Source organism: Kribbella sp. NPDC050281 (assembly GCF_040655855.1).
In the GTDB taxonomy this organism is placed as follows: Bacteria; Actinomycetota; Actinomycetes; order Propionibacteriales; family Kribbellaceae; genus Kribbella.
The window spans coordinates 1-114,093 of record NZ_JBFAKS010000020.1 but is presented as its reverse complement, the minus strand read 5'-3'; the positions used below and the strand labels follow the sequence as shown (position 1 = coordinate 114,093).

The 114,093-nt window shown below is 68.6% G+C and carries 101 protein-coding genes and 1 pseudogene (1 of these 102 only partly in view); 67 read left to right on the top strand and 35 right to left on the bottom strand.

Annotated elements, in window-relative coordinates; all coding sequences use genetic code 11:
- Nucleotides 1-337, bottom strand: the 5' portion of a protein-coding gene (locus AB0I34_RS22425; RefSeq protein ID WP_360447833.1) for a peptidoglycan recognition family protein. 302 nt of this gene lie to the left of the window's left edge; only the first 337 of its 639 coding nucleotides appear in the window; the start codon lies at nt 335-337; its stop codon lies off the left edge, out of view.
- Nucleotides 338-418: 81 nt separating this feature from the next.
- Here AB0I34_RS22425 and AB0I34_RS22420 point away from each other — a divergent pair, with 81 nt between their 5' ends.
- Together AB0I34_RS22420 and AB0I34_RS22415 are read left to right on the top strand one after the other, a co-directional pair.
- On the top strand, nt 419-901 hold the full coding sequence (locus tag AB0I34_RS22420; protein ID WP_360447831.1) for a hypothetical protein: 483 nt from the start codon (nt 419-421) through the stop codon (nt 899-901).
- Nucleotides 898-1,830, top strand: coding sequence for an HTTM domain-containing protein (locus tag AB0I34_RS22415; RefSeq protein WP_360447829.1), 933 nt, complete (start codon nt 898-900; stop codon nt 1,828-1,830). The genes AB0I34_RS22420 and AB0I34_RS22415 overlap by 4 nt, the downstream gene beginning before the upstream one ends.
- On the opposite strand, the gene AB0I34_RS22410 is transcribed toward AB0I34_RS22415, so the two are convergent.
- Entirely contained in the window at nt 1,756-2,175 is a 420-nt protein-coding gene (locus AB0I34_RS22410) for a hypothetical protein (protein WP_360447827.1), read from the bottom strand. The two genes, AB0I34_RS22415 and AB0I34_RS22410, sit on opposite strands and share 75 nt — an antisense overlap.
- A 113-nt stretch (nt 2,176-2,288) precedes the next feature.
- On the opposite strand from AB0I34_RS22410, the gene glnA (AB0I34_RS22405) reads away from it, so the two are divergent.
- The 3 genes from glnA (AB0I34_RS22405) (at nt 2,289) to AB0I34_RS22395 (ending at nt 8,663) form a co-directional block, all read left to right on the top strand.
- Entirely contained in the window at nt 2,289-3,629 is a 1,341-nt protein-coding gene (gene glnA, locus AB0I34_RS22405) for a type I glutamate--ammonia ligase (RefSeq protein ID WP_360447825.1), read from the top strand.
- Nucleotides 3,630-3,942: 313 nt separating this feature from the next.
- Nucleotides 3,943-5,022 carry a HupE/UreJ family protein gene (locus AB0I34_RS22400; RefSeq protein ID WP_360447823.1) on the top strand — a complete coding sequence of 360 codons (1,080 nt, stop codon included), beginning with the start codon at nt 3,943-3,945 and terminating at the stop codon, nt 5,020-5,022.
- Complete coding sequence (locus AB0I34_RS22395) at nt 5,019-8,663, top strand: PQQ-binding-like beta-propeller repeat protein (protein WP_360447821.1); 3,645 nt, start codon at nt 5,019-5,021, stop codon at nt 8,661-8,663. Before AB0I34_RS22400 ends, AB0I34_RS22395 begins: the two co-directional genes overlap by 4 nt.
- Here the strand turns inward: AB0I34_RS22395 and AB0I34_RS22390 are convergent, their stop codons facing one another.
- A complete protein-coding gene (locus AB0I34_RS22390; protein ID WP_360447819.1) occupies nt 8,664-8,804 on the bottom strand; it encodes a hypothetical protein in 141 nt (46 codons plus the stop codon).
- Between the two features lie 45 nt (nt 8,805-8,849).
- Entirely contained in the window at nt 8,850-9,359 is a 510-nt protein-coding gene (locus tag AB0I34_RS22385; protein ID WP_360447817.1) for a hypothetical protein, read from the bottom strand.
- A gap of 124 nt (nt 9,360-9,483) precedes the next feature.
- Here AB0I34_RS22385 and AB0I34_RS22380 point away from each other — a divergent pair, with 124 nt between their 5' ends.
- From AB0I34_RS22380 to trmB, 4 genes are all read left to right on the top strand, one after another.
- A complete protein-coding gene (locus AB0I34_RS22380) occupies nt 9,484-12,468 on the top strand; it encodes a bifunctional [glutamine synthetase] adenylyltransferase/[glutamine synthetase]-adenylyl-L-tyrosine phosphorylase (protein WP_360447815.1) in 2,985 nt (994 codons plus the stop codon).
- A gap of 73 nt (nt 12,469-12,541) precedes the next feature.
- A complete protein-coding gene (locus AB0I34_RS22375; protein ID WP_360447813.1) occupies nt 12,542-12,856 on the top strand; it encodes a helix-turn-helix domain-containing protein in 315 nt (104 codons plus the stop codon).
- Between the two features lie 29 nt (nt 12,857-12,885).
- Nucleotides 12,886-13,296, top strand: a complete 411-nt coding sequence (locus AB0I34_RS22370; RefSeq protein ID WP_360447894.1) for an SRPBCC domain-containing protein — start codon at nt 12,886-12,888, stop codon at nt 13,294-13,296.
- Nucleotides 13,297-13,320: 24 nt separating this feature from the next.
- Nucleotides 13,321-14,031, top strand: coding sequence for a tRNA (guanosine(46)-N7)-methyltransferase TrmB (trmB, locus tag AB0I34_RS22365; RefSeq protein ID WP_360447811.1), 711 nt, complete (start codon nt 13,321-13,323; stop codon nt 14,029-14,031).
- On the opposite strand, the gene AB0I34_RS22360 is transcribed toward trmB, so the two are convergent.
- A complete protein-coding gene (locus AB0I34_RS22360) occupies nt 14,012-16,645 on the bottom strand; it encodes a family 78 glycoside hydrolase catalytic domain (RefSeq protein ID WP_360447809.1) in 2,634 nt (877 codons plus the stop codon). The genes trmB and AB0I34_RS22360 overlap by 20 nt on opposite strands.
- Before the next feature lie 315 nt (nt 16,646-16,960).
- Between AB0I34_RS22360 and AB0I34_RS22355 the strand changes: the two genes are divergently transcribed.
- Genes AB0I34_RS22355 through AB0I34_RS22335 form a run of 5 tightly spaced genes read left to right on the top strand, consistent with a single transcriptional unit; the run spans nt 16,961 to nt 21,164 of the window.
- Entirely contained in the window at nt 16,961-17,872 is a 912-nt protein-coding gene (locus AB0I34_RS22355; RefSeq protein WP_360447807.1) for a sulfite exporter TauE/SafE family protein, read from the top strand.
- 59 nt (nt 17,873-17,931) lie between these two features.
- Entirely contained in the window at nt 17,932-18,999 is a 1,068-nt protein-coding gene (locus tag AB0I34_RS22350; protein ID WP_360447805.1) for an ABC transporter substrate-binding protein, read from the top strand.
- Between the two features lie 17 nt (nt 19,000-19,016).
- Nucleotides 19,017-19,811 (top strand): ABC transporter ATP-binding protein, encoded by a 795-nt coding sequence (locus AB0I34_RS22345; protein WP_360447803.1) that lies wholly within the window; start codon nt 19,017-19,019, stop codon nt 19,809-19,811.
- Nucleotides 19,798-20,676: an ABC transporter permease gene (locus AB0I34_RS22340; RefSeq protein ID WP_360447801.1), complete on the top strand. Its 879-nt coding sequence runs from the start codon at nt 19,798-19,800 to the stop codon at nt 20,674-20,676. Before AB0I34_RS22345 ends, AB0I34_RS22340 begins: the two co-directional genes overlap by 14 nt.
- 17 nt (nt 20,677-20,693) lie before the next feature.
- On the top strand, nt 20,694-21,164 hold the full coding sequence (locus tag AB0I34_RS22335; RefSeq protein ID WP_360447799.1) for a PLD nuclease N-terminal domain-containing protein: 471 nt from the start codon (nt 20,694-20,696) through the stop codon (nt 21,162-21,164).
- 64 nt (nt 21,165-21,228) lie between these two features.
- Here the strand turns inward: AB0I34_RS22335 and AB0I34_RS22330 are convergent, their stop codons facing one another.
- From AB0I34_RS22330 to AB0I34_RS22320, 3 genes are all read right to left on the bottom strand, one after another.
- Nucleotides 21,229-21,522, bottom strand: a complete 294-nt coding sequence (locus tag AB0I34_RS22330; protein WP_131350551.1) for a WhiB family transcriptional regulator — start codon at nt 21,520-21,522, stop codon at nt 21,229-21,231.
- A 211-nt stretch (nt 21,523-21,733) separates the two neighbouring features.
- On the bottom strand, nt 21,734-22,282 hold the full coding sequence (locus AB0I34_RS22325) for a histidine phosphatase family protein (RefSeq protein ID WP_360447797.1): 549 nt from the start codon (nt 22,280-22,282) through the stop codon (nt 21,734-21,736).
- A gap of 432 nt (nt 22,283-22,714) precedes the next feature.
- On the bottom strand, nt 22,715-23,230 hold the full coding sequence (locus tag AB0I34_RS22320) for a GNAT family N-acetyltransferase (RefSeq protein ID WP_360447795.1): 516 nt from the start codon (nt 23,228-23,230) through the stop codon (nt 22,715-22,717).
- 253 nt (nt 23,231-23,483) lie between these two features.
- Here AB0I34_RS22320 and AB0I34_RS22315 point away from each other — a divergent pair, with 253 nt between their 5' ends.
- Nucleotides 23,484-24,563, top strand: a complete 1,080-nt coding sequence (locus AB0I34_RS22315) for a 3-deoxy-7-phosphoheptulonate synthase (RefSeq protein WP_360447793.1) — start codon at nt 23,484-23,486, stop codon at nt 24,561-24,563.
- A gap of 53 nt (nt 24,564-24,616) precedes the next feature.
- On the top strand, nt 24,617-26,692 hold the full coding sequence (locus AB0I34_RS22310; RefSeq protein ID WP_360447791.1) for a phosphocholine-specific phospholipase C: 2,076 nt from the start codon (nt 24,617-24,619) through the stop codon (nt 26,690-26,692).
- Here AB0I34_RS22310 and ybaK read toward each other — a convergent pair whose 3' ends face one another.
- Both ybaK and AB0I34_RS22300 read right to left on the bottom strand, forming a co-directional pair.
- The gene (gene ybaK / locus AB0I34_RS22305) at nt 26,693-27,181 is read right to left on the bottom strand and encodes a Cys-tRNA(Pro) deacylase (protein WP_360447789.1); all 489 of its coding nucleotides are present in this window, start codon (nt 27,179-27,181) and stop codon (nt 26,693-26,695) included.
- Nucleotides 27,168-27,836 (bottom strand): helix-turn-helix domain-containing protein, encoded by a 669-nt coding sequence (locus tag AB0I34_RS22300; RefSeq protein WP_360447892.1) that lies wholly within the window; start codon nt 27,834-27,836, stop codon nt 27,168-27,170. The genes ybaK and AB0I34_RS22300 overlap by 14 nt, the downstream gene beginning before the upstream one ends.
- Nucleotides 27,837-27,919: 83 nt before the next feature.
- Between AB0I34_RS22300 and folE the strand changes: the two genes are divergently transcribed.
- Nucleotides 27,920-28,531 (top strand): GTP cyclohydrolase I FolE, encoded by a 612-nt coding sequence (gene folE, locus AB0I34_RS22295; protein ID WP_360447787.1) that lies wholly within the window; start codon nt 27,920-27,922, stop codon nt 28,529-28,531.
- 7 nt (nt 28,532-28,538) lie between these two features.
- Here the strand turns inward: folE and AB0I34_RS22290 are convergent, their stop codons facing one another.
- Entirely contained in the window at nt 28,539-28,862 is a 324-nt protein-coding gene (locus AB0I34_RS22290; RefSeq protein ID WP_131350565.1) for a hypothetical protein, read from the bottom strand.
- Between the two features lie 287 nt (nt 28,863-29,149).
- Between AB0I34_RS22290 and AB0I34_RS22285 the strand changes: the two genes are divergently transcribed.
- The 3 genes from AB0I34_RS22285 to AB0I34_RS22275 are packed head-to-tail and all read left to right on the top strand — an operon-like array spanning nt 29,150 to nt 34,418.
- Entirely contained in the window at nt 29,150-30,610 is a 1,461-nt protein-coding gene (locus AB0I34_RS22285; RefSeq protein ID WP_360447785.1) for a 3' terminal RNA ribose 2'-O-methyltransferase Hen1, read from the top strand.
- Nucleotides 30,610-33,135, top strand: a complete 2,526-nt coding sequence (locus AB0I34_RS22280; RefSeq protein WP_360447783.1) for a polynucleotide kinase-phosphatase — start codon at nt 30,610-30,612, stop codon at nt 33,133-33,135. The genes AB0I34_RS22285 and AB0I34_RS22280 overlap by 1 nt, the downstream gene beginning before the upstream one ends.
- Nucleotides 33,132-34,418 (top strand): alpha/beta fold hydrolase, encoded by a 1,287-nt coding sequence (locus AB0I34_RS22275; RefSeq protein WP_360447781.1) that lies wholly within the window; start codon nt 33,132-33,134, stop codon nt 34,416-34,418. The genes AB0I34_RS22280 and AB0I34_RS22275 overlap by 4 nt, the downstream gene beginning before the upstream one ends.
- A gap of 102 nt (nt 34,419-34,520) precedes the next feature.
- Here the strand turns inward: AB0I34_RS22275 and AB0I34_RS22270 are convergent, their stop codons facing one another.
- The gene (locus AB0I34_RS22270; RefSeq protein ID WP_360447779.1) at nt 34,521-35,501 is read right to left on the bottom strand and encodes a carbohydrate kinase family protein; all 981 of its coding nucleotides are present in this window, start codon (nt 35,499-35,501) and stop codon (nt 34,521-34,523) included.
- 94 nt (nt 35,502-35,595) lie between these two features.
- On the opposite strand from AB0I34_RS22270, the gene AB0I34_RS22265 reads away from it, so the two are divergent.
- From AB0I34_RS22265 to AB0I34_RS22255, 3 genes are read left to right on the top strand one after another with little or no spacing between them, the layout of a single operon-like run.
- Entirely contained in the window at nt 35,596-36,237 is a 642-nt protein-coding gene (locus AB0I34_RS22265; RefSeq protein WP_360447777.1) for a class I SAM-dependent methyltransferase, read from the top strand.
- 7 nt (nt 36,238-36,244) lie between these two features.
- Nucleotides 36,245-36,886, top strand: coding sequence for an ABC transporter ATP-binding protein (locus AB0I34_RS22260; protein ID WP_360447775.1), 642 nt, complete (start codon nt 36,245-36,247; stop codon nt 36,884-36,886).
- On the top strand, nt 36,883-38,439 hold the full coding sequence (locus AB0I34_RS22255; RefSeq protein WP_360447773.1) for a DUF6297 family protein: 1,557 nt from the start codon (nt 36,883-36,885) through the stop codon (nt 38,437-38,439). Before AB0I34_RS22260 ends, AB0I34_RS22255 begins: the two co-directional genes overlap by 4 nt.
- 2 nt (nt 38,440-38,441) lie before the next feature.
- Here the strand turns inward: AB0I34_RS22255 and AB0I34_RS22250 are convergent, their stop codons facing one another.
- Nucleotides 38,442-38,747 (bottom strand): pyrophosphatase, encoded by a 306-nt coding sequence (locus AB0I34_RS22250; RefSeq protein ID WP_360447771.1) that lies wholly within the window; start codon nt 38,745-38,747, stop codon nt 38,442-38,444.
- Nucleotides 38,748-38,815: 68 nt separating this feature from the next.
- Here AB0I34_RS22250 and AB0I34_RS22245 point away from each other — a divergent pair, with 68 nt between their 5' ends.
- Nucleotides 38,816-39,733, top strand: coding sequence for a hypothetical protein (locus AB0I34_RS22245; RefSeq protein ID WP_360447769.1), 918 nt, complete (start codon nt 38,816-38,818; stop codon nt 39,731-39,733).
- A gap of 21 nt (nt 39,734-39,754) precedes the next feature.
- Here AB0I34_RS22245 and AB0I34_RS22240 read toward each other — a convergent pair whose 3' ends face one another.
- The 3 genes from AB0I34_RS22240 to AB0I34_RS22230 form a co-directional block, all read right to left on the bottom strand.
- Complete coding sequence (locus AB0I34_RS22240) at nt 39,755-40,573, bottom strand: peptidoglycan recognition family protein (RefSeq protein ID WP_360447767.1); 819 nt, start codon at nt 40,571-40,573, stop codon at nt 39,755-39,757.
- A 128-nt stretch (nt 40,574-40,701) separates the two neighbouring features.
- Nucleotides 40,702-41,406, bottom strand: coding sequence for a hypothetical protein (locus tag AB0I34_RS22235; protein ID WP_360447765.1), 705 nt, complete (start codon nt 41,404-41,406; stop codon nt 40,702-40,704).
- Nucleotides 41,407-41,491: 85 nt separating this feature from the next.
- Entirely contained in the window at nt 41,492-42,553 is a 1,062-nt protein-coding gene (locus tag AB0I34_RS22230) for an LLM class flavin-dependent oxidoreductase (protein WP_360447763.1), read from the bottom strand.
- Between the two features lie 198 nt (nt 42,554-42,751).
- Between AB0I34_RS22230 and AB0I34_RS22225 the strand changes: the two genes are divergently transcribed.
- Nucleotides 42,752-43,717, top strand: a complete 966-nt coding sequence (locus AB0I34_RS22225; protein WP_360447761.1) for an aldo/keto reductase — start codon at nt 42,752-42,754, stop codon at nt 43,715-43,717.
- Nucleotides 43,718-43,723: 6 nt separating this feature from the next.
- On the opposite strand, the gene AB0I34_RS22220 is transcribed toward AB0I34_RS22225, so the two are convergent.
- Both AB0I34_RS22220 and AB0I34_RS22215 read right to left on the bottom strand, forming a co-directional pair.
- A complete protein-coding gene (locus tag AB0I34_RS22220) occupies nt 43,724-44,920 on the bottom strand; it encodes a lipid-transfer protein (RefSeq protein ID WP_360447759.1) in 1,197 nt (398 codons plus the stop codon).
- An 8-nt stretch (nt 44,921-44,928) separates the two neighbouring features.
- Nucleotides 44,929-45,783 carry a proline racemase family protein gene (locus tag AB0I34_RS22215; RefSeq protein ID WP_360447757.1) on the bottom strand — a complete coding sequence of 285 codons (855 nt, stop codon included), beginning with the start codon at nt 45,781-45,783 and terminating at the stop codon, nt 44,929-44,931.
- 146 nt (nt 45,784-45,929) lie between these two features.
- Here AB0I34_RS22215 and AB0I34_RS22210 point away from each other — a divergent pair, with 146 nt between their 5' ends.
- The 5 genes from AB0I34_RS22210 to AB0I34_RS22190 are packed head-to-tail and all read left to right on the top strand — an operon-like array spanning nt 45,930 to nt 53,496.
- Nucleotides 45,930-46,661, top strand: coding sequence for an SDR family oxidoreductase (locus AB0I34_RS22210; RefSeq protein ID WP_360447755.1), 732 nt, complete (start codon nt 45,930-45,932; stop codon nt 46,659-46,661).
- 7 nt (nt 46,662-46,668) lie between these two features.
- Nucleotides 46,669-47,805, top strand: coding sequence for a glycine C-acetyltransferase (locus AB0I34_RS22205; RefSeq protein WP_360447753.1), 1,137 nt, complete (start codon nt 46,669-46,671; stop codon nt 47,803-47,805).
- A gap of 36 nt (nt 47,806-47,841) precedes the next feature.
- A complete protein-coding gene (locus tag AB0I34_RS22200) occupies nt 47,842-48,366 on the top strand; it encodes a hypothetical protein (RefSeq protein WP_360447751.1) in 525 nt (174 codons plus the stop codon).
- 1 nt (nt 48,367) lies between these two features.
- Nucleotides 48,368-50,575: an ATP-binding protein gene (locus AB0I34_RS22195; RefSeq protein ID WP_360447750.1), complete on the top strand. Its 2,208-nt coding sequence runs from the start codon at nt 48,368-48,370 to the stop codon at nt 50,573-50,575.
- Nucleotides 50,572-53,496: an ATP-binding cassette domain-containing protein gene (locus AB0I34_RS22190; RefSeq protein ID WP_360447748.1), complete on the top strand. Its 2,925-nt coding sequence runs from the start codon at nt 50,572-50,574 to the stop codon at nt 53,494-53,496. The genes AB0I34_RS22195 and AB0I34_RS22190 overlap by 4 nt, the downstream gene beginning before the upstream one ends.
- A gap of 12 nt (nt 53,497-53,508) precedes the next feature.
- Here the strand turns inward: AB0I34_RS22190 and AB0I34_RS22185 are convergent, their stop codons facing one another.
- The gene (locus tag AB0I34_RS22185; RefSeq protein WP_360447746.1) at nt 53,509-54,357 is read right to left on the bottom strand and encodes an SDR family NAD(P)-dependent oxidoreductase; all 849 of its coding nucleotides are present in this window, start codon (nt 54,355-54,357) and stop codon (nt 53,509-53,511) included.
- Nucleotides 54,358-54,486: 129 nt separating this feature from the next.
- Between AB0I34_RS22185 and AB0I34_RS22180 the strand changes: the two genes are divergently transcribed.
- From AB0I34_RS22180 to AB0I34_RS22160, 5 genes are read left to right on the top strand one after another with little or no spacing between them, the layout of a single operon-like run.
- Entirely contained in the window at nt 54,487-55,014 is a 528-nt protein-coding gene (locus AB0I34_RS22180) for a hypothetical protein (protein WP_360447744.1), read from the top strand.
- A 41-nt stretch (nt 55,015-55,055) separates the two neighbouring features.
- Nucleotides 55,056-56,393, top strand: coding sequence for an ABC transporter substrate-binding protein (locus AB0I34_RS22175; protein ID WP_360447742.1), 1,338 nt, complete (start codon nt 55,056-55,058; stop codon nt 56,391-56,393).
- 37 nt (nt 56,394-56,430) lie between these two features.
- Complete coding sequence (locus tag AB0I34_RS22170) at nt 56,431-57,672, top strand: serine hydrolase domain-containing protein (protein ID WP_360447740.1); 1,242 nt, start codon at nt 56,431-56,433, stop codon at nt 57,670-57,672.
- Between the two features lie 13 nt (nt 57,673-57,685).
- Nucleotides 57,686-59,065: a serine hydrolase domain-containing protein gene (locus tag AB0I34_RS22165; protein WP_360447738.1), complete on the top strand. Its 1,380-nt coding sequence runs from the start codon at nt 57,686-57,688 to the stop codon at nt 59,063-59,065.
- Entirely contained in the window at nt 59,065-60,225 is a 1,161-nt protein-coding gene (locus AB0I34_RS22160; protein ID WP_360447736.1) for a membrane dipeptidase, read from the top strand. Before AB0I34_RS22165 ends, AB0I34_RS22160 begins: the two co-directional genes overlap by 1 nt.
- 54 nt (nt 60,226-60,279) lie before the next feature.
- On the opposite strand, the gene AB0I34_RS22155 is transcribed toward AB0I34_RS22160, so the two are convergent.
- Nucleotides 60,280-61,515 carry an amidohydrolase family protein gene (locus AB0I34_RS22155; RefSeq protein WP_360447734.1) on the bottom strand — a complete coding sequence of 412 codons (1,236 nt, stop codon included), beginning with the start codon at nt 61,513-61,515 and terminating at the stop codon, nt 60,280-60,282.
- Nucleotides 61,516-61,662: 147 nt separating this feature from the next.
- Between AB0I34_RS22155 and AB0I34_RS22150 the strand changes: the two genes are divergently transcribed.
- Genes AB0I34_RS22150 through AB0I34_RS22120 form a run of 7 tightly spaced genes read left to right on the top strand, consistent with a single transcriptional unit; the run spans nt 61,663 to nt 70,613 of the window.
- Nucleotides 61,663-62,361 carry a TetR/AcrR family transcriptional regulator C-terminal domain-containing protein gene (locus tag AB0I34_RS22150; RefSeq protein ID WP_360447732.1) on the top strand — a complete coding sequence of 233 codons (699 nt, stop codon included), beginning with the start codon at nt 61,663-61,665 and terminating at the stop codon, nt 62,359-62,361.
- Nucleotides 62,358-63,914 carry an AMP-binding protein gene (locus AB0I34_RS22145; RefSeq protein ID WP_360447730.1) on the top strand — a complete coding sequence of 519 codons (1,557 nt, stop codon included), beginning with the start codon at nt 62,358-62,360 and terminating at the stop codon, nt 63,912-63,914. The genes AB0I34_RS22150 and AB0I34_RS22145 overlap by 4 nt, the downstream gene beginning before the upstream one ends.
- 22 nt (nt 63,915-63,936) lie before the next feature.
- Entirely contained in the window at nt 63,937-65,130 is a 1,194-nt protein-coding gene (locus AB0I34_RS22140; RefSeq protein WP_360447728.1) for an acyl-CoA dehydrogenase family protein, read from the top strand.
- 17 nt (nt 65,131-65,147) lie between these two features.
- A complete protein-coding gene (locus AB0I34_RS22135; RefSeq protein WP_360447726.1) occupies nt 65,148-66,185 on the top strand; it encodes a membrane dipeptidase in 1,038 nt (345 codons plus the stop codon).
- A complete protein-coding gene (locus tag AB0I34_RS22130; protein WP_360447724.1) occupies nt 66,182-68,029 on the top strand; it encodes a CocE/NonD family hydrolase in 1,848 nt (615 codons plus the stop codon). Before AB0I34_RS22135 ends, AB0I34_RS22130 begins: the two co-directional genes overlap by 4 nt.
- Nucleotides 68,026-68,814: an enoyl-CoA hydratase-related protein gene (locus AB0I34_RS22125; protein WP_360447722.1), complete on the top strand. Its 789-nt coding sequence runs from the start codon at nt 68,026-68,028 to the stop codon at nt 68,812-68,814. The genes AB0I34_RS22130 and AB0I34_RS22125 overlap by 4 nt, the downstream gene beginning before the upstream one ends.
- Nucleotides 68,811-70,613, top strand: a complete 1,803-nt coding sequence (locus AB0I34_RS22120) for a 2Fe-2S iron-sulfur cluster-binding protein (protein WP_360447720.1) — start codon at nt 68,811-68,813, stop codon at nt 70,611-70,613. The genes AB0I34_RS22125 and AB0I34_RS22120 overlap by 4 nt, the downstream gene beginning before the upstream one ends.
- A 5-nt stretch (nt 70,614-70,618) precedes the next feature.
- On the opposite strand, the gene AB0I34_RS22115 is transcribed toward AB0I34_RS22120, so the two are convergent.
- Nucleotides 70,619-71,383, bottom strand: a complete 765-nt coding sequence (locus AB0I34_RS22115) for a pyrroline-5-carboxylate reductase dimerization domain-containing protein (protein WP_360447718.1) — start codon at nt 71,381-71,383, stop codon at nt 70,619-70,621.
- A gap of 181 nt (nt 71,384-71,564) precedes the next feature.
- Here AB0I34_RS22115 and AB0I34_RS22110 point away from each other — a divergent pair, with 181 nt between their 5' ends.
- The 4 genes from AB0I34_RS22110 to AB0I34_RS22095 all read left to right on the top strand — a co-directional run bounded on the left by AB0I34_RS22110 (nt 71,565) and on the right by AB0I34_RS22095 (nt 75,858).
- On the top strand, nt 71,565-72,254 hold the full coding sequence (locus AB0I34_RS22110; RefSeq protein ID WP_360447716.1) for a pyridoxamine 5'-phosphate oxidase family protein: 690 nt from the start codon (nt 71,565-71,567) through the stop codon (nt 72,252-72,254).
- A gap of 29 nt (nt 72,255-72,283) precedes the next feature.
- Entirely contained in the window at nt 72,284-73,510 is a 1,227-nt protein-coding gene (locus AB0I34_RS22105; protein ID WP_360447714.1) for a helix-turn-helix domain-containing protein, read from the top strand.
- A gap of 110 nt (nt 73,511-73,620) precedes the next feature.
- Complete coding sequence (locus tag AB0I34_RS22100; protein WP_360447712.1) at nt 73,621-74,595, top strand: ornithine cyclodeaminase family protein; 975 nt, start codon at nt 73,621-73,623, stop codon at nt 74,593-74,595.
- A 12-nt stretch (nt 74,596-74,607) separates the two neighbouring features.
- The gene (locus AB0I34_RS22095; protein WP_360447711.1) at nt 74,608-75,858 is read left to right on the top strand and encodes an FAD-dependent oxidoreductase; all 1,251 of its coding nucleotides are present in this window, start codon (nt 74,608-74,610) and stop codon (nt 75,856-75,858) included.
- 57 nt (nt 75,859-75,915) lie between these two features.
- Here AB0I34_RS22095 and glnA (AB0I34_RS22090) read toward each other — a convergent pair whose 3' ends face one another.
- Nucleotides 75,916-77,340 (bottom strand): type I glutamate--ammonia ligase, encoded by a 1,425-nt coding sequence (glnA, locus tag AB0I34_RS22090; protein ID WP_360447709.1) that lies wholly within the window; start codon nt 77,338-77,340, stop codon nt 75,916-75,918.
- A 191-nt stretch (nt 77,341-77,531) separates the two neighbouring features.
- Here glnA (AB0I34_RS22090) and AB0I34_RS22085 point away from each other — a divergent pair, with 191 nt between their 5' ends.
- Nucleotides 77,532-77,993, top strand: a complete 462-nt coding sequence (locus AB0I34_RS22085; RefSeq protein ID WP_360447707.1) for an RDD family protein — start codon at nt 77,532-77,534, stop codon at nt 77,991-77,993.
- Here the strand turns inward: AB0I34_RS22085 and AB0I34_RS22080 are convergent, their stop codons facing one another.
- The 3 genes from AB0I34_RS22080 to lipA all read right to left on the bottom strand — a co-directional run bounded on the left by AB0I34_RS22080 (nt 77,994) and on the right by lipA (nt 81,095).
- Nucleotides 77,994-79,271, bottom strand: coding sequence for a cyclopropane-fatty-acyl-phospholipid synthase family protein (locus AB0I34_RS22080; RefSeq protein WP_360447705.1), 1,278 nt, complete (start codon nt 79,269-79,271; stop codon nt 77,994-77,996).
- Between the two features lie 162 nt (nt 79,272-79,433).
- Entirely contained in the window at nt 79,434-80,132 is a 699-nt protein-coding gene (locus AB0I34_RS22075; protein ID WP_360447703.1) for a DUF4191 domain-containing protein, read from the bottom strand.
- A gap of 18 nt (nt 80,133-80,150) precedes the next feature.
- A complete protein-coding gene (lipA, locus tag AB0I34_RS22070; RefSeq protein WP_360447701.1) occupies nt 80,151-81,095 on the bottom strand; it encodes a lipoyl synthase in 945 nt (314 codons plus the stop codon).
- 56 nt (nt 81,096-81,151) lie between these two features.
- On the opposite strand from lipA, the gene AB0I34_RS22065 reads away from it, so the two are divergent.
- Nucleotides 81,152-82,525, top strand: coding sequence for a sensor histidine kinase (locus AB0I34_RS22065; RefSeq protein WP_360447699.1), 1,374 nt, complete (start codon nt 81,152-81,154; stop codon nt 82,523-82,525).
- The gene (locus tag AB0I34_RS22060) at nt 82,522-83,205 is read left to right on the top strand and encodes a response regulator transcription factor (protein WP_360447697.1); all 684 of its coding nucleotides are present in this window, start codon (nt 82,522-82,524) and stop codon (nt 83,203-83,205) included. The genes AB0I34_RS22065 and AB0I34_RS22060 overlap by 4 nt, the downstream gene beginning before the upstream one ends.
- Here the strand turns inward: AB0I34_RS22060 and AB0I34_RS22055 are convergent.
- Nucleotides 83,160-84,356 carry a low temperature requirement protein A gene (locus AB0I34_RS22055; RefSeq protein WP_360447695.1) on the bottom strand — a complete coding sequence of 399 codons (1,197 nt, stop codon included), beginning with the start codon at nt 84,354-84,356 and terminating at the stop codon, nt 83,160-83,162. The genes AB0I34_RS22060 and AB0I34_RS22055 overlap by 46 nt on opposite strands.
- A 147-nt stretch (nt 84,357-84,503) precedes the next feature.
- Between AB0I34_RS22055 and AB0I34_RS22050 the strand changes: the two genes are divergently transcribed.
- From AB0I34_RS22050 to AB0I34_RS22020, 7 genes are all read left to right on the top strand, one after another.
- On the top strand, nt 84,504-85,241 hold the full coding sequence (locus AB0I34_RS22050) for an SDR family oxidoreductase (protein ID WP_360447693.1): 738 nt from the start codon (nt 84,504-84,506) through the stop codon (nt 85,239-85,241).
- Nucleotides 85,238-85,489: a hypothetical protein gene (locus AB0I34_RS22045; RefSeq protein ID WP_360447691.1), complete on the top strand. Its 252-nt coding sequence runs from the start codon at nt 85,238-85,240 to the stop codon at nt 85,487-85,489. Before AB0I34_RS22050 ends, AB0I34_RS22045 begins: the two co-directional genes overlap by 4 nt.
- A 2-nt stretch (nt 85,490-85,491) precedes the next feature.
- Nucleotides 85,492-86,358: an RNA polymerase sigma-70 factor gene (locus AB0I34_RS22040; RefSeq protein ID WP_360447689.1), complete on the top strand. Its 867-nt coding sequence runs from the start codon at nt 85,492-85,494 to the stop codon at nt 86,356-86,358.
- Complete coding sequence (locus tag AB0I34_RS22035) at nt 86,319-86,717, top strand: hypothetical protein (protein WP_360447687.1); 399 nt, start codon at nt 86,319-86,321, stop codon at nt 86,715-86,717. Before AB0I34_RS22040 ends, AB0I34_RS22035 begins: the two co-directional genes overlap by 40 nt.
- A gap of 128 nt (nt 86,718-86,845) precedes the next feature.
- Entirely contained in the window at nt 86,846-87,727 is an 882-nt protein-coding gene (locus tag AB0I34_RS22030) for an ATP-binding cassette domain-containing protein (protein ID WP_360447685.1), read from the top strand.
- Nucleotides 87,724-88,896 carry an ABC transporter permease gene (locus AB0I34_RS22025; RefSeq protein WP_360447683.1) on the top strand — a complete coding sequence of 391 codons (1,173 nt, stop codon included), beginning with the start codon at nt 87,724-87,726 and terminating at the stop codon, nt 88,894-88,896. Before AB0I34_RS22030 ends, AB0I34_RS22025 begins: the two co-directional genes overlap by 4 nt.
- Nucleotides 88,897-89,005: 109 nt before the next feature.
- Nucleotides 89,006-89,971 carry a LysR family transcriptional regulator gene (locus tag AB0I34_RS22020; RefSeq protein WP_360447681.1) on the top strand — a complete coding sequence of 322 codons (966 nt, stop codon included), beginning with the start codon at nt 89,006-89,008 and terminating at the stop codon, nt 89,969-89,971.
- A 172-nt stretch (nt 89,972-90,143) separates the two neighbouring features.
- On the opposite strand, the gene AB0I34_RS22015 is transcribed toward AB0I34_RS22020, so the two are convergent.
- Nucleotides 90,144-91,925, bottom strand: a complete 1,782-nt coding sequence (locus AB0I34_RS22015) for a hypothetical protein (RefSeq protein ID WP_360447679.1) — start codon at nt 91,923-91,925, stop codon at nt 90,144-90,146.
- A 117-nt stretch (nt 91,926-92,042) separates the two neighbouring features.
- On the opposite strand from AB0I34_RS22015, the gene AB0I34_RS22010 reads away from it, so the two are divergent.
- The gene (locus tag AB0I34_RS22010; protein ID WP_360447677.1) at nt 92,043-93,344 is read left to right on the top strand and encodes a sulfatase-like hydrolase/transferase; all 1,302 of its coding nucleotides are present in this window, start codon (nt 92,043-92,045) and stop codon (nt 93,342-93,344) included.
- A gap of 25 nt (nt 93,345-93,369) precedes the next feature.
- Here the strand turns inward: AB0I34_RS22010 and lipB are convergent, their stop codons facing one another.
- Nucleotides 93,370-94,086, bottom strand: a complete 717-nt coding sequence (gene lipB / locus AB0I34_RS22005; RefSeq protein ID WP_360447675.1) for a lipoyl(octanoyl) transferase LipB — start codon at nt 94,084-94,086, stop codon at nt 93,370-93,372.
- Between the two features lie 143 nt (nt 94,087-94,229).
- On the opposite strand from lipB, the pseudogene AB0I34_RS22000 reads away from it, so the two are divergent.
- Nucleotides 94,230-94,610 (top strand): annotated as a pseudogene (locus AB0I34_RS22000) (protein kinase); the annotation flags it as partial.
- Nucleotides 94,611-95,519: 909 nt separating this feature from the next.
- Nucleotides 95,520-95,891 (top strand): hypothetical protein, encoded by a 372-nt coding sequence (locus tag AB0I34_RS21995; protein WP_360447896.1) that lies wholly within the window; start codon nt 95,520-95,522, stop codon nt 95,889-95,891.
- 32 nt (nt 95,892-95,923) lie between these two features.
- Here the strand turns inward: AB0I34_RS21995 and AB0I34_RS21990 are convergent, their stop codons facing one another.
- The 3 genes from AB0I34_RS21990 to lpdA form a co-directional block, all read right to left on the bottom strand.
- Complete coding sequence (locus AB0I34_RS21990; RefSeq protein WP_360447673.1) at nt 95,924-96,814, bottom strand: TIGR01777 family oxidoreductase; 891 nt, start codon at nt 96,812-96,814, stop codon at nt 95,924-95,926.
- A gap of 132 nt (nt 96,815-96,946) precedes the next feature.
- Nucleotides 96,947-98,881: a 2-oxoglutarate dehydrogenase, E2 component, dihydrolipoamide succinyltransferase gene (sucB, locus tag AB0I34_RS21985; protein WP_360447671.1), complete on the bottom strand. Its 1,935-nt coding sequence runs from the start codon at nt 98,879-98,881 to the stop codon at nt 96,947-96,949.
- Nucleotides 98,882-99,020: 139 nt separating this feature from the next.
- A complete protein-coding gene (gene lpdA / locus AB0I34_RS21980) occupies nt 99,021-100,409 on the bottom strand; it encodes a dihydrolipoyl dehydrogenase (RefSeq protein ID WP_360447669.1) in 1,389 nt (462 codons plus the stop codon).
- Nucleotides 100,410-100,564: 155 nt separating this feature from the next.
- Between lpdA and AB0I34_RS21975 the strand changes: the two genes are divergently transcribed.
- Together AB0I34_RS21975 and AB0I34_RS21970 are read left to right on the top strand one after the other, a co-directional pair.
- The gene (locus AB0I34_RS21975) at nt 100,565-100,882 is read left to right on the top strand and encodes a hypothetical protein (RefSeq protein ID WP_131350737.1); all 318 of its coding nucleotides are present in this window, start codon (nt 100,565-100,567) and stop codon (nt 100,880-100,882) included.
- A 61-nt stretch (nt 100,883-100,943) separates the two neighbouring features.
- On the top strand, nt 100,944-101,276 hold the full coding sequence (locus tag AB0I34_RS21970) for a cupin domain-containing protein (protein WP_360447667.1): 333 nt from the start codon (nt 100,944-100,946) through the stop codon (nt 101,274-101,276).
- Here AB0I34_RS21970 and AB0I34_RS21965 read toward each other — a convergent pair.
- Nucleotides 101,265-102,758 (bottom strand): leucyl aminopeptidase, encoded by a 1,494-nt coding sequence (locus AB0I34_RS21965; RefSeq protein ID WP_360447665.1) that lies wholly within the window; start codon nt 102,756-102,758, stop codon nt 101,265-101,267. The genes AB0I34_RS21970 and AB0I34_RS21965 overlap by 12 nt on opposite strands.
- 99 nt (nt 102,759-102,857) lie before the next feature.
- On the opposite strand from AB0I34_RS21965, the gene gcvT reads away from it, so the two are divergent.
- The 6 genes from gcvT (at nt 102,858) to AB0I34_RS21935 (ending at nt 110,507) form a co-directional block, all read left to right on the top strand.
- A complete protein-coding gene (gcvT, locus tag AB0I34_RS21960) occupies nt 102,858-103,964 on the top strand; it encodes a glycine cleavage system aminomethyltransferase GcvT (RefSeq protein WP_360447663.1) in 1,107 nt (368 codons plus the stop codon).
- 381 nt (nt 103,965-104,345) lie between these two features.
- Nucleotides 104,346-105,353 (top strand): ABC transporter permease, encoded by a 1,008-nt coding sequence (locus tag AB0I34_RS21955; protein WP_360447661.1) that lies wholly within the window; start codon nt 104,346-104,348, stop codon nt 105,351-105,353.
- Nucleotides 105,354-105,394: 41 nt separating this feature from the next.
- Nucleotides 105,395-107,155: an ABC transporter substrate-binding protein gene (locus tag AB0I34_RS21950; protein WP_360447659.1), complete on the top strand. Its 1,761-nt coding sequence runs from the start codon at nt 105,395-105,397 to the stop codon at nt 107,153-107,155.
- 97 nt (nt 107,156-107,252) lie between these two features.
- Nucleotides 107,253-108,245, top strand: coding sequence for an ABC transporter permease (locus AB0I34_RS21945; protein ID WP_360447657.1), 993 nt, complete (start codon nt 107,253-107,255; stop codon nt 108,243-108,245).
- Nucleotides 108,246-108,277: 32 nt separating this feature from the next.
- On the top strand, nt 108,278-109,405 hold the full coding sequence (locus AB0I34_RS21940) for an ABC transporter ATP-binding protein (RefSeq protein WP_360447890.1): 1,128 nt from the start codon (nt 108,278-108,280) through the stop codon (nt 109,403-109,405).
- Nucleotides 109,406-109,424: 19 nt separating this feature from the next.
- Nucleotides 109,425-110,507 carry a dipeptide ABC transporter ATP-binding protein gene (locus AB0I34_RS21935; protein WP_360447655.1) on the top strand — a complete coding sequence of 361 codons (1,083 nt, stop codon included), beginning with the start codon at nt 109,425-109,427 and terminating at the stop codon, nt 110,505-110,507.
- Between the two features lie 44 nt (nt 110,508-110,551).
- Here the strand turns inward: AB0I34_RS21935 and AB0I34_RS21930 are convergent, their stop codons facing one another.
- From AB0I34_RS21930 to AB0I34_RS21920, 3 genes are all read right to left on the bottom strand, one after another.
- On the bottom strand, nt 110,552-111,757 hold the full coding sequence (locus AB0I34_RS21930) for a low temperature requirement protein A (protein ID WP_360447653.1): 1,206 nt from the start codon (nt 111,755-111,757) through the stop codon (nt 110,552-110,554).
- 99 nt (nt 111,758-111,856) lie between these two features.
- The gene (locus AB0I34_RS21925; RefSeq protein WP_360447652.1) at nt 111,857-113,158 is read right to left on the bottom strand and encodes a sugar ABC transporter permease; all 1,302 of its coding nucleotides are present in this window, start codon (nt 113,156-113,158) and stop codon (nt 111,857-111,859) included.
- Nucleotides 113,155-113,970 (bottom strand): ATP-binding cassette domain-containing protein, encoded by an 816-nt coding sequence (locus AB0I34_RS21920; RefSeq protein ID WP_360447650.1) that lies wholly within the window; start codon nt 113,968-113,970, stop codon nt 113,155-113,157. The genes AB0I34_RS21925 and AB0I34_RS21920 overlap by 4 nt, the downstream gene beginning before the upstream one ends.
- Between the last annotated feature and the right edge of the window lie 123 nt (nt 113,971-114,093).

Here is a 114,093-nt window from a genome sequence, read left to right as displayed (position 1 = left end):
GGCCCTCCATCAGATGGCCGCCGCGGCTGATCGTGAGCTGCTGGCCGGAGTCGATCCAGCCGTTGGTGTCCATGTGCAGGTCCTGGATCCAGTGCGACACGGCGTACGCCGCCGCCAGCGAGTAGTCGGTGACGTTCGGGCTGGCGGTGTGGTGGATGACGATGTGGTCGGGTGCGCCGATCACCTGGGTGGCGGACTTGGGCGGGCGCGCCGACCATTCGGTGCGCGTGTAGCAGCGCGGCGCGGGGGCGGCGTGCGCTGCCGTGGTCGAGACGGCGATGCCGCCGATCAGCACCCCCGAGGCGGCAGCGCCGCGCAGGACTGTGCGCCGGGACATCCGGGCAGGTTGGAAATTTTCTGGGGCGGTCATGGTATAGAAAATTCCCTACCGCCGAGCTACCGAAACCGGTCTGGTCTAATGACGGTCGTGACAGATGGGCAGGAGCGGGCGGGGGACGTCCGGCTGGGGAAGGTCGGCAAGGGCGTACGGGTGGCCGTGGCCCTGGTCGGGATCGGCCTGCTGATCAACGGGTCGGTGCGCGCCACCGACGATGCGTGGCCGTTCGGCCCGATGTCGCAGTACGCGATGTCGGTGCCCGACGACGCCTCCATCACCTACACCAGGATCAGCGCGCAGACCGATGCCGGAACGACGGTCGACGTACCGCTGAACATCGAGGGCGCCGGCGTCGCCCGGGCCGAGATCGAGGCCCGGACCGGGGACATCGTCAAGGACCCGTCGCTGCTGCAGCAGGTCGCGGACGGGTGGGCGAAGAAGCACCCGGACAAGCCGAAGTACGTGAAGCTCGAGTTGATCCGTGACACCACCCAACTGGTCGAAGGCCGGGTCGTAGGACCGCCGGCACCGGAGGTCCTGGCCACTTGGGAGGTGCGCAAGTGAGCGCCCGCACCGTCGCCGTCCGCGCCGCGAACTGGTTCACCCCGGCCATCGGGCTCGCCCGGGTGGCGTGGTTGCGGACCGTCCTCTATCTGTTCGTCATCGTGGACATGCACGCCTTCGTCCGCGACACCCGGCTGAAGGGCGAGCATCCCGGGCTCTACCAGCCGTTGCTCCTGGCCCGCATGTTCGATCTCCCCAAGCCCACGGTCTTCAACACGACCGCCTTGTACGTCGTCCTGATCGCGGCCTGCCTGGTCGGCGCGTCGAACTACTTCCCGCGGATCGCCGGCTGGATCGTGGCGCCGGCGTTCACGTGGTGGGTGCTGATCGGTATGAGCGACGGCAAGGTCGACCACGATCACCTCGCCCTCGTGATCGCGTTGTGGGTGCTTCCGACCGTGAAGGCCGGCCGTCGCGGACGCGCGTCGTACAACGATCAGACGCGATCGGAGTCGGCCGGTTGGGTGATCCGGTGTGTGCAGATCTGCGTGATCGCGACGTACTTCCTTTCCGCGATAGCGAAACTGCGCAGTGCCGGATGGGCGCTGACCTGGCCGGGGAGCGCCGTACTGACGTGGGCGATCGTCCGGCGGCCGCATCCGGTCGGGGAGTGGTTGCTGCACCATCCGTGGATGCTGCACGTGATGCAGTGGGTCGGGATCACCGCGGAGTTCCTGTCCCCGGTCATCCTGTGGCTCAAGGGACGGTGGCAGTTGCTCGGGGCCCTGTTCTTCCTCGGGTTCCACGCGGCGAACACCGCGATCCTGCTGATCCACTTCCTGCCGACCGTGGTCTGCTGGCTGGCGTTCGCGCCGATGGAGCGGATCGTGCCGTGGTTCCAGCGGCGGCGGGCCTCAGACAGCGACGCCGGAGAGGCCGAAGACCAGGCCGAAGATGGCCGGGAGGCCAAGGAGCAGGCCGGCGCGTAGCCGGAACCGGCGGCCGCCCGGTCCGGGCGTCCGGACGACCCGGGACAGCACCGCTCCGGCGTACCCGAAGACCAGGGCGGCGAGCAGGATCTCCTTGGTCGGCAGGTCGTCGGCGTTGTGGTGGGTCAGCCCGAGCGTGACCAGCCCGGGGCAGCAGAACGCGAACATGCCGAATCCGAGCTCCGGGACGGGCAGCCAGCGCCGTCCGAGGACGTCCTGCTCGGCGGTGCGCTTCCGCCGGATCGTCTGGACGAATCGCGCCGTGCTGAGCAGCAGGTCGCTGGCGCAGAGGGCCGCTGCCACGATCAGCGCCACCTGGTACCCGGCACCGAAGATCGTTTGCACGACAGACACGGTAGGCCCTGGCGCTGCCGATGTCCCCAGCAGCACGTAACGTCTGCTTAACAGAGCCGGGGCACACTGTGTGAGAACCGACCGACGCCGTGAGAGGTGGACCGATGGACAAGCAGCAGGAGTTCGTGCTGCGCGCGCTGGAGGAGCGCGACGTACGCTTCGTGCGGCTCTGGTTCACCGACGTGCTCGGGTTCCTGAAGTCCGTGGCGGTGGCGCCGGCCGAGCTGGAGGGCGCGTTCGCCGAGGGAATCGGGTTCGACGGGTCCGCGATCGAGGGGTTCGCGCGGGTGACCGAGGCGGACATGCTGGCCAAGCCGGATCCGTCGACGTTCCAGATCCTGCCCTGGCGCGGCGAGACGATGGGCACCGCGCGGATGTTCTGCGACATCAACATGCCGGACGGATCCGCGTCGTTCGCCGACCCGCGGCACGTGCTGAAGCGGACGCTGTCCAAGGCGGCCGATCTGGGGTTCACCTTCTACACCCACCCCGAGATCGAGTTCTACCTGTTCAAGTCGCTCACCGGCGCGCCCGGGACGCATCCGGAGCCGGTCGACTCATCCGGGTACTTCGACCACACCCCGCAGGGGATCGGGAACGACTTCCGCCGCGAGGCGATCACGATGCTGGAGTCGATGGGCATCTCGGTCGAGTTCAGCCACCACGAGGGCGGCCCGGGCCAGCAGGAGATCGACCTGCGGTACGCCGACGCGCTGTCGACGGCCGACAACATCATGACGTTCCGCGTCGTGGTGAAGGAGGTCGCGCTCACCCAGGGGATCTACGCCTCGTTCATGCCGAAGCCGCTGAGCGACCAGCCCGGGTCCGGGATGCACACCCACATGTCGCTGTTCGAGGGTGACCGGAACGCGTTCTTCGAGGGCGGCGCGCAGTACCAGCTGTCGAAGACCGGGCGCGCGTTCATCGCCGGGCTGCTGCACCACGCGGCCGAGATCACCGCGGTGACGAACCAGTGGGTGAACTCGTACAAGCGGCTCGCGGTCGGTGACGAGGCGCCGTCGTTCGTCTCCTGGGGGCACAACAACCGGTCCGCGCTGGTCCGGGTGCCGATGTACAAGCCGCACAAGGGGCAGTCCTCGCGGGTCGAGTTCCGGTCGCTGGACTCGGCGGCGAACCCGTACCTCGCGTTCGCGCTGATGCTGGCCGCCGGGCTGAAGGGCATCGAGGACGGGTACGAGCTGCCGCGCGAGGTCGAGGACGACATCTGGGCGCTCACGCCGCGTGAGCGCAAGGCACTCGGCATCAAGCCGCTGCCGAGCAGCCTGGCGGAGGCGATCAGCGCGATGGAAGACAGCGAACTGGTCGCCGAAACCCTCGGCGAGCACGTCTTCGACTTCTTCCTCCGCAACAAGCGCGCCGAGTGGCTCGACTACCGCCGCCAGGTAACCCCCTTCGAACTCAACAAGCTCCTACCTGTCCTCTAGAACCACGGATCTTCCCCAGCGTGCTACTCGGCGGGCTGGTGAATCCTTTGAGCTGAACATGCTGCTGTTGGTCCTGCCAGCACGGCCGGCGTTGGCTGGCCGTTCCATCGCTGGCGGGTTGTTTGAGGGATGGCGCCCTACAAGGTGCCATCGGTGGAACAACCCGCCAGCCGGGTGGCGCGTGCGGTTGGCCGGCGGGTGGACGTGGCGTGGTGGGGACGTGCTGTTGAGTGGCGATTTGCCGCGTGGTGGCGGTAAATAGTTTCCTGAGTGGTCATCTAGTGGTCGCCGGGGTCGCGTGGGATCGGGTCTCATGCGGCGACTGCTGGTGGGTATCGGACTGCTCGTCCTGTTGTTCCTCACGGGAGCCTCGGCGGCCTCGGCTCATGTGATCGCTTCGACCGGGTACTCGACCGTGCACCAGGACGGCAGCCGGGTCACGTATCTGCTGAGCCTCGAGTACGACGTACTCGGGCGAGCCGTCGACCTCGGCGCACCGACCACGGACGACGGCCAGCGCGCGCAAGCCCTGGACACGGCCAAGGACCGCATCGCGGAGTACCTGCACGACCGGGTGGTCGTCGCCGTCGACGGTGCCGCGTGTGAGCAGTCGCTGGAGACGACGTCGGTCGGCCAGCGCGCTTCCAAGGCGTACGCCGACCTCGGGCTCGTGTTCGAGTGCCCCGGCTCCTCCGGCGCGTTCAGCCTGCAGTACAGCGTCTTCGCCATGTCCGAGGCGGTCGCCGACGACCACACCAACCTGGTCGAGTACAGCTTCGACAGCGGCTCCGGCCGGACCGTGTTCGACCGCTCCCACCACGACTTCACCGTCGGCGACAACACGCTGGCCACGTCGAGTCTGCAGTTCGGCAAGATGGGCGTCGAGCACATCCTGACCGGGCTCGACCACGTCCTGTTCGTGGTCGCCCTGATCCTCGGCGCCGTGAACCTGCGCAGTCTCGTCCAGGTGATCTCGATGTTCACCGTGGCGCACAGCGTCACGCTGATCTCCACCCTGCTCGGCGGCCTGTCCGTGCCGCCGGTCATCGTCGAGCCGCTGATCGCGCTCTCGATCGCGTTCGTCGCGGTGGAGAACCTGCTCGGCTCCACCCGCCACCGGCTCCCGGTGGTCTTCGGTTTCGGTCTTCTGCACGGGCTCGGCTTCGCCGGGTCGTTGCGGATCACCGATCAGGTCAGTCCGGAACTGCTCGTCTCGCTGCTGAGCTTCAACGTCGGCATCGAGGCGGGTCAGGCGTTGCTGCTGCTCGCCGTGTTCCCGCTGGTCCTGTTGATCCGCCGGACCCGGCTCTCGGTTCCGGTGGTCCGTTCGGCGACAGGGGTCGTCGCCGCCTTCGGCCTCTTCTGGTTCGTAGAAAGGTTCCTCTTCACATGATCCGCCTGTCCCGCAGGTCAAGTGATCATCAAGCTGCCACAACGAAGTGGCACAAACTCCTGTACGGCGTCACCGCCGGACTGGCCGTGATGGTGATCGGCGTACCGCTGACCGGGGTCGTCGCCGACGCAGTCGACGGTCCCAGCGCCACCATCACCGGCACGGTCTTCGAGGACCGTGACGCCGACAACCGGATCGACGCGGGTGAGGCCGGCATCGCCGGCGTCAGCGTGTCGGACGGTCAGCAGAGCGTCGTGACCGATGCCCAGGGTCACTACACGTTCACGACCGACGTCGAGCGCCGTGACGTCGACCTGGTCTTCGTCACCCAGCCGGCCGGCTACTCGGTCGGCACCGACGACAACATGACCCCGAAGTTCTTCCGCAGCCTCGGCCAGCTGGCCGACGGCGCGAGCCAGGAGGTCGACTTCGGCCTCCGCAAGGACAAGGCCTCCGCGGCAGGCGGGTTCACCTTCGCCAATGTGGCGGACCCGCACGTCAACGCGCAGCTGCCCGAGCAGATCACCGAGATCAACTCCACGCAGCAGAAGCTCGCGTTCATCCAGGTCAGCGGCGACCTGACCAACAGCGCCACCGACTCCGAGTTCGAGTTCTACAAGAAGAGCACCGCGAACTCGAAGGTCCCGGTGTGGCCGGCGGTCGGCAACCACGAGTACGCCGCGGGAGCGACGTACGCGGCCCGGATCAACAACTACCGCAAGCACGTCGGTCCGGAGTGGTACTCGTTCGACTACAGCGACCGGCACTTCCTGGTCCTGGAGAACAACGGGGCCGCGCCGTTCGCTGAGCAGCTCGAGTGGGTCAAGGCCGACCTCGCCCGGAACATGACGGAGGGCAAGCACCTGGTCGTGCTCACCCACCAGCCGATGAACGTGCCGTTCGGTTCGCCGTCGGTGTACGACGAGTACGGCAAGGTGCTGGAGCAGTACGGCGCCGAGCTGATCCTGGTCGGCCACGAGCACTCCAACGACGTGGAGCCGAAGAGCGACTTCGCCGGCACCGCGAAGCACATCCAGACGGTGTCCAGCTCGTACACGATCGACAACTCGCCGCGCGGGTTCCGGTTCGTGCACATGGACAACAAGGCCTTCGACAACCCGTTCCGGATCTACGGCGCGGAGAAGGACCTCACGATCGTGTCGCCGGCGCCCGGTACCGCGGTCCCGCTGAACGGGTTCCCCGGGATCCAGGTCAACGCCTACGACACCACCGACCAGCCGGTCCGGGTCCGCTTCAAGCTCGACAAGGGCTCGTGGCGGCCACTCAGCTCGACCGGTGAGTTCACCTGGTACTCCGCGCTGCCGAACGGCATCAAGGCGGGCAAGCACCAGCTCACGGTGGAAGCAGCCGACAAGACCGGGGCGACGTGGACCCGGACCTCGGACTTCACCTTCACGAACGAGAAGGCGATCAAGCCGGTCGCCGGAGCCAACTGGTCGCAGCACCATGGTGACGCCTCGCACAACGGAGTCGCCACCGACGCGATCGCTGCCGGTCAGCGGCTGGCCTGGTCCTACCGGACGAAGGGCACCTTCCTGACCGGTTCGCCCGCGATCGTCGACGGTGTCGTGTACGCCGGGACGCGGGACGAGAACGGCGACGGCAATGCCGCGGTCCACGCGGTTTCGCTTGCCACCGGCAAGAAGCTGTGGAGCTACACCGTGCCGTCCTCGGTGCACGGCAGCGTCGCCGTCTCCGATGGCCTCGTCTATGTCCCGACCCTGCACGGCACGCTGTTCGCGCTGGACGCCAAGACCGGCGCGCTGAAGTGGAAGAACGACCCCGGGCCGGCACCGGAAGGCAACAACCAGCGCACCTACGGGTACTACGGCGTGACGGTTGCCGACGGCAAGGTGTTGTTCCCGTACCAGACGCGCTTCGGTGAGGCGGCCACCGGTCTGCTCCTGGCCCTCGACGCCAAGACAGGTCAGCGGGTCTGGGCCGCACCGATGAGCGGCGCCACGATGAGTGACGGCACACCGGCCGTCGCCGACGGACGGGTGTACGTCGGCAACGAGACCGCGGATCGCGTGATCGCGTACGACCTGAAGACCGGTGCGAAGCTGTGGCAGGGCACGGAAAGCCTCGGCGGTTGGCAGGACGGCATCCCGTCCGCGGCCGACGGCAAGGTGTTCATCGGGTCGAACAACGGGATCGTGGCGCGCGACGGTGCGACCGGCGCGGTGCTGTGGAGCTACCGCAGTTCGCACCCGTCGCTGGTGAGCAGCGGCGCGACCCCGTCCGCGGCGGCGATCAAGGGCAACACGGTCTACATGTCCTTCCCGAGTGGTGCGATCACTGCTCTGAACGCGACCACGGGTGACGTGATCTGGGATCAGTTGCTGCCTGGATCGCAGTACCGGGGTGGCTCGTTCACCTCGCCGGCGCTGTCGGGGAACACCCTGTTCGTCGGCGCCAACAGTGGTGGGTTCTACGCGCTGGACGCGCGGACGGGCCAGCCGATGTGGTCGCAGGACATCGGCACCTGGGTGTCGGCAGGTCCGGCGGTCAGCGGCAACACCGTGGTCGCCGGCGCGTTCGACGGCAACCTGTACGCCTTCACCCCGGGTGGTACGACGGCCAAGCCGTGGCCGGTCGTGTCCGGCAAGGTGACCAACAAGGTCACCGGCGGTCCTGCCGCGAACAGCACCGTGCTGGTCGTCCAGGACGGTACGGCAGTCGGCCGGACCACGACCGATGCTGAGGGCAACTACCAGGTCGGGCTCTCGCAGGGTGCCGGCACGTACACCATCCAGGTCGCGCAGCTGGGCTTCGCGACCGCGGCCAAGGAGGTCGAGGCCGGCGACAGCGGCGCCTACCAGGCGGATCTCGAGGTGTCCCCGGTCAACGTCGACGCGAGTATCGGCAAGCGGCTCCCGAGCGGTCTGGTCGAGGGTGGCGTCGGTGACATCGTGATCGAGAACAAGCACCTGGCGATGGCGATCGCGAAGGTGTTCCAGGACTCGCAGATGACCCCGTCCACGCCGGGCAAGGTCGTCGACATGGCGATCACCGGCCAGCCGGACCAGCTGGACTGGATCAACCTGCCGTACGTCAGCACCACCGAACCCACCGGTGGCAGCGCGTGGCAGCAGTTGCAGGTGCGGTCGACCGACGTACGCATCGTCGAGAACACCGGCGAGAAGGCGGTCGTCCAGGCCACCGGGACCTCGTCGGAGAACCCGAACCTGAAGGTGGTCACGACGTACACCGCGACGGCCGACGAGCAGTTCGTCACCGCCGCGACGACCTTCACCAACGCGACGGGTGCGCCGCTGACGGTGTGGGCCGGTGACGCCCTCGACCACGACGGCACGGGCTCGCGCTCGGCGGTGTCGGGCAGCGCGCCGGTCACCAGTGGTGGACCGTTCGCGCAGACGCCGGACGCGAAGCGCTGGATCGGGCAGTCCGGGACCGGCCCTGACAACCAGACCTACGGACTGGTGTACGGCGCGGACAGCGGTGCCTTCACCGGGTACTCGCAGGCGATCTGGACGATGAGCAAGTTCAAGCTCGACCTGCCGGCCGGGGGATCGCACACGATCACCCGGCGGGTGGTGGCGGTATCGAACGAGGGTGCGACGGACAAGTTCGCCGTACTGAACCAGTTCGCGTTCTGATCAGCCGATCAGGACGTCGATGATGCGCACGGGCTGCTGGGGCGAGGCCGCGATCCGGTCCAGCACCGGCAGCCCGTCGGTCACGGCGCCGATGACGGTGCAGTACTTCGGCAGGCCGTCGGTGCGTTTCCAGTGACGCATAGAGCTGACGGTAACACTGGGTATGCGGGTTGCGACAGAGTGTGTTCAGAGCTCGGCGGCGTGGAGCGGTGCCTGATCGGAGGCGTGCTCCGAGGTGGTCGTCCAGCGGGCCGCGGCGGTGGAGTGCCGGTACGGCGGATCGGTCGGGGAGACCGGCGCGGTCATGGTGAGGTCCGGGAGCGGTGCGGGCTCGGCGGACGAGATCACCTGGGTGCCGTCCGGTGCGAGTGCATGGACCTCTTCCACCGTGAGCAGACCGACAGGGCGGATCCCTTCGGTGATCACCACGATGCATCCCGGGATCACCTGCTGGGCCCGGTTGCCCTTGGACGGGACGAGGATCCCCTCCGCCGGGGTCCGCCAGGCGCCCGGCGCGAACCGCCGGAGTGCGATCCCCGCCTGCCCGTCCTCCGCGCTGCGCGGCGGCACGTACGCGGTGGCTGTGTAGTCGTAGTCGTAGTCCGGCTCGGGCGGCCCGGACACCCGCCCACCCTGCTGAGGCGTCAACCAGACCACAGTGCCCCGCACGGCGAGCGACCCCGTCATCATGACCATGAACAGCCATCATGCCGACTACAGCCCGAATCCGCTACACGACACCGTGTATCCACTGCAACACACTTGGTATCCATCCGAGGTGGCCAGTTCGCCTTCCCGGGGGCGCGGGTAGCCTGCTGGGGTGGCTGAGGCTCGGAGGGGTTCCTGGGAAGGCCGGCTGGTTCGGCTGGGCTTCGGGGATCCGCAGCGGGCCGGGGTGATGCTGGAGCAACTGGACGCCTTGGCCTCGCACAGCCCGCTCGCCACCACACAGCTGATCAACACGCTGTCGGAGTCGGCGGATCCGGACCTCGCGCTGCAGGGACTCTGCGGGATCGCGGAGGCGCTGCACCGGCACGGGTACGACGTCGCCGCGTTCGCGCGCACGCTGGAGATGGACGACGACTTCCGCCGTCGGCTCGTCTTCGTGCTCGGCGCGAGTGAGGCCTTCGGGCGGCACCTCGAAGTGCACCCACGGCACTGGTACGACCTGGCCGACCCCGCGCTGGCCGCCGTACGCCCGACGCCTGACGACGTCCGCGCCCGACTCGCCACGGCCGTCGACGCACCCAACCCGGTCGACGCGCTGCGGATCGAGTACCGCCGCCTTCTGCTTCGCCTCGCGGCCCGCGACCTCGCCGAAGGCCTGCTGGTCGACGAGGTCGCCGCCGTGCTGGCCGACCTCGCCGGGGGAGCCCTGGAGACCGCGCTCCACATCGCCCGCAACGCGTACTTCGCCGCCCACCCCGGCGCGGCCGACTGCCGCCTCGCGATCATTGCCATGGGCAAGTGTGGTGGCCGCGAACTCAACTACGTCAGCGACGTCGACGTCCTGTTCGTCGCCGAACCGCACGACGGAGACTCTGAGGTCCCGGCCCTCAAGACCGCGACCCACCTGGCCGCCGCCGCGATGCGAATCTGCTCGGAGCACACCGGCGAGAGCACCCTCTGGCCGGTCGACGCCGCCCTCCGCCCCGAAGGCAAGTCCGGCCCGCTGGTCCGCACCCTCGACAGCCACCTCGCGTACTACCAACGCTGGGCGAAGACCTGGGAGTTCCAGGCCCTGCTCAAGGCGCGTCCGGTCGCCGGCGACGCCAAGCTCGGCGAGCAGTACGCCGAGAAGACCGCCGAGCTGGTCTGGTCCGCGGCCGACCGTGAAGGCTTCGTCGACGACGTCCAGGCCATGCGCCGGCGCGTCATCGACCACATCCCGGCGGCCGACGTCGACCGCCAACTGAAGCTCGGTCCCGGCGGTCTGCGCGACGTGGAGTTCGCCGTACAGCTTCTGCAACTCGTGCACGGCCGGAGCGACGAAGCGGTGCGCAGCGGCACGACGCTGGTCGCGCTCGAGTCGTTGACCGCCAACGGGTACGTCGGTCGCACCGACGGCGCCGTGCTCGCGGACGCGTACCGCTTCCTCCGCTCGATGGAGCACCGCATCCAGCTGTACCGGTTGCGCCGTACCCACCAGGTCCCCGACGACGAGGCCGACCTCCGCCGCCTCGGCCGTTCGCTCGGCTTCACCAAGAACCCGGTGACCGACCTGACCGCGGCGTGGAAGAAGCACGCGCTCGAGGTCCGGCGGCTGCACGAGAAGCTGTTCTACCGCCCGCTGCTCGCGGCCGTCGCCCGCATCCCCGGCGGCGAGGTCCGCCTGACCCCGGAGGCCGCCAAGCAACGCCTGACCGCCCTCGGGTACGCCGATCCCGCTTCGGCGCTGCGGCACATCGAGGCGCTGTCCGAGGGAGTGTCGCGGCGGTCGTCGATCCAGAAGGCGCTGCTGCCGGCCATGCTCGGCTGGTTCGCGGAATCGCCCGACCCGGACGCCGGCTTGCTCGCGTTCCGGACGATCTCGGACCACCTCGGGTCGACTCCGTGGTACCTGCGTCAGCTCCGCGACGAGGGAGCGTCGGCCGAGCGCCTCGCGCACCTGCTGGCCAGCGGCCGGTACGCCGTGGACCTGCTGCAGCGTGCTCCGGAGGCGACCGCCATGCTCGCCGACGAGCGCGAGCTGGTCCCGCGCTCTCAAGAGGCACTGCTGGTCGAGATGTCCGCCGCTGCCGGCCGACAGGAGCAACCCGAGGCGGCGGTGGCCGCGATTCGTGCGGTCCGGCGCCGCGAGCTCTTCCGGACCGCCGCGGCCGACCTGTCCGGTCTGCTCGAGGTCGAGGCTGTCGGGGAAGGGCTGACCGCGATCTCGGTGGGCACACTGACCACTGCGCTCGAGGTGGCCAAGCGCGCGGTGGCAAAGGGCGAACCTGAGCCGACGCGGATGTCGATCGTGGCGATGGGTCGCTTCGGGGGCCATGAGCTCGGGTACGGCAGCGACGCCGACGTGATGTTCGTCCACGATCCGCTACCGGGTGCGGACGAGCGGGCGGCGACCGACTTCGCGACCCAGGCCGCGACCGAGCTGCGTCGGCTGCTCGCGCTGCCGGGCGCGGATCCCGCCGTCGCGATCGACGCCGACCTGCGGCCCGAAGGCCGCCAAGGGCCGTTGGTCCGGACGCTGGCCTCGTACGCCTCGTACTACGCGCGCTGGTCGGCGGTGTGGGAGGCGCAGGCGCTGCTGCGAGCCGACCCGTTGTGCGGTGATCCCGAGCTGTGCGCGTCGTTCCGCGAGCTGATCGACCCACTGCGCTACCCGGCCGACGGGGTCAGCGAACGCGACGTGATGGAGATCCGCCGGATCAAGGCTCGCGTGGACGCGGAACGCCTTCCGCGTGGTGCCGACCCGAGCACGCACACCAAGCTCGGCCGCGGCGGCCTGGCCGACATCGAGTGGACTGTGCAGCTGTTGCAGCTTCGCGAGGCGCATCGCCTGCCTGAGCTCCGTACGACGCGCACGCTCGGCGCACTGCGTGTCGCGGTGGACGCAGGCCTGGTGGAAGCGGCCGAGGCGGCCACCTTGCGCGAGGCGTGGGAGCTGGCGACCCGGATCCGGAACGCGATCATGCTGGTCCGCGGCCGGCCTGGCGATTCGTTGCCCCGCGATCCCCGTGACCTCTCCTCGGTCGCCCAGATCTGCGGCTACCCGCCCGGCGAGTCCAGCCGCTTCTCCGACGACTACCTGCGCATCACCCGCCGCGCCCACAACACCGTCGCCCGCCTCTTCTGGGACGACTGAGCAGCACTCCGTCATGCCCGCCCTGGATCACTCGTCGTTGATAGGCAACCTTTTAGTTGCCTATTGTCGAGGGGTGGAGCTGGTGTTCAAGGCGTTGGCGGACGAGGGACGCCGCCGGTTGCTGGACGCGTTGCGGGAGCGGAACGGGCAGACTCTGCTGGAGCTGTCCGAGCTGCTGCCAGAGCTGACCCGGCAGGGCGTGACCAAGCATCTGCACCTGCTCGAGGACGCGAACCTGGTCGTCACCGTCAAGCGCGGCCGGCACAAGTTCCACTACCTCAATCCGGTACCGATCAACGAGATCGCCGAACGATGGCTGAGCAACTACGAGCGCGACAAACTGCGCGCCCTCAGCGCATTGAAAGCGGCGCTCGAGGAGGACAGATGAGCAAGCCCGCGATGATTCACGTCACCTAGATCGAGACAACCCCGGAGAAGCTGTGGGAGGCGCTCACTTCGGGAGCGTTCACCCAGCTGTACTGGTTCGGCCGGCGGATCGAGTCGGACTGGACCGTCGGCTCGCCGGTGCGGTTCTACGACAGTGCCGACGACAGCCTGACCGATTCCGGCGAGGTGCTGGTGTACGACGAGCCGAAGACGCTCGCCTACACGTTCAAGAACGAGTTCCTGGAGTCCCGCCGCGACGAGGTGCCGGGCCGCGTGACGTTCACGATCGAGCCGGCCGGGTCGACTGTGGTCAAGCTGCAGGTCGTGCACGACGAGATCGCCGCCGACGCGGTCGAGGGCTGGCGGACCGGATGGGCCCCGATCCTGGCCAACCTCAAGACCTACCTGGAGACCTCCCGCACCCTCGCGATCGAGTTCTGAGGCGGGTTTCCTAGACTCGGCGTGGTGGAAAGGACGGATCAGGTCAGACAGGCGGGCGTGTTCAGCCACGTCCGGCGCACTGTCCGGATGACAGTCGGGCAGAAGCGGGTCTGGGAGACGCGCTGGTCCGGGCTGGGCCGGAAGCTGGAGGACCTGCCGCCGGGTGATGTCGATCTCGACGAGTGGTTCGGCCGGGAGGCGCCGACCGTTCTGGAGATCGGATCCGGGATGGGCGACGCGACCGCCCAGCTCGCGGTCGCCGCGCCGGAGGTCAACCATCTGGCGGCCGAGGTGTACCCGCCCGGTCTCGGGCAGTTGATGCTGTGGGTGGAGAAGTACGACCTGGACAACGTCCGGCTGCTGGACGGCGACGCGCTCGACTTTCTGCGCGACCACGTGGCGCTGGGCGCCTTGTCCGGCGTACGGATCTACTTCCCGGACCCGTGGCCGAAGAAGCGGCACCACAAGCGCCGGCTGGTGACGCCGCCGTTCGTCGCGCTGGTGGCGTCCCGGCTGCAGCCCGGCGGAACGTTGCATCTGGCAACCGACTGGGCGGACTACGCGGACCGGATGCTCGAGGTGTGCGAGGCCGAGCCGCAGCTGCGTAACGCGTACGACGGCTGGGCCCCGCGCCCGGAGTGGCGTCCGGTCACCAAGTTCGAGTCCCGCGCCCAGGCCGAGGGCCGGGCGGTGCGCGATCTCCTCTACACGAAGGTCACGCCGACCGGCTTGTGAAGCTCCAGTGTCCGGCCGGCACCGTGTAGACGGTGTAGCCGTCCTGGTACGACGGTTCGCTCGCGAACTGACCCGGTACGACGGTGACCTCCGACGACGCCGCGGACGGTACGTGGACTTCGGCCGTCGTACCGACCGGCACCTGCACATCGAGGGACAGCACCCGGCTGACCTGCCGCCACACCACGGAGACCCGCCCGCGGATCGTGTCGGTGTGGATGCCGGCCGAACTCGTCTCGTCGCGTGCGTCCGGCCGGACCACGATCCGCTCCCAGCCCGCGTCGACGTTGCGGAGTCCAGCGACGTTCTCGTAGATCCACTGCACGACGGTGCCCTGGAAGTAGTGGTTCCGCGACCGCGAGTCCTCCTCCCACTTCTCCCACATCGTGTCCGCGCCGAGGTCGAACCAGTACCCCCAGCTCGGATACGAGCGCTGCAACGCGACCTTCGTCGCGGCCTCGCCGTACCCGTGGGCGGTCAGCACCGGCAGCAGTTCGCCGACGCCGAGGCAGCCGGTGTTGAGGTGGAAGCCACGCGCCTCCACGTCTGCCGCCAGGTTCGCGGCGACCCGGGGGACAAGCTCGTCCGGCACGATCCCGAACGCCAGCGGCACCGCGTTCGACGTCTGCCGGTAGTCCGGGTCGTCGGCCGACCGGTAGTGCGCGGTCTCGCGATCCAGGAACGCCCGGTTCAGTCCGTCGGCCAGCTCGGCCGCAGCCTTCCGGTAGTCGTTCGGCTTGCCGATCAGATCACCGATCTCAGCGGCCGAGAGAACGGCGCGATAGAGGTACGCCGTACCCGTGAGCCGGCGGTCCTCGGGCGCCGGGCCGCGGCCGTAGCCGGGTGGCAGCCAGTCGCCGAGCACGCTGACGGACAGCCCGTCATCGACCCGGTCGAGCTCCCACGCCAGGTAGCGAGTCAGCGAGTCCCAGTGCTCACGCAGCAGCCGCTCGTCGCCGTACGAGCGGTGCATCTCACGCAGCAGGAACGGGTAGACAGTGGGCCACTCGGTTGCGGGGGAGAGGTCGGTGAAGCCCCAGCCGCTGGACGGGACGATCACCGGCAGCTGCCCGGACTCGGCCTGGCTGTCGCGGATGTCGCCCAGCCACTTGGTGAAGAAGCGAGCCATGTCCAGCGTCGCCAGCATCGTCGGCCCACCGACCTGCGCGTCCCCGGTCCACCCGTTCTTCTCCATGAACGGCGTGTCGGTCGGGATGCCATGCAGGTTGTTCAGGATCGTCCGCCGCATCGCCTGGTCGAACTGCTCGTACGGCGCCTGCGCCGACGTGAACCTGGTCACCGTGCCGACGTCGGAGTGCGCGACGCGCATCAGTACGTCGGGACGCTCGGTCAGCCCGTCGATCTCGACGTAGCGGAAGCCCTTGTAGGAGAAGCGTGGTTCCCACTCCTCGACACCGCTGCCGGCGGCAATGTACTCGTCGCGCTGGATCCGATCGCCCTCGACGTGCCGGTTCACCGCGACCACGTTGCCGTCAGCAACCGTCTCACCGTGCGTCAGGCCGACGACGGTCCCGGCCGGCGCGGTGACGGTGAGCTTGGTCCAGCCGGCCGTGGTCTGGCCGAAGTCCGCGATCCACACCCCGGGCCGAACCTCGGTGAGCTCGACGGGCGCGACGGTCTCGACCACGCGGATCGGCTCGTGCGCCTGGCCTTGCAGTTGTCCCTTCGGCGCGTCGACCACGGAGGCTGCGGACCAGGCGGAGTCGTCGAAGCCGGCCGCGTCCCAGCCGGGGAGGGCGCGGCGGGCGTCGTACGTCTCGCCGGTGTAGAGGGAGTCCGAGAGGGTCGGGCCGCCGGTGATGCGCCAGGACTCGTCCGAGACCACCTCGGTCGTGTGGCCGTCGTCGTACTCGACGACGAGGCGCGCGATCAGCCTCGGCTCGGCGGTCCATGGCGCCTCGTGCCAGCGCCAGGCGTTCGGTGACGTGAGTCCGAAGAAGCCGCGGCCGAGCTCGGCGCCGACCACGTTGTCGCCGGCGCGGAGGAGTTCGGTGACGTCGTGGGTCACATAGAGCACGGTGTGGTCGTAGTCGGTGAAGCCGGGGTCGAGGACCGCGTCGCTCACGGCCTGGCCGTTGAGGCGCAGGTCGGCGTACCCGAGACCGCTCGCGTAGAGGCGCGCGCGTCGCACGCTGCCGTCGACGGCGAAGGCCTTGCGCAGGAGTGGAGCGCTCTCCAGCTGGCCGCCGATCCACCGGGCGGGTCCGAAACCCTCGTCCAGCAGGCCGGTCTCGAACCATTCCGGTGTAGCCCACTCGCTTTCGCGGTCCAGTCCGTCCCACAGCTGGACGGTCCAGTGGTAGCGCGTGCGTGCGGTCAGCGGCGGGCCGTCGTACTCGATGCCGAAGGTCCGCGCCGAGCTCACCGTGCCGGAGTCCCAGACATCCGCACTCTCCGGCGTCAACAGCTCCGGCGTGCTCGCGACCAGGATCCGGTACGCCGTCTGGGTCGCGCCGTACCCGGGGGCGGTGGCGATCCAGCTCAACCGAGGCCGCGACACGTCGGTGCCCAGTGGGCGGACGGCGTACTCGGTCTTCAGCGTTCCGGCGTTCAGTGGACCCCCAGGCGTCCAACCGTCCGGCAGATCAGGCATCAGGCGGCTCCTCAGGCTCATCGGCACCCCGAGGACCGTAGGCAGTCCGCCGCCAGGCTTTCAACATTCTGACCACAACCGGCCGATGAGTCCGTCCGCTCAGCGATTTGTCGTCTCACATCGCGAAACCTGAGCATGTCACTCGACTTTGTCCGCTTTCATGGACTCATGCAGGTCACTCGAAACGCTCCCGGCGACGCGCTCACGCGGCGCCGGCACGTCGACCTGCTGCGCGTGAACTCCTCGGGTTGTCGACCTTCGGCGTAGGACTCCGCCCTCCGTCACCGTCTCCTCCCGACCCGTAGGAGCAGTTCCGTGCGTCGCCTCATCCTGATCGCTTTGCTGGGCTCCGTCGCCCAACTCGTCGACGGCACCCTCGGCATGGCCTACGGCGTCACCGCCAGCACGGCCCTGCTGATCACCGGGATCACCCCGGCCGTCGCGTCCGCTTCCGTCCATCTCGCCGAGGTGGGCACCACACTCGCCTCCGGCATCTCGCACTGGCGCTTCGGCAACGTCGACTGGCGCGTGGTCGCGCTGATCGGTGTGCCGGGAGCCGTCGGCGCGTTCGCCGGTGCGACGTTCCTGTCCAGCTTGTCGACCGAGTCGGCGTCGGTGTGGGTTGCCGCCCTGCTGCTTCTGCTCGGCGTCTACATCCTGGCCCGGTTCGGCACCGGCAAGGTGCGGGCCGTGATCGAGGGCAGGCCGGCGGGCCGGTTCCTCGGGCCGCTGGGTCTGGTCGCCGGCTTCATCGACGCCACCGGCGGTGGCGGTTGGGGCCCGGTGGCGAACTCGGCGCTGCTCAGCAGCGGCAAGCTCGCGCCGCGACGCTCGGTCGGCTCGGTGAACGCCGCGGAGTTCCTCGTCTCGGTCGCCGCCAGCATCGGCTTCCTGTTCGGACTCGGCGGGAAGAACCTGCCGTACGGCATCGTCGCCGCGCTGCTGATCGGCGGCGTCCTCGCGGCACCGCTGGCCGCTTGGCTGGTGTCCCGACTGGCGACTCGCTGGCTCGGTGTCGGTGTCGGCCTGGTGCTGATCCTGACCAACGCCCGCACGCTGATGAACGGCCTCGACGTCGCCGCCGGTCCGCGCTATCTCGCGTACGGGGTCCTGGTCCTCGGCTGGGCCGCAGTCGTCGCGTACGGCGTACTGTCCGCCGGCCGCCGCGCCGTGACCGAGGCCGAACGTGTCCTGGACGACGAGCGCGAGCTCGAGACCGCTTCCTGACCTGCTCTTTCATTCCCGCCCGCGGCCGTCCGGCCGCCTGCACCACCGAAGGTCCGCTTGTGAGTATCCACAGCATTCGTCCTGTCCGCCTGCTCGCCGCCGTCCTGGCTCTGTCCGCCGCCGTCACCGGCTGCTCGCGAGCCGACCGCGACGAGGCTCCGGTCGCGTCGACCGACAAGGGCCTGGCCACCGAGTTGCGGCTCGGCTACTTCCCGAACGTCACCCATGCCGCCGCCCTGGTCGGTCTCGACCAGGGCCTGTTCACGAAGGAACTCGGCAGCACGAAGCTGGTGCCGACCAAGTTCAACGCCGGCCCGGAGGCCGTCGGCGCGCTGCTCGGCGGCTCGCTGGACGCGTCGTTCATCGGCTCCGGTCCCGCGATCAACGCCTACGCGAAGTCCAACGGCGAGGCCGTCCGGCTGATCGCCGGTACGACGTCCGGCGGTGCGCAACTGGTGGTGAAGCCGACGATCACCAAGCCGGCCGACCTGGTCGGCAAGACCGTCGTCACCCCACAGCTCGGCAACACCCAGGACGTGTCGCTGAAGAAGTGGCTCGCCGAGAACAAGCTCACCGGCAAGGTCAAGGTCACCAACCTGGAGAACGCGCAGACGCTGGACGCGTTCAAGCAGGGCGAGGTGGACGCGGCCTGGCTGCCCGAGCCCTGGTCGTCGCGCCTGGTCCTTGACGCCGGCGCGAAGGTCTTGCTGGACGAGGCGTCGCTGTGGCCGGACGGGAAGTTCCCGACCACGGTGCTGATCGTGCGGACCAAGTTCCTTCAGGAGCACCCCGAGACCGTGAAGGCGCTGCTGACCGGCCTGGTCTCGGCGATCGACTTCGCGGACAAGGACAAGGCGGCCGCGGAGACCGCGGTGAACAAGCAACTCAAGGAAGCCACCGGCAAGGCGTTGAAGCCGGCCGTCATCGACCGCGCGTTCCAGAACATCCAGATCACCGCGGACCCGATCGCGTCGACGTTCCCGCAACTGGCCAAGGACCAGGTCACCGCGGGCATCGCGAAACAAGCACCGGCGGTGGCTGGATTCGCGGACCTCGGTCCGTTGAACGACGTACTGAGCAAGGCAGGCAAGCCGGCCGTCGACGCCGCCGGTCTGGACACGAAGTAGTCACCAGGGAGGCAGCCATGACCGCGATCGTCGAGGCCGATCGGGCCGTAGTGGACAGCGTGAGTCCGGTGCGGTTTCACCAAGTGGGCAAGGCGTTCGGGAGCGGCCGGTCGGCGGTCGTGGCGCTCGAGGGTGTCGATCTGGAGCTGGCCGCTGGTGAGTTCGTCTGCCTGCTCGGGGCGTCCGGCTGCGGCAAGACCACACTGCTCAACCTGGTCGCCGGTCTGGATCAGCCGACGAGTGGACGGATCGAGCTGAGCTCGTCGCGGCCCGCGGTGGTGTTCCAGGAGGCTGCGCTGATGCCGTGGCTGACGGCAGCCGGGAATGTCGAGCTGCCGTTGCGGATGGCCGGCGTACCGAAGGCACGGCGGCGTGCGAAGGCTGCTGAGCTGCTGGAGCTGGTCCGGCTGGCCGGGCTCGGTGACAAGCGACCGCACGAACTGTCGGGCGGGATGCGGCAGCGGGTCGCGCTGGCCCGCGCGTTGGCATCGACGACGGACAACACCGGCTCCGGTGCGGGCAAGCCGTCGCTGCTGCTGATGGACGAGCCCTTCTCTGCCTTGGACGCGATCACCCGGGACGTGTTGCAGGGAGAGCTGCTGCGGATCTGGCGTGCGACCGGTACGGCGATCCTGTTCGTGACACACGACGTCCGCGAGGCCGTGCGGCTGGGGCAACGCGTCGTACTGCTGTCGTCGCGGCCTGGTCGGGTCGTGCGGCAGTGGGATGTCGACCAGTTGCCCGAGGCTGAGGCAGTTGACGAGATCAACACCGAGCTTCGCAGGGTGATCAGCAGCCATGCCGCAGCTTGACCTTCAGGAAGAAGGCTCGGTCGAGGCCGGCCTGGATGCGCTGGACACGCCGGTCAAGCGGTCCGAAGGCTCACGCGCACGGCGGATTGCGGCGGGGGCGCTCCCACCCATCGGTGCTGTCGTCCTGCTGGTGGCTGTGTGGCAGGCGTTGTGGGCGGCGGCGTTCTGGCCCGAGTTCAAGCTGCCGGCTCCGATCGCTGTGTGGGATCAGATCTGGCAGTTGGTGACGTCGGGGGAGATCCTCGAACTGTTCTGGGTGTCGGTGCATCGCGCGGTGATCGGCTTCGCGCTGTCGCTGCTGATCGCCGTACCGCTCGGCCTGGCGATCGCCAACATCAGGGTCGTACGGCGAGGGATCGGGCCGTTGGTGTCGGGATTGCAGAGCCTGCCGTCGGTGGCGTGGGTGCCGGCCGCGATCTTGTGGTTCGGGCTGAACGACCGGGCGATCTACTGGGTCGTGCTGCTGGGCGCCGTGCCCTCGATCGCGAACGGGTTGGTGTCCGGTCTGGATCAGGTGCCGCCGATCCTGCCGCGGGTCGGGAAGGCGCTCGGAGCGGGACGCCTGAGTGGGATCCGCTACATCCTGCTGCCGGCCGCGCTGCCCGGATTCCTCGGCGGACTCAAGCAGGGCTGGGCGTTCTCCTGGCGGTCGCTGATGGCCGCCGAGTTGATCGCGACGTCGCCGGACCTCGGTCAGGGACTCGGCCAGTTCCTGCACAACGGGATGTCGCTGTCGGACATCTCGATGGTGTTCGCCGGCATCCTGCTGATCTTCGTCGTCGGCGTCGGAATCGAACTGCTGGTGTTCCGGCCGCTGGAGAACTCGGTACTGCGCGCGCGGGGTCTGACCGTCACAGCGCGCTGACGCCGTACTGTGGGGGCGTGGTCCGATTCCTGCCGTTCCTGATCAGCCTGGCGCTCAGCGTGTACGCGCTGTTCTCCTGCATCCAGACGCCCGACGAGGAAGTGCCGCATCTGCCGAAGCTGGTGTGGATCGTCCTGATCGTGTTCGTCCCGTTCGTCGGGCCGATCGTCTGGCTGCTCATGTCGCGCACCCAGGGCAGTCGTCGGGAAGTCACGGGCCGGCCGCCACGGCCGTCCGCACGCCCGGTCGCGCCCGACGATGATCCGGACTTCCTGAAGACGCTGGATCGCTACCGCGACCCGCGGACCACGGTCAAGCCGCCGCACGACGACGAGCCTCACGACCGTCCGGAGGATCGACCGCAGGACGCCGTGCAGAAGCCTGAGGGGCCCGAGGAGCCGGAGACGAAGCCCAAGGCGAAGGACTCCGGCTCCGAGACGACGCCAGAGGCTGAGACCACCTCAGAGCCCGACGACGGCAAGGCCTGAGCTCGCGCGCAGGCCCCGCCGATCAGGGCTTCCGTCGTGGTGAGAGACGCGTCCTAGCAGCGGCTCACGCGGACTTTCGGTGCTCGGGCAGGAGGGTGTTGTCGCGCTCCGACTCCGTGGTGCCGCCCCAGACGCCGTACGGCTCTCCGACCGAGAGTGCGTGCTGCCGGCACTCCGGCTGGACCGGGCAGGTCCCGCAGAGGGACTTGGCCACCATCTCGCGGGCACGTTTTCGCACGCCACGCTCCGACTCGGGCGAGAAGAACAGCTCTGGGTTGACGTCGCGGCACGCGGCCTGCGACTGCCAGTCCCACAGATCCATGAGCGGGCGGGGTAGGCGAGGCATCCCTCTCGACATGGCAACCTCCTTGACTCACCGTAAGCGCGGACGGGCGCTCGGTGAAAACTATGCTCAACTCATGGCGAGTTCAACCCTTGTTGTCTCGAACTTCGGTCCATTCGTTATCGGCAGGTGTCGTCGCGTGTCGTGATCGGGGCCGGATCACGCGGAGAGTGTGTTCACGTCATCACCGGGTGTGACTTGCGCCACTTATCCGGTGACGGAGAGGTCAGACCTCGCCGGCCGGGTCGAACCGGTAGTACTCGTGCGCTCCGTGCGGAGTGCCGGTCTCGCCGGTCAGGGCACGGATGACCATTGCGTGAGTGATCGCCAGCACCGGGCCGTCCGTGCTCGCGGAGTGCCGGGTGAGTGCCGCACGGGCCCGCTCACGGACCCGGGACAGCGGCTCCCAGGGCCGTTGGATGCCTTCCGGCCACTCGCCGTCGTACGCCTCGAACTCGGCCTGTGCGGCCCGTACGTCGGCGATGCCGCGCCACGCACCGGCGTGGTCCGGCAGCCAGTCGCGGAGGTCGTAGTCGACCCGGACGCCGAGGGCCAGCCGGTGGCCGATGATCGCGGCGCTGTGCAGCGCGCGGGTGAACGGGGAGCTGACCAAGTACGTCGCTCCGATCCCGCTGAGCAGGTCCGCGAGCTCCTGGGCCTGTTTCGTCCCGAGCGGGGTCAGCGGGGCGGAGTCGGCCGCCATCCCGGGCCAGCCGCGGGAATCGATCAGCTCGTAGTCCGGCTCCCCGTGCCGGACCAGATAAATCTGTGTCACGGCCATGTTCTACCGGAGATGGCGGGCGCCTGCCCATCCTCGGGCGTGGCTGCTCGTGGACGGATCTGCGACGGAGGCGGGCGGACGGATCTCGTGCGGCTCGTCGAAGAGGTGGTCGATGCCGGCGCGGGATGCGGGCGTGGCCCCGGCTGCGGCTCGATCCAGCGCACCTCGGTCGCGCCGTGGTGGCCGTGCACCGCGAGCACCGAGTGCAGATTCGGCCAGACAGCTGTCGCGGGATTGTCACCGCACCAGCGCAACGCCACCGACCCGTCGCTGAACTCGCAGCCCTCAGCGACCACTCCCGTGCCCGACACGCCACTGGGATCCCGGTAACGAACCAGCTCGAAGGTCCGTGGCCTCACCACCGTGTTGCACTCCTCATCGTGTCGACCCGTCTTGCAGCCCTCAACGAGGCCGGACCGCCTGCGGTTACTGAGGAGTGACAGCTCGGCGCATGAAGATGCGTTGCGTCGGGTCGAGTCCGAACGCCGTCTCGGCGGCCAGGAGGTCGGTCAGACCGGGAGTCCACTCGTCCGGCCGCAACTCCACGAAGCCGAGGCGGGCGTAGTACGGGCCGTTCCAGGGCACGCTGCGGAAGGTGCTGAGGGTGAGTGCGGGCAGGCCCTGCTCAGCCGCCCACGAGTCGACGTGCTCGATCAGCAAGCGGCCGAGGCCTTGACCCTGCTGGTCGGGATGGACACTCACCTGCTCGATGTGCGCCGCGTCGTCGACCAGCGTGACCAGGACGAAGCCGGTCGGACGGTCGTCGGCGTCGGTCGCGACCCAGAGCCGGCCGGCCTGGCGACTCTGCTCGAACAGCTCGAGCGGCGGCGCAGGATGCTCGGCGATGTCGGTCATGCCGATGTTGCGGAAGAGGACGCCGGCGGCGACCTCGAGCTCGCGCAGGAGCTCCAGCTCGTCCTGGCGCGCGGTACGGATGCTCACCCGCTGAGACAACCATGATCGAGGCGCGGATGCCACGGACTTTCCGCGCCGGTGGTACTCTCGGTCCCGTGACGCGGAGCTATTTGCGATTTTTTGAGTGGCCGGCCTTGGTGCCGGGCGACTCAGCCGATCGCTGACGCCCACCGAAGACACCAGAGCCGGCCCGAAGGCAAGGACCTCCGTCCTTGCCTTTTCTCGTTCCCAGCCGGCTGCCTGCGACCTTCCGCGGTGTCCGGCGGAAAGGTCCCCAGTCATGAACACCATCCCGCACCAGGCCAGTCAGGCGGCCGTCGTCGATCGACGGATCGAGAAGACCGTCCCGTTGATCACTCCGCTCGCGCTGCACGACGAGCTGCCGCTGAGTGACTCCCTGGCCCGGACCGTCGTCGACGGCCGTCAGGCGGTCGCCGACGTACTGAACGGCGTCGACGACCGCCTGCTGGTCGTCGTCGGCCCGTGCTCGGTGCACGACGCGAAGGCGGCCCTGGAGTACGCCGAACGCCTCCGCCCGGTCGCCGAGCGCCTGTCCGACGGTCTTCTCGTGGTGATGCGCGTGTACTTCGAGAAGCCGCGCTCGACTCTCGGCTGGAAGGGTCTCATCAACGACCCTGGCCTGGACGGCTCCGGCGACGTGAACCGCGGCCTGCGGACCGCCCGGCAGCTGTTGCTGCAGGTGCTCGAGCTCGGCCTTCCGGTCGGCTGCGAGTTCCTCGACCCGATCACGCCGCAGTACATCGCCGATCTCGTCGGATGGGGCGCGATCGGCGCCCGGACCGTTGAGAGCCAGGTCCACCGCCAGCTGTCGTCCGGCCTGTCGATGCCGATCGGAATGAAGAACCGTCCCGACGGTTCGATCGGTACGGCGGTCGACGCGATCAAGGCGGCCGCCGTACCGCACGTGTTCACCGGGATCGACCACGACGGAGCGCCGGCGATCCTGCACACCCGCGGCAACCCGGACTGCCACCTGGTCCTGCGCGGCTCCGACGGCGGACCCAACTACGACGAAGAGTCGGTCGCGGGAGCCCAGGAACTGCTGCGAAAGGCGGGTCTCGCGGAGCGGGTCGTCGTCGACGCGAGCCACGGCAACAGCCGTAAGGACCACCGCCGGCAGCCGGTCGTGGCCGGCGAGATCGGTGCGCAGGTCGCCGCGGGGAACCGGGCGATCGTCGGCGTGATGCTGGAGTCGTTCCTGGCCGAGGGCCGGCAGGAACTCGACCCCACGCGAGAGCTGACCTACGGGCAGTCGATCACCGACGCCTGCATGGGCTGGGAGACGACCGAAGAAGTGCTCGAGAACCTCCGCGATGCGGCGGTCGCGCGGCGCGGATAGCTGTTCATCTCGCGGCTGCGCGGCGGCCACAGGCCTTGCTTACTGTCCGGGGCATGACTGAGATCTCCCGGCGCCTGGTGCTCGGTTCGGCGGCGGGTGGGGCAGCGTTGTCGCTGCTCCCACCCTCGCTGCACACCGCGATGGCGCAACCTGTGCGGCGAGGTGGCTTGCGAGCGATCGAGCACGTGATCGTGCTCATGCAGGAGAACCGTTCGTTCGACCACTACTACGGGACCCTGCGCGGCGTACGCGGGTTCGGTGACCGGCAGCCGTTGCGGCTGCGCAACGGCAACAGCGTGTTCCACCAGCCCCAGACCGGCGGCGGCGAGGTGCTGCCGTTCTCGGTCCGCGAGGCGGCGGCCGCGGCCGGCCGCCAGCCCGACGACATCCAGTACCTCGGTGCGCTGGCCCACGGCTACAGCGACGCGACCCAGGCCTGGAGCAACGGCTGGCACGACGACTGGGTCCAGGCCAAGACGTCCGCCACCATGACTCACTACGAGCGCCGCGACATTCCGTTGCAGTACGAGCTCGCCGAGACCTTCACGATCTGCGACGCTTACCACTGCTCCGTCAACGGCTCCACCAACCCGAACCGCAACTACCTGTGGTCCGGTACGACCGGCTACGAGCCCGGTACGACGCAGCGCGCGGTCACGAACGCGGCGTACGACTACAACCACCTGGGCTACGACTGGACGGCGTACCCGGAACGGCTGGAGCGGGCCGGGGTGTCGTGGCAGATCTACCAGGAGTGGGACAACTTCACCGACAACGCGGTCGAGTACTTCAAGACCTTCAAGGAGTTGGGTCACCGGCTCCTGGCCTCAGTGCCCGGCGGCTACCGGACCACCGAGGAGTTCTACGACAAGCTCTTCGCGAAGACGCCGGCCGAGCGGACCGATGCGCTGAAGCAACTGGACGCGGCGGTCGAGCAGTTGCCGGTCAAGGACCAGAAGCTGTTCCGCAAGGCGATGTACCGGTCCGAGCCGGAGTCGCTGATCCCGCGGGTCCGCGCCGACATCAAGGCCGGGAAGCTGCCGCAAGTGAGCTGGCTGGTGCCCTCCGCGGTCGACTCCGAGCACCCCGGTTCGTCCACGCCGGTGGGCAGCGCGAACCTGGTCTATGACCTGCTCGACGCGATCGCGTCGGACCCGGACACGTGGTCCAAGACCGTGCTGCTGATCAACTTCGACGAGAACGACGGCTACTTCGACCACGTCCCGCCGCCGGTCGCGCCGCGGCCCGCTTCGGGTGAGGGTGACGACTGGTACGCCGGTCGGCCGATCGGACTCGGGCCGCGGGTGCCGATGACCGTGGTGTCGCCGTGGACCGTCGGCGGACACGTCAGCTCGCAGGTATTCGACCACACGTCGGTGATCCAGTTCCTCGAACGCTGGACCGGTGTGAAGGAACCGAACATCAGTACCTGGCGCCGGACCGCGTGCGGCGACCTCACCTCGGCGTTCGACTTCGACCGCGCGTACCGGCAGCCGTCGGTAGACGCACCCGGCCCGGTGCCGGCGCCGATCGCACGCTGGAAGCCGACGCCGCCGGCCGACCAGGCAGTGCCGCAACAGGAGCACGGCCGTCGTCCGGCGCGCGCTCTGCCTTACCAGCCGGCAGTTTCCGGGTTCATTGCTGATGGCAAGTTGATGTTGGCCCTCGGCAACGACGGCGACCAGGCCGCGCACTTCGCCATCTACCCGTACGGCGGTGAGCTGCCGCTGCCGGCACATGTCGACGTACGGCGCTCGCACGTCGAGACGATCGGAGTGGACGGCCCGTTCGAGCTGGCGGTCCAGGGTCCGAACCGGTTCTGGGCCGAGCTGGCCGGTTCCGTCGACGGACCCGCGGCGGGGCTGGACGTGCGCACGGACCGGCACGGCAACGAGCTCGAACTGGAGCTCGTCAACACCTCGCGCAAGTCGCTGACCGTCAAGCTGAAGGCTCGCGGCTACGGCAGTAAGACCGTCACCATCGAACTGCGGGGCAAGCAGAACCGGTCCCTGTCCTGGCCGACCGACCACGGCTGGTACGACGTCGAGGTCACCAGCCCGGACGACACGTCGTACCGGCGTCGGCTGACCGGTCACCTGGAGATCGGCAAGCCCAGCATCACCGGCTGATCAGCGGGCGATCGCTGCCGTCCGCGCCCTGGTCACGGTGATCAGGTCGGCGGGGGACAGGCCGATGTCGAGACCGCGGCGGCCACCGGACACGTAGACCTTGGCGTGTTCGGTGGCCGTGCTGTCGACCACCGTGGGCAGGGCGCGTTTCTGGCCGATCGGGCTGATGCCGCCGACGACGTACCCGGTGGTGCGTTCGGCGGCGGCCGGGTCGGCCATCACCGCCTTCTTCCCGCCGGCCGCGGACGCGATCGCCTTCAGGTCGAGTTGCTTGTCGACCGGTACGACGCCGACCGTGAGCTTGCCGTCTACCTCGACCAGCAACGTCTTGAACACCTGCTCGGCCGCCAGCCCCAACGCCTCGGCCGCCTCGAGCCCGAACGACTTCGCCGCCGGATCGTGGTCGTAGGTGTGTGTGCTGAACTCCACCTTCGCCTTCGTCAGCGCAACCGTCGCCGGCGTCCCCTGGCTCTGCCTACTCTTCGCCACCCGCCGAGCTTACGAGACGGACGCAGCAGTGGCCCGCTTGCGGGTCGAGGCGGGCTTCGAGGGGCTCGTCGACGGTGTTGAGGAGGCCGGTGACCAGGTGCAGGTTCATGCCGCAGACCAGCCGGGGGTGTTCGGCGGCGAGGCGGCGGAAGGGGCAGTTGCCGAGCGCGATGCCGTCCTCGGCGGTGCGCGGCTCGAAGCCGTGCCGCTCGAGGATCTCGGTCAGCGAGAGGCCCGATCCGGTCCTCCCGAGGGCCTCGCCGTACTCCTCGGCCTTGCGGTTGACGGCGTCGCGGGGTGAGCTGCCGGTCGTCTCGGCGTCCTCGACCGCGGCCGCGAGCAGCCGGCCGGCCACGGCGTACTGGCGCTCGGGGAGGGTGATCTCGATCTCCCGGTCGGACCGGTGGTAGAGCTTCGCGGGCCGTCCGGCGCCGGGGCCGGTGCGGCCGGTCCGGCGCTCGAAGCCGGTCGCGAGCAGGCCCTCCTCGGTCAGCCGGTCCAGGTGGAACGCGGCGGTGGTCCGCGGGATGCCGAGCGCGGCGGCCGCTTCCTCGCGACTCACCGGCGCCGGCTGGGCGACGACGTACTCGTACAGCCGGCGTCGCGTCGGCTCCTCGAGCACGGCGACGGCCTGCACGCTCGCGTCCCAGGACATGTCCACGGGATGATTCTATCGACAAGATCCGTTGATGAAAATGTATGCTTGCTTCGTCCGTTGACCCCTCAGGGAGTGTGCAGATGGCGATTTCGGCCGATCTCGAATCCGTCCCCCTCCATATCGTCCCCGGCCGCGCGGAGATCGATCTCCCCGCCGCCCAGCGGGCCGTCGCGGATCTGCTGACCGCGCTCGGCCGGGACCCGCACAGCGCGCACCTCGCCGACACCCCGAGGCGAGTCGCCGACGCGTACGCCGAGATGCTCACCCCACGCGAGTTCGAGCTGACGACGTTCCCGAACGACGAGGGGTACGACGAACTCGTGCTGGCCAAGGACATTCCGGTCCAGTCCCTGTGCGAGCACCACCTGCTGCCGTTCACCGGCGTCGCGCACGTCGGCTACCTGCCGGGGGAGCGGATTCTCGGGCTGTCCAAACTGGCCCGCGTGGTCGAGCTGTTCGCCCGCGACTTCCAGGTCCAGGAACGGCTGACCAAGCAGGTCGCCGACTGGCTCCAGGACCACCTGGCGCCGAAGGGCGTCGGCGTGGTGATCGAGGCCGAGCACCAGTGCATGTCGCTGCGCGGTGTTCGCGCCACCGGCTCCCGCACGGTCACGTCGTCCCTGCACGGCACGCTGCGCGAGAACCCCAGCTCACGCCAGGAGTTCTTCGCACTCACGGGTCTGACGCCGTAGCCGGCGGTCAGGCCGTGGCCACCGCCGGTGGGCGGTGGTGGGTGTGCCGTCCGGTGGCGAGGATGTGGGCGACCTCGCCGGGAAGCAGATCGGTGCCGGGGACCGGTTCCATCTCGGAGACGTCGATCCAGCGCACTACGGTCGCGCCGCAGTGGCCGTGGACGGCGAGGATGGAGTCGAGGTCCGGCCAGATCGCCGTGGACGGGTTGGGGCCGTGCCAGCGGAGCGCGACCGAGCCGTCGGTGAAGACACAGCCTTCGGCCACGATGCCGGTGCCGGAGACTCCGCTGATATCGGTGTAACGGACGAGTTCGAAGGTCTGCGGTTTCACCGGCGGACCTCGCCGGAGTGCGTGGAACCGCCGTAGCCCGAACTGGATTGGCCTGAGGGTGCCATGGTCCTTTCCCCGTGGTCGGCGTGGGTGGGCGCTCGCCACAAAACCGGGGACAATACGGATTGTCAGCGGGGAAGTACGGTCTGTAGCGACAGATCTTCTCAAATCAAGTTAGAACCAAACCGGCCGACACGCCAGAGCTCTCCCCGCGTGTCTCGATCCTCGATCCGGCCTCCGCGGTATTTCGGTCCCGGTCCGGGCGCGTCCCGTGATCGAATACGGAAGTGTTCCTGACGCTAGCCACCGACCTTGCCGGAGTTGACGCACCCGCGAGCGATTTCGGGTTCCTGTTGCACAAGAACCCGGCGCGACCGCAGGGGATCGAGGTGACCGGCGGCACAGCACATGTGTTCTACCCCGACGCCACCGACGAGCGCTGTACGGCGGCCGTCCTGCTCGAGATCGACCCGATCGCGCTCGTCCGCTCCGGGCGGGGAAAGGCGCAGGAGGGGTTCACCCTCGGGCAGTACGTGAACGACCGGCCGTACGCCGCCTCCAGCCTGCTCGCCGTCGCGCTCGGCAAGCTCTTCCGGACCGCGATGAACGGCCGCTGCGACGCCCGCCCCGACCTGGCCGCCCGGCCGATCCCGCTGGAGATCCACGTCCCCGCGCTGCCGTGCAACGGCGGCGCCGAACTGGCCGCCCGCATGTTCGGCCCGCTCGGGTGGTCTGTCGACGCTCGGCCGGTGCCGCTCGATCCGGAGATCCCCGCGTGGGGTGACTCCCGGTACGTCGATCTACGGCTGACCGGCGTACTCCGGCTGGCCGACGCACTCAATCACCTGTATGTCCTGCTCCCGGTGCTGGACGACGCCAAGCACTACTGGGTCGGCTCGGACGAGGTCGACAAGCTGGTCCGGGCAGGCGAGGGCTGGCTCGGCACGCACCCGGAGAAGGACCTGATCTCCCACCGCTACCTGGCCCACCGTCGCTACCTCGCGGACACCGCCCTCGAGCGCCTCGCCGAGGCCGACGGCGTGGAGCTCGTGGAGGAGCCATCGGAGGAAGGTTCGGTGTCCCTGGCGGTCGAACGTCGCCAGACGGTTGCCGGTGTACTGCGCGAGCTCGGGGCGCGGCGGATCGCGGACCTCGGCTGCGGTGAGGGCGCGCTGGTCGGTGAGCTGCTGAAGGACCCGATGATCGGCGAGCTGATCGCGACCGACGTGTCCGCGCGGGCCTTGATCGGCGCCAAGCGGCGGCTGCACTACAACGACCTGCCCGACCGTCAGCGGGAGCGGCTGCGCTTCCTGCAGTCGTCGGTCACGTACGCCGACCACCGCCTGGCCGGCCTGGACGCTGCCGTCCTGATGGAGGTGATCGAGCACGTCGACCCACCACGCCTGCCCGCCCTGGCCAAGTCCGTCTTCCAGGCCGCCCGCCCCGCCGCAGTCATCGTCACCACGCCCAACAGCGACTACAACGTCCGCTTCCCGTCCTTGCCCGCCGGCCGTTTCCGCCACCCCGACCACCGCTTCGAATGGACCCGCACGGAATTCCGGTCCTGGGCCACCGCAGTTGCCCACGACAACGGCTACACGGTGGAGTTCCGGCCGGTAGGTCCGGAGGACCCGGAGGTAGGCCCGCCGACGCAGCTAGCGCTCTTCACCCGCGTCGCCCCCGAGGGCGCGGCCTCTGCTGCCGCTTCAACCCGCGACCGGCGGGATGCCGGGGAGGTCATGAGCTGATGGGCGCACTTCACATCCCCAACCTGTGTCTTGTGGTTCTGGTGGGGGCCAGTGGTTCCGGGAAGTCGACGTTCGCCCGGGCGCATTTCAAGGCTACTGAGGTGATCTCGAGTGACTTCTGCCGTGGGCTGGTGTCTGACGACGAGAACGATCAGGCGGCCAGCAAGGACGCGTTCGAGGTGCTCAACTTCATCGCGGCCAAGCGCCTCGCCGCCGGACGGTTGACCGTGATCGACGCGACCAACGTGCAGCCCGAGGCGCGCAAGGAACTGGTTGCTCTGGCGCGCGAGCACGACGTACTGCCGGTCGCCATCGTGCTCGACCCGCCGGAGCGTGTCTGCGTGGAGCGCAACGCGCAACGCCCGGACCGCCAGTTCGGCGCCAAGGTAGTCGCCCGGCAGCGCTCGCAGCTGAAGCGCGGTCTGCGAAGCCTGAAGCGCGAGGGCTTCCGCACTGTCCACGTGCTCGACAGTGTCGAGGAGATCGATGCCGTCAGCATCGAGCGCACCCGGCTGTTCAACGACCTGACCGACCAGACCGGCCCGTTCGACATCATCGGCGACATCCACGGCTGCCGTGCCGAGCTGGAGCAGTTGCTGACCGAACTCGGCTACACCCTGATCCGCGACGACGCCGGCCGCCCGATCGGCGCCGCACACCCGGACCGCCGCGCGATCTTCGTCGGCGACCTGGTCGACCGCGGCCCGGACACGCCCGGCGTACTGCGGCTGGTGATGGGAATGGTTGCCGCCGGCCACGCGTACTGCGTTCCCGGCAACCACGAGGACAAGTTGCTCAAGGCACTCAGAGGCCGGAACGTCAAGATCAGCCACGGCCTCGAGACCACGCTCGAGCAGCTGGCCGAGGAGCCGGCCGAGTTCCGCGACGCGGTCGAGCAGTTCATCGACGGCCTGATCTCGCACTACGTCTTCGACGAAGGCAAGCTGGTCGTCTCGCACGCCGGCCTGGTCGAGCGCATGCACGGCCGCACGTCCGGCCGGGTCCGTTCCTTCTGCCTGTACGGCGAGACGACCGGCGAGACCGACGAGTTCGGCCTACCGGTCCGCTACCCGTGGGCGAACGAGTACCGCGGTCGCGCGATGGTCGTCTACGGCCACACGCCGACCCCGGAGCCGGAGTGGATCAACAACACGATCTGCCTCGACACCGGCTGCGTCTTCGGAGGCTCGCTCACCGCGCTGCGCTACCCCGAGCGCGAGTTGGTCTCGATCCAGGCGACCGAGGAGTACTACGCCCCGGCGAAACCGTTGCATGTGGCAACCGCACCCGCACGCGAGCCTGACGTTCTCGAGCTCACTGACGTCACCGGCCGCCGGGTGATCGAGACGTCGGCCCACGGCCGGCTGAGCATCCGGGCCGAGCAGGCCGGTGCCGCGCTGGAGGTGATGAGCCGGTTCGCGATCGACCCGCGCTTCCTGCTGTACCTGCCGCCGACGATGAGCCCGGTCTCCACCTCGAGCGAACCCGGGCTGCTGGAGCACCCGCTGCAGGCTTTCGAGACGTTCAAGGGCCAAGGTGTCACCGAGTTGGTGTGCGAGGAGAAGCACATGGGCTCCCGCGCCGTGGTTCTGCTGACCCGGGATGACGATGTCGCCGAGAAGCGTTTCGGCCTCGCCGGTCGTGGCGCGGTCCACACTCGCACCGGACGGTCCTTCTTCGAAGCTCCACTGACCGACGAGCTCCTGCTCAGGCTCAGAGCCGTCGTCGAGCAGGCGGGCGTCTTCGACGAGCTCGACACGTCCTGGCTGCTCCTCGACGCCGAGCTTCTACCGTGGAGCGCCAAGGCCGAGGACCTGCTCCGTCACCAGTACGCCGCTGTCGGTGCGGCCGCTCGCAACTCATTGCCAGCGGCAACCGCAGCGCTCGGATCCGCCGCTGCGGCGGGACTTGACGTCGACCGGTTGCTCACCGCAACAGAGCGTCGTACTGCGAACGTCGAGCGCTTCACCGCGGCGTACCGGCGCTACTGCTGGCCGACGGACGGGCTCGACGGGGTCCGGGTCGCGCCGTTCCAGGTGCTCGCGTCGGAAGGAGCGACGTATCAGGACCGGCCGCACGCCTGGCACCTGGGGATCGCGGACCGGATGGTTGCCGCGGGCCCGGACCTGATCACGCCGACGCGGCGCCTGTACGTCGATGCGTCGGGATGGGATGCCGGGATCGCGTGGTGGCAGGAGCTCACCGATGCGGGCGGTGAAGGCATGGTAGTGAAGCCGGCCGCCAACCTGACCCGGACGGCGAAGGGGCTCGCGCAGCCGGGGCTGAAGGTGCGCGGGCAGGAGTACCTGCGGCTGATCTACGGCCCCGACTACACCGAGCCGGCGAACTTCGAGCGTCTCCGCGACCGCAACCTCGGTCACAAGCGCTCACTCGCTCTCCGCGAGTACGCCCTCGGCCTCGAGGCCCTGGAGCGAGCCGCCCGCGGTGAACCGCTCTGGCGCATCCACGAATGCGTCTTCTCCGTCCTAGCCCTCGAGTCGGAACCGGTGGACCCACGTCTATGACCAGCTACACGATCCCTGGAATGCACGTCCGCGAACACATCGTCTCGGTGCCGCTGGACTGGTCCACTCCGGACGGTCCGGACCGCATCGACGTGTTCGCCCGCGAGGTCGTCGACCCGATGCGCAAAGACGAGGACCTGCCCTGCCTGCTCTACCTGCAGGGCGGTCCCGGCGGGCGGGCTCCGCGCCCGGTCGAGCCGACCGGGTGGATCGGGACGGCGCTGAAGACGTACCGGGTGATCCTGCTCGACCAACGCGGGACTGGTCGCAGTACGCCGATCAGCGCGCGGCGGATGGAGTCGTTCGAGACAGCCGAGGCCGGTGCCGACTACCTCGCGTGCTTCCGCGCGGACTCGATCATCGCGGATGCCGAGCATCTGCGGACGACCGTCTTCGGCGGGGTCAAATGGTCGACGCTCGGGCAGAGCTACGGCGGCTTCCTGACGCTGACCTATCTCTCGAAGGCACCCGAGGCGCTGACCGCGTGCTACGTGACGGGCGGTCTCGCCTCGATCGATCCGGATGCCGCCGAGGTGTACCGGCGTACCTATCCGCGCGTCGAGGCGAAGAACCGCGAGTTCTACCGCCGCTATCCGCACAACGTGGACCGGGTCGCCGCGATCGCGGACCGGCTCGCGGCGGACGACGTACGGCTGCCGGACGGTGACCGGCTGACGGTACGGCGGTTCCAGTCGCTCGGGATCGCCTTCGGGATGAAGCCCGGGTACGAGCGGATGCATTGGCTGATCGACGAGGCGTTTGACGGGGATGCGTTGTCGGACACGTTCCTGAGCCAGGTGATGGGGGAGTCGTCGTACAGCGCCGAGCCGCTCTTCGCGGCGCTGCAGGAGAGCATCTACGGGTCCGGCGAGGGTGCGACTGCGTGGGCGGCCGAGGCCGAGCGGGCGCTGCGGCCGGAGTTCGCCGAGGACGCGCGGCCACTGCTGTTCACCGGCGAGATGATGTACCCCTGGATGTTCGAGGAGATCCGGGGTCTGCGTCCCTTCCGGGCAGCCGTCGAGGTCCTGGCGGCCCGGCCGCGGTGGTCGGAGCTGTACGACCTCGAGCGGCTCGCGGCGAACGACGTACCGGTGGCGGCCGCGGTGTACCACGACGACATGTACGTCGACTCCGGGCTGCAACTGGACACGGCCCGGCGGGTCGGCAACGTGCAGGCGTGGGTCACGAACGAGTACGAGCACGACGGCCTCAGCACCGAGCGGGTGTTCAACCGCCTGACCGAGCTCGTGCGCTCGGTGGGCGGCGGCGTTCGCGCGGGCTGACTGGCAGCTCAGGTCACCGGCCGGCCTCGCACCGCGATCGGTGCGAGGCTCCAGTTCTACTACGGCTCGATGCCACCTTCACGATGGACGTGCTCTGAGCCGTCAGGCCGACTTGAGCGCGCCGTCCGCCGTGGCGGCGGCGGCCGAGCCGTAGGCCGACTCCAAGCGATCGAGGAACGCGGCGCGGTCCAGGGTGTACTCCTGGGTGCCGACCGTCTCGAGGACGGTGGTGGCCAGAGTGCAGCCGATCTGGGCGGCCGCCTCGTGGTCGAGATCCGCAGCGCGGCCGGTGAGGTAGCCGGCCCGGAAGGCGTCACCGCCGCCGGTCGGGTCGACCAGTCCCGGAGCCGGGACGGCCGGGACCTTGGCCAGGATGCCGCCGGCGTTCTCGATCACCACACCGTCGCCGCCGTGGGTGGTGACGCGGACGCCGACCCGCTCCAGGATCTCGCCGTGGCTCCAGCCGGTCTTCTGCGCCATCAGGCCGGCCTCGTACTCGTTGCTGAACAGGTACGTCGCCCCGTCGACGAGCCGCCGGATCTCCGCACCCTCCATCCGGGCCAGCTGCTGGGACGGGTCCGCGGCCACGGCGATCCCGTGCGCCTTCGCCAGGTCGGTGTGCTTGAGCATGCCCTCGGGGTCGTCGGCGCCGACCAGCACCAGGTCGATCCCGCCGGTCTCGGCGTGGATCGCCGCCAGGTCGAGCTCGCGCGCCTCGGCCATCGCACCGGTGTAGAACGAGGCGATCTGGTTCGCGTCCAGGTCGGTCGTACACGTGAACCGGGCGGTGTGTACGTTCTCGCAGACCCGCACGTGTGACACGTCCACACCGGCCTCGGTGAGCGCGGCGCCGTACTCGGCGAAGTCGGCACCGACCGAACCGACCAGCAGCGAGGGCTGACCGAGCTGGGCCATGCCGTAGCAGATGTTCGCCCCCACGCCGCCGCGGTGGACCACCAGCTCGTCGACCAGGAAGGACAGCGAAACCTTGTGCATCTGTTCTTCCAGGAACTGGTCCTTGAACCGTCCGGGAAACGTCATCAGGATGTCGGTCGCGATCGATCCGGCGACGGCGATGCGCATACGGGGTGCTCCCTCGGGTGGGGTGGGTGATCGTGGTTCAGGCAACCCATAGAGACTACAGGCGACCGATCTAATACACGGAGGGCGGGATTCGATGGGAAATCAGGTGCAGGTGACCGACCAGTTGCACGACTACATGGTCGCGCACGGCATGCCACTGGACGAGATCGCCACCGAACTGGTCGCCGAGACCCAGGGGCTCGGACGGGCCTCGATCATGCTCACCACCCCGGACCAGGCCGCGCTGCTGACCACGCTGACCCGGCTGATCTCCGCCCGCCGGGCGGTCGAGATCGGCACCTTCACCGGCTTCTCGGCGCTGGCGATCTCGCGCGGGCTGCCGGCCGACGGGCGGCTGATCTGCCTCGACGTGGACGACGAGTGGACCTCGATCGGCCGCAAGTACTGGGAGCGGGCCGGCGTGGCGGACAAGATCGACCTGCGGATCGGTGACGCGCACCAGTCGGTGACCGAGCTGGACGGCGAGTTCGACCTGGCCTTCGTGGACGCCGACAAGGACTGGTACATCCAGTACTTCGAGGCCGTGCTGCCGCTGATCCGGCCGAACGGGCTGATGTTGTTCGACAACACCCTCGCCGGCGGGCGCGTGGTCGGCGTTCACGACGAGGAGCCGGTCGACCGCAAGGAGTTCAACGCGCACATCGCCAAGGACGCCCGGGTCGACGTGGTCATGCTCGGCATCGGCGACGGGCTCACCCTGGTCCGCAAGAAGTGAGCCGCGCGTGAGCAAGGTGGCGGCCCGCCTCGCCGTGTCGGGGCTGCAGCACAAGTACGGCGATCGCCCGGTGATCGAGGGCCTGACGTTCAGCCTCGCACCGGGGAAGGCGATCGCGCTGGTCGGGCCGAACGGTGCCGGCAAGACGACGGTGCTCAAGTGCATCGTCGGCTCGGCCGAACCCGCGGCCGGCAAGATCCTGCTGGACGGCCTGCCGATCGACGAACGTGCCGAAGCGGTACGACGCGACGTCGCCACCCTGCTCGACGACCTCGACTTCTTCCCGGACCTGACCGCGGCCGAGCACCTCGACCTGCTCGCCCGCGCCCACGGCAACCCGGAGCCGGAGGACCTGGTCGACACCCTGCTCGACGACATCGGCTTGCTGCCGGCCGCGGACCAGCTGCCCGGTTCGCTGTCGTCCGGTCAGCGCCGCCGTCTCGCCCTGGCCACGGCCCTGGTCCGGCCGCGAAAACTCCTCGTCCTCGACGAGCCGGAAGCTCGCCTCGACGTCGACGGCGTCCAGTGGTTGTCCCACCGTCTGAGCGAGGAGAAGCGGTCCGGTACGTCGATCCTGTTCGCCAGCCACGACCCGGCCCTGGTCGAGTCGGTCGCGGACTCCATCGTCACCCTGACCCCGCTGCCATGAGCTCTGCGGACGGTCCGGTCGTCTTCGACCCGTCGGACTTCGGCGCCATCCCGACGTCGCGGGCGCTGCGCCAGTGGATGCGCACGACCCGGCGGCGCCGGGCGGACCGCTCGTTCTGGCAGATCTTCGAGGACGTCTACCTGGTCCTGTTCACGCTCGCGATGGCCGCGGCGACCGGCGGCAACGTCCTGCGGCAGCTGAACGCGGACGCGTCCCGCTGTACGACGGCGGCCTGCTTGGACCTGGCGCACTACCTGCCGTGGATGCTCGTGCCGTTGCTCGTGGCAACAACGCTGCGAGTGTTGCTGAGTGTCGGGCCGGTGTCGGCGTCGCGGGCGGCCGGGTTCTGGCTGCTGGCCACTCCGGTGAATCGGACGGCATTGCTGCGGCCGGCGTACTGGCTCGTGATCGTCGTTGTGGCGGTTGGTGGCGCTGTGGCGTCGGTGATCGCCTGGGCGCTGCTCGGTGCGCAACTGCGGTCGATCGGGGAAGCGTCGGTGCTGACGGCGTCCCTGCTGGTCTGCGCTGCTTGTCTGACGGTGTGGGTGCAGCAGTCGGCGGGGCGGAGCAGGTGGACGCTCCGCGTGGCCGACCTGCTGCTGATCGCGGCCGCGATTCCGGCGGTGTGGCTGGCGGTCCGAGGTGAGCCGGCGTCGGATCAGTCGATCACCGGGTCCGGGCTCTTTGCCATCAGCCAGTCTTCGTCGGAGCCGGCCCTGCTGACGTCGGCGCAGACGCACTTCCTGGTGGTCGGGGTGGTCTGTCTGATCGTGGTGGTTGCGCTGGTGATCATCACCGCTCAGACGCTCGACAAGTTGACTCGATCCACCGTGATCGCCGGTGGTGAGCTGCTGGCCGGCCTGGCCGGGGCGGCGAGCAGTTTGGACATCAGCATGCTGGCTGACGTCGTCTCGGGCCGGCACTGGCGGATGAAGGGTCGTGTGCGGACGCGGCGCGGCCGCGGGTCCGGGGGCGCGGCTTTGGTGCAGCGGGAGTTCCTGCGGATCCTGCGCTGGCCCCGGCGGCTCGTGATCGGCTTCGCGCTGCTCGTCGTACCGTATGCCGTCGCCGGGACCGGGTTCGACGTACTGGTGCCGATCGCTGCCGGGTTCGCGGGCTTCGTCGCCGTACGGCCGCTGATGGACGGGCTGCGATCGGTCTGCCGCTCCACCGGCCTGGTCCGTGCGCTCGGGATGGATCTGCGCGAACTGCGGGCGATCATGGCGGTCGTCCCGGCGTTGTTCGCGGCGGTGTGGGCGGCGCTCGCGTTCCCGGCCATCGGAAGCGGAGCCGCTGCCTTCGCCGTCGCCGCCGGGATGCTGTCGGGCGCTGTCCGCCAGGCCTCCGCGCGGCCGCCGTCGTACTCCGGACCGCTTGTCGCCTCACCGATGGGCGCGATCCCGCCCGGCCTGTTCTCGCAGCCGATGCGAGGCTTCGACCTCCTCATCCTCTGCCTGGCCCCGGTCCTGCTGAACCTGAGCTCCACCTGGGTCGTGGTCATCCCCGGTTTCGTCCTCGCGATCATGTTCGCCATCCGCCCGAAGCAGGACTGACGCTAGACCTCGTGCACGAGCCACTTCCGCTCGATCTCGCGCTCCAGGTCCACGTCGTGCTGCCGCGCGAACAGGATCAACTGACAGAACACGTCAGCGAACTCCTGATGAAACCCGGCCCGGATCTCCTCCGCGCCCAGCCCCTTCTCCCGCGCCCGCCCGGTGTGCTGCAGGTAAGCCTGCGTCAGCTCGCCCACCTCCTCCTGCAACTTCAGCAAGAACCAGTCCGGATCCCGCTCGAACCCGAGCACCTCGCCGTACCGAACCGACAACTTCTCCAACCGCCCCGAAAGCTCCGCAAGATCCACGCCCGTACCCAACCACGGCCCACCGACAGTCCTGCGCACTTGTCGGTGGAGGGGCCCAGACTGGGGGGATGGATGTGGTGGCGTGGTTGGTGGGGTCGGGGGAGCCGGCGGTTCGGGGGATGGCTCGGCGGGATTTGCTGGGCGAGGAGCACGGGGAGGACGTGCTTGGTGGGGCGATCGTGGAGACGCTGCTGACTGATGCCTGCGCGGACAAGCGGGCGTACCGGAAGTGGACCGGGGCGCACTGGCGAATCGTTTCGCTGGTGGAGCTGGAGGTGCCGGCCGGGGAGCCGCGGGCAGTCGAGGCGGCGGAGTACGACCTGGCTGAGGTGACGCGGTCACTCAAGTACGGCGTGAGTGTCGTCGACGGACTGGTACGGCGATGTGGCTCGATCGAGGGGAACACGCTCGGAGCGTGTGCCCGGCTGGGTCTGGCGGCAGATCCGCGCGTCCAGCAACTCGCGGAGGGGCTGATCGAGTGGCAGTGGCCCGACGGCGGCTGGAACTGCGACCGGAAGGCGTCCGGCCGGCGCTCGTCGTTCCATGAGACGCATGCCGCGGCGTGGGGTCTGCATGAGTACTACCGGGCCACCGGCGAGACAACCGCCCAGGACGCGGCCTTGCGGGCAGGGGAGTTGTTCCTCGAGCACAGGGTGTTCCGGAGCCTGTCGACCGGCGCAGTCATCAACAAGCGGTGGTTGCGGCCGGCCTATCCGCCGTACTGGCACTACGACATCCTGCAAGCCCTGCTCGTGTTGTCGCGGCTCGGCCTCGCCCGGGACGAACGCGCCGCCGATGCACTGGACGAGCTGGAGCAGCAGCGACGACCGGACGGCCGGTGGAACGCCGGTACGCCGTGGTGGGGCCCACTCGGTGGCACGCGGACGCCTGAGGTCGTCGATTGGGGACGCGGCGGCCCGAACGAGATGATCACCCTCAACGCGCTGCGGGTGCTCACCGCCGCCGGACGCCGTACGTTGCCTTGAGCAACGTACGGCGAGCGGTCACTACTTCTGTGCGTCGGACGCCGGGAGAGGCTCTGGGTCCTTGCCGGACTCGGGCAAATCGGAATCGTCAGCCGGCAACTCCGCGTCGGGCCGCGGCTCCGGAGCCGGGACGAGCGGATGGTCAAGGCCGTTGTCCTCGCTGATCGCCGCGCGGGCGACCGAGGCCTCGATCCGGTTGAGCTGTTTGCGGATAGCGGTCCCGGTGCCGGTCGGCGCGGCCCAGAACCGCCTCATGTACTCCTCGATCTCGGCCTGCATCATGGCCCTGAGCTGAGCTTGTGTGTACGGCAAATCGTCCTCCACGTGACCTGGGGTGAACTCGCCACGGGCGAGCGCCGCCCGGGCTGCGGGGCCGGGACAGTCGGTACCGCCCGGCCGGACCGCGGAGTGCGGCCGGATCGCCGTACCGCGGGGAAAGATCGAGCGGAAGTCGGCGATCACCGCACGGGTGGTCGCCTTCAGCGCGGCGGTCGGCTGCTCGCCGGTGACCAGCACCAGCAGGATCGCGCCGTACCGTTCGTTGAGATCAGCGTTGCCGTTCGCGCCGGACTGGGTTCGCAGCCCGCGCAGCGTCCAGGCCCGGCCGGCCTGGTCGACGGCGACCTGGTACGCGATGTCCGACCAGCCCCGGGCGTCCATGTGGTAGTTCTGCCACCCACGTAAGGCCGACGCGACCGCCGCCTGGCTGTGGATGACACTGGTCGATCCGGTCCCGGGCCAATGGATCACCGTGCCCTGGACTCGGGAGACGGTCAGGTTCCCTGGCCCGTCGTTCGGCGGCCGCGCCCTCCAGGCGGACCGCGGCAGATAAGTGACCATCAAGTGCTCCTCACGTGCCTCACGAGCACCCCAGAATCGCTGCTGGCACTCGGTGATCAACCGATCACACTCGGCACGCACTCGTCAAGGCTGAACGGACGTCCTGCCGATCCCTACCCATCAGCGGTTCACGCAGGACCTCCGGCGAGCAGCCAGAACGCGACGACGGTGACCAGGACGACGACCACCACCAGGACGAGGATGCCGACCCAGATCCGGACCAATCGCTGCCACGGCTTCGCGAGCGCGGTGACGGGGTCGGGCTGGGCGGCCTGGGCCGGCCGCCACAGTTCGACCACCAGGCGTCCGGCGAACGCACCGCCGGCGATGATCAGGATCCACGTCCAGCCGCCGGGACCGAAGTGGGGAAGGTGCAGGTCGCCGGACTGCCGGTCGCTGGACGCATGGATCGTGATCGCGGGCCGGCCATGGAAGAGCATCAGCCGGACCGCCGCCAGGCCGGCCACCGCGGCGATCGTCAGCCACAGGGACCGCAGGATCAGGCCGGCCTTGGCCAGCCGCAGCGCGAAGGCCGTGGCGCCCAGCGGCAGCAGCACGAACACCGGCGCGACGAGAGCGGCGACGACCAGAACCGCCACGATGACGGCAGCGATGACGACGAAGAGGCCGACCAGCGCGCCCTCGATCCCCGAACGTCCCTCGGTCGCCCCGGAGATCATGTCCCCCGCGATGGGTCCACCGACGTGGATGAACAGCCATGCGAAGAGAGGTCCGCCGACCAGCACAGCAGCAAGTCCTCCGATCGCCGCGCCGACGGCGGCAGCGGCGGATCGGCCCCACGTCATCCCGACTGAGAGCGGTGCAGTCTGCATCAGAACCTCGGCCCTTCGCATCGCATCGACATCGAAGGTCAGGACCGTACGACACCAGGAGGCCAGCAGCGCCGCCGTCAGCCGGTCACGGAGCGGTCTCCTGGAGCAGTGCCAAGAGTTGGTCGCCCACGCGGACTGTTTCCTCGCGGTACGGCGTGTCGGAGAGGATGAAATGGGTGACGCCGAGGTCCTGGTACTTGCGCAGGGACTTCGCGACGTCGTCGGGTGATCCGACCAGCCACGTCGTACCCGCGCCGCCTCCGCCGTACTTGCCCGGCGCGGTGTACAGATTGTCGTCGAGTACGTCGCCACGCTCCGCCAGTTCGAGCAACCGTTGCTGCCCGACCGCCTTGAACCACCGGCGATCGCGAGAGCCCGCGGCCTCCGCCATCGTCGCGACCTTCGCCTCGGCGTCGGTCCACGCCTGCTCGGTGGTGTCGCGGACGAGCGTGGTGATCCGCAGCCCGAACTCCAGCGGCGGATGCTCCCGCCCCAGCTCGGACTCGAGCGAACGCAGCCTGCTGATCCGGTCCGCGATCCCATCCAGCGGCTCACCCCAGAACAGCTGCACATCGGCATCCGTCGCCGCCACCCGCTGTGCCGCCTCGGACGCGCCCCCGAAGTACAACCGCGGATGCGGCCTTCCGTCCCGTACGACGGGACGCGTGGCGACCGTGGATCCGGTGACCGAGAAGTACTCACCGGCGTACAACACGTCCTCCTCGGTCCACAAGCGTCGGACCAGTTGGAGGAATTCGCGCGTCCGGGCGTACCGCTGCGCCTGGTCGCCCTCGGAGTCGCCGTACGCGGCGAGATTGTCCTGGCCGGAGACGATGTTGACCAGCAGCCGTCCGCCGCTCAGCTGATCCAGCGTCCCCGCCGCCGAGGCGAAGTGCGCGGGCTGCCAGTACCCAGGCCGGATCGCCACCAGCGGCTGGAAGGTCGTCGTCCGCGCCGCCAGCGCGGTCGCCACCGTGAATGTGTCCGGCCGGCCCCACCCGGTCCCGATCAACGCGCCGCCCCAGCCGTGATCCTCGGCGAGCCGGGCGAGCTCGGTCAACCGCTCCAGACTGTTGTGACCCGCGACGGCGTCGTCCCCGCGATGCCCGGGATCGACCTGATTCGGGAGATACCAGAGGAAAGTCATACAAAGAAGCTTATGTCCATCTCATTAGTAGACTTTCAGGCCGTCTCGCGGTCTGGTCAACCCGCCCGACCGGGAGGCCCGGACCGGCGTCTGACTCAGTACTGCGAGTTGTCGGGGCCAGCAGAATTCCCTGTTGGACTGTGCGTCGGGATCGTGAACAGGATGCTGGGGACGTTCCCCAACGGTTCGGAGGACCGGATGACGAAGGCAGCACAGCGTTCGCTCGGCGACGGTGGGCCGGAGGTCAGTGCGCTCGGGATGGGGTGCTGGGCGATCGGCGGGCCACACGCACGGCAGGGGAGTCCGGTTGGTTGGGGGGTGATCGACGACGACGAGTCGAAGCGGGCGCTGCGGCGCGCGTACGACCTCGGGGTCACGTTCTTCGACACGGCCGACGTCTATGGGTGCGGCCACAGCGAGAAGCTGATCGCGGCCGCGCTCGGCGACGTCCGCGACGACATCGTGATCGCATCGAAGGCCGGCTACACGTACGTCGAGGAGACCCGCGAGGCACCGGGGGAGAACGGCGACCCGGACTACATCCGCTGGGCCTGTGACGAGTCGCTGCGGCGGCTCGGGACGGACCACCTCGACCTGTACCAGTTCCACCTGGGCGGCTACGACCTGGCGAAGGCGGACGACGTCCTCGCGGTCTTCGAGGAACTGGTTGCCGCGGGCAAGGTTCGGGCGATCGGCTGGAGTACGGACAGCCCGGAGCGGGCTGCGGTCTTCGCGAAGAGCGAGCACTGCCAGGCGATCCAGCAGCACTTCAACGTGTTCGGCGGTAACGCCGAGGTGCTGGAGCTGTGCGAGCAGCACGGCCTGGCGAGCATCGTCCGCGGTCCACTCGGCATGGGTCTGCTGACCGGGAAGTTCGACGAGAACAGCACTCTCCCGGCGGACGACGTACGCCACGGCTGGAACTTCCGCACCGGCGACCAGGCCGAGTCGCTCCGCCGTCTCGACGCCGTCCGCGACATCCTGACGTCGGACGGCCGCACCCTGGCCCAAGGCGCCCTCGCCTGGCTCTGGTCCCGCAGCGAAGCCTTCATCCCCATCCCCGGCTTCAAGACGGTCGCCCAGGTGGAGGAGAACGCGGGCGCTCTCGACCACGGCCCTCTCACCAAGGATCAACTGGCCGAGGTCAGCACGATCCTGTCCTGACCGGGCTCAGCGGTCGGCGGGCTGGTAGGCGGTCACGACGACGGCGCCGCCGAGGCCGATGTTGTGCTGGAGGGCGACAGCTGCGCCGTCCACCTGGCGGGCACCGGCCTCGCCGCGGAGCTGCCACGTGAGCTCCGCGCACTGCGCGAGGCCGGTGGCGCCGAGCGGATGGCCCTTGGAGATGAGTCCGCCGGACGGGTTGACGACCCAGCGGCCGCCGTACGTCGTGTCGTTGCCGTCGACCAGCTTGTGCCCCTCGCCTTCGCCGGCCAGGCCGAGGGCCTCGTAGGTGAACAGCTCGTTCGGGGCGAAGCAGTCGTGCAGTTCGATCACGTCGAGGTCGTCGGGGGTGAGCCCGGTCTGCGCGTAGACCTGGTCGGCCGCCGCACGGCTCATGTCCGTGCCGACCAGGTTGATCGCGCTGTTGGTGTCGAAGGTCGAGGGCAGGTCGGTGACCATCGCCTGGCCGACGATCTCGACGGCGCGGTCACCGAGGCCGTTCGCCTCGACGAACCGCTCGCTCGCGAGTACCGCGGCGCCGGAACCGTCGGACGTCGGCGAGCACATCAGTCTGGTCAGGCCCGCGTCGGCGTAGACCGTCTTGGCGTTCTTGATGTCGTCGACGGTGTAGACGTCCTGGAACTGCGCGTACGGGTTGTTCGCCGAGTGCCGGTGGTTCTTGGCCGCGATCTTCGCGAAGTGTTCCGGTGTCGAGCCGTACCGCTGGTTGTGCTCCAACCCGGCGACGCCGTACATCCACGGCGCCGGCGGGGAGGCGAACGCGCGCAGCTCGGCCAGCGCCCGGACGTGCTTCGCGACCGGCCATTCGCGGTCGTCGTACGCCGCGGCGAGCGAACCGGGCTGCATCTTCTCGAAGCCGAGCGCGAGCGTGCAGTCGGCCAGACCGCCGCGGATCGCGCTCGCGGCCAGGTACAGCGCGGTCGACCCGGTCGAGCAGTTGTTGTTCACGTTGGTGATCGGGATGCCGGTCATGCCCAGCTCGTAGACCGCGCGCTGGCCGCAGGTGGAGTCGCCGAACACGTAGCCGACGTGGGCCTGCTCGATCCGGTCGAAGGTGATGCCGGCGTCGTCCAGCGCCTTGCTGCCGGACTCCTTGGCCATCGCCGGGTAGTCCCAGCCCTTCCGGCGGCCCGGCTTCTCGAACTTCGTCATACCGACGCCGATGACGTAGACCTTGTGCACGTCGTCTCCTAGTCCATCGTGACGAGGCCGGACAGCATGATGTCCAGCTGATCGATCGTGCCCGACCCGATCGACTGCGCCTCGAAGGAGTGGCCGAACGGGCTCGCGTGGACCAGTGGCGCTCCCGCGCAGACCTCGCCGTCTTCGACAGCGAGCACGTAGCGAACGCAGGTGCCGGTTCCACACGGACCGCGATTGAGTACGCCGTCACCCCAGACCACCGCGCTGCGCGTCGACGATCCGGTCACCGGTTCAGTGATCAGGAGCATGTCCGGCGCCGGGATTTCGCTCGCCGGCCCACGCAGCCGGTTCAGGAGGTCGTGCCCGGCGACCGTGAGCTCGTGGAACGAGAACCGGTCGAGCTGTACGCCGAGGTCGGAGGCAGTGACGGCCGCGAAGCGGTTGCCGCCGGCCGATGCCGACCTGATCCGAAGCGGCCTGTCGAGGTAGTCGACCTGCTGACGAACCGACGTGCGCGCCACCGCGGGCATGTCGACAGCGACGCGGCCGGCGCTGAGGTTCCTGCCGACAATGAGACCGGCCGCCGTCTCGAACGTCACCGCGGGGTCCGTGCTCGGGTTGGTGCACATGGCCGTGGCGAACAAGGTCGCCTCGCCACATCCTCCGAGCGGCCCGTGCGCGGCGACGAACCTGAGCCCGTAGTCGGCGTCGTTCGTCGACGGTGCGAACACCACAGCGACGATCGCCGTGGGGTCGCTTCCGCGGGTCTTGAAGTAGTCAGCCTGGACCAGCTCGAGCGCCTCGCCATCGCACTGGTCCGACGAGGTCAGGTCGTAGCACGCGACCGGTTGGCCCTCGCTCGTTCCCTCGGCGACGAATCCGCTCACGATGGTTGCAGTCACCGAACCATCATTGGTTCAGCGTGATCGCGGTTGCGCCCTACAGGCGCAGGAAAACCCGTCACCCGCTTCCGACGAAGCGAGCTACCCCGGCTCAGTGCGCACTCATAGCGTGAATCGGCGGTCAAGTTCGGGACGGAGGCATCGAGATGTTCGCACCAACCGAGTCGGCGCGCGTCGCTGTGGTGACCGGCGGGACCGGCGGCCTGGGACGGGCCTGTGTCGAGTCGCTGCTGGCCCGCGGAACGGCCGTGGCCGTCGTCGATCGGCTGCCACCGAAGGACCTGCCCGGCAAAGCCATCTCTGTGACCGCGGACGTGACGTCGCCCGATCAGGTCCGCAGCGCCCACGAGGAGGTGGTGGACCGGCTCGGCGATGTGTCGATCCTGGTCAACGCCGCCGGGATCGCTCGCTCCACCCGGTTCGCCGACATCAGTCTCGACGAGTGGCAGAGCGTCCTGGGCGTCTCCATCACCGGCACGTTCCTGATGACGCAGGCGTGTCTACCGGGGATGAGCGCGGCCGGCTGGGGCCGGATCGTGAACTTCTCCTCGACCGCGGGCAAGAACGTCTCCACCTTGGGCGGTGCGCACTACACCACTGCGAAGGCTGGGCTCCTCGGCCTGACGCGCGCCGTGGCCCAGGAGCTGGGCCCGCTCGGCATCACGGTGAACGCGGTGTGCCCAGGTCTCTTCGAGACCGAGATGGCGCGCTCGCTCGCGGCCGGGCGGGATCTCGACGCGTACCTCGGTGGTCTGCCGGTCCCACGGATCGGGCAGCCGTCGGAGGTCGGCGAACTGGTGGCCTTCCTCGCCAGCGACCAGGCGGCGTACATCACCGGGGCGTCGGTCGACATCAACGGCGGGGAGCTGATGGTCTGATGCCGCCGTGGTGATACTGGACGGACCGCAAGGCCCGCGGATCCGCACCAGCGATGGCCGGGAGCTCCTCAACCTCTGCTCCAACGACTACCTCGGGCTCGCGAACGATCCCGACGTACGCCGGGTGGCGCACGAGGCGCTCGACCGGCTCGGGTTCGGCTACGCCTCCGGCCGGATCATCTCCGGTACGTCGACGGCGCACCTGCAACTCGAGCAGGAGCTGAGCACCTTCCTCGGCACCGAGGCGTCGCTGCTGTTCACCTCCTGCTTCGACGCGAACACCGGCCTGTTCGAGGTGCTGCTCGGACCTGACGATGTCGCGATCTCCGATGCCGCGAACCACGCATCGATCATCGACGGTCTTCGCCTGTGCCGGGCACGCCGGGCGATCTACCCGTCCCGCGACCTCGAGGGTCTTCGGAGGGAGCTCGCGGCGTCCGGCGATGCCCGGCGTCGGCTGATCGTCACCGACGGCGTCTTCTCGATGGATGGCGGCAGCCCCGACCTGGTGGCTCTGTGCGACCTCGCCGATGAGTACGACGCGCTGCTCGTGGTCGACGACTCGCACGGGACCGGCGTACTCGGCAACCATGGACGGGGCACCGTGTGCGAGCCGGGAGTCGCAGGTCGGGTGGACCTGGTGACCGGAACCTTCGGAAAGGCCCTGGGTGGCGCAGGAGGCGGCTTTGTCAGTGGCCGGCGCGAGCTCGTCGACCTGCTGCGCCAGAAGGCGCGCCCGTACGTGTTCTCCAACGCACTCCCGCCCGCGCAGGTCGAGGTGGCCCGGCACGCGTTGCGCCTGCTCGAGCGCGACGACGACCGCCGTTCGCGGTTGCTGAACAACGCCGCTCTGCTGCGCAGCGAACTCAAGCGCCGTGGCCTCGTCGTGCCGGACGGCAATCACCCGATCATCCCGATCATCCTGGGTGACGCCGGCATCGCCCGGGCCGCGGCCGCCGAGCTGCTGCGGCGCGACATCCTTGCGGTCGCCCTGACCTACCCCGTGGTGTCCGCTGACACCGCACGGATCCGGCTGCAGGTATCGGCCGCGCATACCCGGGCCGAGCTGTTGGCCGCGGCAACCACGATCGCGGACGTCGTTCGCGGAACAATCGCTTGCGAAACCTTCGGCGTACGCACATAGTGTACGTGCATACGTGATCGCGGAGAGGTGCACAGTATGGGCGGACGCTGGCTTGTGCGGGGCGCGATGGCGATGGTTGCCATCATCTCCTTGTCCGGATGTGGCCTCACCCAGCTGAACTTCCGGGTGGACGACCGGTTGCACTTCGCCGGCCCCGAAGCCCGGTCGACCGTGGGAACTCCGGTCACCGTCAGCTGGACGATGGACGACTTCCGGGTCGTGGCGGAGGGCAGCGAGGCGCCGTCGGACGAGGCCGGCTACTTCGCGGTCTTCGTCGATCAGAAGCCGGTCAAGCCCGGCCACACGATGGACGACGTGGCCGACGGCGACCCGTCCTGCGAGGAGTCACCGACGTGCCCCGACCAGGACTACCTGGCCAAGCACGACGTCTACACCACGACGAGCGGCGAGGTCGAGATTCCGACGATCCCGGATCTGCCCGGCAGCGAGGAGAAGGTGCAACTCCACACCATCACGATCGTGCTCATGGACACCTCCGGGCATCGCATCGGTGAGTCGGCCTGGGATCTCGAAGTCCGGGTCCGGAAGGCGGGGTTCTGACGTGTCAGACCGAGAAGAACTGAGGGCGAACCAGCAAGCGGCCTTGCAGGAGGTGGACCAGGCCAGTGCGGCGCTGCGCGAGCAGGCCCGCGCGACGCTCGGGGTCACCGGCGACGAGAACACGGAGAGCTTCCGGTCACTGGTCCGCAAGCACAACCTGAGCTACTACCCGATGATTGCCTTGGGCCTGTTGTTCGTCACCGGTGCGTTCCAGAGCTATGCGTTCACGGTCCTGACGCCCGAGATCAGCCGCACGCTCGGCATCTCGATCGCCGCCATCGTCGGCGCCCGCGCGCTCTACCAGCTCGCCATCGCGATCGCGCCGCTGCCGATCGCGCGGCTGTCCCAGAGCCGGGCGCGGCGCGCGATGCTCTGCATCGTCACCGGGATCGCGTGGAGCTGCATCACGCTGATGACCGGCCTTGTCACTTCACTGGTCGCGCTCATCGTCATTCTCTGTCTCGACGGCCTGGCCACGGGATCGGTCGTCGCGCTGCACGCGCCACTCATCGCCGACAGCTACCCACCGGCCGCACGGGTACGCGCGCTCACGGCGTACACCGCGATCGGCACCTTCGGGCAAGCGCTGGCCCCGCTGCTGGTCGGCATCCTCGCGTCCGTCGCGGGCCTGAGCTGGCGTGGCGTCTTCCTGGCTCTGGGACTCACCTCGCTGCTGCTGACGCTGTGTGCGATCCGGCTGCGTGACCCGGGTTTCGGGAAGTGGGACTCCGAGCAGCTACGTGCCAGCGTGCATGAGGAGCACGGCGAGTCGGCGGATTCGCTGGCGGCCAAGGACGTCGCCCTCGGGTTCTGGGAGATCTGCCGCCGCGTGATGCTCATTCCCACCAACCGGCGGGTCTTCGCCGGGTTCGCGGTGTACGGCGTACTCACCGTGCCGCTGGGCACCTTCATCTCGGTCTTCCTCGACCAACGGTGGAACCTCGGCCCGGGGGAGCGCGGACTGTTCTTCTCGGTCTTCTTCGGGATCGGCGTCCTCGCCCTGATCGGCTACGGAGGCCGCGGCGAGAAGCAGTTCCGGTCCTCGCCGGCGCGGGTGCTGCGGGCCGCCGGATTCCTGCTGGCGGGGGCGGTCGTCTTCATCGCGCTGGGCGGCGTGATGCCGGCGTTCGTGCCGATGCTGATCTGCTTCGGGATCGCCGGAGCGTGCATCGGGCTCCTGCAGCCGATGCTCGGCATCTCGATGCTCTCGATCGTGCCGGCCCACATGCGGCCGCACGCCCAGGCGCTGGCCGGGATCTTCGTCGCGATCGGCGGTTCGGCCGGCGCGCTGCTCCTCGGCGGCATCGAGGAGCAGTACGGGATCGGCGGCACGATGGTCGCCATCGCCGTACCAGGCGTGATCGGTGCCTTCATCATCGCCAGCGCGGGCACCTTCATCGAGGGCGACCTCGACCGGATGATCGACGAGGTGGTCGAGGACGAGGAGATCCGCCGGGTCGAGCGGAGCGGCGGACGCCTTCCGCTGCTGGCTTGTCGCGGGATCAACTTCTCGTACGGCCAGCTGCAGGTCCTCTTCGACACCGACTTCACCATCGACGACGGCGAGATGGTCGCGTTGCTCGGTGTCAACGGCGCCGGCAAGTCGACCCTGCTCAAGGTCATCTCTGGCATCGGCCTGCCGAGCGCGGGCAGCGTGCGCTACCGGGGGCAGGAGATCACCTACCTCGACGCCGAACGCCGGATGCGGCTGGGCATCACCCAGGTCCCCGGCGGCCGCGCGGTCTTCGGGCCGATGACCGTCGTCGAGAACCTGCGCAGCTACGGCTACACGATGGCCAAGGAACGTGGCGCCGTCGACAGCGCGATCGAGAGATGTCTCGAGGCGTTCCCGCGACTGGCCGAACGCCGCAACTCGCTGGCCTCGACGTTGTCCGGGGGCGAACAGCAGATGCTCGGGCTGTCCAAGGCGTTGATGCTCCGTCCACGCCTGCTGCTCATCGACGAGCTCTCGCTCGGCCTGGCGCCGGTGATCGTCGGTCAACTCCTCGACATGGTGCGGCAGATCAACGCCGACGGCACGGCCGTGGTGCTGGTCGAGCAGTCGGTGAACATCGCGCTGAACCTGGTCGATCACGCGTACTTCATGGAAAAGGGCGAGATGCGATTCGACGGCCGCGCTGACGAACTTCTGGCTCGCGACGACCTGCTGCGCGCGGTCTTCCTGCACGGTGCGGGAGCGGCGCGATGACCGCGGTGCTGCGGAGGGCCCGCAAGCCGCTCATCCAGCTCGCTGCGTTCACCGCCGCCGTCATACTGACCAAGATCGTGACTGCCGTCCTCGACCGGCACGACGTCATCAAGGCGGAGACGCCGCTGCCGGTGATCATGCTCGGCACGATCGTTGGATTGACCTACGGCCTGCTGGCAGTCGGCATCGTGCTGGTCTACCGGAGCAACCGGATCATCAACTTCGCGCACGGACAGATCGGTGCGTTCGGAGCGGCGTTCTTCGGCGTCGTCGCGATGAAGTGGCACGTCCCGTACTGGATCGCGTTCGTGATCGCATTGCTCGCGTCCGCGGCGACCGCGGCCGCCGCCGAGACCGGCGTCGTACGACGGCTGCGTAACGCTCCGCGGATCGTGTCGATCGTGGCGACGCTGGGCGTCGGCCAGTTCCTGGTCATCTTCGCCGCTCTGATCAACTCCACGGCGTCCGGACCGCTGTATCCGCAGCCGGAGTGGTTGCCGGTCTTCAACGTCGGCGCGCTGCACGTGACGGAGGCGTACTCCGGCATGCTGTTCCTGTCGCCGCTGTTCGTTCTCGCGATCGCACTGTTCCTGAAGCGGTCGCGGTTCGGTCTCGCCATCCGCGCCGCGGCGGCCAATCCGGAGGCCGCGCGGATGTCCGGCATCTTCGCGAGCCGGATGTCGACCCTGGCGTGGGCGATCGCCGGCGCCTTGTCCGCTTTCACCGCGATCCTCACTGCCCCGACGCAGGGCTTCGCCAGTGCGGACAGTTTCGGCCCCGCGTTGCTCTTGCGTGCGCTGACCGCCGCTGTCATCGGCCGGATGCAAAGCCTGCCCATCGCGCTGGTCAGCGGTGTCGGTCTCGGCATCCTTGAGCAGTTGCTGCTGTGGAACTACCCGCAGTCGGGTCTGGTCGAAGTCGTCATGTTCGTGATCATCCTGGTCGCGCTGCTGGTGCAGCGCCGGCGCGGTGGGCGTGACGAGGAGAAGGGCAGTTGGGCGGCGGTGCGCGGCCTGCGACCGATCCCGGAGAAGCTACAGAGCCTCTGGGCAGTGCGTGCGATGGGCCCGGCGTTCGGCATCCTGACGATCGCGGTTCTCGCGATCCTGCCGCTGTTCATCTCCAACGGCCTGTCGGTGACCTTCACCGGCATCCTCGCCTTCGCGATCGTCGGATTGTCGATCGGTGTCCTCACCGGTCTCGGTGGGCAGTTGACGCTCGGTCAGTTCGCCGTCGCCGCGATCGGCGCTGTCATCTCGTTCAAGGTGGCCGGCAGCACCGGTATCTTCCCGCTCGCGCTGCTGCTCGCCGGTCTGGGCGCGGGGCTGGTCTCGGTGCTGATCGGTCTGCCCGCGCTCCGCATCCGCGGCCTGATGCTCGCCGTCACCACGCTGGGCTTCGCGCTGGCCGCGCCGTTGTGGCTGCTCACGCAGCCCTGGATGCTCGGCGACGGTCAGGATCCAGGGAAGCCGTCCGGGTGGCCGATCGGTGCGCTCGACACCGGCCGCTCGTACTATTACTTCGCGTTGGCGCTGTTCGTCCTTGCCTTGGTGGTGGCGCGGAACATCCGGCGCAGTGGATTCAGCCGCCTGCTCGTCGCCATCCGCGACAACGAGGAGAACGCGCGGGCGTTCGCCGTACGGGCGAGTCTCGTCAAGCTGCAGGGATACCTGATCGGCGGGTTCATCGCCGGCATCGGAGGGGCGACGTACGCGCATTCGTTGTCCACCATCAGTGCCGGGACGTTCCCGACGTCGGCAAGCATCGACGTCGTCGTCATGACTGTGCTCGGTGGCGTCTCGGTGCTGATCGGTCCGGTGCTCGGGGCGATCTGGGTGCTCGGTCTGCCGTTGCTTGACATCGGCAACATCGGACTGGCAGCGACGAAGTTCGGAGTGCTGCTGCTGATCCTGTGGAAGCCGGGCGGCCTGATCCAGGTCGTCGCGCCGATCCGGGACCGGATCGTGAAGTTCATCGCCCGCCGGCACGGCATCGATCCCGAACCGCTGTACGCCGGTGAGGACACAACAGACGGTACGGCGACGGCCCGGGGCGTCCGGGTCGGCGATCTGCGAGTCGGTGAACCGCGCACCGAGAACGCAAACCGCCCTGCGGCGGGGGCGGCACTGCTCGAGGCGCGCGATCTGCGCAAGAGCTTCGGCGGCGTACACGCGGTCCGCGGGGTGTCGTTCGACGTACGGGCCGGTGAGACGGTCGGACTGCTCGGACCGAACGGCGCCGGCAAGACGACGACGTTCGAGTTGCTGGGGGGCTTCACGAGACCGGACACGGGACAGGTGTTCTTCAACGGTGAGGACATCAGCAAGGTCGGCCCGGAAGGGCGCGCGCGGCGCGGCCTGATCCGGTCGTTCCAGGATGCGGCGCTGTTCCCGACGATGACCGTGAAAGAGACCGTCATGCTCTCGCTCGAGCGAGTCCGGCCGACGGGATTCGTGGCGTCGACGCTCGGGGTGACCCTCGGCGAACGGAAGAAGGAAGGCCAGGCCCGCGCGCTCATCTCGGCGATGGGGCTGGATCGCTACCGGGACAAGTCGATCCAGGAGCTGTCGACCGGCACCCGGCGCATCACCGAGATCGCGTGTCTGGTGGCGCTGCAGCCGATCTGCCTGTTGCTCGACGAACCGTCCAGCGGCGTCGCCCAGCGCGAGACCGAGGCGCTCGGACCGCTGCTCGTCGACCTGAAGAAGGAGCTCGACCTGACGCTCGTCGTCATCGAGCACGACATTCCGCTCATCATGGGGATCTCCGATCGCATCATCGCGATGGCCGACGGACACCTGATCGCCGAAGGCACTCCGGACGAGGTGCGGACCGACCCTCTGGTCGTCGACGCGTACCTGGGCGGCAGCATCGAAGCGATCGAGCGCTCCGACGCCGGCCTGGCCGTGGCCGACCGATGACGACCCGTCGGCCTACTCGGGCTGGACCGGCTCCTGGGGGACGGCGTCGAGCAGCGCTTCCATCCGGGACCGGATCGGTGCGGCGTTGTCGGGGGCCGTGAGGATGTACGGCCGGTCGTGGATGATCGCGTCGACGACGAGTTCGCCCACGACCGATGGCTGAACGCCTTCGTCGCGCACCAGCTTCTGGGCCGCCGCCAGGATCGTCGTGATCGTTGCCGAGCGCACCGGTGCGTCCGCGGGCCGGAAGCGCTGAGTGTTCTCCACCATGTCGGTGGCCACCGGCCCGGGGCACAGGACGCTCACGCCGATCCCGTGGCGAGCCAGCTCCACGCGCAGCGATTCGCTCAAGCCGACAACGGCGTACTTCGACGCGTGGTAGAGGAAGCCGGACTTGTAGAGCAGCGACTGCCCGTCGACGAAGAGCCCTGCCGCTGAAGCGGTGTTGACGATGTGTCCGCCGAGGCCGCGCTCGATCATGCGTGGCACGAACGCCTGGAGGCCGTTGTAGACGCCACCCGCGTTGACCCCCATGACGTAGTCCCACAGCGTGTGGTCCATCCGCGACGGTGCGACGGAGTCGATCACGCCGGCGTTGTTGACCACGATGCTCACAGGGCCCAGCTCTGCCTCGACGGCGTCCGCGATCTCGGGGTACCGCCCGCGATCGCGGACGTCGAGCAAGTAGGAACGGGAGGTCGTCACCGTGGACAGCTCGGCATCGGCCGCGTGCAAGGACGGTTCGTCGAGGTCGGCCACCGCGACGGAAACACCCCGGCCGGCGAGCGAGCGGGCGATCGCCAGTCCGATACCGCGCGCCCCTCCGGTGACAAAGGCCGTACGGCCTGCGAGGGAATCCATTGTCTCTCCTCACTCGGAGCTGCCGGCTTCGCAGATTTGCCCGGCAAAGCCTTGCGCTCACCCTAGGCGTATCAGCATAGTGTATGGGCATACGTCATAGCCCGTGGTTGACAGGAAGGAGTTCCGCCGATGAGGACTGTTGCTGGTGTCTCCGGATCTCTGCTGGTCCTCGTGCTCGCCCTCAGTGGGTGTGGGAACTCCGGTGAGGCCGCGAAGGGCACGCCGTCCGCGACGATCGAGAACACGAGCGGTGCTGCCGACGCTTGCCAGCTGTTGACACCTGGTGGCCTGGAGCAACAGTTCGGGATCGCCTTCGGTGCCGGTGCTGCGACCCACCAGGAGGAGACCGGGTCCGACCAGTGCGTCTGGACCAGCTCGGGCGGCACCCCGGCTACGACGTTCTCGCTCACCGTGTTGCGCCAGGACGGGCTTCGCGGCGACCTCAAGTCCAGCGGGATGACGCTGGCACAGCTGTTCGAACAGACCAAGGGCGCGTACCCGAAGGCCAAGGTGATCGACCTCGGCGACCAGGCGTACATCGCCGCCCGCGAAGTACAGGTTCTCGCGGGCGACACGTGGTACTCGTTCTCGTTCCATGGCCCGGATGACACCGGCGTCGACGGACTGAAGGCAGTGGCCGCCCAAGTGGTCGGCTGACCGTGCACACCTCGGGGAGAAGAAGGGAGTCAGGATCGATGATGCGTATTCGGAGCGCCGTTGTGGCGGCGTGCTGCGCAGTTGTCCTCGTCGCTTGCGGCGTGCAAGGCGGTAGTGGTGGAACGGCGGTCAAGGGCAGTGGTACGGAGTTCAAGCCGTCGACGTCCGGGCCGATCAAGATCGGGGTGCTGATCACCGACACCCGGGCCGAGGCCGAGCGGAACGGCGTCAGCGTCGTGAGCCCGTACAAGGCCTCGGCTCATGCCATGATCCAGGCCGTCAACGACGGCGGCGGCGTCGCGGAGCGGAAACTGGAGGTCGTCGACGAGACGATCGACTTCTCCACCCCGAACTTCGACTCGGCGTTCGAGGCGATCTGCCAGCGGTTCACGAAGGACAACCAGGTCCAGGCGGTGGTGTACGACGGCCTCATCTACAACCAGGCCTTCAACAAGTGCCTCATGACCGCCGGCGTTCCGATCCTGTACATGGGGCAGAACGGATCGCCGATCGGCGACGACACCGATCTCAAGGACAACCCCGGCGTCATCGCGGTGAACGCGGTGAGCATCGATCGCCGCATCAAGAGCATCATGAACAAGGCCGTCGAGGCGAAGTTCCTTGCCTCCGGCAGCAAGCTCGGCGTGGTCATCGAGGACTGCCCGTACAACGAGCGCGCCTACGAGAACACGCTGAAGCCGCTCGCTGACAAGGCCGGCGTCGAACTCGTCAAGTCGGACATCAAGTGCGCCCACGGGTACGCCGACAACGGTCCGAACCTGGCCCAGGTCCAGTCCCTCGCCCTCAAGTTCAAGTCCCAGGCCGTGGACAGCGTGATGATCCTGACGCTGTACGAGAACGGGATCATCTACTACTTCGCACAGGGCGCCCACGCGCAGAAATGGTCGCCGCAGTACCTGCTGTTCCACCCGCAGGGGATGGCCGACGTGATGAAGCTCTACCCGCCGGACCAGTTGGCGAAGATGCGTGGTTTCGGCGGCATGCCCGACCAGGACGTCACCCAGCCGCCGGCGCCGCCGGCCGAGCAGGCCAAGGTGCGGAAGACCTGTATCGACGATGCCCGCAGCAACGGCGTGCCGGTCCAGAAGATCACCGACCAGATCGTCATCTACCAGGCGTGCGACGTGGTGCGGCTGCTGCAGCAGGGCCTGGCCAACAGCGGTGGCCTGGGAGGGATCGACAAGCTCGTGCCCGGGATCGAGAAGATCGGAACGGGTTTCGTCAGCGCCCTCACGCTGGACGGCGCGACCAAGTTCGGGCCTGACCGGCACGACGGCATGGAGAAGACGGCCGCGTCCAGCTTCGACCCTGGCTGCAAGTGCTTCACGTACAAGACCTCGCCCGCGCCGGTCGGATAGCGATCACCATCACCTTCGAGGAGGGCCGTACAGCATCATGACCACAACGAGCGAGCCTGCGGTGCACGGACACGTCGAGGACGGTTGGGGGAAGGTCGCCGACCAGTTCCAGGCCAACTTCGAGGGGACTCCCGGTGAGGTGGGCGCAGCGTGCTGCGTGTACGTCGGTGGCCGTCCCGTCGTCGATCTGTGGGGCGGCCTGGCCGACAGCGAGACCAAGCGGCCGTGGCGCGCGGACACCATCGCCATCGTCGCCTCCACGACAAAGGGTGCGACCGCGATCTGCGCGCACCTGCTGGCCCAGCGCGGCGAGTTGGATCTCGACGCACCGGTGGTGGACTACTGGCCCGAGTTCGGTGCCGGAGGCAAGGACCAGATCCCGGTGCGGCTGCTGTTGTCACACCAGTCCGGCCTGCCGGTCGTCGACGGTCCGCTGACGTTGGAGCAGGCGTACGCCTGGGATCCGGTGATCCGCGCTCTCGAGGCCCAGAAGCCGGAGTGGCAGCCGGGCACCGAGCACGTCTACCACAGCATCACCTACGGGTACCTGGTCGGCGAGCTCGTACGCCGGGTCTCCGGCAAGTCGCTCGGCACCTTCTTCGCCGACGAGGTGGCCGGCCCGCTCGGGCTGAACGCCTGGATCGGGTTGCCCGAGGAACAGGAAGAGAAGGTGGCGCGGATCGAGTACGCCGCGCCGCTCAGCCTGGAGGAGATGACCGCCGGGATGATCGAGACCACCGGTCTCGATGCCGACACGGTGACCCGATGGATCCAGGCAGTTTGGGGCGAGGGCTCGATCCAGGCCCGGGCCGGCTCGCTCGGCGGCGCGTTCGAGGTCACGTCCGACCTCAATGCTCAGCGGGCCTACCGAGCGGCGGAGATCCCGGCCGGGAACATGCTCACGGACGCGCGCTCGCTGGCCCGGATGTACGCCGCGACGGTGAGCGACGTGGACGGCGTACGGCTGCTGGATCCCGAGACGGTCGAGCGGGCGACCGAGATCCAGACCGACAAGACGCGGATGCACGGCCTGCCCGCGGATCTGGACCTCCCGGCCGACCGGTCGTTCAACATGTCGCTCGGGTTCTGGCGGGCCTGCCCGCCGTTGCCGATGGCGGGGCCGAAGTCGTTCGGCCACCCGGGCTCGGGCGGGTCGGTTGCCTTCGGCGAGCCGGATGCCGAGGTCGGCTTCGGCTACGTCATGAACCTCTGGTCGTTCCGGACCGGCGAACCGCGGGCGTCGAGCCTGGCCGCGGCAGTCCGCTCCTGCCTCGGATGATGGGAGACCTCGGATGACGGAACTCCAGAAGACGGTGGAAGAACTCGTCGCCAGGTCCGGCGTACCCGGTGCGATGGTGGGTGTGATCGAGGACGGGCGGATCGAGACCGCGGCGGCCGGACTCGCGAACCTGACCAGTGGCGTGGAGATGACGCCGGACACGCTGTTCCTGACCGGCTCGATCACCAAGGTCTGGACGACGACGCTGCTGATGTCCCTGGTCGAGCAGGGACTGGTCGACCTCGACGCGCCGGTCAAGCGCTACCTGCCGGAGCTCGTCCTCGGCGACCCGGACGCCGCGGATGCCCTGGTCGTACGGCATCTCGTCACCCACTCCACCGGAACCGACGCATCGGACCTGATCGCCGATGTCGGCGAGGGCGACGACGCGATCGCGAACTGGGTGCCGCTGCTCGCCGACGTCGGTCAGTTGTTCCGGCCGGGGGAGTACTTCTCCTACAGCAACGCCGGCTTCGTGCTGGCCGGCCGGATCATCGAGGTCGTCACCGGTCAGGGGTACTCGACGGCGATGAGGCAGCGGTTGTTCGCGCCGCTGGGCCTGGAACGCAGCATGTTCACGGCCGAGGAGGCGATCCTGCACCGGATGGCGATCGGCCACTATCCGGGTGCGGACGGATTCGTGCGCAGCGAGCGGTTCATGATGCCCCAGTGCCTCGCGCCGGCCGGCACGACGTTCATCACCTCGGTCGAAGACACGCTGACCTTCGTGAGTTCGCATCTGCCGACGGTCACCTCGGCGCAGCGCCTGCTCAGCCCGGAGACCATCGACCGGATGGCCGCACACCAGATCGACTTCCCCGTGCCGGAAACGGGCTCGGTGGGGCTCAGTTGGCTGCGCAAGCAGTACGGCGACCACGTCGTACTCACCCATGGCGGTGGTTCGTACGGCGGGATCGCCATGGTCGGCGTTGTTCCCGACCTCGGTGCGGCGTACATCGCCTTTGCGAACGGCGGGCCGGCCTCGATGCCGTTCCACCAGGAGATCGCCGAGGCTCTGCTGCAGGACCGGTTCGGCCTGCCCGCGCCGGTTGCGCCCGACCTGTCCGGTCCGGAGCCGAAGCCGAGCCGCTACCACGGCAGGTATGTCTGCTGGGGCTGCGAGCTCAACGTCAGCGACGACGGCGACGCGCTCTCCTACCAAGCCAGATTCACCGACCCGGTCCTCGGCCGCAACCGCTCGGATCCGCCGCCCGTCCGGCTGCGACCGATCGGAGCACAGGCCCTGACCTTGGCCGATCACCCCGGCCAACCGCCCTTCGCCTATGGCGTCGGCGACGACGGAGCCGGACACCCGGAGTTCCTGTTCCTGCTGGACCGGCTCGTCCGCCGCACGGGTGACAACCAGCACCGCCACAGCTCTGGAGGCTCTTGATGACGGAACAGTTCGGCACGTTCGACTTCGGCTTGGACGAGGCCCAGGAGGAGCGTGCCGCGCGGCTGCACCGCGAAAGCCTCATCGTCGACGTGCTGTTCCAGGGCCCGGTCGGGTACCGGGCGTTCGACGAGGAGATGAACAAGGAACTGCGCACACTCCTCGAGAAGACCCACGACACCATGGAGACGTTCAGCCGTGGTCTCGAGGCCCCGATCCGCCGCGCGATGGCGGGCCGGCTGGACGCGGTGAAGGAGCACTGGGACGCCAGCGGGATCACCTGCGGGAACCGGCAGGTGGAGATGTCCGACGAACGCCACGTCCGGGAGTGGTCGTTCGCCTTCGTGCAGAAGCAGTTCGACTACTTCCCGTGGCTGATCAAGGCCCTGACCGCCGCTGACATCCGCCGTGCGCACGAGACCGGAGCTCACGCCGGCCTGGTCAGTTCGCAGGTCATGCTGGGTCCGTGGCGCGACCTCGACGCACTGGCCTGGGCTCACGATGCCGGCCTGCGGATGATGCAGCTCACCTACAACAACATGACGACTGTCGGCGTCGGCTGCACCGAGCGGACGGACGCCGGACTGTCCGCGTTCGGCGTGGCCAGCGTGAAGGCCATGAACGAGCTCGGCATCATCGTCGACACCGGCCACGTCGGCCGGATGACCACGCTGGACGCCTGTGAGGTGTCGGAGGCACCGGTCGTCGCCTCCCACACCGCGGCGCAAGGCGTGTTCGACCATGCGCGAGGCAAGAGCGACGAGGAGCTGCGCGCGCTGGCCACCACCGGCGGCATCATCGGCATCGTGACCGTCCCGTTCTTCCTCGGGGCGGGACCGACGGTCACCATCAACGCGATGCTCGACCACATCGAGTACGTCGCCGACGTCGCCGGCGTCGATCACGTTGCCATCGGCACCGACTGGCCGATGCAACTGCCGAAGTGGATGCTCGACGATCTGCTCCAGCCGATCTTCGCCGAGACCGGCTTCAGGCCCGAGGACAAGCTGGTGGCGACGCAGGAGCTGGTCGGGTTCGACGACTACCGGGACTTCCCGAACATCACCCGCGGCCTGGTCGCGCGCGGCTGGTCGGACGAGGACATCGCCAAGGTGCTCGGCCTGAACTTCGTCCGCGTGATGGAAGCCGTCTGCGGCTGAGCATGAACGTGGCCGGTGGGTCGCCGCCTACGCGGTGCCCACCGGCCACACTGTCTACTTCCGTTCGTCCTTCGCCACCACGCCGTTCTGCACGACGAGTACGACGCTGTCCGGGTCGGCGAACAGCTGGGGGTCGTCCAGCGGATTGCCCGCGAAGGCAACGATGTCGGCCTGCTTGCCGACCTCGAGCGTGCCGATCTCGCTGCCGAGCCCGAGCAGGTCGGCGTTGACGCGTGTCGCCGCGATCAGTGCTTCCATGGGGGATTGGGCCGCGGCCCGCAGCGTCAGTTCCTCGCCCCGACCGGTCTGGTCAGGTCCGATGACGTCGGACCCGAGGCCGACCCGGACACCGGCGGCCGTGGCGGCGAGCAGCCCGTCGATCATCGCCTGGCGTACCCCGGATGCCTTGTCGGCGAAGTGACTCGGCAGGCCGAGGTCGTCGATGTTCCTGATCAGCCTTTCGAGCGCGGTGAGGGTGGGCACGAGGGAGACCTGGCGCTCGGCCATCAGGGCGGCCGTCTCCTCGTCGATCCCGCTGCCGTGCTCCACACACCGCACACCGGCGAGGACAGCCATGCGGATGCCATCGACGTTGAGGGCGTGGACTGTGACGTAGGTGCCCCTGGCGGCGGCCTCGGCGACGGCCACCGCGATCTCCTCAGCGCTGAACTGGGTGTCGGTGAGCTTGTCGTGCTTGGAGATGACGCCGCCGGTGACGCAGAGCTTGAGGAAGTCGGCGCCCCGCCGGAACGATTCACGCGCGTTCCTGCGCATCTGGTCAGGCCCGTCGGCCAACATGGTCAGCGTCCGCAGGCCGGGCACCTCGATCTCGCTCCACACATGGGTCGGCTCCCATTCGGACGCGTAGTGTCCGTGTCCGCCGGTCTGGCAGTGGATCGGGCCGCACTGCACGATCCGGGGACCCGGAAGTTTGCCTGATGCAACGACACGGGCGAGGCCGGCGTCGATGCCGCCACAGTCCCGCACCGTGGTGAACCCGGACCGAAGGGTCTGGGCGCAGTTGGAGAACATGTCGGCGGCGATCTCCGCCACCGACATCCCGTACCCGACGCTCGGCTCGAGTTCGCTGGCCAGGCCGAGATGGACGTGTGCGTCGATCAGACCGGGGGTCAGGGTCAGCCCGGTGCAGTCGACGACCTCGGCCTCGGCAGGGACGGATCCGCCGATCCGGGTGATCCTTCCGTCCTCGACGAGGATCCCGGCCGGCTCGGGGTCGGACCCGGTCGCTGTGACGACGGTTGCGCCGTGCAGCCAGAGACTTGACGTCATGGGCAGTGTGCTCCTTCGGCAGTGGTGTCGGCGTCGCGGACGAGAATCTCGGTCCGAACCATTCGCTTACGTACGCCCATACACTATGCTGGTACGCCAAGAGGGGTGCAAGAGCTACCCACGCCGTACCGGACTGGAGGACACGCCGTGGCGACACAGCGCAAGGTGCAGAAGTCAGCGCGGTTGGCGCGCGGTGCGCTTGATCGGGAGACGGTGGTGGCCGCGGCGCTCGAGATCGCCGACCGCGACGGGCTCAGTGGCGTCACGATGGCGCGGGTGGCCGAGGCGCTGGGCGGCAGCCCGATGTCGCTGTACCGGCACCTGAGCGACAAGCAGGAGCTGCTGGACGCCGTCGCCGATCTCGCGGTGTCGGAGATCCCGGCGATCGCCAAGGACGGGCGGTCCTGGCGAGTGCGGCTCGAGGAGTTCGCGCTGGACTCCCGGCAGTGCGCGCTGCGCCACCCGGCGCTGATCGAGATCCTCCTGCAGACGTACGTCCGCGGCCCGCACACGGAGGCGGTCGGGCTCGACATGATCGTGCTGCTGCAGGGGGCCGGCTTCGAGAAGGAGTCGGCCATTCGCGGGTTCATGGCGCTGCGGAACCACATCATCGGCGCGCTGGCCTGGGAGGTCTCCCGGTTCCGCGGTGGCAGTGAGGAGTTCGCCCGCGGGGTGTCCGACAACTTCGTGCACGCGGACACACCGGCCGACTCGCCGTTCCGGGATCTGCTCGAGGTGGTGCCCGAGGATCCGGAAGCGCAGTACCTGTTCGGGGTCCGCCGTCTGCTCGACGGGTTCGAGACAGAGCTGCGGAGGATCCGTCGACGGACCGGACCGAAGAAATGATCGAGGACCTCTATCGACGACCGTCCTTCGTCGACCTGATCTCACGGGCACTGCAGAACTATCCGGATCGTGTCGCGTTCTCCACGCCGACCGGTGACCTGACGTACGACGAACTGCGCCGGCTGATCTCACGGATCGCGTTCGCGATGCGGGACGCCGGGGTCAAGCCGGGGGACGGCGTTGCGATGATCGCCCCGAACCGGCCGGAGACCTTCGCCGCGGTGACGGCGGCGCAGTCGCTCGGTGCCCGGTACACGCCGTTGCACCCGATGGGATCCCTCGCCGACCACGTCGTCGTCTGCACCGACGCCGAGATCACCACACTCGTGGTCGATGCGGCGCAGTACTCCGACCACGGCGCGGCGCTCGCCGCCGAGCTGGACCCGAGCCCGGGAGTGCTGCTCCTCGGTGGAGGCTCCGGATCCGACGTACTCGCCGGGCCTGAGACGGACGGGGTCATTCCATCCGTCGCCCGTGAATCCGACGTCGCGTTGCTGGGCTACACCGGCGGGACGACCGGACGGCCCAAGGGCGTGATGCTCACGCATCGTTCGCTGGCCACGCACCTCTACCTCACCGTCGCGCACTGGCAGCTCCCGACCGAGCTGCGGTTCCTGGGATCGACGCCGTTGACCCACGCACTCCAGGGCATCGTGCCGCCGGTCTTCCACCAGGGTGGAAGCGTCGTACTGACCAAGGGCTTCGATCCCGCGGAGTTCTGCGAGACCGTGCAGAGGCACCGGATCACGGCGACCTTCCTGGTGCCGAGCATGATCTACGTGCTGCTCGACTACATCGCCGAGCACGAGGTGGATCTGTCCAGCCTGCAGACGATCCTGTACGGCGCGGCGCCGATGTCACCCGACCGGCTCGAGCAGGCTCTCAAGGTGTTCGGGCCCGTGTTCGTGCAGTTCTTCGGACAGAGCGAGGCGCCGAACACAGTGACGACGCTCAGCAAGGAAGACCACGATCCCCAGCGACCAGAGCGGCTCGCGTCGTGCGGCAAACCGCACCCGACGCTGGACGTCGCGGTCCTCGACGAGAACGACCAGCCTTGCGCGGTCGGCGAGCTCGGAGAGGTCTGCGTTCGCGGTCCTCTGGTGATGGACGGCTACTGGAAGCAGCCCGAGCTGACCGCGGAGACGCTGCGCAACGGCTGGCTGCACACCGGTGACGTCGGCCGCTTCGACGCGGACAACTTCCTGTACCTCACCGATCGCAAGAAGGACATGCTGATCACCGGTGGGTTCAACATCTACCCGCGCGAGGTCGAGGACGCGGTGGTGACGCATCCGGAGGTCTCGGCCGCGGCCGTGATCGGGGTTCCGGACCCGAAGTGGGGCGAGGCGGTGACGGCCTTCGTGGTCAGGACACCGGGCGCGACCGTGACGGCCGACGAGCTCGTCGCACTGGTCCGCGAGCGCAAGGGTCCGGTGCATGCGCCGAAGAGGCTCGAGTTCCTGGACGCCCTTCCGCTCACGCCGCTGGGCAAGGTCGACAAGAAGGAACTGCGGGCCCGCTTCTGGGGCGACCGCGACCGAGCCGTGAACTGAACGCCTTCCAGGAGGAGAACCGATGAGCACCGACACTGCCGCACGGCCCGGTGACCCGGGAACGAGGTCCGGGCGCGCGGCGCGGCCACGCTGGGCGGACGACGAGGCGGTCGCGCTGGCCACGGTCGCGCGGGCCTTCTTCGAGGCCGAGGTCGTCCCGCACTTCGAACGGTTCGACGAGCAGAAGTACGTCGACCGCGAGGTGTGGCACAAGGCCGGCGCGCTCGGCCTGATGTGCTGTGAGGTTCCGGCCGAGTTCGGTGGGGGAGGTGGCACGTTCGCCCACGACGCCGTCGTACTGAGTGAGCAGGCCCGGGCAGGCGACACCGGGTTCGGCAACATGGTGCACAGCGGGGTGGTGGCTCCGCTGCTCGCGACGTACGGGACTGACGAGCAACGGCGGCGCTGGCTGCCGGGGATGGCGACCGGCGACATCATCGGCGCCGTGGCGATGTCCGAGCCGGGCGCGGGCAGCGACCTCAAGAACATCGTCACCCGGGCCGAACGCAAGGGTGACCAGTACGTCGTCAACGGCTCCAAGACGTTCATCAGCAACGGCGCCCGCTGCGATCTGGTCGTCGTCGTCGCGAAGACCGACCCCGCGGCGGGACGCAACGGGATCTCTTTGCTCGCCCTCGAGACAGCCGACGCACCGGGCTTCCGGCGCGGGCGCACCCTCGACAAGCTCGGCCGGCATGCCTCGGACACCGCGGAGTTGTTCTTCGACGACGTGTCCGTGCCGGCCGGCCACCTGGTCGGGGAGGAAGGTCGCGGACTCGAGATCCTGAAGGCGGAGCTGCCTCGCGAGCGCTTGGTCATCGCGGTCACCGCAGCGGCCGCGATGGAACGTGCGCTGGAAGAGACCGTCGCGTACACCAAGACGCGGGAAGCCTTCGGCGGTCCGTTGTTCGCGATGCAGCACGTCCGGCTCGAGCTCGCCGAGCTGGCGACGATCGTCCGGGCGTCCCGGGTCTTCGTGGACGACTGCATCGAGCGGTTCGTCGACGGCACCCTCGAGCCGGCCACAGCGTCGATGGCGAAGTGGTGGCTGACCCAGAACCAGTCCGACGTGACCGATCGATGCCTGCAACTGTTCGGCGGTTACGGCTACATGCGGGAGTACCTCATCTCGCGGCTGTACGTCGACGCGCGGGCCCAGAAGATCTACGGCGGGGCCAACGAGGTGCTGAAGGACCACATCTCCCGATCACTCTGAACGAGGTGTCTTTGCGTATGACCGATCCACGCCTGCTTCACGACGACGCCGTTGTGGTCGACACGCACAACGACCTGATCCTGTTGGTGGACCACTTCGACCGGCGCGAGCAACCCGACCACTTCGGCCAGTTCTGGTTGCCGGAGTTGCGCGCCGGCGGGGTCGACGTACAGGTCCTGCCGATCTGTATCGAGGACCAGTTCCAGTCCGAAGGGGCCTTGCGTCGTACCTTGCTGCTGATCGAGCGGATCCACGAGCTCGCGGCGGAGTACAGCGACGACGTGGCCGTGTGCCTGACCGGCGCGGATGTCGATGCCGCGACGTCGTCCGGACGGATCGCGTTGGTGATCGCGCTCGAGGGCGCGCACGCCATCGGGCAGGACCCGCAACTGGTGCGGACCCTGGCCCGGGTCGGGGTCCGGGTGATCTCGATGGCGCACTACGCGCGGACGTTCCTCGCCGACGGCAGCGGGTTGGACGCGACCTCACGCAGCCGGCTGACGCCGGAGGGCATCCGCGCGCTGCGCGAGATGGAAGAGCTGGGCATCGTCTTCGACATCAGCCATCTCGGCATCGGCGGTGTCGAGGACGTGCTGTCGCTGGCGACCCGGCCGTTCCTCGCGACGCACTCGGCCTGTCTCGGCATCACCGACAGCCACCGCAACCTCGGCGACGAGCAACTGAAGGCCATCGCGGAGCTCGGCGGGGTGATCGGGGTCGCGGCCGCGATTCCGTTCTTCATCGACGCGAAGTCCCCGACGGCCGAACGCGTCGTCGACCACATCGAGCGCATCATCGATGTCGCCGGCATCGATCATGTCGGCCTGGGGCCGGACATCATCGACGACTACTACCAGCATGTGTTCGGCGGCTGGGTCGGTGCCCCGACCAACGGCGTCGAGTACGAGCGGGCCGAGATCGTGCGTCCCTCCGACTTCCCGAAGATCACCGAGGTGATGGTGCGCCGCGGGTTCCGCGAGGCCGACATCCGCAAGATCCTCGGCGAGAACGTGCTGCGTGTTCTCCGTGACGTGATGGGAGTCGCGGCCAGATGAGCGTGTCGGACGACCTCCAGTACGCGTTGAGGAGCAAGGACGTTCGGACGCCGGCGCAGTTCGCGGCGGCTGACGTCACGATCGAGACCGTGAACGTGTCGATGCGGGACGGCGTCAAACTCGCTACCGACCTGTACCTGCCGCCGAAGACGCCGGCACCGGTGATCGCAGTACGTACGCCGTACGGCCGCGACGGCGACAACCTGGTGGCGCCCTTCCTGGCGTTCGCCCGCCGGGGGTACGTCGTCGCCGTACAAGATCTCCGTGGCACCGGGGACAGCGAACCCGAGGACCACGACTTCTACATGTTCGAGCCGCAGGACGGCTACGACTTCGTCGAGTGGGTCAGCGCTCAGGACTGGTGCGACGGATTCATCGGGTCCCTAGGCGGCTCGTACGTCGGTCAGGTGCAGTGGCCGATGGCGAGGCATCCGAAGATGACCACGATCGTTCCGGAAGTCAGCGGGATCGGGGTCGGGACCAAGACGGCGTCGTTGCACATGGTGGTCAACGCACTCGCCCACACGATCGGCCACGGGGAGGAGAAGACGGATCTCCCGCACTGGCAGGTCGAGCCGATGATGCTGGACGAGACGCTGTCGACGGGGTTCTTCAACGAGCCTTTCGTCCATCCGATGCTGGGAGAGCTGACGGACGCGTTCCCCGCGCTGAAGGATCTGTCGCCGGTCGAGGCGCAGGCCTGGCTGTGGGCGCACTACTGCTCGCTGAGCTGCCCGGAGCGGGCCGAGTTCGTCCGTGAACTCACCGGGTCGCCGCACGTCACCATCGTCGATGCCGAGAACATCGGGCCGCTCTTCGGCCAGGGCATCTCGCTCGACCGGCACACGTTGCCTTCCGTCGAGCCCGCGCGACAGGTCGCCGAGTTCCAGGCGATCCCGCTGTTGCGCACCGGTTGGTACGACTGGTTCATCAACGACGCGCTGGCGACCTTCGAGCTTCTCCGGAAACACGCTCCCGAACCCTTGCGCTCCCAAGCCCGGATCATCATCACCCCCTCCTCCCACAACTCGGTCGGCTACAAGGAGCGGATGGGGGAGCACCCGGAGCTGCAGCACAACCACTGGTCGAACGTCGACTTCACGCTGCGCTGGTACCAGACCGTGCGGGACGGCTCGATCGACGAATGGCCGCGCGTCATCTACTACCTGATGGGCGCCAACGAGTGGCGCAGCGCGGACGACTGGCCGCTGCCCGAGGCGGTGGACACGCCGTACTATCTCGGCTCCGGCGGGACGTTGACGACGACGCCTCCGCAGGAGCAGCAGGCGGTGGACCAGTACGTCTACGACCCGCTCGACCCGACTCCGACCGTGGGCGGCAGCATCGTCTCCTGGGTCTATCCGCCCGGGAGCGTGGATGTCAGCGCGGTCCAGCAGCGCAACGACGTACTGATCTACACGACCGAACCGCTTGCCCAGGACATCGATGTTGTGGGCAACCTTCGGGCCGTGCTGCACGCGAGCTCGTCCGCGGTGGACACCGACTTCGCGGTACGGCTGAGCGACGTCGGTCCGGACGGACGGGCTGTCCAGCTGCAGAACGGTCTGCTGCGGGCGCGGTATCGCGATCTCGATCGTGGCGCGGAACCGCTCGTACCCGGTGAGGTCTACCCGCTGGAGATCGACATGTGGGTCACCGCGAACCGGTTCAAGGCCGGCCACCGGATCCGGGTCGACGTCAGCTCGGCGGACTTCCCGCGGTTCGACCGGAACACCAACCTGGGTGGCGCGCCAGGTGATCCGGTACCGGCGACACAGACGGTCTATCGGGATGCGTCGCACCCGTCACACATCCTGCTTCCGATCGTCCCGGTCACGGCATGAGTACGCCGTACGAGCACCTGTCGACGCATCAGCAGGGCGCGACCGCAGTCGTGACGCTGGACCGGGGACCGGTCAACGCGGTCAACCTGGACATGTACGAGGAGATCCGCGACCTGTTCGGCCGGTTCGACGAAGTACTGCCGGGTACGAAGGCAGTCGTGCTCACCGGCGCCGGGAAGCACTTCTGCGCGGGGAACGAGCTCGAGGAGTTCCTCACCCTGACCGAGGTCAACTCCGCCGGGCGGATGCGGCTGGTCCGGGACGCGTTCGCCTCGATCTACGACTGCCCGGTGCCGGTGATCGGCGCGGTCCACGGCGCGGCGCTCGGGACTGGTCTGGCCATCGCGGCAAGCTGCGATGTGGTCGTGGCCGGTGAGAGCGCTCGCTTCGGTACGCCGGAGGTGAGCGTCGGCGTGATGGGCGGTGCACGCCACCTCGCCCGCCTGCTTCCCCAACCACTCGTGCGTGCGATGTACTTCACCGCCGAGCCGTGGCCCGCGTCCGAGCTCGTTCAGTACGGCGCGGTGCTGCGCGTCGTACCGGACGACGAACTGCTCGACGTGGCGCTCGGCCTGGCGGAGAAGATGACGCGGCACAGCTTGGCTGCACTCCGCCACGCGAAGGAAGCCATGAACACCGTCGAGTTCATGGACTTGAAGGCCGGCTACGAGTTCGAGCAACGGATGACCGGCCGTCTCGCCGCCGAGGCCGACGCCAAGGAGGCGATCGCCGCGCTCCGCGAGAACCGCAAACCGGCGTACAGCGACCGGCTGGGACGGGTGTGACCGAGGAGACCACGACCGGATTCGTCGACTCTGTCTGGGTGTATCCGGTCAAGGGTGCCGCGGGCGTGGCAGTCGATGGGGTCGACGTACTGCCCGGCACTGGAGCCATCCACGACCGCTCGGTCGCGATCGCGCGCGGTGATCAGCCGGTACCGCCCCGGACGCCGTGGCGGCTGCGATCCGCCTTCAAGCAGGTGGCGCGCGATCCCGACATGACGCAGGTGACTGTGACCATGCCCACGCCCGGAGTGGTCGAGCTTCGTCACCGCGCTCACCCCGACGGACCGTCGGTGCGCTCGGACCAGGCTCAGCCGCACCAAGAGGCTGTACTGCGCCAGTGGTTCGGAGAATCTGGCCTGCGACTCGTGCACGGCGATGCGGCGGCGCTGTGGGACGTCGCCGACGCCGAACTGTCCGTGATCAACCTGGCGACGATCCGCGTGCTCGAGCAACTCACGGGCACCACTCTCGACATCCGCCGATTCCGCGCCAACGTGTACGTCGACGGTCTGCCCGCCTTCGCCGAACTGTCGTGGGTGGGCCGGCGGATCCGTCTCGGCGACTGCGAGGCCGAAGTGATCCGGCCGACCGCCCGCTGCCGCGCGACGTCTGCGAATCCGGGGTCCGGGGAGCGGGACCTGGGGTTCCCATCCCTGCTCACCCGGGCCGTCGGTCTCCCGCACCTGGGCGTCTACGCACGCCTGGTCGGACCCGCACGGCTTCAGGTCGGTTCGCCGGTGGTGGTGAGTGGCCGGCCCGATCCGGTACGGCTCGTCGAGAGGCTGCGGGAACGTCGTGAGGTCATGCATCCCTGGCCGCGGGAGGCTGAGGTGCTCGAGACGGTTCGCGAGGATGACCGGACGATCAGCGTGTGGCTCCGCGATCCCTACCGTCAGTCGGTGGCCGCCGGTCAGCACATCCGAGTGCACCTGCCGACAGCGACAGCTGCACTGACCTGGCGTGCCTACAGCGTCTCCGGTCGGTGCGACGATCGGATCCGGATCACCGTGCGTCTGCGCGGTGCGGTCTCGGAAAGCCTTGCATTGTTGGCTTCTGGAGACCGCCTGCTCATCTCAGGTCCGTTCGGAGTCCCCATGCTCTCGCGAGAGCCGCGGCCGCTGTACCTGGTGAGCGCCGGTATCGGCATCACCCCCGTGGCTGCGGCGTTGCAGCAGTTGGTGACGGCCGCTGACGGCCGCCCGGTCTCCTTGCTGCACGTCGACGCGAGCAAGGAGAGCGCGACGCTCTGGCCCGAGGTGGTCGAGCTCGCTCGACAGTCCGGGGCGACGGCCACGCTCTTCGAGACGCGGCGCGCCGCTCGACGTCCCACCCAGCGCGACATTCTCGGCAGTCTGGCCGGCGACCTCTATGCCGACGCGGAAGCACTGGTGTGCGGCTCGACCGACTTCGTGGCCATGGTGTCCCGAGTCCTCCGGTCGGCGGGAGTGGACGCGGATCGCATCCACTCCGACCCGTTCCTCTCGCCTGCGACGGAAGTGCCCGCCCTGCGGCCCGCACCAGGGCCCGGCCCGCATCAGGTGACCTACCTTCCCGACGGCACGGCAGCGACCTGGACCGATGCCGACGGCACCCTTCTCGAACTCGCCGAGAGTCATGGGGTTCGCGTGCTCTCCGCCTGCCGGTCCGGCGCGTGCGGCTCCTGCACGCTCGACCTTGTGCACGGCGAAGTCTCGTACCTGATCGATCCCGCACTCCCGCCGGGATCGCGGGCGGTGTTGGCCTGTTCCGCAGTGCCCACCGGCCCCGTCGTACTGCGGTTGCCCAGGCCTCCCGAATAGGGGTGTCAGTCGGCCACGATGGCGCCGCCGGTGTACGGACGGCTCAGGCGGGTGAGGACATCGTGGTAGGCGTCCATGAACGCCGTACGAACGTTGTTCCGTTCGAGGGCCGCGACACCGCGGACCGTGGACTCGCCCGGTGTGCCCACCTCACGGCGTACGGCGAGGGTGTCGCCGTCGCGTTTGATCAGGAGCTCGGCCGTGCCGGCCATGGTCTCCAGGAACATGGCCTTCGCGCTCTTGAGGTCGAGGCCGTGGCAGACCGCGGCGTCGATCGCCGCCTCGGCCAGGACAGCGATGTAGGCGGGCATGACCCCGGCCGTCGCCGTGGCCAGGTCCATCTGGCGCTCCGGAAGGACTACGACCGTCCCGAGCCGGGAGAGGAGCTCGACCGCGGGCTCGCCGCCCGCGGCCACGGCAACCACGCCGCGGCGGACCTCGACCGGCGTGTTGGGCATCGTCCGTACGACGGTGGCACCGGGGTAGGCGGCCTGGAGCTCGGCGACGGTGGTCGGGCCCATCATCGAGATCACCATCTTCCCCGTCGCGTCGACACCCTTGGCGATCTCGGCCAGCTGGTCGGGACGATGACCCAGGAAGACTGTTTCGGAGCGCTTGAAGAGATCGGCGTTGGTGGGCATCACCTCTCCGCCCAGCTCGGCCACGAGCGCCGCCGCCCGCCCGGAACCCGCGTCGGTGGCGTAGACCGGCTCACCGAGCCCACGCGCGATTGCACTGGCCATGTTTCCTGCGCCGACGAAGCCGATCATGAGGATCCTCTGTCAGGTGGACGAACGGTCATCTGAACCGTAGAGCGGTCGAGCCGTCCGTACTTGCGTCGCACGTCGGACCCGTGCCGCGCGTTTTGCATCACCTGTCGTTAGCAATCGCGGCCGGGCCTGCCGAGGATCGGTGCAGAGAAGGAATGTGCCGGCAGGAAGGCCGCAAAGCATGCCGAGTAGAGGTGCGACCGACAAGTCGACGGGGCCCGCGAGTCCGCGGGTCCGGGTCCGGCGTCGACCCGCCCGGGCGTCGTACGACCTCGACAAGGTCCACGAGATCCTGGACGAGTCCCTCATGTGTCACGTCGGCTTCGTCGTCGACGACCAGCCGTACGTGTTGCCCACCCTGCACGTCCGGGTCGGCGATGAACTGCTCATCCATGGATCCCGCAAGAACCGGATGTTCAACCTGATCGCCGACGGCGCGCCGGTCTGCGTGGAAGCCACGGTTCTCGACGGCCTGGCGATGGGCCGCTCCGTCCTGCAGAACTCGGTGAACTATCGCTCGGTCGTCGTTCTGGGCAGGGGTACGGCGGTCGAGGATCCCGAGGCCAAGCTGGAACGCATGCTGGCTCTGGTCGAGAAGTGCATCCCGGGCCGGTTGCCGGACCTGCGACCGCTGACGGATGCGGAGCTCGGTAGTGCCCTGTTGGTGTCCATCCCGCTCGACGAGTGCTCCGTCAAGGTGCGCACCGGCGACGGGGACGACGCGGCAGCGGATCGAGCCCTACCTGTCTGGGCGGGCGAGCTCCCGTTGCGGGTGACACCTGGTGAGCCGGTCCCGGACGAGCATGTGCCGGCCGGTACGGCGGTCCCCGAGTATCTGCGGTTGTGGGGCCAGGGCAGAACGGGAGTGTGACACCGGCCATCGGACGCTATCGTCGGGGGATGACGTCAGAGCTCCAACGGTTGGTTGATGCTCTCGGCCACAAGATCCAGCGCAACGTGACCGTCGACGATGCCTGGATGCGTCAACTGGCCTTCTCCTCGCACGAGTACGGCCCCGTCGACCGGCTCCGCCGGCAGTCGATCTTCCAGCAGCACGACGTACGTCCGGAAGTCCTGGCCTGGACGCAGGCGGCCGGAGCGCGGACCGCGGTGGAGCCGTTCCGGCCGCCGATCGATCCCCGGATCGGTTGCACTCATCAACGGCTGGTGGTCCCGATCCGGTGGCAGGGCGCACTGGTCGGGTACATCTGGATCGTCGAGGGGGAGAACGAGCTCACCGCGGAAGAGCTGAAGACTGTTTCCCAGACGACCGAGACGCTGGCTGCCGCCCTGCATCGAGACCAACTGGCTGAGGAGTTCAGCAAGAGCAGGATTCGCGATCTTGCCCATGAGCTGATTCTGGCCGGCGACCTGGCCGCTCGTCGGCACGCCGCCGCCGACCTCGTCGACGCCGACTATTTCGTCGCAGCCGAGCCGGTGTGCGTCGTGGTCGTCACACTGTCCGCGGACGGTCGCGGGCTGTCCGAGAACGAGCGCGACGTACTCGGTGGATGGCTCGATCGCGCGGGACGCCGGCTGAGCGATCGTCGTCACATCTGCCTGGTCCGGCGAGACCACGGGCTCCTCCTGCTCTCCGACAAGGACCCGATGTTCGGCGGCACGGAGAAGGTCGCGCTGGTGCGTGATCTGCTGTCGAGCATCCTGGCGGATCTGCCCGGCAGCGATCCGTACGCCGGCATCGGCAGCGTGGCCGGCGATCTGACCGATGCGCACAGCTCGTACGAGACGGCACAACGAGCAGCCCGCGTGGCTCGCGTCATGGGCGGCCCGGATCGCGTGATGTCCCACGAGGAGCTCGGCGTCTACGGACTGCTCACCAGAATCCCGAGTCGTGAACTCGACGAGACCTGCGTGCCACCCGGGTTGCTCCAGTTGATCGGATCGGGTCCGAAGGGCGCCCAGTTGGTCGACACCCTCGAGGCGTTCCTGGAGAACGCAGGAGACGTCCAAGCAACGGCGGAGCAACTGTTCGTGCATCGCACCACGCTGTACTACCGGCTCCAGCGGATCGAAGAACTGACCGGCGCCCACCTGTCCAACGGGGAGGACCGCCTTGTGTACCACCTGGGCCTGAAGATCGCCCGGCTGATCGGGCTCAGAAGTTAGCTACAGGAGGAGGAGAGCGGGCCGCCGCTTTCCGACGACGGGAGAATGCCTGGCGCACGACCATCCCCCTAGCGTGAACGCGTGACGCGATTCGGGATGGAGACGCCGGAATGCTGGTACTGACTGCGACGGACGTACGGGCGGCGTTCCCGATGGGCGACGCGGTGGAGTTGATGCGCTCCGCGATGGCCGCGCACGGCAGGGGAGAGGTGTTCCAGCCGCCTCGCGTGGTGCTGGACCCGCCGGCGTTCGATGGGTCTGTATGGCTCAAGCCGGCCTCTGTCGAAGGAGGCGTCGGGCTCAAGGTGCTGACGATCGTTCCTGGGAACCAGCAGCGTGGCCTGGAGGTGATCCAGGCGTTCGTCGCTCTGCTCGATCCCGTGACCGGCGTACTGCTGGCGCTGCTCGAGGGCGGAGTGGTGACGGAGCTTCGCACCGCGGCGACCTCGGGTGCTGCCACCGATCTGCTGGCCAACCCGGATGCAGGTGATCTCGCCATCATCGGCGCCGGAGTCCAGGCCCGGAGCCACCTTCTGGCGATGGCCGAGGTCCGCAAACTCCGGCGCGTCCGCGTCTGGAACCGGACCGAACCACGAGCACTCGAGTTCGTTCGGTGGGCCGAGGCTCGCGGCTTCGAGGTCGAGATCTGCGACAGCGTGCAGTCCGCCGTGGACGGAGCGGACCTGATCTGTACCGTCACGTCGTCGACGGACCCCTTGATCGACGGCGACTGGATCTCCCCAGGCACTCACCTCAACGCGGTAGGCGCCTTCCACCGCGAGGGTCGCGAGCTCTGCACCAACCTGGTGCGGAAGGCGGACGTCTTCGCCGTCGACAGCCGCGAGGGCGCCTTCGCCAACGCCGGCGACATGCTGATACCACTCGGCGAAGGCGCCCTCACCGACTCGTTCGATCCACCCGAGGTCGGTGAGTTGCTCGTCGGCACTCGGGCCGGGCGGACGACGACGGACCAGATCACCGTGTTCGAGTCCCTGGGACTGGCGATCCAAGACGTCGCGGCAGCAGCATCGATCGTCACGCTTGCGCAGCGTGAGGGCATCGGCGTCGTGATCGACTTTCCCTGACAGGAGCCGGTCGTGACCAAAGAAGTCACCGTTGTCGGGGGCGGGGCCATCGGTCTCGCCACCGCCTACTACCTGGCCCAAGCGGGCGCGGCGGTGCGGGTGATCGAAGCCCGCCGGGTCGGCAGCGGGGCTTCGTGGGGCAACAGCGGCTGGATCGCTCCCTCGTTCGCCGCGCCGATCCCTGCGAAGGGGCTGGTGAGCTACACGGTGAGGTCTTTGTCGGACCCGGCATCGCCGATCTACTTCGCGCTGCGAGCCGACCCTGACTTCATCCACTGGGCGTGGAGGTTCTGGCGCCACTGCAACGACGGTGCGTTTCAGCGCGGAATGCTGGCGACGGCACGGCTGGGCGAAAAGACCCACGCCCTGTACGCCGAACTCACCGCTCGCGGGATCGACTTCGGAATCCGGCGCGAGGGGATCCTGATGGTCGCCCTGCAGGCCGGTGCGCTCGAGGCCGACCTCGACCGGCTGAGGGTCCTGTCGGCGTACGGATATCCGTTGCCCGAGGCAATCTTGACCGGGGACGAGTTGCACGCGGCGGAGCCGGTTCTGTCCGACGAGGTGACCGCGGGGTTCGTGATCGAAGGCGAGGCGCACGTCGACCCGGCGCGGATCAGCTGCGGATTCGCGGACGCCCTCGGCCAGGTCGACGCCGAGATCTTCGAGGGCACCGAGGTTGCCGGAATCGAGCATCGCAACGGGCGGGCGACCGCGCTGCGTACCTCGTCGGGACGGTTCACGGTCGAGAACGTCGTACTGGCCGCCGGAGCCTGGACCGAGCCCCTCGCGCGGATGCTCGACGTCAGGCTGCTCATGCAGGCGGGCAAGGGCTACAGCTTCTCCATCCGTCCCCGGACCCAGCCGCTGCGGCCCATCCATTTCGGTGAATCGAAGGTGGTCGTCACGCCGCTGTCCGACGGCAAGACGCGCGTCTCCGGGACGATGGAGCTGAGCGGCCTCAATCTGCGTCTGGACGAACGCCGCATCCGCGCCATCAAAACTGGGGCGAGCAGGTATCTGGCGGACTGGCCCGACGACACCGTCGAGGACGAGTGGGTCGGCATGCGACCCCTCGCCGCCGACGGCCTGCCGATCCTCGGACGCGCGCCCGGCTTCGAGAACGTCTATCTGGCGACCGGCCACTCGATGTCCGGAATCACCTTGGCCCCGGCAACCGGCCTCTTCATGTCCGACCTCATCATGACCGGCCGAACACCGGCCCCGCTGACCCCCTTCACCCCCGCCCGTATCACCTGCTAACGCAACAAGTCCACCCGGGCCCCCTCAGGCGCCACGGGTGGACTCGTCAGATGGTGCTTACACGTCGTAGTACAGCTCGAACTCGTGGGGGTGGGGGCGGAGCTGGATGGGGGCGATTTCCTGCTCGCGCTTGAGGTCGATCCAGGTCTCGATCAGGTCCTCGGTGAAGACGTCGCCTTCGAGCAGGAAGGCGTGGTCGGCCTCGAGGGCGTCGATCACGGCGGGGAGCGAGGTGGGGACCTGCGGGATGCTCGCGTGCTCCTCCGGGGGGAGCTCGTAGAGGTCCTTGTCGACCGGGTCGATCGGCTCGATCTTGTTCCGGATGCCGTCCAGGCCGGCCAGCAGCTGCGCCGCGAAGGCCAGGTACGGGTTCGCCGACGGGTCGGGGCAGCGGAACTCGATCCGCTTCGCCTTCGGGTTCGACCCGGTGATCGGGATCCGGATGCAGGCCGAGCGGTTGCGCTGCGAGTAGACCAGGTTGACCGGCGCCTCGAAGCCCGGCACCAGACGGTGGTAGGAGTTCACCGTCGGGTTGGTGAAGGCCAGCAGCGACGGGGCGTGCTTGAGCAGGCCGCCGATGTACCAGCGGGCCACGTCGGACAGGCCGCCGTACCCGGACTCGTCGTAGAACAGCGCGTCGCCGCCGGAGAACAGCGACTGGTGGCAGTGCATGCCGGAGCCGTTGTCACCGAAGATCGGCTTCGGCATGAACGTCGCGGTCTTGCCGGCCGCCCAGGCGGTGTTCTTGACGATGTACTTGAACTTCTGCAGGTTGTCCGCGGTCTTCAGCAGTTCGTCGAAGCGGAAGTTGATCTCCGCCTGACCCGCCGTACCGACCTCGTGGTGCGCGCGCTCGACGAGCAGGCCGGCCCGCTCCAGCGCCAGCGTGATGTCGTCGCGCAGGTCGCCGAAGTGGTCGGTCGGCGCGACCGGGAAGTAGCCACCCTTGTAGCGGACCTTGTAGCCGCGGTTGCCGCCGTCCTCGACCCGGCCGGTGTTCCAGGCGCCGGCGACCGAGTCGATCGAGTAGTAGCCGGAGTTCGCCTTGGTCTCGAACCGGACGTCGTCGAAGACGTAGAACTCGGCCTCCGGCGCGAAGAACGCGGTGTCCGCGATGCCGGTCGACTTCAGGTACTCCTGCGCCTTGCGGGCGATGTTGCGCGGGTCGCGGCTGTACGCCTCGCCGGTCAGCGGGTCGTGCACGAAGAAGTTGATGGCCAGCGTCTTGGTGCCGCGGTACTCGTCGACGAAGGCGGAGGTCGGGTCGGGCAGCAGCTTCATGTCGGACTCGTGGATCTGCTGGAACCCGCGTACCGACGACCCGTCGAACATCAGGCCTTCTTCGAAGACCTCCGGTCCGAACGACGACACCGGGACGGTGAAGTGCTGCATGATGCCCGGCAGGTCGCAGAACCGGACGTCGATGATCTCGACGCCCTCGTCCTTGACGTAGGCGAGCAGCTCCTCAGCGCTGGAAAACATACGTACTCCTCGGGGTGGCTCAGAGATTGCATCTGAACGTAGGGCCTGCCGATTACTCGGCCGTGACCCCAATGTTTCGCGGATGTTACGCCCAGCGTGTCCGCGCTGACCCACTGGTGTACGGCGGTGACGGCCTGAGATCTCCCGGTCCGCTGTGTCCCGGCCCGGACCGCTTCCGTAGGCTAGCCATCATGGCATCATCCGCGCAGCCGGGCACAGGACCCTCCGAGGAATTCCGGTTCCCGGGGAATCGGCTGGGGCTCCCGGCCACCGGACCGGGCTCGGTCGCGGGCTGGGGCCGCCGGGTGCTGGCGCTGCTGCTGGACTGGCTGATCGCCGGGCTGATCGCGTCCGCGGTCACGTCGAAGCCCATGTGGGCGGGTGGCAATGATTTCGGGACCGCGCAACTGGTCGCCTTCTTCGCCATCACCGCGATCCTGACCGGGCTGGCCGGCGGCACCATCGGTCACCGTGTGTGCGGGATGCGGGTGATCCCGATCCGCGGCGCCACCAGTTACACGACGCAACCAGGGCTGCTGGCCGGCGTCATCCGCGCGTTCCTGATCTGCCTGCTGATTCCGGCCGTCGTCTACGACCGCGACCGCCGTGGCCTCCACGATCGCGCCGCGAACACCGCCGTCGTACTGCGGTAGTCAGCGCCGCGTGAGCCGGAGCTGGACGTCGTCCAGGTAGCCGGTGCGGAAGCCGGCCTCGGAGTACGCGAGGTAGAACTCCCACATCCGGCGGAAGGTTTCGTCGAAGCCGAGAGCGGCGATGGCCGGCCCGCGCTCGATGAAGCGGTTGCGCCAGATCCGCAGGGTGCGCGCGTAGTCGGCGCCGAGATGCCGGAGCACCTCGAGTCGCAGGCCGGCGTGCCGCGTGGTGACGTCCTCGATCACCTTGATCGAGGGGATCAGGCCGCCGGGGAAGATGTACTTCTGCACCCAGGTGAACGTGTTCCGGGTGGCCAGCATCCGCTCGTGCGGCATCACGATCGCTTGCACCACCGCGACCCCGCCGGGCGCGAGCCGCCGCTCGATCGCGTCGAAGTAGACCGGCCAGTACTTCTCGCCGACCGCCTCGATCATCTCCACGCTCAGTACGGCGTCGAACTCGCCGATCTGGTCGCGGTAGTCACGCAACGCCACCTGCACCCGGTCGCTCACGCCGGCGTCGGCGATCCGGCGCTGGGCCATCAGTGCCTGCTGCGAGGCGATCGTGATCGCGGTGACCCAGGCACCGCGTTGCGCGGCGCGGATCGCCAGGCTGGCCCAGCCACACCCGATGTCGAGCACCCGCGATCCGGACACCACCCCGGCCGCGTCGAGGATCGCGTCGAGCTTGTTCAGTTGCGCCTGCGTCAGTTCGTCGTACGACGCTGTGGCCAGGTCTGCTGCGGCGGCGGGCCCGAAGTACGCCGCCGAATAGGTCAGGGTCGGGTCGAGGAACTCGGAGAACATCGCGTTGCTGAGGTCGTAGTGGCGGCTGACGTTCTCGCGGGCGCCGGCCCGGTCGTTCTCCTGGTCGCCGGGCTGGGACCGGGTCACCAGCCAGCGCAGCGACTGTGCCCATTTGGGCAGCAGGTGCCGGGTCTCCTCGTTGCTGAACCGCTCGGCGAACGGGACCAGCAGATCGGACAGGTCGGTGCCCGGTTCGGGATCCCAGTCGCCGGCCAGATAGGCCTCACCGAATCCGGACCCGGCGTCGTGACCCAGCCGGTCCAGGAACGCCGCGCTGCGGTGCACCCGCATCGCCGGTCCGCCCAGGCCGTACGACCTGTTCTCGAGGTGGATCGTGGCCGGCAGATCTCTGGCGATCAGACGGAGCGCAGCCAGCGCGCCGGCCCGGCGGACCGGGTTCGACCGAGGGCGGGCCAGTGTCGGCCACGTCTCGGTCACCGGCTGATGCACAGCCGGCAGGAGATCCGTCATGATCGTCAACCTCGTGTCCTCGATCCGTCCTGGTCGCACCTTAAGGCCCAACCTCCGCCCCACGACGCGACACGAAGGCACACTCGTGCCACGTCACGGACAGATCAACTGATGAGCGGCCGCCGGGTTACCCCGTCTCGCTCGTCGCCCCCCAGCGCCGAGTCAGCGGCCCTTCATGGCCTGCCTGGCGCCCTTGAGGCTGGTCGGCACCGGACCCTTCGGCATCGGCACCTGCGGGCGGACGGCGTCCAGCGCCTTCAGCCGCTGCAACAGGTCGGTGATCTCCGACGGCTGCAGCGCCTGGGGCAGCTTCATCACGTGCTTGGTGAGCTTGCGGATGTCGATCTCGTCCTCGCCCTGACCGGCCACGATCTGGATCACCGGCGCGCCACCGGCGACCCGGTTGTGCTTCTTGCCCTCGGCGGCGAGCAGGTTCTTCACCCGGCTCGCCTGCCCCTCGCCGACCAGCACGATGCCGGGACGGCCGACGACCCGGTGCACGATGTCGGCGTTCTTCGTGACCGCGACGGCAGGCGTCACGGTCCAGCCGCGGCGCAGCGTCTGCAGCGCGGACGCGGCCGCACCCGCCTGGCCCTCGATCTGGCTGTACGCCGCCTTCTCGACCTTGCGGCCGAAGATGATCGTGGCGGCGAGGAAGCCGAGCGCGACACCCAGCGGGATCCACACCATCAGCGGCCCGACCAGCAGGCCGACCACCACGAAGACCGCGACGATGCCGAGGAAGATCCCGGCGAGCACCAGCCCGACCGTCGGGTCGGACTTCTTGGTCAGCTTGTACGCCGAGGCGATCTGCTTGAGCCGACCGGTCTTCTTCTCTTCGGGCGCGTCGTTCTTGGCCATCTCTCCCGGATCCCTGTTTTAAGCGGTCTGTGTCGCGGCGTTCATCCGCGACTCCACAGCCTGACGGTACAGCCGACCGGCCCGGTACGACGAACGCACGAGTGGCCCGGACATGACTCCGGCGAAACCGATCGCCTCGGCCTCGGCCTGCAGCTCCACGAACTCCTCGGGCCGGACCCACCGCTCGACCGGGTGGTGCCGCACCGAGGGGCGCAGGTACTGGGTGATGGTGATGATCTCGCAGCCGGCGGCGTGCAGGTCGCGCAGCGCCTGGCTGACCTCGTCCCGGGTCTCGCCCATGCCGAGGATCAGGTTCGACTTGGTGACCAGGCCGTAGTCGCGGGCCTGGGTGATGACGTCCAGCGAGCGCTCGTAGCGGAAGCCCGGCCGGATCCGGCGGAAGATCCGCGGCACCGTCTCGACGTTGTGCGCGAACACCTCGGGCCGCGACGAGAACACCTCGGCGAGTTGCTCGGGGACAGCGTTGAAGTCGGGCGCGAGCATCTCGACGCCGGTGCCCGGGTTCAGCTCGTGGATCTGGCGGATCGTCTCGGCGTACAGCCAGGCGCCGCCGTCGTCCAGGTCGTCGCGGGCGACGCCGGTCACGGTGGCGTAGCGCAGGCCCATGGTCCGGACCGACTCGGCGACCCGGCGCGGCTCGTCCCGGTCCAGCGCCTGCGGCTTGCCGGTGTCGATCTGGCAGAAGTCGCAGCGGCGGGTGCACTGGTCACCGCCGATGAGGAACGTGGCCTCGCGGTCTTCCCAGCACTCGAAGATGTTCGGGCAGCCGGCCTCCTGGCACACGGTGTGCAGCTGCTCGGACTTCACCAGCTTCTGCAGTGCCTGGTACTCCGGGCCCATCTTGGCCCTGGTCTTGATCCACTCGGGTTTGCGCTCGATCGGGGTCTCCGCGTTGCGCACCTCGAGCCTGAGTAGCTTCCGTCCTTCTGGGGCGATAGTCACGACTCCAAGCGTACGCGGCCCTGGTCAGGGGTCATCCACCCGTAGGCTGATGGGCTATGGCCACGCTTGAACTGGGTACGACGTCCGCGGCCGCCGAGCCGGGGACACCACCCGGCACCGGGACGACTGTTCGGGGCTGGGTGCGGCCCGGTCCGACCGCGGCGCAGCGGCGTGCCGACGTACTGCTGGGTCTCGGGATGGCCGTGGCCGCGGTGATCGGCACCGAGCTGGCCCGGGGTGCCTCGCCGACGCATGTGGACCTCGGGATCGGCGGAGTCGAGCCGTACGTGCTCAGCGCGGCGGTCTCGCTGCCGCTGTGCTTCCGCCGCCGGTTCCCGATCCCGGTGCTACTGGCCGTGGCGGCGCTGTTCGTGGTCACGGGGGAGCGGGCGATCTTCGCCTTCGCCAGCAACCTCACCACCCAGGCGTCCCTGTTCATGGCGATCTACGCGGCCGTCGCCTGGGCGCGGGACCGGCGGCTGATGAAGGCGTCGGTCGCGGTCGTCTTCGTCGGGATGTTCGGCTGGCTGGCGATCAACTTCGTCAGAGCCCTGCGCAACAACGAGATCGAGGGCCCGAACCACGCACTGCTCTCGCCGTACGTCTCCAGCGTCATCCTCACCGTCGCCCTGAACATCCTCTACTTCTTCGGCGCCTATTTCTGGGGCAGGACCGCTTGGGGCACCGCCCGGCAGCGCCACGAACTCGAACAGCAGGCCACCGAGCTCGCCGCTCAGCAGGAGGCGAACGCCCGCCGCGCGGTGATCGATGAACGGCTACGGATCTCGCGCGAGCTGCACGACGTGGTCGCGCACCACATCAGCAGCATCGGAGTCCAGGCCGGCGGCGCCCGGCGGGTGATGGACTCCGACCCCGACGCGGCCAAGAACGCGCTGAGCGTGATCGAGGACTCCAGTCGTACGGCGGTCAACGAGATGCGCCAGCTGCTCGGCATGCTCCGCGCGGCCGACCCGGACGTCGACCTGGAGGCGCCGGTCGCCAAGGCGCCACAGGCTGGCGCCGACCGGCTCCCGGCGCTGATCGCGGACGTGAACGGCGAGGGCCTGTCGGTCGGTTTCCACCAGATCGGCCAGCCGGTCCAACTGCCCGAGACGGTCTCGGTGTCGGTCTACCGGATCGCCCAGGAGGCGCTGACCAACGTACGACGGCACTCGACGGCCCGGAGCGCACACATCACGCTGCGTTACCTTGGTGACTCGGTCGAGCTCGAGGTGATCGACGACGGCCGGCCCAAGCACGCCCCGGTGGGGAGCCGGCTCGGCCATGTCGGCATCCGTGAGAGGGTCGGTCTGCTCGGCGGCGAGACCGAGATCGGGCCGCGCGCAGTAGCGGCCGGTGGCTTCCGGGTCCGGGTCCGGATCCCGCTCGACCCGCAGAACCGCCCACTGCAAGGAGGAGACCAGGTATGACCGACACGGTGACCGAGCCGATGCGCGTCCTGCTGGTGGACGATCAGGACCTGGTCCGGGCCGGGTTCCGGATGATCTTGTCGGTCGAGCCGGAGATCGAGGTGGTCGGCGAGGCCTCCGACGGGGAGAAGGCGATCGAGCTCGCGCTGGCGCTGCGGCCGGACGTCGTACTGATGGACGTCCAGATGCCCGGTATGGACGGGATCACCGCGACCCAGCGGATCGTCGCTGCGGACGCGGGCAAGGTCGTCATCCTGACCACGTTCGACCGCGACGACTACCTGTTCGAGTCGCTCGGAGCCGGGGCCAGCGGGTTCCTGCTCAAGAACACGGCGCCCGAGGACCTGGTCGACGCGATCCAGGTCGTGCACTCCGGCCATGCGCTGCTCGCGCCCGAGGTGACCAGGCGTGTCATCAAGCGGTTCACCGGCGGCGGCGAGCGGGTCTACCGCCCGGACCTGCTGGAGGACCTGACCGAGCGCGAACGTGAGGTGCTCGGCCTGATCGCCCGCGGCCTGACCAACACCGAGATCGCCAACCAGCTCTACGTCGGCGAGGCCACGGTCAAGACGCACGTCTCCCGCGTGCTGCTCAAGCTGGGCCTGCGCGACCGCGTCCAGGCTGTCGTCTTCGCCTACGAGTGCGGCTTGGTCACCCCTGGCGACGACCCGACCGGCTGACCGGCGACCACCGCGACCAGCGAGCAGACGGCGGCGGTCACGACGACAACGGCCGGTACGCCGATCTGCTCGGCCGTCAACGGGACGACCGCGAGGACAGCGGCAGCGCAGAGGATCAGCGCGGGATGGATCACCCGGTCCACCTCGATCGGCTTGTGCACTGCCCAGAGCAGCACGATGAATGCGGCCGCAGGCACCGAGACCGAGTAGCCGACCGTCACGGGGGAGACCTCCATCTCGTGACCCGTCTGGACGGCCACCTCCAGACCGGCGCCGAGCGCGGCCAGCGACGCGAAGACGCCGTAGTGGCCGTAGCCCCAGCGGTACGACTGGTTGCGCCGCTGGCTGAGGCACTCTCCGGCCGGGTGCTGGAAGTAGAACCACCAGAGCGCGAAGAGCAGCACCAGACCGGCCCCTGCGACGACCAGGAGCGAGCCGCTGAACTCGCCTGCGGCCAGCGCGTTCTGCACGCCTCTGGTTGCCGCCAGCACGCTCTCGCCGAGCAGGATCAGCGTGAACAGGCCGTACCGCTCGGCAATGTGGTGCGGGTGCCAGTTGGTCGGGTAGGTGCGTTCGGCCCAGAGCGGCACGGACAGCTCGAGCACGACCAGCACCAGGAACACCGGCGGATTGGGTCCACCGGTCAGGACCAGACTCAGCAGCCATCCCACCTGTGCGACCGCGATCCCGATCGCGTAGCGGAGCGCCGTACGCCGACGGGTCGGGTCCTCGGCGGCCGCGCGCAGCCACTGGGCCACCAGGGCGAGCCGCATGATCACGTACCCGAGCGCCACCCAGCGGAAGTCCGAGTGCTTCGCCGCCTCCGGTATGCCGGCCGCGATGACCAGGACACCGCCCATCTGCACCATCGTGAGCAGCCGGTACGCGACGTCGTCGGTGGCGTACGAGGAGGCGAACCAGGTGAAGTTCATCCACGCCCACCAGATCGCGAAGAACACCTCGAGGAACGGCACCACCCCGTCGGCGAGATGGCCGTCCTCGATGCTGTGCGCCAGTTCGGCCGTGGCCGCGGCGACCGCGACCACCAGGGTCAGGTCGAACAGCAGCTCCAGCGGACTGGCCGTGCGGTGTGGCTCGTCGACGGCGCGCGCCGTCATCCGGGCTCTGAGCGGAGTGCGTTCTACGGGCAAGGTCGGCTCCTTGTCGGTCCTGTCACCAACAGAGACAGGACAGTGTCTCGAACTGTGACCGCGCGCACTGTCACAACCGCGGTGGGTTCCCTGTCTTAGCTGGCGACAGGAGTGCGACCCGCGCACCCGGAGCACGAGAGGCGAACCATGAAAATCGTGGTGATCGGCGGTACCGGACTGATCGGCTCGAAGCTGGTCCGGCGATTCGAGGCGGACGGTCACGAGGCGATCGCGGCCTCACCGAACACCGGAGTGAACACACTGACCGGCGAGGGACTGGCCGAAGTACTGGCCGGCGCCGCCGTGGTGGTCGACGTGTCGAACTCACCGTCGTTCGAGGACAACGCCGTGATGAAGTTCTTCGAAACGTCCACGTCCAACCTGCTCGAGGCCGAGGCCGCCGCCGGGGTCGGGCACCATGTGGCGGTGTCCATCGTCGGCACCGAGCGGCTCCCCACCAACGGCTACTTCCGGGCCAAGATCGCGCAGGAGCAGCTGATCGAGAAGGGCGGCATCCCGTTCTCGCTGGTGCACGCGACGCAGTTCTTCGAGTTCACCAAGGCGATCGCGGACACCGCCACCGATGAGGCGGGCAAGGTCCACATGGCGCCGGTGAGCTTCCAGCCGATGGCCGGTGACGACGTCGCGGACCAGGTCGCCAAGACCGCGGTCGCCGGGCCGTTGAACGGCCGCCGGGACATCGCCGGGCCGGACCGGTACCGGATGGACGAGTTCTTCCGGATGGCGCTGCCCGACCGCGAGATCGTGACCGACGACCACGCGACGTACTTCGGCAGCGAACTGCTCGAGGACAGTCTGGTCCCGATCGGCGACGTGACGCTCGGTCAATTCCACTACCCCGAGTGGGCGGAGGCGCATCGATGAGCTCTGGCGACTTCCTGGAGGGACTGGAGAGTGAGGTCAGCGCCGACCTGGCGATGGCCCGAGCGGGTGCACCGGCGGCCGACACTCCGCCAAGTGAGTGGCTGGTAGACCCGGAAGAGGTCGAGGTCGAGCAGACTGAGTACACCAGTCTGCTCGGGGCCGTGCAGGCGCTCGAAACCGACCGGATGGATCCGGGCGAGACCCCCACCGGACGCGGCGACACTGCGCGGGGGCAATGGGAGGAGTGACGGTGGCGGACGACCTCGAATCGGCCCTGGAGGTGTTCGAGGGGGTTCGCCCACGGCTGTTCGGGATCGCCTACCGGATGCTGGGGAGCGCCACCGAGGCCGAGGACCTGGTTCAGGACGTGTGGCTGCGGTGGCAGTCGGCTGACCGCAGTGCCGTCACCAACCCGGCGGCCTACCTGGCGACCGCGACCACTCGGCTGGCGATCAACGCCGCGCAGTCGGCCAGGGTCCGCCGGGAGACGTACGTCGGGCCGTGGCTGCCCGAGCCGGTCGACACCAGCGCGGATCCGTACCTCGGTGCCGAGCGCGCTGACGCGCTGGAGTTCGCCGTACTGCTGCTGCTGGAACGCCTGTCGCCGAACGAGCGGGCGGCGTACGTACTGCGGGAGGCGTTCGACTACCCGTATCCGCAGATCGCCGAGATCCTGCAGCTCAACGAACCGGCGGTCCGCCAGCTCGTCAGCCGGGCCCGCAAGCACGTCACCGGCGAGCGCCGTACTCCGGTGGACAGTGCCGAGCAGCGCAAGCTCCTCAGCGCCTTCGTGACCGCGGCGAGGTCGGGTGACCTCGCCGAGCTCGAGGAGCTGTTCGCCCCGGACGTGACGAGCGTCTCCGACGGCGGAGGGATCCGCAGTGCCTCCAAGATCCCGGTGCACGGTGCGCAGACGGTGGCGAAGTACTTCCGGTCGTTCAAGGACCGCTTCTGGGTCGGGATCGAGGTGGAGCTGTCGACCGTCAACGGGCAGCCCGCCGCGCTGCTGCGGCAGGACGGCAAGGTCTTCAGCGTGCTGACCATGGTCGCCACCAGCGAGGGCATCGAGCAGCTCCTGTGGGTGATGAATCCGGCCAAGCTCGGACGCGTGGGGTGATGGAGTCCGTCGTACGACGCTTCGCGGCGGCCTGTGCGGCGGAGGACCAGGAGGCCGTGCGGGAGGTGCTGGCCGCGGACGTCGTGCTGGTCAGCGACGGCGGCGGCCGGGTCCTCGCGCCGCTGCGCCCGATCCGCGGCGCGGTCGAGACCGCGCGGATCGTCGTCACGCTGATGTCGGCGGCGGTCCTGTCGATCGAGGAGATCAACGGCCGACCCGGCGTCGTGCTGCGCCGGGGCGGCCGGGTCGAGGCCGTCGCCTCACTCGAGGTGACCGGGTCCGTCATCACCCGCATCTGGGTCGTACTGAATCCGGACAAGCTGGCCCACTGGCTGGTGTCCGATCCGTCCCGCGGATGACACCGCCGATCACCCTGGCGGCCGACGTGCCCGCACGCCTGTCCTGACTAGCGTTGGAACCGCTCCCGCCGTGGGAGCGACCGGCGTGCGCCCGGTCAGGGGGCCGACGTGATGGGAAGCGGTGACGGATGCTGAGGGTGGCTGGGCTCACTCGGCGGTTCGGGGATCAGCTCGCGCTGGACGACGTGACATTCGACGTCGTCCCGGGACGGATGACCGGATTCGTCGGGGCGAACGGAGCCGGGAAGACGACGGCGATGCGGATCATCCTCGGCGTGCTGGCGGCGACCGCCGGCGAGGTGCGGTGGAACGACGCGCCGCTGACCCAGGAGGTACGGCGGGACTTCGGATACATGCCGGAGGAGCGCGGGCTGTACCCGAAGATGAAGATCCGCGACCAACTGGTGTTCTTCGGCCGGCTGCACGGCCTCTCCGCGGATCGTGCGGAGGAGCGAACCGACAAGCTGCTCGAACGACTCGGGCTGGCCGAGCGGGCCACCGACGCGCTGGAGACGCTGTCGCTGGGCAACCAGCAGCGGGTGCAGATCGCGGCCGCGCTGGTGCACGAGCCGATCGCGCTGGTCCTGGACGAGCCGTTCAGCGGTCTTGACCCGCTGGCGGTCGACACGATGGTGGACCTTCTCCGCGAGGAGGTGACGCCCGAGGTGCCGGTGCTGTTCTCGAGCCATCAGCTCGACCTGGTCGAGCGGCTCTGCGACGACCTCATCGTCCTGTCCCGGGGCAAGGTCGTCGCGGCCGGTCCGGTGGCGGACTTGGCTGCCGGCTCGGGTACGACGTACCGGCTCGTGGTCGGCGGTGACGCGGGCTGGCTGCGCGACATCCCGGGCATCCAGGTGCGCGACGTGGCCGGCGGTACGGCGCTGTTCGACGTCGAGGCCGACGGGGCAGGACAACAGATTCTTCAGCAGGCGATCGCTCGCGGGCCGGTGCTCGAGTTCGGTCCCGAGCGGGTGGCGTTGAGCGACATCTTCCGGGAGGCGACCCGATGAACGACCGATCTCTGGACCGTCCGTGGATGCTGATCGCCGAGCGCGAGATCACCACCAAGCTGCGGGACAAGACCTTCATCGGCTCGACCGTGGTGATGCTGTTCATCGTCATGGTCGCCGTGATCCTGCCGGCGGTGCTCGCCGGCCGCGGCGGCGCGGACAAGATCGCCGTCGTCGACGATGCCGGTGCGAAGGTCGTGCAGCAGGCGTCCACCACCGCGGGCGGCGACGGCTTCGAGGTCATCCGGGCCGCGGATCGTCCAGCCGCCGAGCAGCTCGTGACCGACGGCGACGCGAAGGTGGCGCTGCTGCCGGACGCCGACGGGTACATCGTCCTCGGCAAGGACCGGGTCGACTCCGGGCTCGAGGGTGCGTTGCGTGAAGCGGCCTCGGCCGTCGGGATGGAGAAGAACGCGGCCGGGGCGGGACTGACGCCGACCGAGCTCCGCGCCGGTACGAAGGTGCAACTGGAGCTGCTCAAGCCGGGTCCGCTGCCGGACATCGTCTCCGACTTCGTCAACATCGGCCTGGCGCTGGTGTTCTACATGACCGCGCTCGGCTTCGGCATGATGATCGCGCAGAGCGTCGTCCAGGAGAAGGAGAGCCGGGTCGTCGAGATCCTGGCCGCCGCGGTACCGATCCGGTCGCTGCTGTGGGGCAAGGTGCTCGGCAACACCGTGCTGGCGTTGTCCCAGATCGTGGTGATCGCGGCCGCGTCGCTGATCGGGCTGCTGGCCACCGACCAGGCCGACATCCTCGAGGTGGTCGCTCCGGTGGCCGGCTGGTTCGTGGTGTTCTTCGTGCTCGGGTTCGTCGCGCTGGCCGGGTTGTGGGCGGTCGCGGGATCGCTGGCGACCCGGCAGGAGGACCTCGGGTCGACCACACTGCCCGGGCAGATGATCCTGATGATCCCGTTCTTCTTCTCGGTGTTCGCTGGATCATCGGCCAAGACCGTGGCGTCGTTCATCCCGATCGCGTCGTCGATGGCGATGCCGGGCCGGATGCTGACCGAGGACGTGCCGCTGTGGCAGCCGCTGCTGGCGATCGTGATCCTGCTCGCCGGCACCGTCCTGATCATCCGCCTCGGCGCTCGTCTCTACGAGCGCACCCTCCTCCAAACCGGCCGCCGCCTCGGCTACCGAGAAGCACTGGCCATCAAGGCAACCTGATCTATCGTGCCAGCCGGGGCCGACGTTACAAGGTTGGTCCCGGCTGAGACGAAACCGCAACACTCGGAAACTGTGAGCTGTGCGTTGACCTGGACTACGGTCTCAACGCATGAACGTCGAGCTGCGCCACCTGCGGGTGGTGGTCCTGGTGGCAGAAGCGGGGTCCGTCGGACGGGCCGCCCGCTGGCTCAAGGTCAGCCAGCCGAGCCTGACCGCGCAGCTGAAACGCATCGAGGCCGCGTTCGGCGGTGAGCTGTTCGAGCGCTCCCGCACCGGCGTCACCCCCACCGCACTCGGCCGGTACGCCGTCGACCGCGCCCGCGCCATCCTGGTCGACGTCGACCACCTGTCCGCCACCGTGTCCGCGATGACGGCCGTCGAGTCCAGCGCCGTACGGCTGGGCGGATTTCCGACCGCACCCATGTCCGGCATCGCCTCGCGACTGCGCGACCACGGCGAGATCGAGCAGGTGAGCATCGAGGTCGAGTGGTCCACCAGCGTGCTGTTGCAGCAGCTGGAGAGCGGACGGCTCGACTTCGCGCTGCTGCGCGAGTTCCCGGGCTTCGAACTGCGCTTGCCCAGCGGCGTCGAGGCCACCACAGTCGTCGAATCGGAATCGGCGTACGTCGTGATGTCCGCCGACCACCCGCTGGCGGTCGCATCGCGGCACCGCGGTGAGATCGAGCTGGCCGCGCTGTGCGACGAGGAGTGGATCGGGGAACCGCCGGACGACAGTGGCTTCCACGTGTTGTTCCGGGCGGCCTGCGAGGAGGCCGGATTCCAGCCGAAGGTCGAGCACCACTCGGTCGACACCTCGGTCCTGATGGGCTTCGTCACCAGCGGTCAAGGCGTCGCGCTCGTCTCACCGACGTCGTACCGGATGCTCTCCACCGACGTCACCACCCGCACCCTCACCGGCGACCCGATCCACCGTCGCCTGCTGCTGGCCTGGAGCACGGAATCGCCGCGCGCCCAGATGGCGCGGGACGTCCACGAAATGGCCGCCGCAGCCTACGAACAAGCCTTCACCGAACACGCCCGCCGAGATCAGCACCAACGCATGCACGTCGCGTAACCCGCGCACCACCGCGAACACCTTCCGGGGACCGTGAACACCTTCCGGGGACCGTGAACACCTTCCGGGGACCGTGAACACCTTCCGGGGACGGTGAACACGTCATACCGTGTCCGCGCTCCCCAGACCCTGTCCACAGCCTCCGGCTCGCCCGTCGGCTGCCTGGATCGAGCTAGGCGCCGGCCGCCCGGATCTGTCCCGGGCCATCGACGACCGGCGGATTCTCGAAGGCACTGATAAAGATCTCCCCAGTGTCCTCCGGATCGTCCATCCGCTCCCGATACTGAGACCCGACCTGCTCCCGAACCCCAGGCACCGGAGCAACCCCCTGCTCCCGAACCTCAGGCACAGGCGGCGTCCCCACCCGCTCACCCTTCCCCTCAGGCATCCCACCCGGTGCCTGAGGCGCGGCAGCCTGTCCACTCGGCGCCGGCGGCCCGGCCGGCTTCGGCTCCTCGCCGCCCGCCTGAGGCGCGCTCGCCTGGCCCCCGCTCTTCACCACCGGCTCAGCGGTCCCCGGCTGCCCACCCGACGCTCCGGCTGCTCCAGCTGCCGCCGCTCCAGCCGCCGGTCCGCTCGGTGCCTCCGGGCCCGCCGGCTTCGGCTCCTCCGGGCGCGCCTCGGGCTCAGCCTGCTGCGCGGTCTGCACCGGCACCTGCTGCGTCTCCTGCTCAGCCTCGTCCACCGGAGCCGCCGACTGCCCACCCGATGCCGCCGCTGCTCCGCCCGATGCCGCGGTTGATCCGCCCGCGTCCTGCGCTCCCGCCGGCTCCTGCGTTCCCGCGGTCTGCTCACTCGACGTCTGCGGTCCGGCCGCCTCTTGCGTTCCGGCCGGCTGCTCACTCGGCGCCTGCGGTCCGGCCGGCTCCTGCGTTCCGGCCGGCTGCTCGCTCGGCTCCTGCGGTGCGGCCGGCTCCTGCGTTCCCGCGGTCTGCTCACTCGGTGCCTGCGGGTCTGTCGGCTTCGGCTCTTCCACAGGCACCTCGGGCTCCGCCTGCACCTGCTGCGTCTCCTGCTGCTCAGACACGGGCACCTGCTGCGTGGGCTCCTCGGCTTCGCGCACCGGGACCTGCTCTGTCTCCTGCTCAGCCGCGCCGGCCGCCGGCGCGCTAGCGCTCATCGGGACCTGCGTGACCTGCTCATCCTCGGTCCCCAGCTGCTGCTCGGCCACCGGCTGTGCGGCCTCAGGTTGCTTCTCCTGCTGGGGTTCCCCGCTCGGCACCTGCGTGGTCTCGTCGCGATCGGTCGGCACGAGCTCCGTGTGATCACCGAACTCGTTGCCTTCAGCATCGTTGTTCATGCCGCGGAACTGCGCCGTGTTCTCCGCCGTACCAGCAGCCGGGAACTGCGCCGTCTGCTCATCCGCCTGATTCCGCGGTCGCACCGGCTCCGGATCCTCGTCGAACAGGTCGTCGAACCGGCTCCGGCTCTCGTACGTCTCGGCGTACTGCCCCGGATAGGTGCTCCCGGCAACCGGATACAAAGCGGCCGCGTCCGCCTCCTGTTGCGCCTGCACGGCCTCCTGCTCCTGCTGCCACCGCTCGGCCTCCGCGCGCTCCCGCCGGCGGCGCTGCGTGCTCTGCACGATCAGCTGGATCCCGTAGACCAGCGAGATCACCGCCAGGATCGGTACGACGCCGTTCAGCGTGTACTGCCTGGAGCCGACGATCATCCCGTTGGTGACCCCGGGGACGTCGTTCAGGAAGTTCGTCGTCCGGTTCGGGATCCAAAGCCAGCAGTAGATCAGCGTGCCGAACGCGATGAACGCACCGAGTGCGCCCGCACCGGAGAAATACGACACGACGGTCCAGAAGATGAGCGCGCCGATGCCGTAGGCAAGCGCCATCTCCTTCGCATTCAGCTCGATGCCGCCGGGCGCCGCGAGAACTCCGAACACAGCCGGGCCGGCCAGCGCAACGGCCACTCCGAGCAAGAAACCGAGAAACTTGGACACACCCCCAAGGTAGCGACGTTTTGCCGTCACACCCCGCAGACACTTCGGCGCGTGCAGAAGGGCAAACGCTTGCGACAGAAGGCAGCGGCCACATCGCGTGACCTAGGCTGCACACCTGTGGAGCGACCGAACATCGTGGTGATCCTGTCCGACGAGCACACCGGTTCCGCAGCGGGTTGGGCCGGTCACCCGCGGATACAGACGCCGCATCTCGACCGGCTGGCGGCGCAGAGCGTGTCATTCGACCGCGCGTATACAAACAGTCCCATGTGCGTTCCGTCGCGGTTGTCGCTGATGACGGGGCAATACGTGCACCAGATCGGGGCTTGGGACAACGGTGTCATTCCCGGTCCGGACTTCCGCTCGTGGGGGCATCATCTGCGTGACTACCAGACGGTGATCGCGGGCCGCACCCACTTCAACGGCCCGGATCGCCTGCTGGGCTTCGACCGCCGCCTGACCGACGACCTCGACTTCTGGATCGACCACAGCGGCCGCCCACCTCGTCGTACGGCGCAGTGGCGGCGACCCACCAATTCACACGTCAGCGAGTACGGCGCTGGTGGGCACGTCCACACCCGTCACGACGTCGAGGCCACCGACGCAGCGCTCGGCTTCCTCCGCGATCCCGGCGAGGAGCCGTACCTGCTCTACGTCGGCTACATGCATCCACACTTCCCGCTGGTTGCACCTCCGGAGTTCCACGACCTTTACGACCCGGCCGACGTTGACCTTCCGCCCGCTCCGTCCGACGACCAGCATCCGGTGATCTCGCTGCTGCGCCACGGCTTCCGCAACGATGAGCCGATCACTGAGGAACAGGCACGCGAGGCCACCGCTTGCTACTGGGCCTTGATCAGCCATCTCGACCACCAGATCGGCCGGCTGCTGGCGGCGATCCCCGACGACACGGTCGTCGTCTACATCAGCGACCACGGGGAGATGGCCGGTCATCACGGCATCTGGCAGAAGCAGTGCTTCTACGAACCCGCTGTCCACATCCCGTTCCTGCTTCGCCACCCCACACTGGACCCGGCCCGGACCACGGCACCGGTGAGCCTGATCGACGTACTCCCGACGCTCCGGGCGATCGCCGGTCTGGCTCCCGACCCGACCTTGCCGGGCACCAGTCTGCTGGGTCCCGTCCCGGTCGACCGCCCGATTCTCTCGGAGTACCACGCCCAAGGCATGATCAACGCGGGCTACATGCTGAAGGCCGGTCCCTGGAAGTACTGCTATTACGGACCGACCGACCCGCCGCAGCTCTTCGACCTGGACGCCGACCCGTTGGAACTACACGACCTGGTCAGCCATCGACCCGACCTGGTCGCCAGGCTCGACGCCGCTCTCAGAGCGATCCTCGACCCCGATCAGACCAACGACCGAGCGCACGCCGAGCAGGCAGCGCGAGCTGACTGAACGACCGACTGTGCTGGTCGTGACGTCAGACGCTCAGGCCGTACGTGATGGCCGTGGGCGGTTCCTCGATGTGGTTGATGTCTGGTGAGCGCTCGTACTCTTCCCACCCGAGCATGCGGTCCAGGTGCCGCCGGATCGGCTCGACCACCTCGGTGACTGTGACATCACGACCGAGCTCCTTCGACAGCGTGGTGACGTCGGCGTCCGAGATCCCGCACGGCACGATCCGGTCGAACCACGTCAGGTCGTTGTCGCAGTTCAAGGCGAACCCGTGCATCGTGACGCCCTGCGCGACCCGAATCCCGATCGCGGCGATCTTCCGCTCCCGGCCACGGTCGTCGGCCGCCACCCAGACCCCGCTACGACCCTTGACCCGTCCGGTCTTCACCCCGAGCTCGGCGCAGACCGCGATCAGCGCCTCCTCCAGCCGCCTGACGTAGTCCACGACGTACACATGTGAGGCCAGCTTCACGATCGGGTAGCCCACCAGCTGCCCCGGACCGTGCCAGGTGATCTTGCCGCCGCGATCCACGTCGACCACCGGCGTCCCGTCCAGCGGCCGCTCCTGCGGCTCGGTCCGCTTGCCCGCCGTGTACACCGGTGGGTGCTCGAGCAGGATGACCGTGTCCGATCCGGTGCCCTCGGCAACTTCCGAATGCAGGCGTCGCTGCTCGGCCCACGCGGTCTCGTAGTCCACCGCGTCGGCGCCGAACCCGGCCTCCACATACTTGATAGCCCTCACGTCTTCGAGTGTATGCGTCACTGACTACCGCCGTTCGCCGCCGTCCACAGGCCGCCGCCGATCAAGCCGTCGTACGGCGGCCGCCGGGGTGTGCTGTGGATAACTTCCGGGGGCACGGTCGCGATTCGTGCACTCTCTTGGGCATGGACCTCGACGACATCGCCGGCTACAGCCTGCGCCGGAAGCTCGGGTCCGGATCAGCCGGCAGCGTCTGGCAGGTCCGCGACCTGGCCTCCGGCCGTAACGCCGTGCTCAAACGCGTCCCCGTCAGTGCGATCTCAGACCTGGAGGAGCTTCGTGAACAACTCTTCATCCTGCAACGCGTCAATCATCCCCATCTCGCGCGTCTCCTGGAGCTCCGCGAGACCGAATCCGAGTGGCTCCTGTTCGGCCAGTACGTCGCGGCCGGCACCCTCACCAGCCTGCTCGGCCGCCGTGGCGCCCTGTCCACCGGCGAACTGGTCACGCTCCTCAGCCCGCTGGCGGAAGCCCTCGACCACCTCCATCGCTCCGGCCTCACCCACGGCCGAGTCACCGCGCCGAATGTCATGTTCGACTCGGCCGGCCGCCCCGTCCTCACCGACCCGGTCATCCATCCGCACCTCAACCCTGGGGCCAAGTCCCCAGCACCCACCGACGACCTCACCGCTCTGACCCACCTCGCCCATCAGTCCGGGGGCAGCCCTGCCCTCTTCCCACCAACGCTGTTCTCCACGGGCGGGACCCGCGACCTCCTAACCCTCGACGCCCCCGCACCCATCGACCTCGCCTTCCCCGAGCCGGAGAACGGCCCGGACACCACCAAGCCACCCACCGACGACGATGATCCCGTCCAACGCTCCCGGGGCCCGCTGACCCCATCCCCACCCGATGCGTCAGCAACCGACTCCGTGCAACCAATCGGGCCCCAGCTCACCCCACCCAAGCCCGTTCCGCGCCTCCCCAAGCCCTCTCGCCGCCCCACATCCCGTCGCCCCAGGCTCAGCCGCCGGACCGCTGCCACGGCCACCAACCCCCTCGACCGCCTAACGCCCAGGCAACCCGCGTCCGAGCCGCCCGCGCCACCTCCCTCGACACCAACCACGAACTCGTCCGGCCTGCCTCCACCAGGACGTCGCCGACCACGCCGTCGCGTCTGGCGCCGGAAGCACACGTTCTGGCGACGCAGGTTCCCCCACCCCGCGTACGGCGTATTGGCCGCAGCAGGACTCGGCGCAGTGGTTGTACTCGTCCTCGGCCTACTCACAGTAGGCGCACTCGACAACCAACCCACCCCAACAGCCGCCACAGAGCCAGCCACAACTCCACCCCAGCAGGCCCCAACCCCACCGCCGTCGCAGACCTCAACTCCAGCACGTGCGCAGACCTCGACCGCGTCGCCGCAGCCCTCAACACCCTCGCGCTCGCCACGGCCGGCTGAGACAGCGGACTGGGTGCGGACTCTGCAGGCTCTGGATGCCCAACGGGCACAGGCGTTCTGGGCTCTGCAACCGAGCCTTCTCGACAAGATCTACGTACCAGGGAGCAAACCGTGGACCTCCGACCGCGCCCTCATCGTGGCCTACAGCAAGCAACAGCTCCGGGTCCAGGGACTCCGCATCCGCATCGACTCCACCACCGTGGAGCGCCGCACAACGACGAGTGTCACGCTCCGGACCGTCGACCACCTGATCGCCGGCCGCCTCGTGGACCGTCACGGCACCAGCACCCCATTGCCACCGGCCACGCCTACGACAAGGCTCATCACCCTCACCACGAACCCCATTACGCCCGCGTGGCGAATAGCCATGATCACCAACGTCTGACGACCAAGGCGCGCCCCACCCCGAGCCGTGCGTCAGCTGCTGAGAGCGGCCGACAGCGCAGCGGTGACGGTGGGGTGGTGGAACGTGAAGTTTGTGGACTGGAGGCGCGTCGGGATGGCGCGCTTGCTGCCCAGGAGTTCCCAGGCGAATTCACCCAGCACGGCCTTCATCAGGAACCCCGGAATCGGGAAGAAGGCGGGCCGGTGCAGCGCGGTTGCCAGGGCCTCGGTGAACTGCAGGTTCGTCACAGGCATGGGCAGCGTGACGTTGACCGGCCCGCTGATCGAGTCGGTCTCGGCGATGTGCCGGACCCCGCGGAGCCAGTCGGTCAGAGAGACCACCGGGAAGTACTGCGTGCCTGGTCCCAGCCGGCCACCCAGACCGAGGCGGAAAGGAAGCGAGATCAATTGAAAGGCCGGAGCCTTGCGATCGAGGACCACGCCCGTACGCAGGGACGCGACGCGGCTACCGGCTTCGCGGGCGGGTTCGAGCGCGCCTTCCCAGAGGCGGACGACGTCGGACAGGAACCCTTCACCCAGCTCGGAGTCCTCGGTGAGGATGCGGTCTCCACAGTCCAGTCCATAACCGCCCACGCCGCTCTGACTGATGAGCACCGGCCTACGCTCGAGCTGGGCGGCGACGGCGGCCAACGTCGCGGTCGTGCTGACTCGGCTCTCGCGAAGGGTCCTGCGGTACGTCGGAGTCCACGGCCGGCCGATGTTCGCGCCGGCGAGGTTCACCAGGACATCGGGCTCACCGAGTGCGGCCGGGTCCAGGTCACCGCGCGCCGGGTCCCACTGGATCTCGTCCGGCTTGGCAGGCGTACGACGTACCAGGCGGTGGACCTGGTGGCCGTCGGCGGCCAGGTCGCGGGCGAGTGCGGTGCCGAGGAAGCCGGATGCGCCGGCCAGGACGTACTTCATCCAGCGTGCTCCTTCGTCGGGTTCGGCTGTGGCGGGCCGTGTGCTGACAGCGGTGCCCGGGTGCAAACGGGCGTGAACGGAAAAGGCGCCGGTGCTCGCCTCGGGGAGACGGACACCGGCGCCATCAACGGATCAGACGTCGAACTGGGCCTCTTCGAGGCGCTGCTTGACGGCGGTCAGGTAGCGGGCCGCGTCGGCGCCGTCGACCAGTCGGTGGTCGTAGGTGAGCGCCAGGTAGACCATCTGCCGGATCGCGATCGTCTCGCCGAGCTCCGGGTGGGTGATGACGACCGGGCGCTTGACCACGGCGCCGGTGCCGAGCATGCCGACCTGCGGCTGGTTCAGGATCGGGGTGTCGAACAGCGCGCCCCGGCTGCCGGTGTTGGTGATGGTGAACGTGCCGCCCGCCATCTCGTCCGGCAGCACCTTGTTGTTGCGGGTGCGGTCGGCCAGATCCGCGATCCGCTTCGCCAGGCCGGCGATATTCAGGTCCCCGGCGTTGTGCACGACCGGGACCATCAGGCCCTTCTCCACGTCCACCGCGATGCCGAGGTGCTCGGCGGCGTGGTAGGTGATCTCGCCCTTCTCCTCGTCGATCGACGCGTTCAGCTTCGGATACTGCTTCAGCGCGTCGACTGCGGCGAGGGCGAAGAACGGCAGGAAGGACAGCTTGACGCCCTCGCGGGCCTCGAACTCGGACTTCTTCCTGTTCCGCAGCTTGGCGATCTCGGTGACGTCGACCTCGACCACGGTGGTCAGCTGGGCCGAGACCTTCAGCGAGTTGACCATGTGGGCCGCGATCGCCTTGCGGATCCGGCTCATCTTCTCGGTGGTGCCGCGCAGCGGGCTGACCGTCGGAGCCTGCGCCGCAGGAGCTGCGGCAGCTGCCGGGGCGGCTGCGGGTGCGGCCGCAGCAGCCTTCTTCGCCTCGGCGGCGGCGATCACGTCCTGCTTGCGGATCCGGCCGCCGACGCCGGTGCCCTGGACAGCGTTGAGGTCGACCTGGTGCTCGGCCGCGAGCTTGCGGACGAGCGGGGTGACGTAGTTAGGCCCGTCAGACGACGATCCGTTCGCCGACGCTGCGACCGGAGCAGCGGCAGGAGCCTGAGCCGGCTCGGCCTGCGGGGCGGGCGCAGCGGCCGGCGGCTGGGCGGCGGGAGCCGGAGCCTGGGCAGCCGGTGCCTGGGCAGCCGGTGCGGGTGCAGCGGCCGGTGCCTGAGCAGGCGGAGCGGCCTGCGGCGCCGGAGCGGCCTGCGGCGCGGGCGCGGCCGGTGCCTGAGCAGGCGCCTCGGCCTCGGCCGGGGCCGCGGCGGCGGGAGCCGCGGCGGGTGCGGGGGAGGAGGCCGGGGCAGCGTCGCTGGAGCCGACGATGGCCAGCTCGGCGCCCACCTCGACGGTCTCGTCCTCGGCGACCTTGATCTCGAGCAGCTTGCCCGCGATCGGCGACGGGATCTCGGTGTCGACCTTGTCGGTGGAGACCTCGAGCAGCGGCTCGTCCACCGCTACGTCGTCACCGACCTGCTTCAGCCAGCGGGTGACCGTGCCCTCGGTGACGCTCTCGCCGAGCGCCGGCAGCGTCACCGACGTACCGGAGGCGGAGCCACCGCCGGAGGACTGGGCCGGGGCCTCGGCGGCCGGAGCGGCCTCAGCCGGGGCGGCCTGCGGTGCTGGGGCAGCCTGCGGTTCGGGCGCAGCCTCCGCGGCAGGAGCAGGAGCCTCTGCAGCCGGAGCCTCTGCAGCCGGAGCCGCCTCAGCCGGGGCGGACTCGGCCGGGGCGGACTCGGCCGGAGCGGCCTCGGCCTCGGCTGGAGCGGAGCCAGAGCTCTCGCCGGCGTCGCCGATCACCGCGAGCTCGGCGCCGACCTCGACGGTCTCGTCCTCGGCGGCCTTGATCTCCAGCAGAGTGCCGGCCACGGGCGACGGGATCTCGGTGTCGACCTTGTCGGTCGAGACCTCCAGCAGGGGCTCGTCGACGGCAACCGTGTCACCGACCTGCTTGAGCCAGCGGGTGACGGTTCCTTCGGTGACGCTCTCCCCGAGGGCCGGCAGGGATACAGAGGTCGGCATGACGGTCGTTGCTCCTTCGTCTGATCGGTCGAGTGTCAGCCTACGGGGCCGCCGGAGCGAGCGGGATCCGGGTTACAGCGGACGCGCACGCCCCGCGGCCTCAAACCTACTCGGACAGTCCAGTGGCTGCCCGACCATCTCAATCGTGGAAATGCAGTGCCTTTCCGGCCAGCGCGAGGTGGGCTTCGCCCAGGGCCTCGTTCTGGGTCGGGTGGGCGTGCACCAGCGGTGCGACGTCGGCCGGGTAGGCCTCCCAGTTGTAGATCAGCTGGGCCTCGCCGATGAGTTCGCCGACGCGGGAGCCGACCATGTGCACGCCGACGACCGCGCCCTCCTTGGCACGGACCAGCTTCACGAAACCGGAGGTCTTCAGGATCTGGCTCTTGCCGTTCCCGCCGAGCGGGTAGTTCAGCGTCTCGACCTCGCCGTACTTCGCCTTGGCCTGCTCCTCGGTCAGACCGACCGACGCGACCTCCGGCTCGGAGTAGGTCACCCGGGGGATGCCGGCCTCGTCGATCGGGGTCGGGTTCAGGCCGGCGATGTGCTCGGCAACGAAGATGCCCTGCTGGAAGCCGCGGTGCGCGAGCTGCAGACCGGGCACGATGTCGCCGACCGCGTAGAGGCCGGGCACGCTGGTCTGCAGTGTCTGGTCGACGGTGACGAAGCCACGGTCGAGCGCGACACCGACCTCCTCGTAGCCGAGACCGGCCGTGTTCGGTCCGCGGCCGACCGCGACCAGCAGCACCTCCGCCTCGATCACCTCACCGCCCGCGACGCTGACCTTGACGCCGGTATCGGTCACGGCGACAGACTCGAACGCGGTGCCGGTCTTGAAAGCGATCTTGCGCTTGCGGAACGCCCGCTCCAGGGCCTTGCTCGCGTCGGCATCCTCCGCCGGGACGAGCCGGGGCAGTGCCTCGACGATCGTGACCTTGGTGCCGAAGGAGGTCCAGGCGGAGGCGAACTCGACGCCGATCACACCGCCACCCAGCACGACCGCGGATTCCGGGACCCGGTCCAGCGTCAGCGCGTGCTCGCTGGCGATGACCCGGTCGCCGTCGAGCTCCAGGCCAGGCAGAGACCGCGAGTACGAGCCAGAGGCAAGGATGACCTTCTTACCGGTGTACGTCGTGTCGCCGACCTGGACGGTGGTGGGGGAGGTGAGGCGGCCTTCGCCCTCGATCACGGTGATGCCGCGGGCCCTCAACTGGCCCTGCAGGCCCTTGAACAGCCGGTCGACGACGCCGTCCTTGTACTTGTTGACCCCGCCCATGTCCACGCCCTCGAGCGTGGTGCGGACACCGAACTGTTCACCTTCGCGGGCCGAATCGGCCACCTCGGCGGCGTGCAGGAGGGCCTTGGTCGGGATGCACCCACGGTGCAGACAGGTCCCGCCCACCTTGTCCTTCTCCACCAGAGCGACGGACAGGCCGAGCGTGGCGGCCCGCAGTCCGGCGGCGTAGCCACCGCTGCCTCCACCAAGAATCACCAGGTCGTACGTCGTACCGCTGTCTGCCGTGTTCGTCACAGGTTCCTCCGTGGGCGTCTGGTCGGCGGGCCGGCCCCGGATCGCGGTTCCGGCCCGGCGACATCTTTTCACCGCCGCGGCAGGGCGCCTCCGCCGGGCCGGTCGCAGGGCGTGGCGCTGGGTGCCTGGGTTGTGGTGTTAGGGATACTTTCCCTATGAAGTGGTTCGGTCGCCGGCAGAAGCCGGGCACGATGCGCCGGTCGGAGAATCCGGATCAGGCGCACCTTCGGGAGTTCGCTCAGACCCGCCAAGGCGTCGAAGGGTTCGTCGAGCCGCGTACGGCGGTGACCGAGTACACCCTGCTGCTGGTCGCCATCGACGGCGAGTGGACGCGGCGCCGGGTGCCGTCGGTCCAATGGGCGCACAACTTCGCCAACAAGCTGGGGATCCCGTCGTACGACGCTGCGGTGGTCGGCTACCCGCCTCGAATGCGGGAATACAACGCCCGGATGAAGAAGAACGGGCTGAGCTGAGCCGTCCCGCTGCCGCCGGCGCCGTTAGGCCCGCTGCCGCGGACGATGCCGGTGGGTGCAGATGAAGGATCAGCACGAGTTCTTCGCGTCCGGCAACCTCGAGTGGACGGACGCGGGTGGAGGCATCGCCGAGAAGGTGCTCAGCCGCGACAACGAGAACGGCGACCTGACCCGGCTGGCCAGATGGGCCCCCGGCACCACGTCGGGCGCCGGGGTCATCAGGCACGAGTACGTCGAAGAGGTCTATCTGCTCGAGGGCTCGCTGACCGATCTCACCCTCGAGCAGACCTTCGGCCCCGGCGACTACGCCTGCCGGCCGCCGGGGATGCCGCACGGCCCGTACACGACGGTCGACGGCTGCACCATGCTCGAAATCCGCTACTCAGCTCGCTGAGGCGGCCAGCTCCACCAGGGTGCGAACGGCGTACCCGGTGCCGCCGGTGGGGGTGTAGCCGGCCGGACCGCCGTCGTTGAAGGCCGGGCCGGCCACGTCGAGGTGCACCCAGTCGATGCCCTCAGCAACGAAGTCGCCGAGGAACGCGGCCGCGGCCAGCGCACCGCCCCACGGCTCACCGGTGATGTTGGCCAGGTCGGCGACCTTGGAGTGCGACTTCAGCTTGTCCAGCATCTCGGCCGGGATCGGCAGCGGCCACATCGCCTCGCCGGCGGTGAGCGCGGCGTCGACCACCCGGTCCCGCGCTGTGTCGGTGTTCGCGAACGCGCCGGCCACCTTGGTGCCCAGGGCAACGACGCAGGCGCCGGTCAGGGTGGCCACGTCGATGATCAGGTCAGGCTCGTCCTCGGACGCGCGGACCAGTGCGTCGCCGAGCACGAGCCGGCCCTCGGCGTCGGTGTTCAGCACCTCGACGGTCTTGCCGCCGTACATGATCAGTACGTCGGACGGGCGGGCCGCGGACCCGGACGGCATGTTCTCGGCCATCGCGGCGTACGCGGTCACCTGGACCGGCAGCCCGAGCCGCGCGATCGCAACGGTCGCACCGATCACCGCGGCGGCGCCGGCCATGTCGGACTTCATGCTGACCATGCCCGTGGAGGTCTTCAGCGACAGGCCGCCGGAGTCGAAGGTGATGCCCTTGCCGACGAAGGCCAGGTGCGTCACCGGCTTCTTCGGCGTGTAGCTCAGCCGGACCAGCCGCGGGGGATTCGTCGAGCCCTGGCCGACGCCGAGGATGCCGCCGTACCCGCCCTTGGCCAGAGCCTTCTCGTCCAGCACCTCGACCTTGACGCCGTACTCCTTGCCGAGCTTCAGCGCCTGCGCGGCGAACTCGACCGGGTGCAGGTCCGACGGCGGGGTGTTGACCCAGTCGCGCACCTGCTGGACCGCGTCGGCGGTCACCTCGGCCCGCTCGAGCGCGGCCTTGGCCTCCTTCGTCCGGGCCAGGTCGGTGAGCACGATGAGGTTGCCGGGGACGTCGGACGGGCCCTCCGACTTGTACGCGGTGAACGAGTAGCGGCCGAGCAGCGCGCCCTCGGCGACCGCGCGGATGCACTCGACGTCCGGTGTCGGCAGCGCGAGCGCGACGGACTGGGCCGTCTTCGCGGCGCGTACGCCGGTGCCGGCCGCGGCCCGCAGGTCCTCGGTCTTCAGCTCGCCGTCGGGGGCCGCGCCGAGACCGACCGCGATCAGGCTGGCCGACTTGCCCGGCTTCGGGCCGGGCACCTTGGTGACCTCACCGGATTTGCCGGTGGCGCCGAGCTCGGACAGCACCTCCACCAACTTCCCGCCGTACGCGGCGTTCAGCGACTCGGTACCGGCGGGCAGGGTGACGCCGCCGCCGAGTTTGACCACGCCGATGACCACGGCGTCGGTCTTGACACCGGCCGCATCCGACTTGCTCAGGGTGATGGTGCTCACGAAATCCTCAGTCCTCCTTGACCGCGCCGGGCAGACGGCCGGCCGTGACGGTACGTGAATGCTGCCTCCGCATGCTACGCGTCGGGTAAGTTCCGCTCCATGACCGCGTCAGCCGAATTGAAGAAGTCCCCGTTGCACGAGCGCCACGTCGCGCTCGGCGCCAAGTTCGCCGAGTTCGGCGGCTGGGAGATGCCGCTGGAGTACGGCGGTGTCGTCGCCGAGCACACCGCGGTGCGTACCTCTGTGGGGGTCTTCGACGTGAGCCATCTGGGCAAGGCGACAGTGAAGGGGCCGGGGGCAGCGGCGTACGTGAACTCCTGCCTGACCAACGACCTGGGCAAGATCGCGCCGGGACAGGCGCAGTACACACTGTGCTGTAACGAGCGCGGGGGAGTGGTCGACGACCTGATCGCCTACCTGCATGCCGACGACGACGTGTTCCTGATCCCGAACGCGGCCAACACCGCCGAGGTGGTCCGCCTGCTGCAGGCGGACGCGCCGGAGGGCGTCGTGGTGACCAACACCCACGACGACTACGCGATTCTCGCGGTGCAAGGGACCAACAGCGACGACGTGGTGTCCGCCATCGGTCTGCCGATCGGCCACGACTACATGTCTTTCACGACGGCCGAGTTCGCCGGTACGCCGGTCGTGGTCTGCCGCACCGGTTACACGGGCGAGCGCGGATACGAGCTCGTCGTACCGAACCAGGCCGCGGTTGCGGTGTTCGACGCGTTGCTGGCGGCCGGAGCGCCGTACGGGATCGTCCCGGCCGGGCTGGGTGCACGGGACACGCTGCGGACCGAGATGGGGTACCCGCTGCACGGTCAGGACATCACTCCGGACATCACCCCTGTGCAGGCGCGGTCCGGCTGGGCCGTGGGGTGGAAGAAGGAGCACTTCTGGGGAGACGAGGCGCTGCGCGCGGAGAAGGAGCGTGGACCGGCCCGGATCCTGCGCGGACTGCGTGCCGCCGGGCGAGGGATCCCGCGGCCGCACATGACCGTGCTGGACCAGTCCGGCACCACTCTCGGCGAGGTTACGTCCGGAACGTTCTCACCGACGCTGAAGAAGGGCATCGCGCTGGCGCTGCTCGACGCGACGGTGAAGGAGGGCGACCAGGTGGTCGTCGACATCCGTGGCCGTCAGGAGACGTTCGATGTGGTCAAGCCACCCTTCGTCACCGTCCACGTACGGGAGAGCTGAAGGTCCTCGGTCCAGGATGTGACTACGGTGAGCAACCGGACACTGAATGTGTTCTGTCGTCACCGAGTGTTATAAGTTGGCACAAATTGGACACTGTCGGTGCTGTGCCGACGCATTTTGCGAACGAATGACTGCAGAGGGTGACGTCGCGGGGCAAATGTTCCGTTCCGGTACCCGTTCCGGTAACGATTTGTGCACTGGTGCCGGGCACCGCTGGTTTGGTGTCACAGTGTCAGGCAGGCTTGCGCCCGGTTGTGGGGGAATCGGTGCTGTCAAGGGGATTTGACGGAGCCGCCCACAGAACAAAGGCTCGGCACGATATCCACCGATATGTGCCGGATCACCAGACCGAATCCGGTTGACAGAGCTGACGGAGCGCGAATGAGTATTGGGTCACCCGACTCGACCGTAGGTGTCGAGGACCACCCGGCGTCGGCGGAACCGGTACGGACCACTGCGACGCCGCACGGCAAGTCGCCGAGCCGGATCGCATTCGACCGGCTGCGCAAGGACCGGGTCGCTGTGGCGTGTGCGTCGATCGTGGTGTTCTTCATCCTCGTTGCGGTGTTCGCACCGCTGCTGACCAAGCTGGAGGGGCAGAACTACAGCACCTTCCACACCGACCTCGTCGACGAGTTCGGCTATCCGACGATCTCCTTCAGTCCCGACCACTGGTTCGGGGTCGAGCCGAAGACAGGCCGCGACAGCTTCGCCCGCTGGGTGTACGGCGCCCGCCCGTCGCTGATCATCGCCTTCCTCGCGACCCTGTTCGGCACCGTCGTCGGTGTCGTGATGGGTCTGCTGGCCGGCTTCCTCGGCGGCTGGGTGGACCGGGTCATCTCGTGGCTGGTCGACTTCGTGCTGAGCCTTCCGTACCTGCTCTTCGCGATCGCGCTGGTGCCGATCGTCGAGTCGATGCGCGGCGGTTCGTTCAACCTGACCCCTCAGGAGCAGGCGCAGATCCGCTTCTACGTTCTGATCTTCGTCTTGTCATTCTTCGGCTGGGCAGGTCTGGCCCGGATCATCCGTGGTGAAGTCCTGTCGCTTCGCGAGCGCGAGTTCGTGCTCGCCGCCAAGGCGATCGGTGTCCCGACCCGGCAGGTCCTGTTCAAGGAACTGCTGCCCAACCTGGTCGCACCGATCGTCATCTCGGCCTCGCTGTCGTTGCCCGCGTACGTGACCGCGGAGGCCGGCCTGTCGTTCCTCGGTGTCGGACTGGTCGAGCCGATCCCCTCGTGGGGTCAGACGATCGCCGTCGCCACCAACTGGTTCAAGGCCGACCCGCTCTACCTCTGGTTGCCAGTGGTCGGGATCACCACTTTGGTGTTGTCCCTGGCCCTGCTCGGAGATGCGATCCGGGACGCCTTCGACCCCAAGACTCGCCGGTAGTTCGGCGATTGCCCCAGCGGCAGAAAAGGAGAAACCCGACCATGCAGTGGAAACGGATCACCGCAGTCGCGGCGACGGTCATGTTGGCCGCCGTGGCCTGTGGCAGCCCGTCCTCGAACAGCGGAACAAACAGTGGTGGGCAGGGCGACCTGGGTGGGGCCCAGGAAAAGGCGACTGACGCCACTGCGAAGGGCCCGGCCGCGGAAGTCGACGGAGCGAAGAAGGGTGGCACCGTCACGGTGCTGTCCGACGTCACGCCGGACACCTTCGACCCGACGAACATCTATTACACCGACGGCAACCAGATCAGCAAGCTGATGTTCCGGACGCTGACGCAGTACCGATTGGACGGGGACAGCCACAAGCCGGTCCTCGTTCCGGACCTCGCCGAGGACCTGGGTACGAAGTCGGCCGACGGCCTGACCTGGACCTTCAAGTTGAAGAAGGGCATCAAGTACCAGGACGGCACGGAGGTGAAGGCCGCCGACTACGCGTACGCGATCAAGCGCTCCTTCGCTCACGACCTGTACGACGCCGGACCGACGTACCAGCTGCAGTTCTTCAAGGACGGCGACAAGTACAAGGGCCCGTACGGCGCCGGTGGCGCGAACTACGCGGGTGTCGAGACGCCGGACGAGAGCACGCTGGTCATCAAGCTGGCGAAGAAGTTCGACGACCTGCCGTTCTACGTCGCGTTCCCGATGTTCACGCCGATCCCGCAGGCGAAGGACACGCAGAAGAACTACGAGCAGCGCCCGATGTCGACCGGCCCGTACAAGGTCGACTCCTACGTTCCGGGCACCGAGCTCAAGCTGTCGAAGAACCCGAGCTGGGACCCGAACACCGACCCGGTGCGGCACCAGTACGTCGACGCCTGGGACTTCAAGTTCGCCCAGGACACCATCAAGGCTCAGCGTCAGGTCCTGGCCAGCTCCGGCCCGGACGCCAACGCGCTGAACTACTCCAACCTGGACAGCACCCTGCTGGCCGAGGTCAAGGACCAGTCGCAGCTCGTCAAGGGCCCGTCCCCGTGCACCATCACGTACCCGATGGACACGCGGAAGATCCCGCTCGAGGTGCGCAAGCTGATCGCCAAGGCCTACCCGTACGACTCGTGGCGTAAGGTCGCCGGTCTGAACCCGGCCACCGACCCGCCGGCGTCGACGATCCTGCCGCCGGCCGTCCCGGGCTTCGTGAAGTACGAACTGCCGGGTCTGAACGGCACCGGTAAGGGCGCCGAGGACGACGCGGTGGCCGCCGAGATCAAGTCCGAGCTGGGCAAGCTGGGCAAGGCGAACTTCGAGCTCAGCTGGTACTTCTCGATCGACGACCCGATCTCGACCCAGAGCAGCCAGCTGCGTCAGCAGGTGTTCGAGAAGGCCGGCTTCAAGGTCAAGACCATCGGTGTTCCGAAGGCCAAGCTGCGTACCTACGTCGGCAACCAGGACGCTCCGGTCAACATCGGCAAGACCCCGACCGGTTGGTGCTCCGACTGGCCGTCCGGCACCAGCTGGTTCCCGGTCCTCTTCCGCTCCGACGCGATCGCCCTGGGCAACAGCATCGGTCAGCTGGAGGACAAGGCGCTGGACGCCAAGATCGACGCGGTCTCGGCGAAGACTCCGGATGAGCAGCTGACGGAGTGGACGAAGATCGACAAGGACATCCTGGAGAATTACCTCCCGGCCTTGCCGCTCTACTACTCCAACACCGAGGCTCCGATGGGCAAGAACATCGGGCACGCGATCAACGACCCGACACAGGGTCTGCCCGAGTTCACCTCGATCTACCTGAAGCAGCCCTGATCGAGGCCCGTTCTGAAGCAGTAGTCATTCAATGAACGGTGGAGTGGTGTCCGGATCACGGTCCGGGCACCACTCCGATCGGTGAGGAGACAATCCCGTGCTCTACTTCGTGGCGCGCCGTCTGGTCAGCGCGCTCAGTGTCGTGTTGGTTACGCTGATCGCGACCTTCGCGCTGTTCTTCATCGCGCCCACGGACCCAGCCGGCGCGATCTGCGGCGAGCGCAACTGCACCACGCAGCGCTACAACGAGATCAAGGCGAACCTTCACCTTGACAGGCCCAAGGTTCAGCAGTTCGCGGAGTACACCGCGGGCATCTTCACCGGCCGTGACTTCACCACCTCCGGAGTCAGCCAGCACTGCGCCGCGCCGTGCCTGGGCTTCTCGTTCAAGAACGACCGGCCGGTCACCGAGATGCTCAAGTCCCGGCTCCCGGTGACGGTGTCTCTGGTCGCCGGCTACGCCGTCCTGGTACTCACCATCGGCGTCTTCGTCGGATCGATGGCGGCGAAGAGACGCGGGACCCTGGGCGACCGCGCCCTGATGACCAGCACGCTGGTGGTCAGTTCGGTGCCCTACTACATCGTGGCGCTGATGATCGCGCTGTACCTGACCATCTTGTATCCGATCCTTCCACGAGGGGAATGGACCCCACCGTCGGACAGCGTCGGGAAATGGTTTGCCGGCCTGCTCACCCCGTGGCTGGTGCTCGGCATCTACAACTGCACTTCCTACGCTCGGTACTCCCGCGGATCCATGGTCGAGACGCTGAGCGAGGACTTCATCCGGACCGCGCGGGCCAAGGGCCTGTCCGACCGGGTGGTCACCTACAAGCACGCGCTGCGGTCCGGCCTGATCCCGGTGATCACGATCTTCGGCCTCGACGTCGCGGGCAGCCTCGGCGGCGCGATCTTCACCGAGAAGATCTTCGGTCTGCCCGGCCTCGGCGTACTGGTGCTGGACAGCTTGAACAGTTACGACCTGCCGGTGATCATGGGCACCGTACTGGTGGCCTCGGTCGTGCTGGTCGCGATGAATTTCCTCGTGGACATCGGTTACAGCCTGATCGACCCGCGGGTGAGGCTTTCGTGAGCACACCTGCCCCTGAAGACCGGAAGGACAGCATGGTCGAGAGCGCAGCTGGCGAGTCACAGTCGACCGCGGCGGCCAAGCGTGGCCCGTCGGTCGCCACCCGTGAGCGTCGGCAGGCTTCGATCAACCCCAGCGGCGAGACGCCGTACCTGGTGGTCGAGGACCTGACGGTCAAGTTCCCGACCGCGGACGGTCTGGTCAGCGCGGTGAACGGGCTGAGCTACTCGGTCCCGCTCGGCCGCACTCTGGCGATCGTCGGCGAGTCCGGTTCCGGCAAGTCCGTGTCCAGCATGGCCGTGATGGGCCTGCACGACCGCAAACGCACCCGGATCACCGGCTCGATCCGGCTCGGCGGCGACGAGATCGTCGGCCTGTCCGAGCACGAGCTGATGAAGATCCGCGGTGACGCGGTGGCGATGGTTTTCCAGGACCCGCAGTCCTCGCTGCACCCGCTCTATACGGTCGGCAACCAGATCACCGAGGCCTACCGGGTGCACCACAAGGTGTCCAGGGACAAGGCCAAGAAGCGTGCTCTGGAGATGCTCGACCTGGTCGGTATCCCAAACCCGCAGCGCCGGTTCTCGCAGTACCCGCACGAGTTCTCCGGCGGTATGCGCCAGCGCGCGATGATCGCGATGGGTCTGGTCAACGACCCGAAGCTGGTGATCGCCGACGAGCCGACGACCGCGCTGGACGTGACGGTGCAGGCGCAGATCCTGGACCTGCTGAACAACCTGCAGAAGGAGTTCGGCTCCGCGATCGTGCTGATCACCCACGACCTGGGTGTGGTGGCCGAGATGGCCGACGACGTGCTGGTGATGTACGCCGGCCGCTGCGTCGAGTACGGCACCGCCGAGGACGTGCTGGCCAACCCGCGGATGCCCTACACCTGGGGCCTGCTCGAGTCGATCCCGACGGTGTCGGCGGCGAGCGAGCGGCTGCGCCCGATCAAGGGTCTGCCGCCGAGCCTGCTGAACCTGCCCGACGGCTGTTCCTTCAGCCCGCGCTGTCCGTACCAGGACCGGGTGAAGGGCGAGCGTTGTATCACCGACCTGCCGGAGCTGCTGCCGGTGGACGGCGCCGGTGCCCACACAGCCCGTTGTCACCTGCACGACAAGGCCACGATCTACGCGGCCGAGGTCGCGCCGAGACTGGGCTGACAGGGGGCTGAGGAGAGAGATGAGCGACAACACTGTGCGCAAGGTCGACAGCGTTCCGTCCGGCAGCACGGCGACGGACTCCGGCGCGCCGCTGCTGGAGGTCCGGGACCTCAAGATGCACTTCCCGATCAAGGAAGCGGCCGGGCTCGGCCGGACCAAGAAGGTCGTCCAGGCCGTCGACGGCGTGAGCTTCGAGCTCCACGCCGGCGGGAGCATGGGCCTGGTCGGCGAGTCCGGCTGTGGCAAGTCGACGACCGGCCGGATGATCACCCGGCTGCTCACCCCGACCGCGGGCGAGATCCTGTTCAAGGGCACGAACATCGCCCACCTGAAGGAGCGGGAACTGCGCCCGTTCCGGCGGCAGCTGCAGATCGTCTTCCAGGACCCGTACAGCTCCCTGAACCCGCGCCAGACGGTCAGCAACATCATCAGTACGCCGCTGCGCGTGCACAACCTGGTGAAGAAGGGCAAGGAGCTCGACCGGGTCCAGGAACTGCTGGAGCGGGTCGGCCTGAACCCCGAGCACCACAACCGGTACCCGAACGAGTTCTCCGGCGGTCAGCGCCAGCGCATCGGCATCGCCCGGGCGCTCGCGGTGGAGCCGGAGGTGATCATCGCCGACGAGCCGGTGTCCGCGCTGGACGTGTCCATCCAGGCCCAGGTGATGAACCTGCTGGAGGACCTGCGCCGCGACCTCGGCATCGCGTTCGTGTTCATCGCCCACGACCTGGGCGTGGTCCGGCACTTCTGTGACCGGGTCGCGGTGATGTACCTGGGCAAGATCGTCGAGCAGGGCACGCGCGATCAGATCTACGGCGCTCCGCAGCACCCGTACACGCAGGCGCTGCTGTCCGCGGCTCCGGACCTGGGCACCATCCGTGGTGTGCCGCCGAAGGAGCGGATCCGGCTGGTCGGCGACGTACCCTCGCCGATCGACCCGCCGAGCGGCTGCCGGTTCCGGACCCGCTGCTGGAAGGCCGAGGACATCTGCGCGACGCAGGAGCCCCCGCTCGAGGCGAAGCCCCAGTCCACTGCCGGCCACGCCGCGGCGTGCCACTTCGCGGAGCCGAAGGTCGACCTCACCGCCGAGGTCTCAGCCTGAAACCCGTTGCACAGAAGGGCCCCCGCTCCGGCGGGGGCCCTTCTTCATCCGTGCTTGAGCTCGTCCCGCTCCTGGGCGAACCGGACCGTCTCGAACGCGATCAGCACCGCCAGTAGAGCAGCGAGTACGGCGAGCTGCCCGAGTGCCGGCACGTTCGTGACCAGCGGTATGGCGATGAGCACGAGAGCGGCTGTGATCAGCCGGGACACGCTCCACTGGTGCATGGTCCGGCGCTTGAACCCGACATGGCCGAGCAGGTAGAGGGCGACGCCGACGAAGAGCGCGTAGAGACCGACGCCCTTCAGCGGATCGTCCAGGTGATGGTGCTCGGTGTCGCCGACGTACTCCAGGACCTTCTTGAGGCCGAGGGCGAGCAGGACGATCCCGATCACCATTGGCAGGTGCAGGAACGTGTACGCGTCGCGGGCCAGCTTGGGACGGGTCTCGGGTGGCTCCTTCTCCAGCGCGCGCTCGCCGTACCGCACGGCGGCGTCGAAGTAGATCCACCAGAGCGCGGCGGACACCACCAGGCCGAGGAGGGACGCGAGCAGGATCGGCCAGGAGATCGGCAGGTCGGTGACGCCGACGCCGATCGCGACGATCGACTCGCCGAGCGCGATGATCACGATGAGGCCGTGCCGCTCGGCGAAATGCGCCGCCGACCGGAACCGCCAGCCGCGTGCGTCGATCAAGTAGGTGCCGCCGTAGTCCGCCGCCAGAGCCGCTGCCCACAGCAACGTCTGGGTCCTCCCGTGGTACTGCGAGGCGATCAGCAGGAGCGCCGTAGCGGCGAGCATCGACGGCGCGAACCGGAGCAGCGTACGCCGCAGCACCGGGTCGCCGTCGGCGATCAGCCAGAACAGGACCAGGTGCAGCGCCCGGAAGGCGAAGTACGCACAAGCGATGACCACCGGGCCGGGCAGACCGCCGGGCAGGTCATGGAAGGCCTCGGGAATCGCGAGTGCGATCAGGAACATCGCCGCCATCGACAGCAGCAGGACGCCGGCGACCGAGCCCTCGTCGGCCTTGACGAGGTTGCACAGCCAGGAGAAGCCGATCCAGCTCCACCAGAGCAGCCCGACCAGGAGGATCCCGCGGAGCAGTCCGTGCCAGCTCAGGTCGTGCGCCATCAGCGCCGTGATCTGCGTCAGCGCGAAGACGAAGACGAGATCGAAGAACAGTTCCAGTGTGGTGACCGACTGGTCCGCGCTCGTCTCCAACGCCCGGATGGATCTCCTGGATGCCGCCATGGCGCACATCCTGCCATCCAGCCCGCGCTGTTTCCCTCGATCGCCGATTGGTTCGGTGGGCTCCCGCTGGTCAGGGTCAGGAGGGAGCCCACCGGGTCTCTATGCGCGGCCGTGCGCCTGCCGGCTGCGGCGGCTGAGCGAGTCGATGGTGACAGCGATCAGAAGCACCACGGCAGTCACGATGTAGCGGACGCTGGAATCGAGGCTGAGCAGGGCCAGACCGTTCGAGATCGACATGATCACCAGAGCTCCGAGCAAAGCGGAGTACGCCGATCCGCGGCCACCGAAGAGGCTCGTGCCGCCGATGACGGCGGCGGCGATCGCGTTCAGGTTGGTGTCCGTGCCACCGCTGCTCTGACTCACCGCCACCAGCCGGGCCGCCGCGAGGATGCCGCCGACGGCGGCGAAGGTCGAGCAGGCCGCGAAGACGGACAGGTAGATCATCCGGACGTTGATACCTGCCCGCCGGGCGGCCTCGACGTTGCCGCCGACCGCGAACACCGAGCGGCCCCAGCGGGTCCGCCGGACGACGAGGTCGGTGCCGACCACCAGCGCGAGGAAGAACAGGAACATCGACGAGACACCGCGATCGCCGTTCAGCACGAAAACCGGGACGACCAGCGCCACGGCCAGGGCGCCTGCCTTGATGGCGATGACCGATGTAGGGGCGGCCGACAGTCCGGCCGCCGCGCGGGCGCCTCGGCCACGCAAGCGGGTCAGCACGTACAGCGCGACCACCACCACGATCAATCCGTAGGCGACAACGGGGGAGAGGAAGCTGCGCGCGGCGAATCCGACCAGCGCGGAGTCGTACGGCAGGTTGAGCGTGCCCTCCTTGCCGAGCACAAGCAGTTGGAGACCGAGGAAGCCGAGCAGACCGGCCAGGGTGATCACGAAGCTCGGTACGCCGAAGCGGGTGTAGAGCGCCCCGTAGAACAACCCGATCACGAGCCCCAGGGCGATGCTGACCAGAAGCGAGAGCACCCAGGGCCAGTCCAGGTTGACGAAGGTGACGCCGAGGACAGCGGCGGACAGGCCGCTGACCGAGCCGACGGACAGGTCGATCTCGCCGAGCAGCAGCACCAGCACGATGCCCAGCGCGATGACGCCGACCGAGGTGGTCTGCAGGGTGAGGTTCACCAGGTTGCGGCTGGACAGGAACGAGCCGTTCGCGATCTGGAAGACCGCCCAGATGATGATCAGGCCGACCGCCACCGGGACCGAGCCGAGGTCACCCGAGCGGAGCCGGGCGGTGAACGCCGAGACCGCGCCGCTGATGCCGTGGCTGGCGATCAGCCGCTCGTCCTGCAGGTCGGCGGGCAGTTGGTCGGTGCCGTTCGTGGACGTGGTACCGGGGGGCGGGGTGTCCTGCGGCCGGATCTCTGATCCGTGCAACGTCATGATGCCGAGCCCTCCTGCTGTGTCCGGCGCGCGGCGCGCTCGGAGACGGCGTTGTCCGTCGCGCCGGTGATGGCGGCGATGATGTCCTGCGTCCTGGTCTCGCTGACCACGAAGACGCCGTTGTTCCGGCCGAGCCGCAGTACGGCGACCCGGTCCGCGACCGCCATCACGTCGGCCATGTTGTGGCTGATCAGGATCACGGCCAGGCCGCGTTCGCGCAGCCGCTCGACCAGGTTGAGCACCTCGGCCGTCTGGGCCACGCCGAGAGCCGCGGTGGGCTCGTCCAGCATCACGACCTTCGGCTGGCCGAGCAGGCTGCGCGCGATCGCGACGGTCTGCCGCTGGCCGCCGGACAGACTGGCGACCGGGATCCGGACCGACGGGATCTTCGCGGACAACTGCCGGAGCAGTTCCCACGACGACCGCTCCATCTCGACCTCGTCGAGCACCCGGCCCCGGCGCAGCTCACGGCCGAGGTACAGGTTCGCGACCACGTCGAGGTTGTCGCACAGGGCCAGGTCCTGGAACACCGTGGCGATGCCGAGCTGCTGCGCCTCGGCCGGGCTGCCGACCCGCACCTCCCGCCCGTCGAACACCATCGTGCCGTCGTCGGCGGTGTAGACACCGGCGATCGTCTTCACCAGCGTCGACTTGCCGGCGCCGTTGTCGCCGACCAGGGCCAGCACCTCACCGGTCCGGACGTCCAGCTCGATGTTCTTCAGGGCTTGGACCGCGCCGAAGCGTTTGGAGACGCCCCGCAGCGTCAGCACCGTACCGGTGCCGACGGGGACAGGTGTGGGGGTGACAGTCACTCGATCAGCCTCCTGGGCTTTGCGTTCAGGCCATGATCGCGGCGATCCGTCCGCCGGGACAGACCCGGCGGGGGGCCGGCCCCCCACCAGCGGCGCACACGGACCCGCAGCCGGCCGAGCGGT

What these genes read in the sequence shown, in the direction of transcription:
- AB0I34_RS22025 (WP_360447683.1), top strand. Translation starts at nt 87,724, where the DNA reads ATGAACGACCGATCTCTGGACCGTCCGTGGATGCTGATCGCCGAGCGC.
- AB0I34_RS22020 (WP_360447681.1), top strand. Translation starts at nt 89,006, where the DNA reads ATGAACGTCGAGCTGCGCCACCTGCGGGTGGTGGTCCTGGTGGCAGAA.
- AB0I34_RS22225 (WP_360447761.1), top strand. Translation starts at nt 42,752, where the DNA reads ATGACGAAGGCAGCACAGCGTTCGCTCGGCGACGGTGGGCCGGAGGTC.
- AB0I34_RS22200 (WP_360447751.1), top strand. Translation starts at nt 47,842, where the DNA reads ATGGGCGGACGCTGGCTTGTGCGGGGCGCGATGGCGATGGTTGCCATC.
- AB0I34_RS22400 (WP_360447823.1), top strand. Translation starts at nt 3,943, where the DNA reads ATGCGGCGACTGCTGGTGGGTATCGGACTGCTCGTCCTGTTGTTCCTC.
- AB0I34_RS22110 (WP_360447716.1), top strand. Translation starts at nt 71,565, where the DNA reads ATGCCGAGTAGAGGTGCGACCGACAAGTCGACGGGGCCCGCGAGTCCG.
- AB0I34_RS22280 (WP_360447783.1), top strand. Translation starts at nt 30,610, where the DNA reads ATGGGCGCACTTCACATCCCCAACCTGTGTCTTGTGGTTCTGGTGGGG.
- AB0I34_RS22190 (WP_360447748.1), top strand. Translation starts at nt 50,572, where the DNA reads ATGACCGCGGTGCTGCGGAGGGCCCGCAAGCCGCTCATCCAGCTCGCT.
- AB0I34_RS22345 (WP_360447803.1), top strand. Translation starts at nt 19,017, where the DNA reads ATGACCGCGATCGTCGAGGCCGATCGGGCCGTAGTGGACAGCGTGAGT.
- AB0I34_RS21950 (WP_360447659.1), top strand. Translation starts at nt 105,395, where the DNA reads ATGCAGTGGAAACGGATCACCGCAGTCGCGGCGACGGTCATGTTGGCC.
- AB0I34_RS22340 (WP_360447801.1), top strand. Translation starts at nt 19,798, where the DNA reads ATGCCGCAGCTTGACCTTCAGGAAGAAGGCTCGGTCGAGGCCGGCCTG.
- AB0I34_RS21955 (WP_360447661.1), top strand. Translation starts at nt 104,346, where the DNA reads ATGAGTATTGGGTCACCCGACTCGACCGTAGGTGTCGAGGACCACCCG.
- AB0I34_RS22230 (WP_360447763.1), bottom strand. Translation starts at nt 42,553, where the DNA reads ATGACTTTCCTCTGGTATCTCCCGAATCAGGTCGATCCCGGGCATCGC.
- AB0I34_RS22165 (WP_360447738.1), top strand. Translation starts at nt 57,686, where the DNA reads ATGACGGAACTCCAGAAGACGGTGGAAGAACTCGTCGCCAGGTCCGGC.
- AB0I34_RS22385 (WP_360447817.1), bottom strand. Translation starts at nt 9,359, where the DNA reads ATGGTCATGATGACGGGGTCGCTCGCCGTGCGGGGCACTGTGGTCTGG.
- AB0I34_RS21970 (WP_360447667.1), top strand. Translation starts at nt 100,944, where the DNA reads ATGAAGGATCAGCACGAGTTCTTCGCGTCCGGCAACCTCGAGTGGACG.
- AB0I34_RS21930 (WP_360447653.1), bottom strand. Translation starts at nt 111,757, where the DNA reads ATGGCGGCATCCAGGAGATCCATCCGGGCGTTGGAGACGAGCGCGGAC.
- AB0I34_RS22060 (WP_360447697.1), top strand. Translation starts at nt 82,522, where the DNA reads ATGACCGACACGGTGACCGAGCCGATGCGCGTCCTGCTGGTGGACGAT.
- AB0I34_RS22310 (WP_360447791.1), top strand. Translation starts at nt 24,617, where the DNA reads ATGACTGAGATCTCCCGGCGCCTGGTGCTCGGTTCGGCGGCGGGTGGG.
- gcvT (WP_360447663.1), top strand. Translation starts at nt 102,858, where the DNA reads ATGACCGCGTCAGCCGAATTGAAGAAGTCCCCGTTGCACGAGCGCCAC.
- AB0I34_RS21975 (WP_131350737.1), top strand. Translation starts at nt 100,565, where the DNA reads ATGAAGTGGTTCGGTCGCCGGCAGAAGCCGGGCACGATGCGCCGGTCG.
- AB0I34_RS22170 (WP_360447740.1), top strand. Translation starts at nt 56,431, where the DNA reads ATGACCACAACGAGCGAGCCTGCGGTGCACGGACACGTCGAGGACGGT.
- AB0I34_RS22245 (WP_360447769.1), top strand. Translation starts at nt 38,816, where the DNA reads ATGGATGTGGTGGCGTGGTTGGTGGGGTCGGGGGAGCCGGCGGTTCGG.
- AB0I34_RS22300 (WP_360447892.1), bottom strand. Translation starts at nt 27,836, where the DNA reads ATGTCCTGGGACGCGAGCGTGCAGGCCGTCGCCGTGCTCGAGGAGCCG.
- AB0I34_RS21935 (WP_360447655.1), top strand. Translation starts at nt 109,425, where the DNA reads ATGAGCGACAACACTGTGCGCAAGGTCGACAGCGTTCCGTCCGGCAGC.
- AB0I34_RS21925 (WP_360447652.1), bottom strand. Translation starts at nt 113,158, where the DNA reads ATGACGTTGCACGGATCAGAGATCCGGCCGCAGGACACCCCGCCCCCC.
- AB0I34_RS21990 (WP_360447673.1), bottom strand. Translation starts at nt 96,814, where the DNA reads ATGAAGTACGTCCTGGCCGGCGCATCCGGCTTCCTCGGCACCGCACTC.
- AB0I34_RS22240 (WP_360447767.1), bottom strand. Translation starts at nt 40,573, where the DNA reads ATGGTCACTTATCTGCCGCGGTCCGCCTGGAGGGCGCGGCCGCCGAAC.
- AB0I34_RS22080 (WP_360447705.1), bottom strand. Translation starts at nt 79,271, where the DNA reads ATGACGGATCTCCTGCCGGCTGTGCATCAGCCGGTGACCGAGACGTGG.
- AB0I34_RS22130 (WP_360447724.1), top strand. Translation starts at nt 66,182, where the DNA reads ATGAGCGTGTCGGACGACCTCCAGTACGCGTTGAGGAGCAAGGACGTT.
- folE (WP_360447787.1), top strand. Translation starts at nt 27,920, where the DNA reads ATGGCGATTTCGGCCGATCTCGAATCCGTCCCCCTCCATATCGTCCCC.
- AB0I34_RS22105 (WP_360447714.1), top strand. Translation starts at nt 72,284, where the DNA reads ATGACGTCAGAGCTCCAACGGTTGGTTGATGCTCTCGGCCACAAGATC.
- AB0I34_RS22270 (WP_360447779.1), bottom strand. Translation starts at nt 35,501, where the DNA reads ATGCGCATCGCCGTCGCCGGATCGATCGCGACCGACATCCTGATGACG.
- AB0I34_RS22390 (WP_360447819.1), bottom strand. Translation starts at nt 8,804, where the DNA reads ATGCGTCACTGGAAACGCACCGACGGCCTGCCGAAGTACTGCACCGTC.
- AB0I34_RS22255 (WP_360447773.1), top strand. Translation starts at nt 36,883, where the DNA reads ATGAGCTCTGCGGACGGTCCGGTCGTCTTCGACCCGTCGGACTTCGGC.
- AB0I34_RS22330 (WP_131350551.1), bottom strand. Translation starts at nt 21,522, where the DNA reads ATGTCGAGAGGGATGCCTCGCCTACCCCGCCCGCTCATGGATCTGTGG.
- AB0I34_RS22135 (WP_360447726.1), top strand. Translation starts at nt 65,148, where the DNA reads ATGACCGATCCACGCCTGCTTCACGACGACGCCGTTGTGGTCGACACG.
- AB0I34_RS22115 (WP_360447718.1), bottom strand. Translation starts at nt 71,383, where the DNA reads ATGATCGGCTTCGTCGGCGCAGGAAACATGGCCAGTGCAATCGCGCGT.
- glnA (WP_360447825.1), top strand. Translation starts at nt 2,289, where the DNA reads ATGGACAAGCAGCAGGAGTTCGTGCTGCGCGCGCTGGAGGAGCGCGAC.
- AB0I34_RS22160 (WP_360447736.1), top strand. Translation starts at nt 59,065, where the DNA reads ATGACGGAACAGTTCGGCACGTTCGACTTCGGCTTGGACGAGGCCCAG.
- AB0I34_RS22180 (WP_360447744.1), top strand. Translation starts at nt 54,487, where the DNA reads ATGAGGACTGTTGCTGGTGTCTCCGGATCTCTGCTGGTCCTCGTGCTC.
- AB0I34_RS22265 (WP_360447777.1), top strand. Translation starts at nt 35,596, where the DNA reads ATGGGAAATCAGGTGCAGGTGACCGACCAGTTGCACGACTACATGGTC.
- AB0I34_RS22185 (WP_360447746.1), bottom strand. Translation starts at nt 54,357, where the DNA reads ATGGATTCCCTCGCAGGCCGTACGGCCTTTGTCACCGGAGGGGCGCGC.
- sucB (WP_360447671.1), bottom strand. Translation starts at nt 98,881, where the DNA reads ATGCCGACCTCTGTATCCCTGCCGGCCCTCGGGGAGAGCGTCACCGAA.
- AB0I34_RS22145 (WP_360447730.1), top strand. Translation starts at nt 62,358, where the DNA reads ATGATCGAGGACCTCTATCGACGACCGTCCTTCGTCGACCTGATCTCA.
- AB0I34_RS22315 (WP_360447793.1), top strand. Translation starts at nt 23,484, where the DNA reads ATGAACACCATCCCGCACCAGGCCAGTCAGGCGGCCGTCGTCGATCGA.
- AB0I34_RS22085 (WP_360447707.1), top strand. Translation starts at nt 77,532, where the DNA reads ATGGCATCATCCGCGCAGCCGGGCACAGGACCCTCCGAGGAATTCCGG.
- AB0I34_RS22420 (WP_360447831.1), top strand. Translation starts at nt 419, where the DNA reads ATGACGGTCGTGACAGATGGGCAGGAGCGGGCGGGGGACGTCCGGCTG.
- AB0I34_RS22210 (WP_360447755.1), top strand. Translation starts at nt 45,930, where the DNA reads ATGTTCGCACCAACCGAGTCGGCGCGCGTCGCTGTGGTGACCGGCGGG.
- AB0I34_RS21940 (WP_360447890.1), top strand. Translation starts at nt 108,278, where the DNA reads ATGGTCGAGAGCGCAGCTGGCGAGTCACAGTCGACCGCGGCGGCCAAG.
- glnA (WP_360447709.1), bottom strand. Translation starts at nt 77,340, where the DNA reads ATGTTTTCCAGCGCTGAGGAGCTGCTCGCCTACGTCAAGGACGAGGGC.
- AB0I34_RS22050 (WP_360447693.1), top strand. Translation starts at nt 84,504, where the DNA reads ATGAAAATCGTGGTGATCGGCGGTACCGGACTGATCGGCTCGAAGCTG.
- AB0I34_RS22075 (WP_360447703.1), bottom strand. Translation starts at nt 80,132, where the DNA reads ATGGCCAAGAACGACGCGCCCGAAGAGAAGAAGACCGGTCGGCTCAAG.
- AB0I34_RS22360 (WP_360447809.1), bottom strand. Translation starts at nt 16,645, where the DNA reads ATGCCTGATCTGCCGGACGGTTGGACGCCTGGGGGTCCACTGAACGCC.
- AB0I34_RS22140 (WP_360447728.1), top strand. Translation starts at nt 63,937, where the DNA reads ATGAGCACCGACACTGCCGCACGGCCCGGTGACCCGGGAACGAGGTCC.
- AB0I34_RS22155 (WP_360447734.1), bottom strand. Translation starts at nt 61,515, where the DNA reads ATGACGTCAAGTCTCTGGCTGCACGGCGCAACCGTCGTCACAGCGACC.
- AB0I34_RS22275 (WP_360447781.1), top strand. Translation starts at nt 33,132, where the DNA reads ATGACCAGCTACACGATCCCTGGAATGCACGTCCGCGAACACATCGTC.
- AB0I34_RS22100 (WP_360447712.1), top strand. Translation starts at nt 73,621, where the DNA reads ATGCTGGTACTGACTGCGACGGACGTACGGGCGGCGTTCCCGATGGGC.
- AB0I34_RS22235 (WP_360447765.1), bottom strand. Translation starts at nt 41,406, where the DNA reads ATGCAGACTGCACCGCTCTCAGTCGGGATGACGTGGGGCCGATCCGCC.
- AB0I34_RS22125 (WP_360447722.1), top strand. Translation starts at nt 68,026, where the DNA reads ATGAGTACGCCGTACGAGCACCTGTCGACGCATCAGCAGGGCGCGACC.
- AB0I34_RS22045 (WP_360447691.1), top strand. Translation starts at nt 85,238, where the DNA reads ATGAGCTCTGGCGACTTCCTGGAGGGACTGGAGAGTGAGGTCAGCGCC.
- AB0I34_RS22395 (WP_360447821.1), top strand. Translation starts at nt 5,019, where the DNA reads ATGATCCGCCTGTCCCGCAGGTCAAGTGATCATCAAGCTGCCACAACG.
- AB0I34_RS22065 (WP_360447699.1), top strand. Translation starts at nt 81,152, where the DNA reads ATGGCCACGCTTGAACTGGGTACGACGTCCGCGGCCGCCGAGCCGGGG.
- AB0I34_RS22175 (WP_360447742.1), top strand. Translation starts at nt 55,056, where the DNA reads ATGCGTATTCGGAGCGCCGTTGTGGCGGCGTGCTGCGCAGTTGTCCTC.
- AB0I34_RS22030 (WP_360447685.1), top strand. Translation starts at nt 86,846, where the DNA reads ATGCTGAGGGTGGCTGGGCTCACTCGGCGGTTCGGGGATCAGCTCGCG.